We start from the raw sequence: 115,343 nt of genomic DNA on the forward strand, positions 1-115,343 counted from the left end.
TGTACGCGCGGGGCGCGAGCGACGACAAGGGTCCCACGTTTCTGCACATCGCCGTCCTCTCCGCCATGCTGAAGGTGCACGGACGCCTGCCCGTGAACGTGAAGTTCTGCATCGAGGGCGAGGAGGAGGTGGGTTCCGCCCACCTGCACAGCTTCCTCGAGCGGACGCGGGACCAGTTTCGGGCGGATCTCGTCCTCATCTCCGACACCACGCTGGTTGGACCCAACCAGCCCGCCGTCGTGTACGGCCTGCGCGGCCTTGCCGCGGCGCAAATTGACGTCCGCACGGCTGCATCCGACCTCCACTCGGGTCTCTACGGCGGCGCCGTGCCGAATGCCGCCCGGACCGTGGCCGAGATTGTCGCGAGCTTCCACCGGCCGGACGGCAGCGTGGCCGTCGAGGGATTTTACGATCGCGTCCGCCCGCTCACCGAAGCCGAACGGGAGGAGTTCGCCAAGCTGGGGCACGACGAAGAGGCACTCAAGCGCTCCCTGCAGCTCGCGGATCTCTGGGGCGAGCCCGGATACACCGCGCTCGAGCGGATGTGCGCGCGGCCGACGCTCGAAGTGAACGGCATCTGGGGCGGCTTCCAGGGCGAAGGCACGAAGACCGTCATCCCCTGCGAGGCGCACGCGAAGATTACCTGCAGGCTCGTGCCGGATCAAGATCCGCAGGAGATCCTGGACCTCATTGAACGGCACGTGCAAGCGCATGCGCCGAAGGGTGCGCGCGTCACGTTCGTGCGCCAGGACGGAGGCAAGCCGTACGTCGCGCCCTACGATCACCCGGCGCTTCAGCTCGCCGCTTCCGCCTACGAGCACGCGTACGGCCAAAAGGCCGTGTTCACGCGCATGGGCGGGTCCATCCCCGTGGTGGAGACGTTCTCGACGCTCCTGCACATCCCCATCGTCATGATGGGCTTCAGCCTGAACGACGAGAACTTCCACGCGCCCAACGAGCACTTCTCGCTCGACAACTTCGACAAGGGCCTGCGGACACTGACGTACTACTACCATCAACTGCCCGCGGCCATGCGCGGTCGCTGAATCGGCACACGCAAACAGGCGGTCGATCCCGCCGCGGGGACTCGGCCGCCTGATCTCATCCGCCTCATCGCTCGAATTGGCGGTTGATCTCCTCTTCCACGTAAGGATTCAGGATGCGGAGGTGCGTGCCCTTCATGCCGAGCGAGCGGCTTTCGATGGTGCCCGCGCTCTCCAGCTTCCGAATACTGTTGACAATCACCGAGCGCGTCACGCCGTGCTGATCCGCAATCTGGCTGCTCACCACAATGCCCTCCGGCGAGTTGCGAACCGCGTCCAGCAGGTACTTGGCGGCCTGCAGCTCGGAGAAGCTGAGCGATTCCACCGCCAGATGGGCGAGCGCGCGCTGCCGGCTCTCCTCTTCCTTCTGCTGTTGCCGGGAGTGCACAATCTCGAGCGCCACGACTGTCGCCGCGTACTCGGCCAGGATCTGGTCGTCCTCGTTGAACGGCCGCTGGGACCTCGCGAACAGCAGCGTGCCCTGGCGCTCGCGCGCCCCGATGATGGGCGTGATCATCAGGTGCTTGGAGCGGAACGACTCGTTCTCCTCAGGGGAGAACACGTAGAGCGGCTTCTTCTGCTCGTCCGTCAGATTGGCAATCGTCTGCTCGATGCGCAGCAGGTGTTTGTTGAAGTCGCCCGGGAACCGCTGTTCCCGCGTCATGATGTTCAGCCACTCCTCGGTCAGCTCATGCTCCGCCACGCCATAGCCGAGGATCTTGCCCTTGCGCCCCACGATGTACACGTTCGACTGCATGAGGCGGCTCAAAAATTCCGCGACTTCTTGAAATTCCACCTGCTCGTTCGAGCGGTGCAACAGTTGTCCAAGTTCTTGTACCTGTTCCAACAAACTCACGATCTCGTCACCTTGTCCTTCCTCCGGCATCCGCCGGCGTTTTGTACCTTCCCTGACCGCCAGGCCACGAGGGCGGCGGGATCTCCCACGCACTCCGCATTCGCAGAATTGTCTCTGATGTTCAAATTATCACCATAACACAGACAATTTATCCACGCGTAATGAGCTTACTAGACCATTGTCCACTTGTCAAATGAACAAACTGCGACAAACACTCCGCGCCTACGCGGGTGTCTGCCGCAGCTCATCGCCTGCGAGAACCAGTTTGCACCAAACACTGGTCTTTATGCAAGTGGAGCTAACACACCGTTACGATTTCCCGCTCTCGGCGGGCTTTCCATACAGCCGATCCAAGATGATGCGATATCCGTCCGCTCCGTAATGCAAACAGCGCTTGACGCGGCTGATGGTCGCGGTGCTCGCACCCGTCGCCTCTTCGATGGCGTGATACGTGGCGCCCTCGCGAAGCATCCGCGCCACGGCAAATCGCTGCGCCAGCGACTCCACTTCTCCCACCGTGCACAGATCCTCGAAAAAGCGGTAACACTCGTCCTCGTTCTGAAGCGCCAGGATGGCGCGGAACAGTTCGCGCACCTCGGATTCGTTCAGCCTCTCGAGCGCCATGTGCTTCATCCTTCACTGCTGTGACGTACCAAAGTCAGTGTAGCAAAATGGCGCTTTCATGACTAGGTGTGGGCGCGGCCGGACGGATTCCCAGGGGGCAGCGGTCTCCTCCATCGCGGCGATGAATGTTCACCGCCGAGCACGCCCACCGCACGCCCACCGCACGTCCCGGCGCCGCCAAAGCGCTCAGGACGAATGGTTCACGAGCAGCGAGGGTTTTTTGGCCTGGCTCGAGACCACGAGCTTGTCCCACATGCCCGCGAGCGCATGCCCCGGAACGGCACACACGAGCGCGAAGTTCCCCGCCCGAGAAGCGGTGAACTCCACGTTTTCCGCCGCGCCCTTCGGGCTTCCCTCGGATGGATTCGGGGTTTCGGCGCCCGGAAAAGCGAGCAGGCTCGAGTCGAAGCTGCCGCGGTCGTAATCGCCCTCAGGGACCACCATGGCGCTGTGGGGCGTGAAACTCGCATTTCGGAAGTGAATCTGGACGCGCCAGCCCACAGGCACCACGAGCGTCATCTCGCCGTTCGCGTAGCCGTCGAAATTCATGCCGCCGTTTTCACCGCCGTCGCCAGCAATCACCGTCCACTCGACCAGGCGATGCGCGGCGTTCCAGGTGACGAGCGGAGCCTGTGGTTTCGAAGGCTGGGATGTGGTCCCGCACCCCGCACAAACCATCGCCGCCGCAACCACAGCCAAAACACTGCGCGTGCGCATTCGTTTCATCCGCCTTTCCGAAGGACCGACTATTATGTCCATGGTAGCACGGGTCGATGTTCCGCGCATCCCACCGCCCGCCTGGAGCGGAGGACGTTTGGAGCATTGGTCGTCCGGAAGCGGTCGAGGTTCCGCCGATGGCCACGCAACCAGGGACAGATAGATAGAGAGAGAGATCAAGCTTTACAAATCGGCGAATTCGTCGCCATGAACCAGCCGCCCTCGACCCCTACGCGTTGATCCGCGCCAGACCTGGGCTTAAGATGACGCACGACGGCAGACGAGAAAGGGAAGACAGGAGGTGCGAAGGTGCGGCGCAGAGCGAAGCTCAGCATTGCTGCAGGAGCGGCGGCGCTGGCGGTGGCGGTCGGCGCGGTGGGCGTTTACGAAGCACATCGCGGGACGGCGACCCAGGCCATCGATGCCCCGCTCGCCCGCGTGCCCGGGCCCGGCGGAACGTATACGCCGGTCAGCGCGTTTGAGCCGCGGGTTCCCCAAGGCGCGCGGGTCGACCACTTCACGCTGACCGCCGAGTACCGGACCCTGACGTTCGGTGGCGAAACCCTGCGGGCGATGACCTTCAACGGCACGGCGCCTGGCCCGCTGCTCATGACGCACCAAGGCGACGTGGTGGAGGTCACAGTGCACAATCGCCTGTCGGTGCCTTTGACGGTGCATTGGCACGGCATCCCGGTCCCAGCCGCCGAAGACGGCGTGCCGGGTGTCACGCAGAACCCCATCCCGCCAGGAGGTTCGTACACGTACGAGTTTGTGGCGACCGAGCCCGGAACGTACTGGTACCATTCGCACGACGACAGTTTCGAAGAGGTGGGACTGGGACTCTACGGCGCCATCGTCGTCCTGCCCAAGCACCCGCTGTATCCGGCTCAGCGAGACTACACGCTGGTCCTGCACGAATGGTCGAACGCGTCCACCGCCAAGGCCATGATGGCGAACCTCGCCTCCGGCGCGCGGGATGCGGGCTCCGCCGGTGGCATGATGAGCCAGGGCATGATGAGCGGTGCGGGCTCGATGGGCGACATGGGCATGATGGAATCTGCCGCAGGGAACCAGGCGAGCACCTCCATGCTGCACGTGCTACCAGGGCCTCCCCTCCGCACGGGCAGCTTCGCGCCGACAACCGACGACTACGCAGCCCTCGACGAAATGGCGGGCATGTACGGCACCTTCACCGTCAATCAGAACGCGGACGGCACCACCGTCTTGCCCGCCAAACCGGGCGATCTCGTCCGCCTCCGCATCGTGAACAGCGGCAACATGACGCACCTGTTGACCCTCATCGGCGCGCCCTTTCGCGTCGTGGCGCTCGATGGGCACGACATCGCCAACCCCGGCTGGCTGAAAGGCGTCCTGCTCCCCATCGGCGCGGCCGAGCGCTACGACGTGGAATTCCGCGTTCCACCGTCCGGCGCCGCGTACCTCGTATGTGCCGATCCCGACGCCACCGCGCGCCAGGAACTGCGTGCGGCCATCGGCGAGCCCAGGGCATGGTCCGCGTTCCGCCCCGTTCCCGAGGCCGAACTGGAGCATGAGCCCTGGTTCGACTTCACCGACTACGGCCGCGGCCGTCTTCCCGGCGAGACCGTCTTCCGCCTCCATCAGGCGTATCAGGTCCGGTACAACATGAAACTCACGGTCGGCATGTCGCAGACCGGCATGGTCTACGCCATCAACGGGCGCGTGTTTCCAAACATCCCGCCTATCATCGTGCACAAAGGCGACGCGGTGCTCGTGCACATCGTGAACGACAGCCCCTACATTCACCCGATGCACCTGCATGGTCACGACTTTCAGGTGCTGACCCGGGATGGACGGCCGGTCCAAGGGAGCCCCATCTTCCTCGACACGCTGAACGTCTTTCCCGGCGAGTCGTACGATATCGCGATTCGCGCCGACAACCCCGGACTTTGGATGTTCCACTGTCACGATCTCGAACACGCCGCATCCGGCATGGACGTCATCGTCCAGTATGCGGGCATGACGGATCCTTATCCGATGAATGAAATGTCGGAATAACGGAAGCCCGGAAGCCACACAAGGGAGGACTGAACATGGGAAAACGCCGCCACGAGGCGCTGCAGCCGCTGTCTCGCCATCACCACTACGCGCTCGTCGTCGCCATGCACCTCACCCGCCGGGAACAGCCTATCGAGTTGCTCCTTCGCGAGCTTCGCCAGTTCTGGGAACACGGAGGACAAGCGCACTTCCGGGAAGAGGAAGAGGTCCTGCTTCCCGCCTACGCCAAATATGGTTCGCTCGATCGCGGCGAGATCGCGCAGATGCTTCTCGATCACGTCAAGATCCGGAGCCTGGTGAGCCGCGCGCTCGAAGACGGCGACGCATCCGTGCTGGTGGAATTGGGCACCATCCTACGGGCGCACGTCCATCTTGAGGAACAGGTCATCTTTCCGCTCATCGAAGAGACGCTTCAAGAACCGGACCTGACGCGCCTCGCCCCTTTCTTCGAAGAGCATCGGGCGTCGTCGCCGTACGCTCGGCAAGGCGAACCGCAGGAGCGCACATGAGGTGCGCGGACACGGCGGTGGACCCTGCCGAATCCGGGCGCGGGAATCGGCCGGGCGGACGGCCCGCCGCCTTCGTCCCTTCCCGTCTCTGAACCGCTGCTCAGCGCTTCAGCGTCCGAATGACCTCGAGGAGATGATCGATCTCGTCCATGCGCGCCCGGCGTTCCTCCGCCCCACCCGCAAATTCGTCGGGATCGCTCTCCTCCAGCTTGTGCCGCCGGTGCTCGAGCGCCCTCGTCACGTGCCGGATGGCATCCTGGTAGCCGCGTTCGGCTTCGGTCTCCACACCCATCCCCCGTTTCTCCTCGAACGTGGCGCCAAACCGCTTCCCGCGTATGCGGGCTTCGGCGCGCCTCCTGCTCGTAGCATACACCAACGAGGAACGCCTGTGGGCCGCAGCGGATCAGGCGTTTTCTCCGCCGGGATGGCGCGGGATATCGCCTTTGTCCGTGCGCGCATCGCCCCACAGGTCGCTCAGACTGACGCCGAGCGCCTCTGCGATGAGCCCGAGCTTCGCCGCGTTGCTGCCCCGCGCGCCCGACTCGATGGCATAAATGTAGCTCACGCTCACGCCAGCCCGCTCCGCCAACTCCCGTACTGACAAGCCGCGCAATTTGCGATAGTATCGTAAGCGTTGGGCAAGTTCCGCCACGCGAACCACTCCGTTACATTTCTGCGATTGAGAAAATCATATCAGAATTTGTGGCTGGGCGGTAGTGGGATTTTACGATGGAAGAAGGAGATCCGCGTGAACACGGGAGGCCGTGAGGCGTGCCGCCTGTCTGTGAACGACTGGGAAGCCCTTGAACCCCTCTACCTGCGGTGGGCTGGCGATCCCGGCTGGCCGACGGACGCCCGCGCGCGCAGTGCGTGGAACCGCCTCGTCCAGACCTGGCAGGTGGGAGCCTGGCTCGGCGATGCCGCGGTGGCCGTCGCGAAAGAGGGCAGCGAACCGGTGGGATACGCGGCGCTGACGCTCGCCGTAGACCATCACCCGGCGCTCGGGCGCGCGATGGAGGTGGGCACGTTCGTCGCGCCGACGCACCGCGGAACAGGCGTCAACCGACAGCTCAAGCGGTGGTCCGCCGAAGAGGCGGCGCGCTTCGGCGCGCAGTGGCTGGCTGCCTGCATCCCGGTGTCCAACGAGCGGGCGGCCCGCGCGTTTCTCAAAGCGTTTCCCAACGCCGTGGCGTACGAAGCGGCAGATCCGAGCGCCGGCCCGTGGCGGGACTACGTCAAGCAGCGTGCCTTTGCCTCCGGTGAGCCCGTCCGCCTGTACGTCGTACCCTTGCACAGCGATTCACACGGCACGTGATTGATCTGGCGCGCCGTTTTGTCTACATTTGTGTAAAGGTCACACAGTTGTGGACACCGCGGAAGGGAGCTTGGCCCATGAGCCTTGGACAGCGCCTCCGCCGCCTGCGCGAGGAGCGCGGGTTGACGTTGGCACAGGTTGCGACCGCCGCCGGGCTTTCGGTGAGCCACCTTAGCGCCATCGAAAACGGGACGCGCCGCAATCCGTCCTTTCACATCGTGGCTCGCATCGCACGCGTGTACGGCGTGCCCGTCGATTCGCTGGTGGAAGAGGAGGACAAGCGGCCGGGCGCTCCGCAGGGCGCGAACGTGGAGTACCAAGGGCCCTCGACGCCGTATCTCGAGATGGCGCGGCGGCTGGCGGAGGCCGACGCCCTGTCCCACCCCGCGCGACTGCTCGAGGTCATCGCCGCCCTGCTTCGCGAGCGAGAACAGGCCTACGAAGCGGGCGCGTCCGGTCCGAAGAACGGAAACGAGAAAAAGGAAGAGGGCGCGAAGGAGGGCCGAGAGGCAAAGCGCAAGCCCGCACCGACGGACGACCGAAACAACAACGATTGACCCCGCCGCCAGGGCGACGAACTAGAAAGGGGCCCTCGGCAATCGCGTCATGCAGAGACCACGGTGCGCGACACGCGCGTCTATTCGTCCCCTGGCTCGGCGAGGACAATCCATTTGACACTTCGCTCTGGATTTTTTCTCTGCGGCCGGTTTACGGTGTTCCAGCCGTTTTTCCCAAACAGTTCGTTCATCACGAGCGGCAGCAGTCGATGCGCCTGATCCGCCGCGTCCACCATGAGATCGGGAAGCAGCTGTTCGATGCGGTTCTGCACGTTGATCCACGTGTCTCCGCTTCTTCTCATCTTATCCATGAACGCTTCGTCGCTTTCGAGTTCGGCGCTCACGTGTCGAACGAGCGCATCCTGCCTGTCGACACGCGGTCTCGCCTCGTACTCGGTTTCGCGCACCTCTCTCACCCGGCTCGCCTCGGCCTCCGCAGATTCACGATGGCCTCGTTTCTCCTGCTTCTTCAGACTAGCGAGTTGTCGCAGCCGGTCGGCAAAAGTGGGCACGGGTTCGCGGTCATACGTCGGATCGGCCACCTTGTGCAATTGCTCAAACGAAAGCACCCGGATGGGAATCGGGTACGGTTTGCCGCCTGCGCTGCTCCAGAAGACCCCCTGGCCCTGAATGGGCTCGTTCAGCAGCGAACTCAGGATGTCCGCGCTGAAGTGCGCATTGGCGCGCTGCACGGCGCGGAGATCCCCTTCGGACAGCAAGTGAAAGATGAACCAGTTGTCCCCCTGGCTGAGGATTTCGTTGGAAATGCTCCCCGGCTGCTGAGTGATGAGGATCGCGCCGAGATCGTACTTCCGCCCCTCTTTCACCCAGGCGATGTACGGACCTTCGCCTGACGTGTACGACGAGGCGCCGAGGACGGATTGGGCCTCTTCGACCACCGCGATGGTGGGGATGGTCTTGGGATCCTTCTCGGTGAAGTGCCGTTGATTGTGCTCGAAGATGCGCTGCAGGACAATCCCGGAGAGCACCAGGGCCTGCGAGCCGCGGACCTGCGACACGTCGACGACGCAAAGCTTGCCCTGATGCAGGGCGTGGAGCAGCATCTCTAAGAACGCACTGGAGGGATCGTGCAGCATTTGCACGACCTGCACCATGTTGGCGCGGGCCGCGTTGAGTTCGGCCTCCTGGTTCTCCCGCAGCTGCAGAAGATGCTTCAACTTTTCGTCGTCTGCGTCGTGGCCCTTGGCGTAGATCTCGTCCACAAGGTCTCGCCACGCGGACTGCGTCAACATTTTCAGTTTGCGGACGTTCTGTTGATCCTGACGCTCGGGGGACAGGGCGATGGACAACACCTCGGCGGGCCTCAGTTGGCGAATGTCGAGCTTGATGCCGGAGGCGATGAACGCGGCGTAAAACGGGCTCGGCGCCTGGCGGTCGGTGAACACGACAATCTTATCCTGTAATTCCGGTACGTCACACAGCCCGGGGCGGTTCTTGTCGTCCGGGAAGAAGTACTCGCCGTCGGGATCGAAAATGACGCTTCCCACCGGCACGCGCCGTCCGCCGCGCTTCTCGACCGTGGGGGTCTCAGCGTACAGGTTGCTGAACAGGAGCTTGATGAGATTCGACTTGCCGAAGCCGGCTCTCGCAAAGACGAAGGTGCGCCGCGAGACCAGGTTGGAGACCGGAAACTTCGGGATGACGCACGGGCTTTGGATCACCATCCACGGTTCCTTCTTGAGCCGAGCATCGCCCTCCGCGTACACGAACTCGCCGAGGGCCAGGTGGCCGATTTCGGCGCCTTCAACGTGGTGCCCCGCCACGTCGCGCAGGACCTCTGGAGACAAAAACGCGACCTTGCTTCCGACGTGTGGCAGGCGGCGATGCGATGGGGCAAACACGAGCTGCCCGCCCAACACGCGCACGACGCCGAGCACGCGGATGTCGACGCGGTACCGAAGGTACTTCTCGCGCAGATCCTCGGGCACGGCGCGATCCTCTGTCACCGCCCGCAGGCTGTAGTCGTCGCCTTCGTCGGAGACGAGCCGCCCCTGCGCCGCGATGGAGGTGATGCGCCCAAGCACGGCCTCGTCTTCGTGCTCCAGCTGCACGACGAGAAACATGCCGTGCATCGGTGTGCGCTGGAACTCGCTGCGATAGGGCAGGACGAGATCGGCGTGAAACTCCAGTCCGCCTTCGCTGAATCCTCGGAAAATGCCGACCACGTGATTTCGGTCAAACAGCTTCATGAGAACCGCCTCTCTGTCTGGGCATATCTCAGTTGCATGCCGTCGAAGATACCGACGGAATCTTTCGGCACCAGCGTCCGAATGGCCTCCACGAGAAACGTCTGGAGCAGTTCCGCGTCGAGACCCCCGATTCTCGCCTGCTCGTGTGCGCGCTGGAGACAGCGAGGGTAGAGCGGCGTCGGGAAGCCGGCGATGGCATCTTCCAGGAGATACCCCATGATTTCTTGCGCCTGCGGCCCGTGGGAGGGCAGGACGTCCACGGCCCAGATGGGATCGTCGCGATGGCTCCCGAACCGCACAAAGTACATCTCGCCCGCGACAAACTTCGGCGCCTCCCCGGGCTCGCTTCCGGCCTCCATGCCTCGCGCGTATTCGTCCCATCGGTACACGGAAACCTCTATCTCCCGCGGCACGCGGACAAAGCGAGGTTCCCCCGGCGGAAACAAGGACTCCAGCAGGATGGCCATGTGGTACCGCTGAAGCACCTTCGAACGCTTGGCGATCCCGACCAAAAACACGCGGCGGCGATCCTCGCGGTAGGTCCGCTCCATGGCCTGCTCGATCCGGCGGCACATCTGGACGAACAAATCACGCGCGAAGACCTTGCTTCTCAGGTAGCCGTCGCGCACCACGAGGGTATCTGCGTGGAACCTCCCGTACACCATCATGTGATACAGCGCAGCCCATTCGCAGAGATCGCGGTACACCTGGATCCAGCTCGGCGACACGCGCTCGGGCGCCCATTGGATGTCTTCCGGGCGTGGAATCATGGGGCTCAATTCCCACAGCGAGCGCACGCCGAGATCGCGCATCAGGACGCCGAGGACCGTCTGGGGCTCGCCGGACGCGGCGAATTGGGCGCGAGTCAGCTCCTCCGTGCCGGTGGTGGGGGACAGCACGTCGAGACACAGTTGCTTGCCGTAGGAGTCCACCACGCGGACCACGTGCAGGAAAAACGGATCGAACTGCAGTTGGCTGTCGCCGCCGTCGCTCGCCACCAGCGAAATGGTTGTCGCGGAGCGCCGGTAAATGGGGCGGACCTCGCGCTTGAGCTGGCGGATGTCCTCACAAAGCTTCTCGAGCTGGCGCGCATCGCCGAGGGTTCGCGCAAACACAGCCTTTTTCAGTTGTTCGACTTCGTCGAGATCGAACATGCCCTAGGCCTCCTCGAGAGAAGCATACAGATCGACCTCCAGCGTGGAGCGGCTGCGGACGAACTGAAACTGATCCGCCTGCCTTCGCCCGTTGGACGCGCTGCCGGCATCGCACAGGCGGCGCTCCTTCCACGGCGTGCCGCTCAGACTCGCGCGCAGGACTTCGACGGGGTCGACCTCGTAACTCGGTATGGCGCCGAACCGCACCACGAGGAGCGCACCGGGTTCGCAGACTTGGCTGACCCGCGTCCAGACCTCGCGCAGGCCCTCGATGAACGCGGGCAGCGAGGGGCGGCCGAGTTGCGGGTCCGACGCGTAGTCGACGTAGGGCGGGCCGCCGAGAAACCAGTGGCGAAGCCAGTGGTCCGAGACGTACGTCTTCATGCCGAAATACGGCGGCGAGGTGATGACGTACCGAAAGCGCATCGCAAAATCGTCCGGCGCGAGCGTTCGGCTGTCCGCCAGCCGGACGAAGCCGGGCACTTTGTCCGGCACATGCGACAACACGTGTTCGGCGCGCCTGCGCACGACGTCCAGTACGTCCACATAGACCGGATGGATCTCGCGCGACTTCCAGTAGCGCACCGCAGCGTCGGGTTTCGTGGCATAGGTGCGCGGCATCTGGTTGGACAAATAGGACGGCAGACCTTTGTTGCGCGGGCCGTGTAGCACGCCGAGCACGAGCGCGCGCAGCACGATGTCCTCCTCCGTCTGAACGTCGGAAAGCGCCTGGCGGAGGCGGCAGACATCTTCGAGCGTCTTTTGGTGAAAACACCAGCGCCAGAATTCGCCGTCCGGGACATCGCCCGGCGCTTCGCTTTCCACGATCTGTTGACACCGCGCCACGACGCCGTGGACCGTGGTCGACGCCAGCTTCGCCTGCGCGATAGCCACCGCGATGGGATTGATATCCACACCGACCGTAGGAAAGCCGACGAGCCTCGCCGCAAAATTCGTCGTGCCTCGACCGCAGAACGGATCCAGCACCCATCCGCGCTCCGCGCCCGCCAGAACGCGAAGCGGGAACGCGAGAGGAAACATGGTGTAATACGGGCTGATGGCGTTGAGCCGCAGTTGCGGATCAGAACATCTCCGTTTCAACCAAGGCTCCATGTTGGAAGCCGCGACGTCGCGGTCTGTACGATTGGCATGCATGGCACTTCTTCGCTTTCTCGATTCGCATGTGCAGAGTCTATAAGATTTTCGACATCTGTGAACCCATTCCTCTCGATCCGGCTCCATCATGCGCGCCTTTTCGGCGCCGCCCGGGCCGCGAGGTCCGGGCCGAGTTGACTGCGCCGCGCTGGCTTCGTAACATGGCACCGAGGACAGTGCGTAGGAGGAACGGTATGGCGAAACAGGACAAGCAGTTTGTGAAGGAAATCACGCCTCAATCCGAGGACTTTTCCCGCTGGTACATCGATGTGCTCCAAAAGGCGGAATGGATGGACTACGCGCCGGTGCGCGGCTGCATTGTCATTCGCCCGGACGCGTATGAGATTTGGGAGCGCTGCCAGCGCGAGCTGGATCGGGAGTTCAAGCGGACGGGCCACCGCAACGCGTATTTCCCGCTCTTCATCCCGGAGAGCTTCTTCGAAAAAGAAAAGGAGCACGTGGAGGGCTTCAACCCTGAATTGCCGTGGGTGACGGAAGCGGGCGGCGACATCCTCGAGGAGCGGCTCGCGGTCCGGCCGACGTCCGAGACGATGTTTGGCCACATGTACGCCCAGTGGATTCAGTCGTACCGCGACTTGCCGCTTCTCTTGAACCAATGGGCGAACGTCGTCCGTTGGGAGAAGCGCACGCTGCCGTTCCTCCGGACGAGCGAGTTTTTGTGGCAGGAGGGCCATACCGCACACGCGACCGAGGAAGAGGCCCGCGAGGAGACCATGCGCATGCTCGGCATCTACGCCGACTTCGTCGAGTCGTTCCTCGCCATCCCGGTCATCCGTGGCCAGAAGACGCCGAGCGAAAAATTCGCAGGCGCGGTGGAGACCTACACCATCGAGTCGCTCATGAAGGACGGACGGGCTCTGCAGACGGCCACGAGCCACTACCTCGGCCAAAACTTCGCGAAAAGCTTCGAGATTCAATACCTGGATAAGGACAATCAGCTGAAGTACGTGTACACCACGTCGTGGGGCATGTCCACGCGCATCCTCGGCGCCATCGTCATGGTGCACGGGGACGATCGCGGCCTCGTCCTCCCGCCGAAGCTCGCGCCGACACAGGTCGTCGTTGTGCCCATCGGCCCGGCGAAGGCGCGCGAAGCCGTCGTCGCGAAGGCGCGCGAGTTGTTCGACGCCCTGAAGCGCGCCGACATCCGCGTCCACCTGGACGATCGCGACGACGTCAGCCCCGGCTGGAAGTTCAACGAGTACGAGCTGCGCGGCGTCCCCATCCGGCTCGAGCTCGGCCCGCGGGATCTCGAGGCGTCCCAGGCCGTCCTCGCCCGCCGCGACACCGGGGAAAAGATCACCGTGCCGCTCGACGCCGTCGTGGAGCGCGTGCAGGCGCTCCTCTCGGACATCCAGCGCGACCTGTTCCAGGCGGCCAAGCGGCGCCTCGAGGAGAACTCGCACGTCGCCGAGACCTTGGATCAGCTCGTCGAGATTATCCAGACGAAGCGCGGGTTTGTCCTCGCCGGCTGGTGCGGCGACGACGCGTGCGAGCGCGCCGTGAAGGACGCGTGCACGGCCACCAGCCGCTGCATCCCGTTCAATCCGCCGGCCCGCCCGGCGACCTGCGTCACATGCGGAAAGCCCGCCGCGCACGCGGTTTGGTTCGCCAAGTCGTACTGACGACAAGAGGAGCTGCCACTTCGGCAGCTCCTCTTCCCTCATTGCAAGCGATCCCGCGCGTCATGCGCCTCGTCGCGGATCTCCTCGCGAAATCCGTCAATGGCCCGGCGCCTGCGCTCGTTTTTCGCCACCAGGTTCCGCACGTCCTTCGGGTTCATCTCGTCGGCGTGCGCGGCGAGAAAGTCCTCGGCCTCGTGCAGGTTTTCCATCGTGTTGTGGATGGCCTCCTGCAGGCGCTCCACGTTGTCCGCGCGGTTGTCCGGATTCGGCATGCGCCATCCCTCCCTCGCGAGATTCACAGTCGCTAATCTGCTCGGCGAGGGCTCCGCGCATGAGCGAAAGCTGCTGGAAACAGCCGCGCACCTCCTTGCGCCATGCGGCGGGCCGATTCCACAGGGCGCCGCGGGCTTATCCGTCGCAGCGCGCCGCGCGGTTCACTTCGGATCCTGGTGATCCTTCGACACGCGCTCCTCAAACGCCGCATAGCCCGCCATCGCGCCCATCAGCATGCAGATGAACCCAATGACGTAGCCGATGAACCAGAGCGCGGAGTGCGTCTTGTAAAACGCCGTGCTCGCAATCACAATGAGCGCGCCGAGCACGCCGATGGCGTACAGGTACCTGCGGACCCTGGCGTCCGGCCGATTGGGCATGACATCGCGCCCCTTTCATTGAACCTCCGCGAGCCAAGGATAATAAATCACGTCGCCGTTCTCAAACTGCACCGCGAGCCGCTCCTCGTGCAGCCAGTGCGGATCGTACCGAGCCCCATCGCGCCGGGCCTCGGCGAGAACCTGCGCCCGCGTGCGAAACGCGCAGTCGCCAGACTCCGGACGCCAAATCATCTGCCACCACTCGCCGCCGTGCTCAAACCAGGCGATTCGCCACCGATCGTGCCGCCAATAATACGAGGTGAGGAGATCCGCGTTCGGGTGCGCAAGCAAGAGCTCGTACGCCTGCGCGCGGGCCTTGGTCGGATCGCGCAGAATGAAATCCAGCCACGCGTGGCGCTCGCCGGGCTCAAGCGAGGGCTTGAAGTGCCGGAAGGCCTGCAGCAAGGCGTACCGCACCCCGGCGAGCTGAATGGGCGCCTCCTCCGCCTCCGCGAGCCGGCGCAACCAGGTGTGGAGATGATCCATCGACGCCGTCTCGCGCACGGGCAGGTCCATGGCCCGCTCGGAGAGGCAGAGCCGCACGTCCCGATACAGGCTCAGGCATCCCTTGGCCAACAGTTCATGGGCGACATCCACGGGCATGCCATTCCCCCCTGCCTTCACGGCGCATGGAAGACAATCGTGTCGCGGCCAAAAAACGGGTTACCCAGAGCGTCCGGAGCCTCATCGAGCGACACGCGCCGCCCCACCACGACGTCGGGCTGAACGCGCCCCTCCCCAGCCATCCGGAGGAGCTCTTCGACGTCGGCGCGTCGCGAGCCAAAGCTGCCCATGATAGACATGCCTTTGCGCGCGAGCTTCGCGAACGGCACGGGGATCTCGTCCAAAGGCATCGCCACGGTCACGAGCTTGCCACCCGGGCGGAGGACGTCGAGAGCAAAGTCTATCCCGTCGGCAAAGCCGGACGTGTCAAGCGCCAGTCCCACCCCTCCTTTCGCCATGCGCCGCAGCTTGCGCGCGGCCTGGCGCGAATCGTCCGCGAGCGTAACGAACTCGTCCGCGCCCGAGACGAGCGCGAGCGCCCCCGCGTCCTCTCGCCGGCTCAACACGGCCACCTGCGGCACGCCCAGGGCCTTGGCGATTTGCAGCGCCGCGAGCCCCAGCCCGCCCGTACCGATGACGAGCACCGCCTCTTCCTCGGCCACCCCCGCCGACACCATGGCCCGGTACGGCGTCGCGTACGCGTCGACCAGAATGGCCGCTTCGGCCGGATCGAGCCCGTCCGGGCGGCGAATGGCGTTTTGCGCCGGCACCGCCACGTACTCGGCGTCGCCGCCGGGCCGCGTGAAGCCGAGCACCCCCTGGTGCGGGCACAGATGCTCCTCGCCCCTCGCGCACGCCGCGCACTGGCCGCACGGCACAAATGGGTGCACCACCACAGCGTCGCCCGGCGCGAGGCCCGAGACGCCCTCGCCGAGCGCCTCCACGCGGCCCGCAATCTCGTGGCCCAGCACCACTGGATACGACGTCCCAAACGGCGCGCCCTCGCCGCGGACCAGTTGCCTGTCGCTTCCGCAGATGCCGCACGCCTCGACGCGGATGAGGACCTCGCCGGGCCCGGGCTGTGGCGTCGGCACCTCCGCGACGCGCAGGCCGCCTTCCGGATCAAACACGAGCGCGCGCATGTCACTCAGCCCTCTTCTGCGCCCGCTCGCGCCGGCGCGCCTCGGCCAAGAGCGCCTCCGCGATGGTCATCTTCTGCATCTCAAGCGTGCCTTCCTCGAACCAGAGCGATCTCGCGTCGCGGTACAGCCGCTCCACGGGGCTTGTCACCGCGTAGCCGATGCCCCCGTAGAGCGAGAGCGCCCCGTCCGTCACCTCGCCCACCATGCGGATGGCGTTCGCCTTCGCGATGGCGGCTTCGAGCGAGATGTCGCGACCTTGGTCGTACTTGTAGGCCGCGTCGAGGCAGAGAAGCCTTGCGCCCTGAATCGCAATCTGCATCTCCGCCAGCCGCATCTGCACGGCCTGCCGGCTCGCGAGCGCCTTGCCGAACGTCGTGCGGCGCCGGACGTAATCGAGCGCGCGGTCCAGCGCCTCCTGCGCGAGCCCCACCGCGCTCTGCGCGATGCACGCGCGGCTCTGGTCCAAAAATCCGCGCACCGCGACGCCAAACCCTTCGCCAATTTCGCCGAGCACCTCGTCCTCGCCGACTTCGCAATTCTCGAACTCGATCACGGCGTGCGAGCAGCCCTTGTCGCCCATCATGTGCGGCATGGGCGTGAGCTTCATGCCCTTGCGGCCCTGCGGCACGAGGAACGCCGTGAGCCCCGTGCGGCCCGCGCCACCCTCCATCTTCGCGATGACGGCGATCACGGCCGCCTCCTCGGCGAACGTGATGAGGTGCTTGCGGCCGTTCAGCACGAACTTGCCGTTCTCATACGTCGCGATGGTGCGCAGATCGATGCCCGTACCGTTGTCGGGTTCGGTGAGCGCAAACGCGACGAGCGCGCCTTCGTTCACGAGCTTCTTCAGCCAGTATTCCTGTTGCTCGCGCGTGCCCTGCCCCACCGTGCGCCAGATGCTGTTGTACGCGTGCACCATCATGCGGATGGTGCCGTGCATGTGCGCGACCTCTTCGAGGATGGGGAAGTAGAGGCCGAGCGGAAGCCCCTCGCCGCCGACCCACTTGGGCTGCGTCAGCTTGTGGAAGCCGAGCTCGCGGATGCGCACCCAGAGCGCCTCGGGAATGCGCTCGTCGCGCTCGATTTGCGCGCCCCACTCGGCGCCTTCCTCCTCGCGAAACTGAATGACCCGGTTGCGGATCTCGTTCGCGCGCGCGACGAGATCGGCGTCATACGATGGGAACGACGGCGCGATGGCGTCCCGCGCCGACGGATTCAAGATGTCCATGCAAGATCCTCCCAAGCGCAATCCGTACTCATCGAATCAAGTGGGACACCCGCGCCTATTGGCGGGCGCCCCACCCCTCACGCGTGGGCTCCTTGGCCCTCGGCCTCGAGCCGAAACCGCTCGCGCAGATCCTTCTTCTTGATCTTACCGGAGTGCGTCTGCGGGAACTCGGTCATGAATTCCAGCCTGTCGGGGAACTGGAACTTCGCGAGCCCCTGCTCGGCGAGAAAATCGCGCAGTTCGCGCAGCGTGAACGGCTTCGCGCCCTCCTTGAGGATGACGCAGGCCACCGTCATCTGGCCGAGCGTCGGATCCGGCGCGCCGACCACGGCGACGTTCTGTACCGCCTCGTGCTTCGAGATGGCGTCCTCGACGGTCTTCGGGTCGATCTTCGTGCCGCCCCGGTTGATGATGTCGTCCGCCCGGGCGATGAAGATGTAGCGGCCGTTCTCGTCCTGGCGCAGGATGTCCCCCGAGTGGAACCAGCCTTCCTCGTCCCACTGCCGGTGCGCGGCCTCCGGGTTGTGGTAGTAGCCCGCGCTGAAGTTCGGGCCGCGCGCCCACATCTCCCCGGGCTCACCCGGCTTGACGTCGTGGCCCTCCTCGTCCACCAGCCGGACCTCCGTGCCCGGGATGACAAAGCCGACGGTGGAGGAGAGCGCCTCGAGCGGATCGTCCGGCCGCGTGGCGGTGGCGAGGAAGCCCTCGGACCAGCCGAACATGCAGCCCACCTTGATGCCGCTGTCGCGCTGGAGTTGCTCGAGCACGGCCTTCGGCACGGGCGCCCCGGCGTAGATGAACAGCTTCACGCTCGAGGTGTCCGCCTGCTTCAGGTTGGGCGCGTTGGCCACGTGGATGACGTGCGGCGGCGCGCCCACGAGGTACGTCGGCTTGTATTTTTCAATCCAGTCGATCACGCGCGCGGCGGAGAACCGATCCAAGAGCATGATCCGCCCGCCACTCGCGACGGTCATCATGACGCCCGCGAGCATGCCCGTCTGGTGGCAGATGGGCGCGAGGCACAACACGGCCTCCCCCGGCTGATAGCCGAAGTTTTTCGCGTACGCCCGGGCCGCCCAGAGGTAGTTCGCGTGTAGGTGCACCACGCCCTTCGGCGATCCGGTGGTGCCCGAAGTGAACACCATCAGGAAGGCGTCGAGCGGGCCGGGCTTGTTGGCCTCAAGCTCCGCCTCGCCGAGCTTGTCCCCGGCCTCGCGCAGGCTGGCGAAGGTCGTGGCGCCTTCGGGGGCGCGCTCCGGATCGCCCTGGACGACGATGTGCGTGAGATCCGGCAACTCCGGCTTCAGGCTCACGGCCATCTCGAAGAGCGACTCCCCGCGGAAATAGTCCGCGATGATCCACACCTTGGCCCGCGACGTGCGCATGCTCGAGATGATGGCCTGGCGGCCGAGATCAATTTGCAGCGACACGCCAATCGCGCCGATGCGCGCGCAGGCGAACACGGCCACGACGTAGTCGAGTACGTTGGGCAGCTGCAGCGCGACGGTGTCCCCCTTGCGCACGCCCATTCGGTAGAGGTGGGCGGCCACGGACTCCACCTCGCTCCACAGCTTCTCGTACGTCGCCTCGCGCGTCTCGTCGCGGTGGACAAAGTTCGGATACTTCTTCACGTCCTCGAACAGGACGTCGACAAACGACTCGTTCGTCCAATACCCCTTTTCGAAGTACAGCTTGGCACGCTCTTCCGTCAGCGTGCGGCCCGGAAAGTCAAACATCGCCACGCCTCCACTTCGGGGAGTTTGCGCCGCCTCAGCTTTGCGCGCTGCCGTCACGCGGACAGGCGGCGCTCGATGTAGTCCACCACGCCCGCCACCGTCGACAGCTGGCCGAAGTCCGCCTCGGGGATCTCGAGGTCGAATTCGTCCTCAAACGCGACGGCGAGCTCGGTGAGGTCGAGAGAGTCCGCGCCGAGATCGTCCACAAACAGGCTGTCCGGCTTCACCTCGGACTCGCTCACCTGCAGCTGGTTCGCAACGACTTTGCGCACGCGCGCCTCGATTTCCTCTCTGCTCAACGTTGCCATGTCACATCTCCTTTGCGCATGGAGTCTCCAGGGATTCAAAAGCTTTCAAATCCGCCCGTGAGAAGCGTCAGGCCGCCATCCACCCAGATGACCTGGCCGGTGACGAAGCGGCTGAGATCGCTCGCGAGGAAGACGGCGACGTCGGCCACCTCTTCTGGCGACGCGAGGCGGCCGAGCGGCGTGTGCGCCTCGACGTCGCGGCGGTAGGCGTCGTAGTGATCCGCCCCGTAGAAGCGGGCGGACTCCGTGTCGACAACGCCTGGGTTGATGGCGTTCACCGTGATGTTCTTCGGCGCGGTCTCGCGCGCGAGGTAGCGGGTGAGCGCCTCAAGCGCCGCCTTCGCCGTGCCGAGCGTGGCGTAATTGGGCAGCGTGAAGGTGCTGCCCATGCTCGACATGGTGATGATCCGGCCGCCGCCGCGCCGCTCCATCATGGGGATGACGCGCTGCGCCGCGAACACGGTGCTGTGAATTACCACGCGGTACGTCCGGTCGAGGTGGTAGTCCTTCAACTGCTCGATGGGCTTGAACGCCGACGCGGCGGCGTTCGCGACGAAGATGTCGAGATCGCCGAACTCTCGCTCAATCTGGTCAAACGCCTGGTTCAGCTCGTCCTGGATCTCGAGCTCCGCCTTGACAACCATCGCCCGGCGGCCGAGGTCTCGAATCGCCTGCGCGGTGGCCTCGGCCTCCTCCGGCTGACGCCGGTAGTGGACCACCACGTCCGCGCCGTGCTTGGCCATCTGAATGGCGATGGCGCGGCCGATGCCGCGGCTCGATCCGGTGATGAATGCCCGCTTTCCTTCCAGTAACAAACGTGTCGCCTCCCCGGCTCATCCAATCTCGTACGCGGCCGTCCAGGCCTCGCGAATGGCGCGCGCCGCGTTGATGTCGCGGCTGTCCCGCGCGCCGCCGACCACGTGCACGCGCACGCGCGGCGGGAGCTTCTCCGCCCAGGACGTGTCCTGGGACAGTTGCCCCGTGCAGAGCACCACCTGATCCGCGGGGACCACTTCCTCGTGGCCCTCGCGCGCAATTCGCACGCCGTCTTGCGTGATTTCGAGCATCGCCACGTTCGGCACGACGTTCACGCCGAGCCGCTCCATCTCCTGGCGAACCACCCAGCGCGTGCTGCGGCCGATGCCGCGGCCGATGCGGTCGCTTCGCGCGAGCATGGTGATGGTGCGCTCAATGGGCTCTGGCACAGGGAGCCCCTGCTCCTCGAAGAACGCCAGCGCCTCGGGCGTCATGCGCCGCCTGGTGCCGAGGAACACGGCGACGTCACAGCCGATGCCGCCCGCGCCGAGGATGACGATGTTTTGGCCCGGCTGCACGCGGCCCATGAGCAGATCCTGGTACGACACCACGTGCGGCAGATCCTCGCCTGGGATGCCCGGCGCCTTCGGCTTCACGCCCACCGCGACGATCACGTCGTCAAACTCGGCGAGCTGGTCCAGGCTCGGCTCTGTCTGCATTGTAACAGTCACGCCCAGGCGTTCAAGCATGACCTCATAATACCGAATGGTCTCCAAAAACTCGTCCTTGCCCGGGATGCGCGAGGCGAGGCGGAACTGCCCGCCGAGCTCCTTGTCCCGCTCGAACAGCGTGACCTCGTGCCCGCGCTCCGCGGCCGCGCGCGCCGCCTCAAGCCCGGCGGGCCCGCCGCCGACCACCGCCACGCGCCGCTTGACCTGCGCCTTGACGCGCGGGCGGAGCGCCTCGTAGCCCGCGCGCGGGTTGACGAGGCAGCTCACGACGCGGTACGGCTTCACGAGCGTGTGGTCCAGGCAGGACTGGTTGCAGGCGATGCACACGTTCAGGCCGTCGCGATCGCCCTCGAGGATCTTCTTCGCGAACTCGGCGTCCGCGAGCCACGGGCGCGCAGGGGCGATGAAGTCGAGGAAGCCGTCCGCCACAAGCTCGTTGGCCACCTCGGGCACGTTCAGGCGATTGGCGGCGAGCACGGGCACGGTGACGTGCTGGCGCACAAACGCGGCGACGCCGGCGAAACCGCCACGCGGGACCACCTGCTGCACCGTGGGCACGGCGGCCTCGTGCCAGCCGATGCCGACGTTGAGCGCGTCCACCCCCGCCCGCTCGAGCGCCTGCGCGAATTGGAGGGTCTCCTCCGGCGTGGTGCTGCCAGGCATGCAGTCGAGCCCGGACATGCGGAAGATGATGGGGTACGCAGGCCCCACGGCGCGGCGCACCGCCTCCACCACTTCGAGGGGCAGCCGCATGCGGCGCTCGAAGTCGCCGCCGTACTCGTCGTTGCGGTGGTTCGTGAGGGGCGACAAGAACTGGTTGAGGAGATAGCCTTCCGACCCCATGATCTCGATGGCGTCAAAGCCTATCTCCTTCGCGGTCCGCGCCGCGTTCGCATAGCCCTCGATGGTACGGCGGATGTCCTCCAAGGTCATCTCGCGGGGCGTCTCGCGCGTGAGCCGAGACGGAAGCGGGCTCGGCGCCACCGCCTGCTGGCCAATCTCCTCCGAAAACGCATACCTGCCCGCGTGGTAGAGCTGAAGCGCGATGCGGCCGCCCACCTCGTGCACGGCTTTCGGCAGTTGCGCCAGCCGTTCCACGTGGCGCGGGTTCGTGAGCACAAACATGTGGCCGCCGCCCTCCGGCAGCACGCACGCGCCGCCCGTGATGATGAGCGCCGCGCCGCCCAGCGCGCGCTCGCGGTAAAAGGCGCACAGGCGCGCCATCATCTCGTCGTCGTCGTGCTCGAGGCCCATGTGCATGGAGCCCATGAGAATGCGGTGCGGAAGCTCCAGTGAACCAATCTTCCCTGGCTGGGCCAGCGCTTCATAGCGCCGTTTCATCCATCTCTCTGGCATGATGTCACCTCGTCCCGGCCGCGCACGTCCCGCGCGGCACGCATGTTTTCGCACCTGGTCTTATAAGCTGATATTAACACCTGGTATTGAATCCGTCGACCGAGCAGTGATAGAATGCTTATCACCAGGTACGAATTTTGTGCGGAAAGGGGCGGCGCCCGTGAGCGCTCCTTTGTTCTTGGATCAGTTCGAAACCACCCTGCGCGACCATCCGGAGCAGATGGCCGTCATCGATCTCTCCGGCGACGAGCCTGTCATGCTCACCTACGCAAAGCTCGAACGGCTTGCGGCGCGCATCGCGGCGCGCCTGCTTCAGCTCGACGTGAAGCCCGGCGAGGCCGTGGCGTATCAGCTTCCGAGCGGCTGGCCGTTTGTGGCGCTGACGCTCGCCATCTGGAAGGTGGGCGCCACGCCGTGCCCCATCCTGCCCCAGCTTCGCGAGCGCGAGGTGGCCTTCATCCTGAACTCGTCCGAGAGCCGCGTCTTCATCGCGCCGGACGCGTTCCGCCGCTTCGACTACCGGCCGTTGGTCGAGAGCGTCCTGAAGGAAGCGCCGCGCGTCGAACACACGCTCATCCTGCCGATGGCCCCGTACGCCCCGCTTTCGTCCGATCTCGGCGGACTCCTCGCTTCCGAGGCAGACGCCGAAGCGGCGAAGGAGGCGCTTTCGGCGAGAAGGCCTGGGCCGGACAGCCACTCGCAGCTTCTATACACATCCGGCACCACCGGCGAACCGAAGGGCGTGCTGCACACGCACCGGACGCTTTCCGAGGCGCTTCTCATCCACACGCGCACGCTCGGGCTCACGTCGAAGGACCGGATTTGGGTGCCCTCCCCGACCGCTCACCAGACAGGATTTCTCTACGGAATGCTCGTTTCCTTCTATATCGGGGCCCCGGGAATTTATCACGCCATCTGGGACGTGGACAAGGCGCGCGCGGCCATCGAGGAGTTTGGCGCGACGTTCGTCCAGGCCGCCATGCCGTTTCTCTCCGACATCACCCGCGCGGACAGGCCGCCTAAGGGGCTTCGGCTCTTCATCGCCACCGGCGCCGCCATCCCGCGCCAGCTCGCGCAGGAGGCGCGCGAAAAGCTTCAGTGCGCTGTCGTCGGCGCATGGGGGTCCACCGAATCGTGCCTCGTCACCGTCGGCCGGCCGTCGGATCCGCCGGAAAAGCTGTGGGGCACAGACGGGCGCGTGCTCGACGGCATGCAGATCCGCGTAGTGGACGAAGAGGGCCGCGAGCTCCCGCCCGGCACCGAAGGCAACTTCCAGGTGAAGACGCCCGCCATGTTCGTCACCTACCTCCACCATCCCGAGTGGTACGAGGCGGCCATGACGCCGGACGGCTTTTTTGACACGGGCGATCTCGCCGTGATCGACGAGGACGGGTATCTGCGCATCACGGGGCGGAAGAAGGACGTGGTGAACCGCGGCGGCGAGAAGATCCCGGTGGTGGAGATTGAAGACCTCCTGTACCAGCACCCGGACATCGCCGACGCGGCCGTGGTGGCCATGCCGGACGAGCGGCTCGGCGAGCGCGCCTGCGCCTACGTGGTGCTGAAACCGGGCGCCAAGCGGCTGGAACTGTGCGACATCACGGATTTCCTCGGCGAGCGCGGCATGGCGAAAATCTACTGGCCGGAGCGGCTCGAGATCATCGACGAGATGCCGCGGACGGCGAGCGGCAAGATCCAGAAGTACGTGCTGCGCCAGGACATCCAGCGGAAGCTGGAGCGCGAGCGCGCCGAGAAGACGGGCTGACGGAGGAAGGTGGCCATGATGCGGACGCTTTACGAGTGGCGGAAGGACGTCGACGCTTACGTGGCGGGCCCGGCCAGGGCTTGGTCCGAGCAGATTGAAGCCACGGGCACGGTGCCGGAAGCCCTGTGGCGAGAGCTTCGCGACGCCGGCTACCTGCGGCTCGCCGCCCCGCCCCATCTCGGCGGGCACGGGCTCAGCTTCACGGATTATTTGGATCTCTTGCGCCGCTTCGCGCACACGCACGGTTCCATCCGGGTCATCGTGCATGTGGCGAACAGCCTGTGGCGATCGCTCGCGCAGAAGGCGACGCCGGATCAGGTGGAGCGGTTTGTGAAGCCGTTTGTCGCGGGCGACATCCGCGTGACCTTCACGCTGACGGAGCCGAATTCGGGCTCCGGCGCAGACCTCAAGACGACAGCCCGGCGCGAGGGCGACGCGTACGTCCTGAACGGCGAGAAGTGGATGATCATCTTCAGCGACGTGGCGGACTACTTTTTGCTCTTCTGCCGGCTGGAGGGGACGTCGGGCGGCGACGGGACACTCGCGCTCCTCGTCCCGCGCGACGCGCCGGGCCTCACGATTGAATTCATGGCGCCGGCCATGGGCATCGCGGGCACGGCGCACGGGCACCTTCGCCTGCGCGACTGTCGCGTCCCCGTCGCCAACCGGCTCGGCGAGGAGGGCGACGGCCTGGAGGTGGCGTTCCGCGGGTTTCTCGATCCGTCCCGCACCGCCATTGGCATGACCTGCGTCGGCGCGGCGGAGCGAGCGCTTGAGCTCGCGGCCCAGCACGCCCTCCGGCGCGTCACCTTCGGCCAGCCGCTCGCCAAGCGCCAGATCATCCAGATGTGGCTCGCTGAGATGGCGACGGACATCGAGGCGGCGCGCCAGCTCGTCCTCCACACGGCGCGGCGGTTCGACGAAGGCCATCCCATCACCGTGGAGGCGGCGATGGCGAAGATGTTCGCCACGGAGATGCTGCAGCGCGTGACGGACAAGGCGCTGCAGATCCACGGCGGCCCGGGCTACTTCAAGTCGAGCGAGATCGAGCGGATCTACCGGGACGCGAGGATGCAGCGGTTTGAGGAAGGTACGTCGGAGATTCAGAAGATGGTCATTGCGCGCGACGTGATCGACAAGGCCAAGCGGGCCTCGGAAGGGAGCGAGCGGAGATGATGGTGATTCGCCACGGGAAGGTGGATTTGAAGCAGGCGTTGGAGAAGGCGGGCCTGGACGCGTGGGTTCGCGCCCTCTACCCGGCAGGCCCAGGCGTGAGCGTGCTCGCGGCGAAGGAGCCGGGTCTCGCCGAGCGCGTGGCGCGGGTGGTTGGCGTCACCGAAGTGCGCGAAGTATCGCGGCCATATGCCCTTGCGAGCCGCGAGTACAAGCCGGAAGACACCGTCGTCGAAGTCCGCGGCCACCGCATCGGCGCGGGCGGCGTGACCATCATGGCCGGGCCGTGCTCGGTGGAGTCGCTTGAGAACATCGTCGATGTCGCGAAGGCCGTGAAGCGCCTCGGCGGGCACGTGCTGCGCGGCGGCGCCTTCAAGCCGCGGTCGAGCCCCTACTCGTTCCAGGGCCACGGCGAAGAGGGCCTGAAGATGATGGCCGCGGCGCGCGAGATGACCGGCCTGCCCATCGTCTCCGAGGTCATGGAACCCGGTCTCGTCGATCTCGTCGCGGAATACGTGGACATTCTGCAGATTGGCGCGCGCAACATGCAGAACTACCCGCTGCTGCGCGAAGCCGGGCGATCCGGCAAGCCCGTGCTCCTGAAGCGCGGCCTCTCTGCGACGATTGAAGAATGGCTGATGGCGGCCGAGTACATCCTGGCGCAGGGCAACCCGAACGTGATTTTGTGCGAACGCGGCATCCGCACGTACGAGACGGCCACGCGCAACACGCTCGATTTGAACGCCATCCCGGTGGTCAAGTCGCTCTCTCACCTGCCCGTGCTCGTCGATCCGTCCCACGGCGTCGGCAAGCGCGCGTTTGTGCGCCCCATGGCCCGCGCCGGCGTGGCGGCCGGAGCGGACGGCGTCATTGTGGAGATTCACCCAGTGCCGGACCAAGCGATGTCCGACGCGGCGCAGACCATCGACTATGAGGAGTTCGGCCGCATGGTGCAAGAAGTGAACCGCGTGGCGCTGGCGCTGGCGGGATCGAACGAGGGCGCGAGCGCGCGGGAGATGGTGGGAGTGTGAGGGAAGCCCCTTCACGCTCCCGTGGCGCCCGAGGCCGTCCCACTTGCCTGCAATGTGGTCATCGCTCCCATCGCGGCTTCGACCGCGCCGATTCCCTGAGTTGACACCGGATGTGGCGAACTGTTCACGAGAAACTGAATGGTTCCGAAGTTGTCCACAGAGAAACCGTTCACCCCTGGCGACACCTGCAACAAGCCGATTGTCTGACCTTGCCCCACGGTGAGCGTGGCGCCCGAAGCCTGCACTCTAACGAGAGGAAGGGAAGCTTCGGCGTTCAGGACGCCATCGTCAGCTCGGATCTCCGCAGACTCATAGGCGCTTCCCGCGAGCACGACCGCTGATGTCGCAAAGTCGTCCACCTCGAGCACAGACGATTTGGAACTCGCGACTTGAACACCGCCCACGCCAGGCAACACGTCGAGAACGCCGACAGCTCCGCCGCTGAGTTGGATGGACACGGGCCCCTCGCTATCGACGTCGATGCGAGGTGACGCGATGTCCGTAAGTTGGATGGGTGCACCCGAACTCGCCAGGATGACCAGCTTGCCATCGATGCTGACGTGATCGAGCGAGACAGAGCCGTTAGGAGACGGTGCGACAAATACGTCTCCGTCCACCTGCAGATTCCGGAGCACGATGTTCGCTCCGCTGACCAATAGGTCCGACCGCAGTTCCTCGACACCCTGGGATGGGCCAAGCGGCTCGCTCGTTTGGAGAGGCGGGATCCACGTCCACACCCGCGAGGCGATGTCCCACGTGTTCTGCACGCCGACATCTGCGAGCAGTTGCGAAACCTGAGACAGCGGCAAAAAGGCCGTGTCGACGCCGTTCCATCCCGAAGTCAGATCCACGCCGGGAACGACGTTGAGCCTGGTGACCAGGCTCCCATCCACCTCCACCGCCCCAATCCCGGTTCCGACGGGGAACCCCCACGTGTCCGCGCGCGATGTGGGTGTCTGTATCGCCCAGGTGAATGGAGTCGCATTCCAGGTGGAACGAAAGCCGATGGAATCCAACGCCTTTTGCAGAATGTCGAGCGGGACGTACACCTCACCCGAGTCCAACGAACCCGTGACCCAGAGATCCATCGGGATGGAGGCCGTTCCAATGCGCAGCGCCGCTACCGCAAGAAACGCGTCGCCTCCGGAAGGCGGCGAGGCCATTCGATAGAGAGTACGCCCGGGTAGCACGAAACTCGCGCGCGCCGCCCCGACCGACGGCAAGCGATGTATGACCTGCGCTTCGAGCTTTGGCGCCGCCATCCAAGTGAAAAGGCAGCCCAACAACACAGCGGCCGTGATTCGCTCAACATGACGTGATGCTCGCATCCCCCGCGCTCCCCCTCGCCTCTGACGGTTCTGAGAAGGCATTTCTCCTCGCGCCGCGCTCAATCCTTCTGGTCCTCCACATTGGGGAAGCGTATTTTGCGAGTGGCAGCGGATCCGTGTCAGTCCGAGCCTTTGTACGCCATGGCAGCCCCACTACGCCGCCGCTACGGCCGTATCGTCACCGGCGTTCCTAACGGCACCGTGTGGGCGAGCCAGGTGACGTCCTCGTTGTACATGCGGATGCACCCGTGCGAGACGAGCTTGCCGATGCTCGACGGATTGTTCGTGCCGTGAATGCCGTAGTGCGGCTTGGACAGGCCCATCCAGTACGCGCCGAAGTGCCCGCCGGGATTCGGTTCCTTGTTGACAATGGTGTACTGCCCGATGGGCGTCCGGGTCACCATCTCGCCGATCCCGACTGGAAACGCGCGGATCACCTTCCCCGCTTCGAGCAGATATAAGCGCCTGTCGGAAAGATCGACGATGATTTCGTACTTCGCCACGGAGCGCGGACATTCACATACGGCCGAACGCCTACGTGAAAGTGGTGGCTCTCCGGCAACTTGCGCGAGCCCGTCATCCTCGTGGGCGCCGCACCGAACGGGTTGTTCTACCAGCAGACCGTCACCTTGAAGCCGGGCCACACCGTCGTGCTGCAAGCCGGATCGTATGCAAAGACATTCCGAAGCTGATGAAGTGAACGGGGGCCCCGGCGCCCGGCCTTGCCCCGCGCCGGAAGCAACAAGCCTTTCTTTACGAACTCAAATATATGTGTTAAACTAAGGATAATAGGAATAGGGATCCCATCCCTGTCTTCCCCTTGGTTCCTGCATCATCCCACCCGATTCAGACCCTGATTGCAAAACCATCTCCGACGTATTCATCGCACTGGATTCCGGTGACCGTCTGGCTCATCGCCTATCGCGCATGAACTTCGATTTCTCAAAAGGAGGCAAAAATGGAGACTTTCCTGCTCATTCTTTCACTCATTTTGCTTTCGGGCGTATGGTCCGCGCACCTCGGCAATCGGTTGGGCTTTCCGGTACTCATTGGCTTCGTGACCATCGGCATGTTGCTCGGCCCGGGCGGACTCCGGCTTGGTCCCCACGTCCCCATCTCCGTCGCCCAATCCATCGGCTATCTCGCGCTCATTCTCATTCTGTTCGAAGGCGGCCTGCACACCCCGCTCGACCGCATCCGCGGCGTTTGGAAACCGGCCCTGTCGCTCGCCACCGCGGGCGTGGTCATCAGCGGCGCCATCCTGACCGTCATGGCGCACGCGCTGCTTCACCTCCCTTGGTACGCGGCGGCGCTTCTCGGCGTCGCAGTGAGTTCGACGGATGCCGCCTCGGTCTTCTCCATCCTCGGCCGGCATCCGCTCCGCCGGCGTCTCGTCGACGTGCTCGAGGTCGAATCCGGCACGAACGATCCCATGGCATTCTTTCTGACCATCCTGCTCATTCAGTGGTCGGAACACGGCATCGGCAGACCGTGGGGTGCGCTCGGTTATGCGATCTCGACCTTCGTCCTGCAAATGGCGATGGGCCTCATTGCGGGGGCCGTGATCGGATACCTCGGCTCGCTGGCCAATCAGCGCATCAAGCTCGACACGGGCGGCCTGTACCCGACGCTCTCCCTCGCGTTTGCGCTGCTCAGCTACAGCGTCGCCGTCCTCCTGCACGGCAGTGGCTTTCTCGCCGTCTACACCGCGGCGGTGGTGATGGGCAATCGGCGGCTGGAGCACCGCCACAGCATCCTGCGGTTTCACGAGGGGCTGTCCTGGACCATGCACATCGTGATGTTTGTCGTGCTGGGCCTGCAAATTTCCCCCGCGCGGCTTGGGTCCATCCTCGTGCCGGGCGTTCTGCTCGCCGCAAGTGCCCTCTTTCTGGCGCGGCCCGTTGCCGTCTGGATGTCGACCATCGGCATGCGCTTCTCCGCGGCGGAGAAGGTGTTCATCTCGTGGGCCGGGCTGCGAGGCGCGGTGCCCATCGTACTCGTGATGACGGCCATGCTCTCGCCCGCCTACACGCCCGCGCCGATGCTGGATGCCGTGTTTTTCGTCGTCATTGCGTCGACAATTGTCCAGGGCCTTACCGTCCGGCCTCTCGCCGCGAAGCTCGATCTGCTGGAGCGCGCCCCATCGGGCGACCTGCTTGAACTGGTGCGCATCGCGCGCGAAAACGCCGTGATTACGCCGGTCGAGGTGGACGCTTCGTCCGATCTCGTCGGGCGAAAGATGGTCGAGATTGAGTTTCCGGAGAACACGCTGTGCTACGCCATCGTGCGGGGCGATCAGGTCATTGTGCCGCGCGGCGCGACCGAGCTTCAGGCAGGGGATCACCTGCTGATTCTGTCGGACCGGCGAAACATCGGGCGGCTTAGGAGGCTGTTCGGCGCGGAGCGAATGGGGCCGGCGGAGATGTTGCCGTAGTGGCGCGGGAAAGACGTGCTGCGGGGTAGACCGCGTATGTCTCGGCGTCCGTCAGGCACCCGTTGCCCTGGCCACGCGAAGGAGAAGCGTTTGCGAGGGCAGGGTTTGGTGGCCCGCGGGGACGGAGCCCGGTGGCTGCAGCCGACTTCCAGGCGACTTCCGGGATGCAGGGAGCACAACGGAACCTGGTAGCTGCAGGCGACTTCCAGGCGACTTCCGGCATGCAGAGGGCACAGAGGACGCAGAAGGGCGCGCCCAGGTGCGGACATCATGACCGGCTTTCACCGCATCGGTTCACATTCTCCTCGGCCTCATCGACGGACGGGTTGGGTGGGCGTACACTGGAGGCATCCTCCACGCGGATGGCGCGGCGCCTGACGGGCCGCGCAACACGGAGGAATCCGGCTCGCATTGTGGTTTCGACCAGGATCTCCTATCATGGGTGGTGGGATACGCTTCGATGCCCGGACAGGACAGCTTACTCAAGGCGCTTACGCGCACGTTGTCAGGCGGTGCGCTTGAAGCCCTCGGCGTGCGCGGCGTAGAGACGCTCGCGCCATTCACGACCGAACTCCCCGCCAGCACGCTGAGGATGGATCGGGCGTGGCGGATGGCAAACGGCGAAGTGTTTCACCTGGAATTCCAGGATCGCCGCGAGCGCACGCTTCACCGCTTTTTGGAATACGATGCCCTCCTTGCCAATCAGATCCAAGCCAGAATCCGCACGGTCGTCTTGTACCACGCGCATGTTGCCAGTGCGCCGCAGGAGTTGGACATCGGCACCGCCATCTATCGCGTGGAAAACGTGTTTTTCTCCGCGCTAGACGGCGATGACGCACTGGACGAAGTTGAAGCTCACCTTCGCGTGGGACGATGGGAACCCATCGTTCGCCTTCGGCTGGGTCTCGCGCTCTCGATGCGCGTCGAAGACCGCCATCAAGCCATGGCCCGCGTGCTCAACCTTCTCCCGCGCGCTCCGGACGACGAAGAGCGCGAACTCGCGGCGAGCGCCGTCCTCGCGTTTGGTGACAGGGCGTTGTCAGACGAAGACCGCAGAAAATTGCGGAAGGAGCTGAAGAACGTGTTCCGCATGGCAGAAGAACTGTATGAAGACGGTCGCAGAGAGGCTGCCGAAGACATTGCACACCGCCTGCTGGCCGAAGGCGTGCCCGTCGACGGAAAAAGCGACGGGCCTGCCTCGCGAAAGACTCGAGCAGATGCAGCGCGAGGTGCACTGACGCTCACATGAGCGATGGGCCGAGCACCGCACGCGGAAGGTCTTCCGTCAGCTTGCGCCTCCAGCCGCCCTCCATGATCTGGCGAATGACGGCGTGCTCCCCATGAACCACGCGCCGAGTCCGTCCGCCGTCGCGACGTACGGCCAGATCTTCTCCGCCGATGCGTCAATCACGACGTCCACGACGATATCCGGAAGTTGCGCCATGCCTTTCTCACCTCTTGAACGACAGCGCGCCATCGTCGACGCAAATGGCGTGTCCGTTGATGAATCGCGCCTCGTCCGACGCCAAAAAGGCCACCACGCGGGCAATCTCGTCCGGCTCCGCCATGCGCCGGCGCATGTGCGCCCGCTGAATCGTGTTCCACACGCGCTCGTCCTGCCGCCAGTTGTCGACGAGGCCCGTGTTCACCATCCCCGGCGCCACCGCGACAACGCGGATGTTGTAGCGGGCGAGATCGAGCGCCGCCGCCTTCGTCATGGCCACGACCGCCGCTTTGCTCGCGTGGTACGGGAGCTGGTTCCTGTCCGCGATGAACGCGTAAATGGACGCCGTGTTGATGATGACGCCGCCCGTGCCTGCCTGCCGCATGTGGCGCGCCGCCGCACGCATGCCATAAAAGACGCCGTGCTGGTTGATGGATACGACGCGGAAGTATTCCTCCGGCGGATCGTCGAGGAAGTTTCGCGCGCCGTCGCCAAACACGCCGGCGTTGTTGAACATGATGTCGAGGCGGGAGAATCGCGCCACCGCCGCATCGACGAGCGCGTTCACGCTCGCCTCGTCCGTGACGTCGACGAACATCCCTTCCGCCTCGCCGCCCGCCGCCCGGATCTCGTCCGCGACGCGCCGCGCGCCCGCCTCGTCGCGATCCGCCACCACAACGCGCACGCCGCGCTCGGCCAAACGGCGCGCCGTCGCGCTGCCGATGCCGCCCGCGCCGCCCGTCACGATGGCCACGCGGCCCTCCATGTCCCTCATGCCAGCGCCTCCTCCTGATACGCCCTGAGCCGCTCCCGCCAAAACGCGGGAATGGGCTCCGGCCGCCCGTTTTCGTCCACGTGCACGTACACCGTCTCCGCGCGGAAGATGGGTTCACCCTCGCGCGTCATCACAAATTCCAGCGTCACGCTCGTGTTTCCAATGCGTTTCGGCCGCACCCAGATGGACAGCTTGTCCCGCCAGCGCGCCGGTTTGAGAAAGGTCTGCGTGGACGTGGCGATGACGGTGGTCGGCACGTCGTCATAGAGCCTCAATTCACTCCGGAAAAACTCCTGATAGGCGAGATCGAGGTACATCAGATAATTGGCGTTGAACACGATGCGCTGAGCGTCCACCTCGGACCAGCGCACCTCGAGATCATAGTGATAGCGAAACCCTTCCATGTCGTTCACCTCGCGTCACGGCAGGACGAGCGTCACGCCGCCGTCCACGCGCACCGTCTGGCCCCGGATCATCTCCGCCTCGGGCGAACACAGAAAGAGCGCGAGATTCGCCACGTCGTCCGGCGTCACCATCCGGTGATACGGCATCTTCTCCTCGAGCTTCTTCAGCGTCTGATCCATGTCCGGGAAGTGACCCAGCGCATCCGTGAGGACCGCGCCGGCCGAGATGCAGTTCACGTTGATCCTGCGCGGCCCGAGCTCCACGGCGAAGTAGCGCACCATCGCCTCGAGCGCGGCCTTGCTCGTGCCGACCGACAAATAGTACGGAAACACGCGATCCGCCCCGAACGAGGAGATGGCGAGCATGGCGCCGCCCTCCGGCATGAGCTTCGCGGCCTGCTGCGCGCCGATGAGAAACGCCCGGGCGTTCACGTCGACGGTCCAGTCAAAGCCCTTCGTGTCCACCTCGAGCGCCGCGCGATTGCGGCCCGAAGCGGCGTTGTGGATGAAGACGTCCAGGCGGCCAAACACTTCACGCACCTCGTCAAACAGCGCGACAATCTTCTCCTCCTGCGCCATGTTGGCGCGCACAGCGATGGCCCGCCTGCCCATCTGCTCGATCTCGGCCACGACTTCGCGGGCGAGATCGCCATTCCGGAAGTAATTCACTACCACGTGGGCGCCCTCTTCGGCAAAACGAATGGCGAGCCGGCGGCCGATGCCGCGCGAGCTGCCCGTGACGAGCACGACCTTATCTTCAAAGCGCCGAGGCGCCCGCCCTGCATTCGCCAAGCTGGATCCTCCATTCCACGGGAAGCCAATTCTCGCTCCATCATACCAAACGCAGGGCGCCTTGTCCCAACCAAATGCGTCGCCTGGCGCCTGTGGACGTGGTATGATAGAGGCGGAACTAGCACCAAGTCATAAATTTGTGCGGGCGGTTCAGATTCACGTAGAGTCTGACAGCGAGAGGAGAACCTTCATGGCGGACAAGACGCGCATCGTCGTCACCGGAATGGGTGCCGTGACGCCATTCGGGGTCGGGGTTTCGACGTTTTGGGAGAACATCGTCGCCGGCAGATCGGCCGTGCGCGAAACGGAAGACGAACTCTTGCGCACCTGGGCGCCGGTGGTCGCGGCGGCCCGCGATTTCGATCCGGCGGCGTATCTGGATAAGAAGCAGATGCAAAACAGCGACCGATTCACGCAGATGGGGCTGGTGGCCGCGGCGGAGGCCATTCGGGACGCAGGGTTTGGCGACGGCGGCGCGTTTGGTCCGTATGAGCGGGATCGCATCGGGATTTCCATTGGGTGCGCGTTCGGGGGCGTGCAGACGCTGGAGGAAGGATCGAACCGGCTCGCGTCGGGGCGCTCGACGCGCGTGGGCCCGAGGCTTGTGCCGAAGTCCATTCCCAACGCGGCCGCAGCCGGGATCGCCATGCGCTACGGCATTCGCGGGCCGGTGATGACGTACTCGACCGCGTGCGCGTCGTCGGCCAACGCCATCGGCGAGGCGAGCTACTGGCTGAGGCTCGGTGAGATTGACATGGCGCTGGTGGGTGGCGCGGAGTGCCTGTTCAGCCCGGCCATCCTGGCGGGCCTGCGCGCGGCGGGAGCGCTGGCGACGGAGGGGCCGGCGGATTACAGCGCGTGGTCGCGGCCGTTTGACAAGCGGCGGACCGGCATGGTGATGGGCGAGGGCGCGGCGGTACTGGTGCTGGAGACGTTGGAGCGGGCCCTCGAGCGCGGCGCCACCATCTACGGCGAACTCGTGGGGTACGGCACGTCGAACGACGCGTACCACGAGACCTCGCCGGATCCGTCCGGCCACGGCGCGAAACTCGCCATGGCGCGGGCGCTGAAGAGCGCGGGTCTCGCCCCGGAGGACATCGACTACGTGAACGCGCACGCGACGGCGACGCCCGCGGGGGACGTGGCGGAGTCCACGGCACTTCGCGACATGTTTGGCCCGCACATCGACGAGATCCCGGTGAGCTCCATCAAGGGCGCGGTGGGCCACATGCTCGGCACCGCCGGGGCGATTGAGTCCATCGCCTGCGTGAAGGCGCTCGAGACGGGATGGCTGCCGCCCACCTTGAACTGCGACGACAAGGAGGAGATTGCGCCGCGCGACGTGGTGCCGAATCGGAGCCGCAGGGCGGACATCCGCACGGCGCTCAGCTCCTCGTTTGGCTTCGGCGGCCAAAACGGCGTGCTCATCTGGAAAAAGGCCGAGATCTGAGCCGCGTCATCCAATCGGCAATCGAAAAGCCGGGCGGAAGAACTCCGTCCGGCTTTTTTCGCGCGACTCCATCCGCCCCGCCCCGCCGCGGCGCTCCTGTCGATCCGGCCGTCAGGCCACCGGCGCAAATCGCGGTGCGGCTCGGGCGAAGGTGCGCGCGCGTTGCCGCATGCTGGCCCCGGATGAGCACGCGCCGAAGTGGCTCAATCCTACGGCGCGTACGCCCACGTCCAGCCGCCGTCCCGCGTCACGAGCAGGCCGGCATCCGTGAGGAGCGCGCCGAAGTCGCCTCCCGCGAGCGTCAGGCTCATCACCTCGCCGGGGAGCTTGGACTGAAACCCGGGTGCGAGGTGACGCGTACTCCACGTGGCGCCGCCATCCGTGGTCACGAAAAGCGTGAGCCCCTGGGACGGGTCCATGGTTGCGGACGAGGCGCACACCACCATCCCGCGCGATCCCGCCCACGCCATCGCGAGCGCGTCGTACCCCTCGGGAAGCGAGACCGTGCGCTCTGCGTTCCCGCTGACCGGCGACGCCGTGAGCACAGGCTGAAGCACCGGCCCGGTGTCCTTGCCATTCGACTTGCTGCCCGGGCGGATCAGCTTGTTGTCGAGCCACCAGACCGTTCCCCCGTCGAAGGCGGGCGCCAAGGCGAGATCGTCATTGGGCACCGAGCGGACGGTCGACCAGTGCACGCCGTCCCGCGACTGCAGCACCAGATCCTTCGGCATGGCCGCAATGGCGAGCACGTAGCCGTCCGCCGTCACGGACAAAGCCGCGTCGGATGGGCCGAAGGGCGTCAGGCTCTGCACCACGTTGCTGGGCAAATCCGCTGCGCCGAGTTCCGTCCAATGCTGACCGCCGTCCCGGCTCACCCACAGGCGCAGCGGGCCGTTGTCATCCGAGGCGCCCACCGTGGCCACGGCGAGGAGCTTGCCGGGGCCCGCCGCGACCGCGATGGGCATCTGATGAGGCATGCGGGTCAGGACGCGCCACGAGGCGCCGCCGTCCACGCTCTCCTCCACCGTGCCCTGAAACAGATCGCCATCGATGCCCACGAGCGCCGGCCGTCCGTCGGAACCCAGTGCGGGATCCGCGACCACCTGCACGTCGGGCGGCGCCGTCGGCGCGACCCTATGCCATGTGTCGAGCCCCGGTCCACTCGCGTAGAGTCCTGTCGGCTCGGACGAGGACGGCGCTGCGTACCAGGCTCCCGACGGGCTGCGGGCGAGCGAGACGCTGTACCAGTACGGGACCGTTGCGAGGGTCGACGCCTGCCCGGTCCGGAGGTCAAACGACGTCACGCCGCCGGGAAACGGCGCCGCGCCCGGGCACAGGCCGATGTACGCGACGTCCCCGTCGAGGACCGGCACCGACTGCGCGACGCGCCCCTGATACGCCTGCGGCATGGCCTCGCGCCACGATGCCCACCCGTTGGTGGTCCAAAGAACCCGCGTCTCCCAACTGCCGAGATCCTTGACCACCCACACGCCGACGCCGCTTGCGGTCATAGCGAGATTTTCCTGCCACGGCACGACGCTCGGCCCCGTCAACACGGTGTGAAACGTGCGCCCCCCGTCCTCGCTCTCGGCCATCACGACCGGCGCGGGGTGATTGCCCGCGCGAAACACCTGCGGTGAAACCTCGCTCAGCCAGACCCGCGTCGGCGAGAGGAAGGCGGCATCGAGCACCGCGTCCTGGAGCGGCACCCGAGCCCAGGTGGCTCCGCCGTCCGCCGATCGCAGCAGTTCCCCGCTCACCGCAGCATAGCCGGTCGCCCCAAATAGCGCGAGAACGGGCATCTCCGCGGACATCTCATGGCCTGTGGATACCGTGATCTGCCAAACGGAGCGCCACGACGCACCCGCGTCGCGCGTCAGCCAGATGCGGTACGTGGCTGGCCCCTCTGCCATGGTGGGACTCACCGTTTTGCGCGCGACGGTGATGACGGCCCCGTCCGACGGGCTCGAAAACGAGATGGCCGCGACCTGACCGGGGATCTCGCTCACCACATGCCAAGGCTTGCCGGCGACACTCTTGATGATGGCGCTCGAAGACTGTCCAACGAGCGCCGCAAACGCAGTGGCGCCGGCGAAGCTCGGCGGGACGACCTGCGTGACGCGAGCCGGTCCCCAGCCTGGATGGCCTAGGATCTCAAACGATCCGCGGCTCGCGAGCGCGCGCTCGGTGCTCGAACGGTTCGTATCTGCCGTGACTTCGGCTCCCTTGGCAGGCGTCCCGTTCGCGTTCGCCCCGGCCGCTGAAGAGCCTGGCAAAGAGCCCGGCGCCTTCTCGCCCGAGACGCCTTGCGCGCCACAGCCCACGGCGAGCATTCCGCAGACGACGCACACGGCACCCAACCACATCCAACGGCGCATTCCATCCGCCTCCCTCTGCGCTTCGCACATTCATTGGACGGAATGCGCCGCCATCCTGTGACACCGGCGGAAGATCTCAGGTCTGACCCACCCAGTCAGGCCGCGCGACGCGCCGCCACGCCTCGCGGATGGCGTCAAACTCCTCCTTCGGCAGCGGCCCCTCGTCGACGTAGCGCGCGTTCTCCTGCCACCTTCCCGGATTCTGCGTCCCGACAATGGCCGTGGTCACGCCCGGCACGGAGAGCGTGAAGCGGAGCGCCACGCCCACCGCCTCGCTAAGCGGCCGCTCGGTGAACGGGAACTTCAGTTCCCTGAGCCTGCGCCAATACTCGACGTAATAATCCACGTCCGGCTTCTCGTGATATCGCCACGCCACGTTTGCCACCGGCCGCTTGGCGATGACCCCCATCCCGCGCGCGGCGGCAAGCGGAATGACCTCCTCGATGGCGCTTTGGTCCACCACGTTGACCGAGGTCTGCAGGCTGTCGAACACGCCGAACTCCACGGCGTACTTCGCCGCCTCGTTGTCACCGCTGTAGCCGAGGAAGCGGATCTTGCCCGCCTCCTTCGCCTTTTGCAGCTCCTCGATGACGCTGCCCTCCTTCAGCACCTCGATGGAGCAACTGTGGAGCTGCATCAGATCCACGTAGTCCGTGCGCAATCGCTTGAGACTCCGGTCGATGCTCGCGCGAATGGTCTCCGGCGCCCAGTCCGGGGTCTCGAGTCCCGAACGGTGGCCGCATTTCGTGAACAGAAAGTACTCGCCGCGGCGATGCCCCACCGCCCGGCCGATGAGTTCCTCGCTGTCCCCGTAACACTCGCCCGTGTCGATTACATTCAGCCCCGCGTCGAGCGCGCTCGCGAGCAGGCGCTCCACCGTCGCCACGTCCGACCCGCGAATCTCCGATCCGCCAAATCCCAGCGCGCTCACGCGCATGCCCGTGCGTCCAAACTCGCGATATTCCATCTTCCTCTCCTCCTCACGCCTCGGCTTCCTCGGCTCGCCTGAGGCAGGTCACGAGCACGTCCCCCAATTCCCCCGGGTGCGTCAGCCGAAGGGTCACGTCCGGCCGCTCTCGGCCGATGTACCGGTCAATGTAGATGGTCAGCATCCCCAGGCGGATGGCCGGCCGCATCTCGTTCCGGTAGTGATCTCCTATGGAGACCGCCCGCTCGGGCGCCACGCCGTACTTCGCGAGCCACTTGCGGAAGTGCTCCTCCGTCCGGTACGGTTTTACCGCCCGAAACACGAAGTCTTCGATCACGTCCTCCAAATTCAGCTTGCGCAGAATCGCGCGGCTGTCCGGCTCGGGGCTGTTGGTGGCGAGCACCACGTGGCCGCCGCGCGCCCGGATCTCCTCCATGGCCTCGCGCAACCCTCCGAGCGGCTGCATGGGAAACGGGCCCGCCATGAAGTCGCGCGTGCGCAAAAACGCCTCGTCCCGCTCGCGCGGGCCAATTCCATGCCGAATCGCCACCACCTGCAGGAGTCCCCAGGGATCATCCACGTGCAGGTACGCCCGATCCGGCCTGTCCTCCTCGGCCACCTCCACGCGCTCGCCCGTCTCGCGCGAGAACGCGTGTCCGTAAAACGCCTGCCCCTCGTGAAGAAGCGCCCGGTGGGCGTCCTCGAGGAACGCCTCGCGCCTCGATTCCGGCAAAAACGACGCCAATTCGCGCGCGTACGCCTCAAAGTGCTCGGTCTCCGCGTAGACGGTGCCGTCGAGATCGAAGATGAACAGCTTGGCACGCCCGATGCGGACGTAAGGGTCCTGATGCACTCGTCTCACTCCCGCAGAATCGAATGGTCTCTGTCCTCATGTTTCACATTTTCTCTCCTGGTCACGCTTCCAGGCGAAAGCTCGCCACCATGCGCTGCAGCGACTCGGCCATCTGCGCGAGCGCGGCGGCCGACGCCGTCATCTCCTGCATGGACGCGAGCTGCTCCTCCGTCGTCGCCGCCACCGTCTCCATGCCCGCGCTCGTCTGGGCCGACACCTGTGCAATCTCGTCCACACCCTCGCGCAACTGCGCGGACGCCCGGCCCAGGCGGTTGACGAACGTCAACACGCCCTTGAGCTCCTCATCCACGCGCTCCACCGCCTGGCGGATGCGCGCGAACGACGCGTCCACGGCTTCAAACGACGCCTTGCCCGCCTCCATCTGCTCGCGCGACGAGGCCATGCGCTCCGCCGCGTTCTCCATGTCGGCCTGAATCGCATCCACCAGCGACGCAATCTGCTTCGACGAGTCGGCCGACTGCTCCGCCAGCTTCCGGATTTCCGACGCCACCACCGAAAAACCGCGCCCCGCCTCGCCCGCGCGCGCCGCCTCGATGGCCGCGTTCAGCGCCAAGAGGTGGGTCTGCTTCGCGATGCGGGTGATGACCTCCACAATCGCGCCGACTTCCTGCGATCTCGACGCGAAGCTCCGGACGGCCTGCGCAAGATGCTCAAAGGCCCCTTCGACGGAGGCCATCTGCGCAAGCGCCTGCGCCACGTGCTCTCCACCGTCCCGCGCGGCCTCTCGCGCCTGAGCCGTCGCCTCGCTCGCGCCGCGGAACCGGGCCGACATGTCCTCCATCCCGCGGGCCAAGAGCTGGAACACGTCGGTCGAGCTAGCGATGCGCGCGTCCTGCCGCTGCACCCCGGCCGACACGTCCTGGATGGTGAGCGCAATCTGTTCTGCCGCCTTGCCCGTCTCCTCCGCGCTCGCCGCGAGTTCCTGGCTTGCCGCGGCGAGATCGCCCGACGTGCGCGCGAGCTCGCGGATGACCTCTTGCATGGCGGCGGTGGCGGCGTTCAGCTCCCGGGCGAGAAGCCCCATCTCATCCTGGGTCTCGACGGCGACGCGCGCCGCGAGATTTCCCGCCGCCACGTCCTGCACCGCGCGCACCAGCCGGCCGAGCGGCCGGATGACGAGGATCTGGATGGCCACGAGCAAAAGCGCAGCCGACACAATCACGCTGACCGCGCTATTGACGTAGATCCCGTAATGACTGTCGGGCACCGCGCGGCGAATCGCGGCGTTGATGGCGTCCGAGAGGGGGATGCTCACCACGAGGCTGACGATCACGACGACAATCATCTTCACGCGCAGGCTGACGCGCACCGCCCTTTCATTCGCGGAACCGATCCCAGTCCCTGAACGCAACGCTTCGGATGTCTTCTCCAACGCGCCTTCACTCCCTATCGCGCATCCCTTCTCAAACTACGACGCCAAGTGCGCCATCTCCTGCCTTTGGTTGCCCACGCACCGGCGCGGCTGTCATAATAGAACAAGTGGTCTGACAGAGACAGACGCGGGAGGTGCGCCATGGGGTTCGACTACTGTTTCGCGTGCGGAAAAGACAACCCGCACGGCCTCCACATGCACTTTGAGCGGGACGGAGACGGCGTGGTGTGCCATTTCCAGACACAGGAACATCATATCGGCTGGCCGAATGTCCAGCACGGCGGGATCACGTGCACGCTGCTCGACGAGGCGTCCGCCTACGTGCCGTTTTTCATGGGGCTGGTGACCGTCACGGCCGAGCTAAACATCTCGTTCAAGAAGCCCGTCCACGTCGGCGAGCGACTCCGCGTGTGGGCCCGGCCGACCAAAGTTTCGTCGCGGCTTCTTGTGGTGGAAGCGGCCGTGGAGGGCGAAGATGGCGAGCTGAAGGCGTCGTCGACGGCCAAGATGATGGTCCTCAGCGCGGAGAAGCAGAAACAACTCGGCATGGAGGGGTTGGAGGCAAAAAGATGACATCCCGGGAGAATCGCGGTCGCCTGCTCATCTCGTGTCCGGACAGAATTGGCATTGTCGGCGCCATCGGCCAGTTTCTCGCCTCATGCGGCGCGAACATCGCCGAATCGGCGCAACACTCCACAGCGCCCTGGGGCGGAGACTTCTTCATGCGCGTGGAATTCGAACTCGAAGACCTGCCCAACCGCGAGGAGGCGCTCTGCCGCGACTTCGCGAAGTTGGCCGAGGAATACCAGATGCGCTGGCGGTATCACCCCGCCAGGAAGAAAAAGCGCATGGCCATCTTCGTCTCACGCGAGCTGCATTGCCTGCAGGAGCTTTTGTGGGAATGGCAGGACGGCCTGCTCGACGCGGATCTCAAGATGGTCATCTCGAATCACGAAGACGCGAGGCCGCTCGTGGAAAGCCTCGGCATTCCCTACTACCACATCCCGGTCACGCCGGAGAACAAGCCCGAGGCCGAGGCCCAAGCGCTAGCGCTCATGGAGGGCCAGATTGACGTCATTGTTCTCGCGCGGTACATGCAAATTCTGAGCCCGTCGTTTCTTGAGCACTACCCGCAGCGCATCATCAACATCCATCACTCGTTTTTGCCGGCATTCATCGGGCGAAATCCGTATCAGCGTGCGTATCAGCGCGGGGTGAAGCTCATTGGCGCGACGGCCCACTACGTCACCGAGGAGCTCGACGAAGGGCCCATCATCGAGCAGGACGTGATGCGGGTGGACCACCGCTTCACCGCCCTCGACTTGCGTATCGCCGGGCGTCAGGTGGAGCGGGCCGTGTTGAGCCGCGCCGTGAAGTGGCACCTGGAGGACAAAGTCATCGTGCACGGGAACAAGACCATCGTGTTTGCGTGACTGGGTGGCCCGGCGCGTGGCATAGGCGGCTGTCGCTTCGGCGTCCGCCAGCGCGGCATACGCTGAAGCGAAAGGAGGCTGTTTCGCCATGCCACATCCGTTATATCCCATTGCGAAGCAATACGTCGGGCGACCCGTCATCGTACACCACGTGAACGGCCGCCGATATCACGGTATCCTGCACAGCGTCCGCGATCACGGCATCTATCTTCTCAACGTCCGCCCCATTGCCCACGCGGCGGGTCAGGAGGACGAGCGGATCTCTACGCTCGGTGAGGCGGCGGGCGGCGACATCGAGACGGTGTACGCGCCGGTCGGCTACTTTGCCTTCGGCGCCCTGACCGGCCTCACGCTCGGCACGGCGCTCGGCGCGACGGTGGCCCGCCCGTACCCGTACTACGGCTACGGTTATGGATATGGGTACGGTTACGGTTACCCTGGCTACTGGTGGTAAGCCCATGGGGCTGTCCCCAAGCCCATCCGTTTGAAGGGGGCAGGGGCTAGCCCCCCTTTTTCACGGTTCTGCGCTGTTGCCGGCTCCGAGCCCGTGCGCCGCTTGGCGCGCTCGCTCGGCCACGAGCGACACCAGCCGCGGATCTCGCCCGAGCGGCTCCGCCACCCGAAACGAGATACGCCTCTCGTCCCGCCATCGGTTCACCCGCTCCGGAAGTCCCTCGGTGAGCAGCCCCGGAAACCAAAGATACGGCACCACGGCGATGTGCTCGCAACCCATGCGCCACAATTCCTCGAGGGCCGCTTCCAGCGAGCGCCCCGTGCCAGCCAGGTAGCCGTGGACCAGCGGCCGACCGATCCGGCCTGCCACGTTCACCGCCACGCCCGCAAACGCGCGCTGCGCGTCCGCGTCGCGATTGCCGCGCCCCACCAGGACGACGCCAGCCCCCTCCGGCATGCGCGCGACGAGCGCCTGGGCGCGCTCCACCGCCACGTCGATGAACGCCGGTTCGTCGCCGAACGGCTGGCTCCAGGTGAGATCAAGCCGCCCCACCTGCGCCTCCGCGCGCGCCACGGCCTGCGGCAGGTCCCGGCGCATGTGCCCCGCCGAGAAGAGGAGGAGCGGCACCATGTGCACGCGCCGCACGCCCGCCGCGGCCAGCCGAACGAGCGCCTCCGCCACATCCGGCCGGGCGATCTCGACAAACGCGCGCGCCACGTCTTCATCGCCAAGCCCCGCGCGCTCGGCGACATCGTCGACAAACCGGTGCCACATGTGCATCCCGCCTTGAAGCCTCGTCCCGTGGCCAATGAACAGAACCTTGCCCGCTCCGCCCATCATGCGCCGCACACCGCCTCGGCGGCCGCGAGCCCAAACGCGTCGGCGCGGCGCAGCGGCTCGCCGCCCATTCCCACGTCGTCGGCGAGCGAGCGCAACAGGGCGGGATCGCCGAGCGCCCACAGGTTGGCCGGGCCTTCGGCGAGCCATTCGGCGACGATGTCGCGCCAGTCCCGCGCGAACGGCTGCCAGCGTGGGGGCACGGCCGGCGCGAGCCGCGGGCCCAGGAGATGAAGCGGCCGCACCTCAGCGCCGCTCGCCCTGCAGGCCGCCTCCACGTCCGCGTCGCGGCCCGAGCCGGGCACCTCGGCGAACCACACCTCCACGGGCGTCCGCGCCATCTCGCCGAGCGAGCGGGCGTCCGGCGCAAGGCCGCGATCGCGCAGGGCCTGCGCGACGTAGCCGTCGACAGCGGCGAGCTTGAGGTTCGAGAGCCGGCGCAGATCCAATCCGGCGCGCTGAACGGCGCAGAGCCACGTCTCAACGCCGAGCGCCGTGCGGAAGGCGAAGCCCACCGGCTTGCCGGGCGCCGACATGGACACCGCAGCCTCGACGTCCGCTAAGCGCACGCGTTGCGCGCGATCCCACGTGTGCGCGAGCACTTCCGCCCCCTCGGCCTCGAGCTGCGCCGCGTGCGCGAGCGCCTCGCGCATGGACGACGCGAAGAGGAGATGGCGTTCGCCGAAGCGCGGCATGGCCTCGAACCACGAGCCAAGCGACGCGTCCGCCGCCACGTCGCCGATGACGATCACGGCGGGCGATCCGATGCCCCGCCGCTCGGCCTCCGCAGCCAGTGTGGCGAGCGTCGCGCGCAGGGACCGCTGCTTCGCGCGCGAGCCCCACGCCACGATGGCGGCCGGTGTGTCGGGCGAGATGCCCCGGGCCTGCAGTTCCTCCGCGATGCGCGGCAGTTCGCCGACGCCCATCAGCAGGACGAGCGTCTCGGCCCCCGCGAGGGCGTCGAGGTGCGCCCGGAAGCCGTCGCCCGCATGCCCCGTCGCCACGGCGAACGAGCGGCTCACGCCGCGCAACGTCACCGGAATGCCCGCAAACGCGGGCACGGCCACGGCCGACGTGACGCCTGGCACCAATTCGAACGGCACGCCCGCCTCGCGCAGCGCGGCCGCTTCCTCCGCGCCGCGGCCAAAGACGAGCGGGTCGCCCCCCTTCAGGCGGACGACGAGGCCGTGATGGCGCGCCAAATCGACGAGCATCGCCTCAATCTCCCGCTGCGCGAGCGCGTGCCAGCCTGGCGCCTTGCCAGCGTACAACAGCGCGGCGTCCGGTTTGGTGTGCATGAGCAGGCGCGGCGAGACCAACCTGTCAAAGACCACCACATCCGCCTGTTCGACGAGCGCTCGGGCGCGCTCGGTCAGAAGCCCCGGATGGCCGGGGCCGGCGCCGACGAGCGCCACACGGCCGTATGCCATGTCGCCCTCCTCCTTCACATTCGTCACGAGACCGGGACGGCTTCCTTCAGCCGCTCCAGCCCGACGCGATGGCAGAAATCCCCGAACCGCTCGCCGGGCAGCCGCTCGTCGCGGTACAGCTCGAGCACCGGGCGGAGCGTCGGGACGAGATCGTCAAACGGCACCATCTCGCGAAAGCGCGCGTTCAGGCGCGTGCCGGCGACGTTGGCGCCGAGGAAGATGTCGTACTTGCCGATGACGCGGCCCACAAAGCCAATCTCCGCGATGTACGGCCGTGCGCACCCGTTGGCGCAGCCCGTCATGCGGACGGTGATGGGCTCCTCCGCGAGGCCGAGTTCCGCAAGCAGCGCCTCGAGCCGCTCGACGACCTTCGGAAACACGCGCTCGGATTCCGCGATGGCGAGCCCGCACGTCGGCATGGCCGGGCAGGCCATGGACCGCAGTTTGACGGGTGAGTACGCGTCCGGCAGGCGGATGCCCTGCGCTGCGAGATCCGCCTGGAGGGCGTCGGCCGCCTCGTGGGCGAGGTTGGCCAGAATCAGGTTTTGCTGCGTCGTCAGGCGCACGGTCGGGCGGTACTTCGCCACGGCGGCCGCGAGCGCCGACTTGAGCGGAAAACCTGGCTTATCGGCGATCCGGCCGTTTTCCACGTACAGCCCGAGGTGCACCTTGTCGCCGTCCTCGATGCGGCCGAGGTGATCGTCCGACGAGTGCCAGACGAGTTCGCGCGGCGGCGCGAGCCTTTTCCCCACACGGCGCTCGGTCTCCTCGCGGAACCAGTCCACGCCGCGCGACTCGACGAGGTACTTCATGCGGGCGAACTTGCGGTTCTCGCGGTTGCCGTGATCGCGCTGGATGGTGATGATGGCCTTGACCACGTCCACGAGCTCATCCGGCGTGACGAAGGCAAAGGGCTTCGCGAGCGCCGGGTGCGTCTCTTTGTCGCTCGCGGTGCGCCCCATGCCGCCGCCGATGAGGAGCGTGTACCCGGCCACGCTCTCGCCGTCCCGGTGGGCCACGATGCCGATGTCGTTCGAGTACACGTCCGAGCAGTTGTCGCCCTCGTAGGCGAAGCCAATCTTGAACTTGCGCGGCAAGTACGTTTCGCCGTACAGCGTCTCCCGGGCGCGGTCGACTTCCGGATCCACCCGCTCGCCGTCGAGCCAGATCTCGTGGTACGCATTCGTCTTGGCGCTCGTCTCGTCCACGAGCCGGAGCAGATCCCGGCGGACCGCTTCCTCGAACGGGCCCTGGTGCGGATGCGCACAGCCGACGGTGTTGCGGACCTGATCGCCACAGCCGCCGAGCGTCGTGATGAGCGCCTCGTTAATACGGCGAATCGTGGACTTCAGGTTTCGCTTCAGCACGCCGTGGAGCTGAAAGGTCTGGCGCGTCGTGATGCGCATGGTGCCGTTGCCGTACTCGTCGGCCAGGCGGTCGAACACGAGGTATTGCTCCGCGCTCAGGACGCCGCCCGGGATGCGGGCGCGGATCATCATGATGTAGTGACGTTCCTTGCCCTGCTTCGTCAGTTCCCGGCGCAGGTCGCGATCGTCCTGCTGGTACGTGCCGTGGAACTTGAGCACCTGCACGGCCTCTTCGGTGAAGTGGGAGGCGTCGTTCTGGAGCTCCTCCTGAAGCGACCCGCGCAGGAAGCGGCTATCCTTCTTGATGATCTCGACCTTCGACAGCTTCTCCTCAGACACGCTCGCACCCCCTCACTGATCGGCGTGAAGGCCGCACTCGGTCTTGTCGAAGCCGGCCCAGCGGCCGCTCCGCGGGTCTTCGCCCGGCTTCACGGGACGCGTGCAGTGCAGGCATCCGATGGACGGATAGTTGCGATCGTGCAAGGGGTTGTAGGGGACGCCGCGTTCCACGATGTAGTTCCAGACGTCCTTCTCCGTCCAGCGCACGAGCGGATTGACCTTGACGATGTTGAATTTCGCGTCCCACTCGAACACCTTGGCGTTGCGGCGCGTCGGCGCCTGTTCGCGCCGGATGCCGGTAATCCAGCCGTCGTAGCCAGCGAGAAAATCCGCGAGGGGCTCCACCTTGCGGATCTTGCAGCACAGGTTTGGGTCGCGGCTCCAGAGCGCGTCGCCGTATTGGGCCGCCTGCTCCTCGAGCGTCAGCTTCGGCAGCACCTGGTGCAGGTTCGGAATGCCGTACTTGGCGACGGCCTGCTCAATCAACTCGTACGTCTCGGGAAACAGCACGTTGGTGTCGAGATAGAATACATCGGCCTGTGGGTCGATGGACATCAGCATGTCGAGGATCACCATGTCCTCGGCGCCGAATGAGCAGGCAAAGGTGATGTTCGGCACTCTGCGCAGCGCTTCGCGCAGGATGTCCTCCGGTCGCGCCTCTTCGTACGTCGCGGCCAACTCCTCAATCCACGCCGCCTCTTCCAGGGTCACAGCCACGGACGTTCACCCCAAATTCCAATTGGTTTATGCGATATTCTGCCGTATCTCCACGTTAATCTCGTTTGACCATAATGTCAATCGGATTTTGGGGTGATTGGGGCGGAGCACGGCCGGGTCCCTGACGCGCCGTTTGTGCGAGGATGCAGGGAGCGAGGCAGGGTACCGCCAGAACCGAGTCTCGGGCGGTGGAGCAGAGGTGGAGCGGCGCGCAGCGCCATGCGTTTTCGGTTTGGTGAAACCAGGAGCGTGACCTATGATGGAGGGAGAAATGTGCAGAGAGCGCGCTGAATCCGCCGTGAGGGCCGTAGGTCCGTCGATGCCAGGCCCGTCGACGTCGGGCGGCGCGCCTGAAGGGAGCATGCGGTGTGTCCAAGTCGGCCGAACGTCCGCACCGAGGCGAAGCCACGCCTGCGAATCGGGTTCCCGTCTGGCTGAAGCCTCGCGGCATGGCGTGCGCCGTGATCGGCGGCGGGCGCGTGGGCGCGAGGCGCGCCAGGCGGCTGGCGGAGGCTGGCGCGAAGGTCACCCTGGTGAGCCCGGCGCTTGGACCGGAGGCCGCCCTTCTCGTCGAGCGAGGCCTGGTGACGTGGATGAGCCGGGCCTACCGGTATGGCGACCTCGCCGGCTTTGCCCTCGCCGTGGCCGCGACGGACGATCCAGCAGTGAACGCCGCGGTGCGCGAGGAGGCGCGTGCGCGCGGCATCTGGTGCAATCGGGCGGACGACGCTTCCGATAGCGATGTCGACTTCGCCAGCGTCATCCAGGTCGGCGAGGTTTCCGTGTCCATCGCAACCGGCGGAGCCCACCCCGGCCTCGCGAAACGCCTTCGCGAAGCGCTGGCACAAGATCTCGCGACAGGCGGAAATGCGTTCATTCGGCTGCTTCGGCGACAGGCCGACGGGCCCGGCGACGAGGCATGACCTCCCGAGCCATGACCACGCCCATCGCCCCGTACGCGGCGAGATTCAGGTAAACCATCCACGCGTCCTGCTGCGCGTTCACCGCGCCAAAACACACGACCCACAGGTTCCAGAACGCGCTGAACGCTAGCGCCGTGGCCACGGCGCGCCACCGCCTGTCGAGCGCGGCGAGCCATGAGACGAGGGTCACCGCGAGCACCACGTACCGCTCGTGCATCTCGGTCGCCAGCATGAAAAACGAGAAGCCGACGAACGCGGCGGCGCTCGTTGCCCGGATGGGAAGGGCCCGGCGGGATCGGGCGAGATACGCGAGGGCGGCCAGACAGGCAGCGGCGAGGAGCGAGAGTCCCACCTCCTTGTAGGTGAGCCCAAGGAGGGCGGGCGCGCGATCCGACGCATACGGCGACGCGTCGAAGAAATCAAACCAGATGTTCATCGCGTTCATGCTGAGGTACGGGTACTCGCCGGTGGTGGCGATGTACGCAGAGCGAATCATGGGCCAAAGCCCTCCGCCACAAAGCGGCAGGGCGACAAGCGCGAGAGACATCAGCGCCCCACACGCGAGTTGGCCCAGGCGGCGCAGGCGCGGCGGCTGCGCCCACGCGGCGGCGAGCAGCACCGGAAGCACCACGATGGTCTCGAATTTCGCCGCAAGACCCAGCCCGAACGCCACGCCCGCCACAAGCGGCCGCTTGCTCACCAGCCAAACCGCGGCGAGCGCGAGCGTCGCGTCGATGACGTCCACCTGCCCCCACACCGCGGTGTCGAAGATGAGGACCGGGTTCAGGCAGTACGCGGCGATGGCCCACCGGCGCTTCTCCGCTCGCATTCCCCGCGACAGCGCCCACATCGCCGGCATGAGCGCCGCGTAGATGGCGATGCCAGGCAGCTTGGCCCAGAACGTACCCGGGCGAAGACCCAGATGCAGCGCCGACGCAAGGCGCGCGTAGGCGTCGAGCACGTACAAGTAGAGCGGCGGATAGTCGATCCCGCCCGCCTCATACGCGCGCGACAGGCCCCCCGTGCGCACGGCCTCCGTCCAGCGGAGAAAGATGGCCTGATCCGCCACGTAGCCGCGGGTGGTGGCGGCAAGCGCCAGCTGAATCGCGACCGACGCCGTGCAGCACGCGAGACACCACGCCCAGCCAGGGAGCTTGTGCAACATGCGTAGAGACGCCTCACTCACGCGGCGAAGCCTCCCTCCGCACGCCCACGGCGCGATCGACAATGTAGAGAGGTCGGCCGCGCACCTCGTCGAGGACGTTGCCCACGTAGAGCCCGAGAAGCCCGACCGAGACCAGCACGGCGCCCGTGCAGACCACCACGCCGGAAAGCACAAGCGCCATCACGTCCATCATCTTCCCGCTCACGGCAAAGAGCGCCGCGAACGCCGCGAAGGCGGCGAGGCCTAACAGGCCGGCGACCGCCCCCGCGTAGAGCGGCCACCCGAGCGGGCGCGTGGAAAACGACGTCACCGCGTCCAACGCCAGTCGCACCATCCTGCGAAGCGGATACTTGGATTCGCCGGCGAAGCGGGGCTGGCGGACGTACTCCACCTCGGCCTGGCGGAAGCCCATCCAGGCCACCAGCCCGCGCACGAACCTGCGGTGCTCGGGCAGCGCCCGGAGCACGTCGCACACCTTCCGGTCCATCAGCCGAAAGTCGCCCACGTCCACCGGAATCTCCACGTCCGTCAGGCGGTTCAGCACGCGGTAAAAGGCGGCCGCCGTCGCGCGTTTGAACCACGTCTCTCCAAAGCGAATGGCTCGGCGCGCCAACACAACTTCGTACCCCTCGCGCCACTTGGCGACGAGCTCGGGGATGAGGTCCGGCGGGTCCTGCAGATCCGCGTCGATCACGACCACGGCGTCGCCCATGGCCGCGTCGATCCCGGCCGTGATCGCCAGTTGGTGGCCGAAGTTGCGCGCGAAGTGAATGACGCGCACGCGCGGATCCCCTTCTGCCAATCGGTCGAGGAGCGCCGGCGAGGCGTCGGTACTGCCATCGTCCACATAGAGGACCTCCCACGACAGCGGGAGGCCGTCGAGCACCGCCGTCAGCCGCTCGTGCGTCGTGAGGATCACGTCCTCCTCGTTGAACACCGGGACGACCACGGAGAGGAGTTGACCTTGTGAGCCCCGGACCTGAGGCAGGTCCACGTCGCGCGGACAGACCGAGCTGACCGTGTGCGCCTGCCTGAGAGGCCACTCACGCCTGGGCGTCGCCTGTGTAGACATACAGTTCAAGCCCCCCTATGCCGCCGAATCCGCCGAAGCTGGAGCGATTGGCTGACGAGCTCGACGACACACCGCCCCACGCGCTCGCCGGCACGAGTTTGCAGTGCTTCTCAATCCAGGCGACGAGCTGGCTGTTGCCTCGCCCGCCGAATCCGCCCCCGCCGAGGAGGAAGTACTTCACTTTGCCTTCCTCGCACAGCTGCTGGAGCTTTGCGACGGTCATCGCCGCGTCGGACCCCGAGAAACCGCCCATGGCCATCACCGGCAGGCCCGTCGCGATGATGATGGGCTCGGCGGGCTGGGCGTTTAGCGTCGCCACGAGGAACGAACCCTTGGACGGCCGGTAGTGCGCCACCAGGTAGCGAATGAGCTTGTCATACTGCGCGACGTTGTCGTTCTCGCTCGTCCGGCCCGCAAATCCCATGCCACCGCCCGCCGATCCGGCCGGACCCGCCGCGGGCATCGAGCCGTTCACGCCGTAGAGCGCAGGTGTGAGCGACCAGTATCCCGGCACAGCGAGGAGGGAGAGGAGCCCGATGACAGCGCCCGCGCGCCGCCAGCGCAAAGACAGCCGCGGCAGGAACAAAAGCGCCGCCGAGAGAGCCGCCAGCGCGACGGTCACCGCGATGAGCGCGACGCGCACCGTCGGATAGCTGCGGACCATCAGACACTCGTAGACGAGATCGAGCAAAACCGCGCCGAGCAAGTACCCCTTCCAGCGGCCACCTGCCCGGAAGTCGCGCCACATCGTCGTGAGCCCCGCCCCGACCAGCGCGGCGATGGCAGGCGCCAGCGTGATGAGGTAGTACTGGTGAAAGAACCCAGCCACGCTGAAGAACGCGCCGACGGGAACGAGCCACGCGGCCCAGAAAATCGTCGCCCGTTCGCGATCCGTCAGCTCGCGGCGCCGCTTCCAGCGCACGTTGCGAAGCAGTGGAACAAGGCCGAGGCAGGCGATGGGCAAAAGCCAGCCAATCTGCGGCCCGAGTTCCGCCTGGAAGAGGCGCAGGACGCCGCGCGTGCCGGTGTCGAACATGCCACCGCCACCAAAGCCACCGCGATTGAAGCCACCGCCGAAGCCGTCTCCAAAACGATGGCCGAAGCCGTCAATCCCGAACACTCGGCCAAACTCGCCGTTGCCAAACGGGAACGGCGCCTGACTGCCCTGGCCGCCTGGGAATCCGGCGCCCGATCCGCCGAACGCCCGGCCTGTCCCGCTTTGCCCCTCGCCTTGACTCTCGGCCGAACCCGAACCCGGGAAGGCACCGCCTGGAAATCCCCCCGCTCCCTGCGTGAAGCGACGCCCAAATTCGCCCGCGCTGGGGAAACGTCCGAACTCCATCCTGAAGCTCCCCCCACCAACGCCCATGTTGCCCGTAAGCCGGTTCACGCCGTTGTATCCGAAAATGAGTGTGAATTCGTTATTGTCGGTGGTGCTGCCGACGTAGGGGCGCTCGTTCGCGGGCGTCAGTTGCACGGCGGTCGCCCAACTGAAGGAAATCGCGCCGAGGAGCGCGGTCATGACGCCGAGATAGGCCAGCTTCTTACGCCACGGAAGTTTGCTCGCGACGAAGTAGCCCACGTAGATGGCGGGCAGGATGAGATACGCCTCCATCATTTTCGTGTTGAACGCGAGCCCCTCCATGATGGCGACGCCTATCAAGGGGCGGAGGCGATGGGTCTCAATGGCACGGAACAAGAACCAAGTGGCGATGAGCATGAGAAACACGAGCACACCGTCCACCTGGTTGGTGCGGCTCACCGCCACAGCAATGGGCGTGAGCGCCATCGCGGCCGACGCGATGAGTCCTGCGGCCTTGCCGAAGTGACGCTTGACCAGCGTGAACATCAATAGGACGGAACCCACGTCGGCCAGCGCCTGGGGCAGGATGAGAGCCCAGCCGTGAAAGCCGAACACGTACGCGAATGCAGCCTGAATCCAGAAGTCCAGAGGAGGCTTGTCGATGGTGATGAAGCCGCCGGGATCGAACGAGGCGAAGAAGAAGTTGTGCCAACTCTCCAGCATGCTGCGCACGGCCGCAGCGTAGTACTCGTTCGCGTAGCCCTCCTTGTTGAGCGCGTACAGATTGAGGAACAGGGCCACGGTCGCGATAAGTGCGAGCACGCTCCTGTCCCAGGTCCATCGGCGTTTGGTCTCCAATGCCACTCCACTCCCCATCTGTGCTCGTGTCGTTGCGTGGACATCATGCGCGAACAACCTGAATCGCGTTTGAGCGCAAGCTGAAAGGATCCTGAGGGCGATACTGAAGGCGTCCGTTCAACAGAGTTTCAGCCTTGGTTCAGGCGCGATTCAGGCTGGGAAGGCAAGATGCCGATGGTGGCAAGAACCCGGACTGCGAGGAGAGGTTGAGACGCATGCGTATTGGTTGCGCCGTGATTCCGGCCGCGGGTCTTGGTACGAGGCTGCGACCGGCAACACTGTGGATTCCAAAAGAGATGTTCCCCATCCTGGACACACCCGCCATCGCATTCGGGCTCGAGGAGGCGCGTGCCTCCAAGGTGGCGCGCGTCATCGTCGTGATCCATCCGGAGAAAAGGATGCTCGTGGACTTCGTACAGAACTGGGCGAAGGAGCTGCGGACGATCAAAGGTGAAGTGCCGGAAATCCAGTTTGTGGTCCAGGAACGGCCGCCCGGCCTGGGCCACGCGGTGTGGAGCGCGAGAGACGCTGTAGGAGAAGAGCCGTTTTACGTCCTCTTGCCAGACGAGCTGTTCTTCCCGGAGACACCCTCCCTCCTCGCGCTGGGGCGGAACGCACCCGCATCGTGGGTGGCACTCGTGGGAACGCAGAAGGTCCCCCCCGACGAGATACACCAGTATGGCATGGTGGGATTGCACGAAGGAGCGCGCGTGGTGAAGGTGGTGGAAAAACCGAGGCCAGACGAGGCTCCGTCGAATGTCGCCATGGTGGGGCGATATGCGTTTCAGCCAAGCATCTTCGACGCGCTAGCTGAAACGGCGCCCGACCCGAGCGGCGAGATCCAGTTGGCGGACGCCATTCGTCTTCTTCTACCAGATGGCGTGTACGCGCAGTGCTTGGCCGGGGAACGGTTTGACATTGGCAATCCGTCCGGTTGGGCGCGCGCGGCACAGGCACTGGCGCGCGTTCGGCGGACGGCCGCTGCATCGCAGAGCGCCGCCCGCTCATGATCCGGACGTCCACTTGATTCGGCGCACGGCCGCTATGCCTCCGGCCGGGGCCGAAGTGTCCTGCGAACGACCGCCACCTTGCGGCGCGAGCCTTCGGCCACCGCGGGTGGCGCCTCGTCCGTCGGCGCTTGTGCAGACGCACTCGCCCGCTTGACGTTGCGCAAGAAGAGCGATAGCACGAGCGCGACGAGCGCAATCCCAGATGCAACCAGAAAGCTGTCGTCGATGCCCTCCACGGTGGAGAGGAGTTGCGCCTGGCCATAGAGCAGGTATGTCACGAGGGCGTTCGCCTGTTGTGCAGTCATCGGCGCCATCGCGGCGAGCGCGTGCACGAACTGAGCCAGGGTGATGTTCAGAAACGGGTTGTTCATCTGCACCGAATCGACGAGCTGCTGGTAGTGCATGTTGGACCGATCCGTCATGATGGTGATGAGAAGCGACGTGCCGAGCGACGCCGCAATGGTGCGCACTGTGTTGGCCGCCGCCGTGCCGTGGCTGTTATACTGCCGCGGCAGGTGGTTCAGGCCCGCCGTCATGATGGTCATCATGATGAAGCTGAGTCCAAACATGCGAACCGTGTAGATCCACATGATGTCACTGAGCGGCGTCTGCAGGTCGACGCGCCCCAACTCCCACGTCGTGATGACCGTGATGACAAGCCCCACGATGGCGAGCGGCCGAATCCCGATTTTATCGAGCAACGCGCCGGAGATGGGCGACATGACGCCCATCAAGATGGCCCCCGGCAACAGGATCAAACCGGAGTCCAACGCCGAGTACCCGCGCACGTCCTGCACGTAGATGGGCGTGAGGAGCGATCCGCCGAACATCGCCATGTTCGCCACACAGCTCACGACCGCGGCGATGGTGAATCCGCCGTATCGAAAGACGCGCAGGTTCAGGAGCGGGTGATCCGATGTCAGTTCTCTGACGACAAACAGAATCAGAAACACCACGCCGAGCACAATGCTCACCAGGACCTCCGTAGCGCCCCATCCCTTGTTGCCCGCCTCGCTGAAGCCATACAGAAGCGAACCCAGCCCAATGGTGGACGCCGCGAAGCTCCAAAACTCGAACTTCGGAAACGTGCGCTCAGTGACGTTTTTGAGGAAGATGGAGGCCACGACGAGATCGATCACGGCGACGGGCAGCACGATGTAAAACAGCACTCGCCACGAGTAGTTCTGCACAATCCAGCCGGACAGCGTCGGGCCGACCGCGGGGGCAAAGAACATCGCGATGCCGATGGTGCCCATGGCGCGGCCGCGCGTCTCCGGTGGATACAGGTTGAGGATCACGGTCATCATGAGCGGCATCATGATTCCCGCGCCGGCCGCCTGGACAATCCGCCCGATGAGCATCACCGGGAAATCGGGGGCCAATGCACACAGGAGCGTTCCCACGCCAAACAGGAACATGGCCCCGAGAAACAACTGGCGCGTGGTGAACGTGCCAATGAGATACGCCGTCAGCGGGATGACGATGCCGTTCGTCAACAGGTAGGCCGTCGACAGCCACTGCACCGTGCTCGCGGATACGTTGAAATCGGCCATGAGCTTCGGCACAGCCACATTCAGCAGCGTCTGATTCAGAATGGCCGCAAACGCCCCCAGGATGAGCGAGAAGAGGATGGTCCCCTTGTGTACCACCGGCTGCTCATCCGTGGGCCCGCCGGGGCCTGGTGCAGGCGGGCGGCCGACGATGGTCTCTCCACCGTTCATGCGCCCGCCCCCTCACTTGTGAATCCGAACCGTCGCGCTCATCCCAGGCACGAGTTGCCCTGTGTAGGTCTGAAGCCGGATGCGCACTGGGATGACCTGCGTCACCTTGGTGAAGTTCGCGTTGTTGTTGGTCTGCGGGAGCAGCGAGAACGTCGCCGCCGTGGCGAGGCCAATCTGCTGCACGACGCCCTGGAACGACGTCCCCGGGAACGCGTCCACATAGACGTCCACGTTCTGGCCAACGTGCACGTCGTTGATGTCCGTCTCCTTGACGTTCGCCGTCACCCAGAGATCGTTCAGATTGTACGCATACGCAAGGGGCGTGCCCGCCACGACGAACTGATGGTTCACGGCCTGATTCTGCACAATCGTAGAGGTCTCCGGCGCGGTCACGCTGACCGTCGCGCCCTTCGCACCAGGCACGCTGATGGTGCCAATCACGTCGCCTGCCGAAAACTGCGCGCCTTCAGTCCCGTTCCACGACGTGAGCTCGCCGGAGGCCGGCGCCGTGATGACAATCTGCCGCCCCGTGACCTGAGCGTCGTCCGTCTTCAGATACAGCGTCGACTGATGGTAAAAATAGTACCCCACAAATCCGGCCACGAGGATGACCACGAGGATGATCACCTGGATGAGCAGAAGCCTCCTTGCATTCATCGGGACACCTCCGCCAAAACTTCGTCAAGTGAAGTGTCCCACGGACGCAAGGCTTCATGCTCACCGTCACTTTCCATCTATATCCACATCTTTACGGGCTCTGCTCTGGAATTTGATATGCGGGCGACGACTTCCAGTTCGCCGGGATGGAGGTGTCGGTCCACCCGCTCTTCGGCATGAACGGCGCGTGATGCTCGTTGAAGTACGCGTCCAACATCTGCCGCGCGATCACGGCCGAAAACTGCGCGCCATAGCCACCTCCGGGTGCCATGACGGCCACCGCGACCTGCGGATGGTCAGCCGGCGCATAACAAATGAAGACCGAGTTATCGGTCGGCTTGCCGCCGAGCATGATCTGCGCCGTCCCCGTCTTGCCCGCGACCTGATACGGCGCCCCCGCAAACGCGGCGTACGCCGTGCCGTTGGGACTCGACGTCACGCCGATCATGCCGCGCTGAACCAGGTTCCACTGCCAATCCGGCGCGTCCACCCGACCGACCACCTTCGGTTTCACCGTGGACACGGGTTTCGCCCCATTCGTCGGCGTCCCGTTCGGCCCGTAGACCGCCTGCAACACGTGCGGCGTCACCCGGACCCCTCGATTCGCGAGGGTGAGCGCGTATTCCGCGAGCTGAAGCGGCGTGAACATCTGCGACTGGCCGATCGCGGCATCCGCCAAACTCGCTGGCGATCCATAGTTCACGTACTCCCCTGTCTTCGCGATGGACCGCTCGCTGGCCTTCAGGTCATACGGAACCTGCCGGTTGCCCTGGCGCGAGTCGAGGATATAAAACGCGCCGTCGCTCTCGTACGGCAAGTCGATCCCCGTCTTGTAGCCGAGGCCGAAGTCGGCTTCGCCCTGAAACAGCGCGTTCATCCCCTTTGCGAGGTCGGTGTTCAGGTAATGCTGATACGATCCGTCCTGCGCTGGCCAAGACCCGCCCTGCGTCGCGCTCGATCCGAACCATTTGCCGAGCCACAACCCGACCTCGTAGAAGAACACGTCGCTTGACACCGTGATGGCTTCGACGGGATCCACGGCGCCGAACGCGAACCCTTCGTCCTCGTTCTTGCGCGACTTGCCGATGTAGATGTACCCGTCATCCTGGATGGTGGTCTGCGGATTCACCAGCCCCGCCTTCATCGCGGTGATGAGGTTGGCCGGCTTGACCGTCGATCCCGGGTAATTCACCATAGCAATGGCGTTGTTCACCTGGGCGCCCGAGTTCGACACGTAGTGCGCGTGTTGCTCCAGCGTGCCCAGGGTGAACCAGTTGGGATCCAGGTACGGATAGCTCACCATGGCAATGACGCCGCCCGTCTTGACGTTGAGCATCACGGCGGCGGCGTTCTCGACCGCGTTTTTGTCGCTCGCCTTCTGGATCATGTTCTGCATGATCATCTGTGCGCACGCCTGCTCGTGACCGTCGAGGGTGAGCTGCAGGTTGTCGCCGTTCTGCGGCGGGATCTCGCCCGCCTCCGCGATGGCATTGCCGGCGCTGTTGATGGTCACGAGCTCATACCCGGGTTTGCCCTGCAAAAGCGGCTCGTATTGCTCTTCGACCCCCGTCTCTCCGACTTTCTGGCTGTACAGATACCCTTGGTATCGGCTCACGTTCTCCGCCGTGATGGCGCCGACGTAGCCCAGCACCTGGCCGGCGAGATCGCCGTACGGATACTCGCGGATGTAGTCCTGAATCACCTGCACGCCGGGAAGCTCGGACTGGTGCTCCACCACATACGCGACCTGGGCGAGCGAGACGTTTTTGGCGAGCGTCACCTGAATCGTGCCGGAGTCGGATTTCATGAGGCGATAGAGCGCCTGCGGCGTCTGATGAAGAACGGGCGCCAACGCGCTCGCAAGATGGCGATAGGTCGCGTCCGACGTGGTGGAATACCGGTTCATCACGATGGACAACGACGGTTTGTCCCACGCGAGTACCTGGCCGTTGGCATCGTAGATCCAGCCGCGCTGCGGCAGGACGGGGATCCGCGCCTTGGGAATGCTGAGTTCGGCCTGCCGATACGCTTTTCCATTCGAGATCTGCACGTACGCGGCGCGCAAGAGAAGGCTCGTGAAGGACAAAAAGATCATGGCGTAGATCACGTGCGTGCGAAACTGGCGCTTGCGCCAGCGGCGCTCCTCTTCGGTGAGTTCTTCGCGTTTCCAAAATCGCATACGATAACCTCGTCCTTTGCGATATCGAGCGGTCGCGCCGTGCGGGCGCGGCGAGATCGGCGTACAATGAGGTGGGCAGGCAGGATTTGTTGGACTGTGCCCCACGCCTAGATTACCATAAAGTTGTGGACCCCCGCGGCGCGAAAAGGGGGAATGATCCGATGTTCTCCAACTTCGTGTGGTCCTGGCTTTCGCACGCGCTTCCGCGGGCGGCTTGGCTGCCCGTCCTGTGCGCGGTGGTGTGGACAGCCATCTTTCTCCGCACCATCCCGGACCTCGTGCGAACGCCGCGCCTTCGGCCCCGTGAGGCGGCGAGAGCGAGCCCAGAATCGTATGGCCGCGTCAGCGTCGTGGTGGCGGCGCGCGACGAGCGGGAGCACATCGAGGCCACGCTCGAGTCGCTGCTGCGCCAGACGTATCCAGATCTCGAAATCGTGGCGGTCGATGACCGGTCGACGGATGGGACGGGCGACGTGATCGACCGGATGGCGGCCCGCGATTCGCGGATTGTGCCGGTGCACATCCGGGAACTGCCGCGCGGATGGCTGGGCAAGAACCACGCCCTGTATACAGGCGCTATGCGCGCGACGGGCAACTGGCTTTTGTTTGCGGACGCGGACGTGCGGTTTTACCCGGACGCGGTGGAACGGGCGATGGCCTACGTGCACGCGCATCGGCTGCATCACCTGACGGTGGCGCCGAGGCTCATCGCATCCGGCTACGCGCTGAAGCTGTTGACGGCCATGTACATCTTCAACTACGTGCTGTTCAAGAGGCCCCAGAGCGCGTACCGCAGGCGCACCCGCGCGCACGCCGGCATTGGCGCGTTCAACCTCGTCAGCCGGGAGGCGTACGAGCGCATTGGCACGCACCGGGCCATCAGCTTGCGTCCCGACGACGACCTCCACCTCGGCAAGCTCATCAAGCGGTATGGATTTCGGCAGCGATTCGTCGTGGCGCAGGACATGATTGAGATCGAGTGGTACCCGAGCTTCCGCGCGATGGTCGTTGGCATGGAGAAGGCGCCGTTGCCGGCGTTTCACTACTCCGCGGCGCTTTTGACGGCGGCCATGATGCTGATGATGGCGCTGTACACGACGCCCTTCGCAGGGGCCATCTTCGGGCCGGGCTGGTATCGGTTGGTGTATCTGTATTGTCTCGTCCTCATGGGCATCTTATATGAACTTCATGCCGTGTTTTTGAGGCTGCCCAAGCACCAGTTCCTCATCCTGCCGCTCGGCATGTTGCTGTACAGCTACGCCTTTATTCGTTCGGCCGTGCTGGCCGTTCGCCGAGGAGGGCTCGTGTGGAGGGACACGTTTTACACGCTGCGGGAACTCCGCCGAGGGCTGTGACCTGGCCCTCCTATCTCCGTGGGGCTCGACGATCCCGGCAGAACCGCGACAACGCCTGCACGCAGCCACAAGAAAGGCGTCCGCTCCCCCACGCTGGATGGCGGACGCCTTTCTTGTGGAATAGCCGTGTTCCGGCCAGGCGGACGTTTGAAGTTCAACCGCTCGTCGTGATGAACCGGCGCGCGCCCAGGTACTTGGGTCCCCAGTACGAGTTGAACACGCTGTCGATGGAGACGCCCATGTCCTGCGCGTCGATCATCAGGCCGTTGCCAATGTAGATGCCGACGTGGGTCGCGCCGGGAGCGTACGTGCTGAAGAAGACGAGATCCCCCGGCTGAAGGTCGTTTTGGCTGACCGGAACGCCGACGGCAAACTGCTCTTCGGACGTCCGCGGGATTTGAATCCCGAAGTGCGAAAACACGTACTGCGTGAAGCCCGAGCAATCGAAGCCGCTCGGCGATTCGCCACCCCACACGTAGGGCGTTCCCAAGAATTGCTCCGCGTAGCCGATGATGCTGTTGGGATCAGCCGGAACGAGCGCGGCCTGCTGTTGAGCCACGTACTGCGCGTTCGATTCCTTCTGCTCGGCTGCCGCCGTCGCCGCTTCGATGGCCTGGATGTCCGACTGCGTGAGTTGAATCTGACTCTCGAGCATGCCTTGCTGCTGCTTGCCCTGCTCGATGTCCTGCAAAACAGCGTTCAATTTCACCTGCTGCGCCTGCTTGAGGGATTCGTCCATGGCTTCGAGCTGGTTCAGCTGTTGGCCCACTTGCTCCGCTTGCTGCTCGGCTGCCTGAACCTCATGCTGCTTCTCCACGATGGAGGCCTGCAGCGCCTTGACGGACTGCACGACTTGGTCCTGCGTCTTCGAGACAATGGCGAGATCATACAGCCGGGAGAGGAAATCCGTGAAGCTGGTGGCGTTGAACAGCACCTCGAGATACGACACATTGCCGTCCTCGTACTCGCCGCGCACAATCTGCGCAAGCTCCTCCTCGGCCTGGTTGAGCTGCGCCTCGTTCTGCTTCAACTGGATGCCGAGCTCGTGCTCCTGCTGGCGCAGGGCCGCCATGCGGGCCTGATTCGCCTGGATCTGCGCCTGGACGTTCTCGATGGAGACCTGGTACGCGCGAATGGCGTTTTTCAGCGTCTCCTCTTTCACGGCATCCTCGGAAAGCCGATTTTCCACGGCGCGCTTCTGACTCTGCAGCTGCGCCAACTGCTGCTGCGCCTGCGAAAGCGTTTCCGCGCTGGCGGGTCTGGGACACAAGGCGAACGACAGGGCAACGACGACCGATGCTCCAGTCAACCACTTGGATTGGATCCGCATAATCGCTCCCCACAACCCCAAGTTTCGCGCGTTTGCGACAGGCTGGACCCCGCAACGCGCTTTCTCGCTACGAAGCACGGATATTCGACAGGAAATGAAGAATTCCTGCTTGATAGATTCGTTTTTTGCGAGAAAGCGCACGCATGGTGCCACGTGTCAAATCGCATCCCGGTTCCTTGCGAAGCGAGCACAGCGTCGGCTCGGCTCCTTTTGAACTTTTTTTGATAAAATGGCCTCAGAGCGCCGGATTTCAACCGGAATTCAAGCTTGGGCCCGTATGCTCGAGCCAAACCTGCGACACGCGCTTGGCGGAGGGGATGGGCAATGGATTCGCGATGGACAGAGGTGCTGAACCAACCCGAGCGGCCCGAAAAGCCGAGAGAAATCGGCCTGACCGTCGTGATTGACAACGGGGTCCCTGTTGGATGGTTTCGAGACGCCATGGAGTCGAACGGGGCGTGGATCGACTGCGTGAAATTCGGCTGGGGAACGGCCATGGTCACCCCGAGGCTAGAGGAGAAAATTGAAGTCCTCAATCGGCTCGGCATTCGCTACTTCTTCGGCGGCACGCTGTTTGAAAAGTTTCTTATCCAGGGGCGGATGGACGACTACGAGGCGATGTGCCTGCATTACGGCTGCCGCGACGTCGAGATCTCGAACGGAACCGTGCCGCTCGCCAATGCGGAGAAGGCCCGGTTCATCGAGCGGTTTGCTCGCCGCTTCCGGGTGTTGAGCGAGGTGGGATATAAGGACGTGAAGCAGTCGCTGCTCCTACCGCCGCACCGCTGGATTCAGTTCATCCGGGAGGACTTTTCCGCAGGCGCCTCGTATGTGATCACGGAGGCGCGCGAATCGGGCACGAGCGGCATCTGCCGCGAAAACGGGGAACTGCGCTTCGGGCTCATCGAGGAGATCCTCGAGGCTTCCCTTGACACGAATCGCCTCATCTTCGAAGCGCCCAACAAGACCCTGCAAAAGTACTTCATCGACAAGCTCGGGCCAAACGTGAATCTCGGCAACGTGGCCATCGGCGACGCCATCCCCTTGGAGACCTTGCGCAGAGGCCTGAGGTCCGACACGCTGCTCCAGTTTGAGACGGGCGATCTTTCGCTGCCGGACGCCGAGCCCGCGCTCTGGCATTCGTAAGGAGGCTGACATCTATGCGAAATCCGAACGACGTCTTTCACCTGGCCATTCCTGCGCGCGATCTCGACGAGGCGTACGACTTCTACGTCACGAAGCTCGGTTGCAAGCTGGCGCGCCGGTATCCAGACCGGATCACGCTCGATTTCTTCGGCGATCAGCTCGTGTGCCACTTGTCGGATCGCTGGGACCGCGAGGTGAGCATGTATCCTCGCCACTTCGGCATCACGTTCCGGGACAAGAAGCACTTCGACAATTTGTACAAACTCGCCAAACAGCGCGGCATCCCGTTCTACCACGACCTGTCCCGCCGCTTTGAGGGCCTCATCGAGGAACACGAGACCTTTTTCCTGATCGATCCGTCCAATAACCTGCTGGAGTTCAAGTACTACTTCGACGACCGCATGATGTATTGATTACGGCGCGCGCTGAGGCTTCGGCTGGCGTGAGCTCGGCTTGGGCCCCAACAGGGCCACTACGATGGCGCCGAGCGCCGGAATCCCGAGCCACAGGGCCATGACGACGAGCGGCCAGACGTCGTCGACGGCCACCACCTCCGTCGACGTGTGAAACAGCCATAGGCTCACGACGAGGGCGAGCGAGCCGAGCGAAGGCGCCACCTGCGCCGCCTGCAGCTGCGGGATGACTTGCCGCATGCAGGCGATGGTGAAATACAGGTTCAGCGCAATCTTCACCACGATGGTCGGCAGCCAAATGCCGACAATGAGGATGTCGAACCGATCCAGAAAATCGGTCACGCGCACCTCGCGCACCGCTTCGTACGCGGGATACATGAGATGACCCGCGAGCGGGCTGCCGAGATTCAACTGGCAGATGACCAGGACAAACTCGAGAAACAAGGACGAAACGGCCAACGAGATCCAGGCCTGGCGAAACGAGAACCGCTCGTGCGAAAAGAGCATGGGCAGGATCGTGATGCTGCCGATGGCATTGAGCGCATACCACACCCCAACGGCCGGGCGTTCCATGCCGTACTCGAAGAACGGCTGCAGATACTGCCAACTCAGATCCGGAATGAGCAGCGCGCCGCAGAACACGGAAAAGAGAAGAAACACGGGCAGATACAGTTCCGTCATCCGCGCGATGACCTCAATCCCGCCCCGCACCATGAACACGCACGTGGCCATGATGAGCGCCCCGACCACGACCGCCGGCGTCACCGGCAAAAAGACCACGCTGACGAAGTCGACCCCGAGCCGCACGTCTTTCGCCATAATCACGAGCGAAAACAGGACGTAGACCAACAGCACCGCCTTGCCCAGCCAACCGAACTTCTCCACGAACAACGTCAACAGGTCTTTTCCCGGGTTTCGCGCCAGCGCGCGATCCGTCAACCACAGCACCACGAGCACCGCGAGGCTGCACAGCGGCACCCCCACCCAGGCGTCCTGCCTGGCGGATCGCAGGATCTGCCCGGGCCAGGTCACGAGCGTCGCGGAGAAGACGTAACAAAAGCCCATCAGCACCACTTGCCGGGACGACACCTGATTCATCCGCGATTCACCTCACGTGAAAGGGCTTGGGCAGCCACGCGAAGGACGTGTGCCAGTTCGGAAATACGTTTGAAACCACCCAGGCTCCCGCGGTCATCGTCATCATGGCCGCCATGGCGACCTTCGTCGGCCGGTTGGCCTGGCGCCACTCCTTCCACTGCAACGCGCACAACGCGGCGATAAACGCCGCCGCCTCAATGAAGTTGACGATCACGCCTTCAAATCCTCCTCCGGAATCGCCACCGGAGACGTCGCGTTGCCGCTGTTGCGAAGATCGAGCTCGACGTGCACGTCAACCGGGATGTGGGCGTAGAGCGATTCGCGCCAGTCTTGCTTCTTTGCGTGCCAGAGCGCGGGATAGAGCCGATACACGCGGTTGCACAGCCCCACCGGATCCGCGCGCATGGCCTGTAGCGCCTTCATCCCCGCCGCAATCTCGTCCGCAATCTCGAGGGACGCCTCATGTTCGAGGCGCGGCAAGTTCTGAGTGACCTCGTACATATACGGGGACGCGTTTTCGGCGAGCGTCCCCATCGCCTTCACCGTGATCCGGCAGGAGACGCCCTCGCCATCCCGGTGCATGGCGACGCGCGTCCGGTACCTCGTGACGATGACCGAAATGTGGCCCGTGCCGTGTGGGGCCGGCACCGTCACGGTCGGCCGTTTGATCTCGCCGAGGGCCCACAGCACGCCGTCGGCCTCGCGGCCCTTGAGCACCCCGACCATCCGCGGGCCGCGAAAGATGGCGAGCCCGGTGACCTTCACATACGTCTGGCGGCGTGCCTCGTCGCCGGGCGTGGTCTCAATCACGGAGACAAGCGGCATATACGGATCCTGGCCTTCGGCCAACAGGGCCTCGGTGACTCGCTTGACCGTTCGCGGATGCCGCTCGGACTGGCTCGCGAGCTCGCGCAAAAATTCGGCCGGCGTCTTTTCCATGCTCGACTCGGTGTTCAGTACGTCGGCGCCAGGGCCCTCGCTCACCACCAGGTAGGTCGTCATGCGGTTCTGCGGCACGCGCGCCATGACATCGATGGCCTGTGCAATGTTGTCCCGCGCGAGCGCTTCGCCAAACACGAACACACGCATGTGCGCAAAGTACAACTGGCGGGACATTGCCTTCTGCTGATCTGCGTTTGCCTGCCGAAACGTGTCGCCTACCGTCGAGTCGATGAAATACGCCTTCGTTCCGCTCGATCCGCCGCCCCCACCGAGGTTGCCCACGGACGAGATCTTGCCCGGGAGCGGCACCTCCACCGTCACACGGTACTTGCCGTCCTCCGTGCGATCCGCCGCGCAGGCCGTGACAAACGCCATGTCGTTGATCTCTCGGCGGTCCCAGCAGCCCGAGACGAAAGGCACGAGCGCGAGGGCCAGCATGCTCACGGCCCACTTTCGCGTCTTCACGCGCATGGTCTCACCCCATCATTGCGGGTTGCCTTCCGGGCGAGGCATCATCTGCTTGTTCATGCGCTTGCGGTTCTGGTGGGCGTACGAAGAAGGCCGATACACCATCTCCCACCAGGGCGGCCGGACGAACAAATCCTTGACCTCCTGGCGCTTGTAGGGTGCGAAACCAGAGAGATACGGGACGCCAAACGAGCGCAGCTTGCACAGGTGCACGGTGACCCACATGACGCCGATGACCAGGCCGAACATGCCGAGCACGGCGCCGAGGAGCATCATGGGAAAGCGCAGCAGGCGAATGGCGATGGCGGCGTTGTACCTCGGCACCGTGAACGAAGCGATGCCGGTCAAGGCCACAATGATGACCATTGGCGCCGAGACAATGCCGGCTTCCACTGCCGCCTCCCCGATGACGAGTGCGCCCAGGATGCTCACGGCATGCCCCACAGCTCGCGGGAGGCGGATGCCCGCCTCGCGGAGCGCCTCGAACGTGAGTTCCATGATCAACGCCTCGATGATGGCCGGAAACGGAATGCTCTCCCGGGCCGCCGCGATGCTGATGACGAGATTGGTGGGCAGCATGTCCTGGTGATACGTGGTCACCGCGATGTACATGGCCGGGAGAAACAGGGCGATGAACAGGGAGACATAGCGCAGCACGCGCACCAGATACACCAGAAAGAAGCGCTCATAGTAGTCCTCGCTCGCCTGCAGGAACTGCCACCACGTCACCGGAGCCACCAGCGCAAACGGCGTCCCGTTTGTGAGGATGGCAAATCGACCCTCAAGAAGCTGCGCCGCGACCGTGTCCGGCCGCTCCGAGTACTGAAACTGGGGAAACGGTGACAGCGGCTGATCCTCGATGAGCTCCTCCAAATATCCGCTCTCGAGAACGCCATCGATCTCAATTCCCTCGATCCTGCGCTTGGCCTCCGCGATGACCTGCTCGTCAGCCAAGCCCTCGATGTACACCAGCCTGACCTCCGTCTTGGTGTACGAGCCCACGTAATACGGGATGGACTTCAGCTTCGGCGTGCGCAGTTTCTGCCTCAACAGCGACATATTCACGGTGATGTCCTCGGTGAACCCCTCGCGCGGCCCGCGGACCACGGACTCGGTTTCCGGCTCCGAGATGGCGCGGCGCGGAGGCGACGTGGTGGTGAGCGAGATGGCGGCGTCAAATCCGTCGACGAACAGCACGGCCCGCCCCAGGACAATGGCGTCCACCACGTCGTCGATGGTCCTCACCACGTCCGCCTGGGCCACCGGCAGTGACCGCCCGGCCAACTGCTTCGGATCGTAGTCGCCGACGGTGTGCGGGTGAAACGCTGTCAAAAGCGGCTCCAGCGCCTCATCGCTCAGTTCGTCGAGCGCCACCATGGCTGTGAAATAGACGAGCGCGGCGTGGCGCGAGGCCTCAAGCTCGAGATGGCGGAACTGGACATCCGAGCAGCCGTGGAATAGCTCGTGCAGCACCGCGAGATTGTCTTCGAGACCGCGGTAAAGCTGCTGTTGGGACGCGTAGCCGCCTGGCTCCGACTGCGCCGGCGGAGCGCCCGCGGATGTCCCACCTGCGCCACGGCCCTGACCCCGGCGATCCGCCGACGCCCTGGTCCGGCGCTTCGCCAGTACAGACGTTTCCGGCGCTCCGGGGCCGCGCGCACCGCTCTCCTGTTCGCCGCCCGATTGCGCCTCTCTGCCCTGTTCGGCGCCCGGCTGGACTGCGCTCCCCTGCGGCCGGCGCCTCGGGCGAATGCGCACACCACTTTTCACCTCCATCACCTCCTGAAATATTTTATGGCATAATACACCATATCATGCCACAAAAAAGTGGTCGGAGCTGCCCGACCACGTCCTCGTCTTAGTACCCAAACGGGTTTGTCGAATTGAACGGATTTGGGAAGATGCTTCCTCCCCCAGAGCCGAACGGGTTCTGCGACGACTGGTTCGACGAATTGCCGCTCTCCGTCGTGTTCGGCGACTGTTCCTCGCCAATCTTGATCTGAAGGGTCAACTTCCTATCGCCGCGGTACACCACGATGGGCACGGTCTGACCGGGCTTCAGCGTGAACAGTTCCGTCCGAAGATCCGCGATGGACTGCACCGTCTTGCCGTTGAGGGCGATGATCACGTCTCCCTGCTGCAGACCTGCGCGCTTGGCGTTGGCTGAATCCACCGACTCAATGTACACGCCGTAGTCCACAGGGATGTTGTCCGGCAGGTATCCGCTCGGGATGCTGGACAAGTCGATGCCTTCGATGCCGAGCGCCGGGTGGACCGCGTGACCCGTCTTGATGATCTGGAACGCGATGTTCAGCACTTCGTTCGACGGGATGGCAAAGCCCATGCCTTCGAAGTTGGGCGCCACGATCTTGCTACAGTTGATGCCAACGACCTGCCCCGCCGCGTTCAACAGGGGCCCGCCGCTGTTGCCGGGGTTGATGGCCGCGTCCGTCTGGATGACGGGCTGATAGTCGAGCACCGCGTCCGACGTCGGGTCCTCGACCGGCATCATCCGCTGATCGCCGCTGATGATCCCGGCCGTCACCGTGTCAGCAAAGTCCAGTCCCATCGGCGTGCCGATGGCAATCGCGGGCTCGCCCACCTGGATGTCGTCCGAATTCGCAAATTGGGCCGGTTGGATGCCCGGGAACGTGGAGGCAGGCACGCGCAGGACCGCAAGGTCCGTGTACGGATCCGTCCCCACCACCGTCGCGTTGACCCGCTTGTTCGTCATGAGGACAATTTGCACTTTCGATCCGCCCTGCACCACGTGGTTGTTGGTGACGATGTACGCATTGTCCCCGTTCCTGTAAAAGTAAACGCCCGAGCCGATGTCCGACTCCTGGGTCTGCGACTGCTGCGTGAAGAAGTTGCTGGTGGTGGTGTAGTTCACCACCGCCACGACGTCAGGCTCGACCTTCTTCACGACCTGTGTGATGTCGTCGTTGATGTTCACATTCACCGACATGGGCTTGGTGGTCGAAGCCGGCGGCGCCGAGTTGCTGGTGGTGTTGAGCGACAGGCTCTCGTTTCGCGTGGCGGCCACCACACCGAGTGTCGCGCCCGCGCCGACGAGCGCCGACACCACCACGGTCACAATCCAGCGCAACGTCCCACCAGGTTCGTAGAAGAAGCCGCTGTCCGAGCGCGGACGATAGAAGCGCATGTACGATCACCCTTTATCCAGGTCTTGACCTTTTCTGCGCTTAGTATGCTTCTCCAACCTTGAAACCGCATCGAAAGCCCGAACAGCGCAGGTTCCCGCGTTCCGACCATCGCGTTGTGCGCTTCGCGCTCACGCCAATCCGTCCTCGCGGGCAGCCGCGGCAGCCATTTCGCCGCTCCGAACGGCCCCCTCCAGGCAGGCCGGCCAGCCCGTGTCGACCCAGTCGCCGGCGAGGTACAGGCCCCTGAGGCGGGAGCGCACACCCGGGCGCCTGAGCCCCAACTCCGGCTCCGCGAGAAACGTCGCCTTCGGCTGCCAGACCACCTTGCCCCAGCGTGCACCCACTTCCCTCGCGGCGGGAAACATCTCGGCCACCGCCGCCTCCACTTCGCGGGCGATCTCGTCCGCGGCCCACGAGCGATACGCGTCCGCGGCCGAGATGGAGATGGACAAAAGGCGCCCGTCGAGTTCGGCGTTGCCCAAGAGCCGGCCGCGGTTGAAGACGAACATGCCGCCCATCGCGTACGAGGCCGCGACGTCCGCCTCCATCACTGCGTGCGGATACTCGAGGTACACGTTCAAAATCGGGCTGTAGCGCACACGCGCGAGCCACGCCGTCCGGTCGATGGCGCCGTCAGGAAGGACCGATCGCGCCTGATCGTGCGGGACGGCGAGGATGACGCATCGCGCAGAAAGCGACGATCCGTCCGCCAGCCGCACGCTCGTCACGCCGGTTTCGTCCGCGACGACCCGGACCGCGCGGCCGCGCCGCAGCTCGACTCCGCGCGCTTGGAGGGACGCCACGGCTTCCGCGGCGAGATCGCCAAGCGGGCGCGTGAAGAGGCCGAGCCGGCTCGGTTCGGGGCCGCGCAAAAAGCCTATCTGGAACGATTCGACGGCGAGCCCCGCAGAGATGTCGCCGGCGTGGCCGTTCAAAATGGCGGTGCCGACGAGATCCCAGACGAGGCGGATGACGTCGTCCGTCTGGCCGTGGCGCTCAAGAAAGGCGCGGAACGAGTGCGCGTCGAGATGATCGGGGCGGGCGGCGAGCATGGCGAACGCGGCCTGAGCGATGCGCAGGCGCCCGTCGAGCGAGACGTGCGCGTACCGGAGGAGCGAGGGCACGAGGTGAAGCGGTCCGGGGAGCCTGCGGCTTTCGATGGAACAAAAGCGCCCGTTGGCATACACCGGGATGGACAGAAGCGGCTGAAAGCAAACGCCCGGATGGCGGGTCAATTCGTGCAAGAGGCGCGTAAAGGCCGTGCAGCACCCGAGGAGCACGTGCTGGCCATTGTCCAACACGTGACCCGACTCCCGGTCGACAAAGGAAAAGGCGCGGCCGCCCACGTGCGGCGCGCGCTCCAAGAGCAGGACGCGTTCCCCAGGCACACCGGCGCAAAGCAGGTGGTGGACCGCGCTCACGCCCGCAAAACCCGCACCTACGACGATGATCCGATCGCGCGCTTGTTCCATAGGACCCCCCACACCAGCCTCAATTTCTGCGATCCACTGAGCGAGATGCGCTCATCGAAGACCCGAAAGCCGCGCGCCTCAATCTTGTCCAAGAGGCGCCGATACATGACGTACAGCATGCTCAGGCAGCGGAGACTGTCGGGTTCCACGAGCGAAAACAGCTCCGCGGCGCGCGCGTAGTACGCCTTCGCGCGCTCGGCCTGTGCCCGCATGACGGCGAAAAAGGCGGGCGTCATGCGCCGCTCGGAGAGATCGGCTAGGGAATAGCCGAACCGCTCCATTTCCTCTTCCGGCAGATACACGCGGTCGCGCGCGAGGTCTTCGGCGAGATCGCGCAGGATGTTGGTGATTTGCAGCGCGCGGCCCATGTCCCGGGCGAGGTCGAGCGCGCGTGGGTCGCGAAAGCCGAAGATGTGCACGCACATGAGTCCGACGGTGCCGGCCACGTCGTCGCAGTAGGCGTCGAGATCGGCCTGGGACTTGAGGCGCACGGGCGCCATGTCGACCCGCATGCCGCGGATGAGATGGGCGAACGGCTCCTGCGGGATGCTGTAGCGCCGCACGGCGTCTCCCAGCGCCACGACGACGGGATGGGACGACGCGAGGTAGTCGTCGGCGTAGGCGGCCTGGTAGATGCGCTCGGCGGTGGCGAGGTGGGAGGCGGCATCGGCGCCGGTGTGATCGTCCACGGCGTCGTCACAGAGACGGCTCCACGCGTAGATGGCGTACATGGCGCGGCGCTTGGCGGGCGGCAGCATGCGCATCCCGTAATAAAATGAGCTGCCGGCTTCGCGCGTGCGCCGCGCGCAGTATTCGTAGGCCGAAGCCAGATTCATGCCGACCCTCCTTCGCCGTTTGCGCCGCCGGCGAGCACCGAGAGCGCGATGCGGAGCTTCTGCCTGCCTGAGACCACGGGCCTGCCGGCAAACGGGTTGTAGCCCTGGCGGCGAATGGCCGCGAGGATGGCCTGGCCGCCGAGGCGGTACAGCTTCAGCTGCCGAGCCAGGCGCGGTGGCACGAGGGCTTCAAGCCTCCGGCCCTCGTCGAACAGCGCCTGGGCGCGATCCACCTCGAGCGCGATGCAGCGGCGCACGCCCTCCGTCGCCCGCCGGGCGCGAATGTCGTCCAGCGTCGCGCCGAACCGCTCGAGGTCCGCGCGCGGGACGTAGATGCGGCCAAGGGCGAGATCCCGGTCGATGTCCTGCATGTGGTTGGCCACCTGCAGCGCCGTGCAAGTGGCGTCGGACAGGCGCGCGCGCTCGTCGTCCAGGCAGCCGAAGATGCCGAGCACAAGCCGGCCGACGGGATCGGCCGAATAGCGGCAGTAGTCGCGAAGGTCCTCCCAGGTGTCGTACGTGTGCTTGCGCTGATCGCGCCGGTTGGCCTCGATGAGCCGAAGAAACGGCTCCATGGGCAGGTTGCAGGTGGCGATGGTGAACTGAAGCGCGCGGAACGCAGGCGTGGTGGCCTCGCCCGCAAACGCGCGCCGCAGTTCCTCCTCGTAGACGTCGAGGGCCGCCATGCGGTCTCCCGCATATTCGTCGCCGAGATCGTCCACGCCGCGACAAAAGGCATAAACCGAATAAAAGTGCGGACGAAGATGGCGCGGCACGAACAGCGACACCACCGAGAAATTTTCGTAGTGACTCCGCGTGAGCCGTCGGCAGACCTCGAAATCGCCTCGGAGTTCGACTGGCACAGATTCCATCGCAACCCTCACCTGCGCTCGATGGCTTGCTTGTAGCGGCCGAGCGCGAGCGTCGGAAACACGTGGCGGTACATGGTGTAGCCGAGGTAGAAATCCCCTGGGAAGCCCGTGCCGGTGTAGTATGGCTCATCCCAGCCGCCGTCCGGGCGCTGCGTCTCCACGAGGTATTGTACGCCTCGGCGCGCGGCCTCGGAATCCGCCCTGCCGCCCGCGATGAGCGCCATCAGCGCCCACGCCGTCTGCGATGGGGTGCTCGCGCCCTTGCCCGCGTACGCCGGGTCCTCGTACGAGCGGCAGTCCTCGCCCCAGCCGCCGTCCGGGTTCTGATGCTGCTCCACCCAATCGAGCGCCTTTTGAATGTACGGCTCGCGCATGTCGATCCCGACCGCCTTCAGCGCCGACACCACGGCGCCCGTGCCGTACAGGTAGTTCACGCCCCAGCGACCGAACCAGCTGCCGTCCGGCTTCTGCTCCCGCTTGAGGTAGGCCACCGCGCGCTGGATCACCTTCCAGGCGTCATCGTACCCAAAGCTGCCGAAACACTCGAGCACGTGGGCGGTGACGTCCTCTGAAGGCGGATCGGTCACTTCGCCGAAGTCGCAGAAGGGGATGTGGTTCGGGAGATCGCTCGTGTTGTCGACGTCGTAAGCGCCCCAACCGCCGTTCGAGCTCTGCATGCCGACAATCCAGCGGAATCCCTTCGTCATGGCGTCTCGCCTGCGGCGCTCGTCCGGCAGGCGCAGGGTGTTGAGCGCCCAAACCACGACGGCCGTGTCGTCCACGTCCGGGTAGTACACGTTGTCGAACTGGAACGCGAACCCGCCCGGCTTGAGATTCGGACGCTTCACCGCCCAGTCGCCCGGGACGGTGATCTGCCGGTCCAACAGCCACTCGCCCGCCTTGACCAAGCGGTCGTGATCGGCCGGAAGCCCGGCAGCGCGCAGCGCGAGCACCGCGAGCCCTGTGTCCCACACGGGCGAGATGGAGGCCTGAAACATCCAGCCGCCGTAGTCCAGATCCACGCCGTACAGCTCGAGGCCTTCCCAGCCCTTGATGAACGCCGGATGCTGCGTCATGTCGAGAATCTTAAGCGCAATGAGCGCGTAAAACCAAGGCGGCTGAATCCCGCCCCAACTGCCGTCGCCGGCCTGGCGCTCAAGCAGCCAGTCCAGGGCGCGAATCTCGGCCGCGCGGCGGAACGGGTGCACGGACAGCTTCTGATACCAGTGCAACGCGGCGTCGAGCGCGTCGAAGATCCGCCCGCCGCCTCCCTTGGCCCCTCGCCGGCGCGGCGGCACATTGGTCTCGTACAGTTCGGGCACGCGCGCGTGCTCGGGCAGCGGGAATACCGGCTGGCGGCTCATCACAATCGAGAGCGCCACGACCGTGGCCCGGGCCCACGACCCAAACTCGTAGATGTTGAGCGGCATGCGCTTGCCGAGGAACATGATTTCCGGGGGAACCATGGGGACCTTCTCCCACGGATATTCGCCGACGAGCGCCAGCCACATCCGCGTGAAGACGCGCGACGACTCGATTCCCCCTTGGCTCTGGATGAACCGCAGCGCCTTCTGCATCGGCTCTTCGTCGCGCGACATGCCGATGTACTTGAGCGCCACGTACGCCTCGATAGTCGTGTCGAGGTCCGGCGGCCCACCCGGGTAGAGGGCCCACGTGCCGTCCTCGCGCTGCTCGTGCAACAGGTAACGCCGGATCTTCTCCATGCGGTCGCGATCGACGCGATCGAGAATGTGGCACAAGAGGACGTACTCCGCTTCCATCGTGACGTTGCTCAGAAGCGGCCCCCACCAGTAGCCTTCGTCCTTCTGGCAGGAGAGGAGATATTCCACCGCGCGATCCAGCGTCCGCGCGTAGGCCGGCGCTTCCACCAACTGCTCAGCCATCCGACCTCCCCCTTTCACGTGATGATGGTCGATCCCGTCACGCCATCTTGGCGCTCCGAAACCATTCGATGGCGCGAAGCAAGGCATCCTCCACCGGCGACTGCGGCAGCCCGAGCTCCCGCACCGCCTTGGACGCGTCGAAGTACATCGGCTCCCTCGCAAGCCGCACGCCGGCCACCGGCGCCCGCGCCGGCCGCTTCAAAAGCGGCGCCAGGACCCGCTCGTCCATCACGGCGTACGCCATGGCCGCGAAAAAGGGAATCCTCAGCCGCGGGGGTTTTCGTCCAGCGAGCTCCGCAATGAGCCGCACCAACTCGCCGAAGTGCATGTTCCGGTTGCCGAGAATGTACCGTTCGCCCGCGCGTCCTCGCTCATACGCGAGCAGGTGGCCGATGGCCACGTCCTCCACCGCCACGAGGTTCAGTCCCGTTTCCACGTAGCCAGGCATCCTGCCGAGCATGGTATCGAGCACAATACGGCCCGTCGGCGTCGGCTTCACATCGTACGGGCCAACCGGCGTGGAAGGATTCACGACGACCACGTCCATGCCCTCGGCGGCAGCCTGCATCACCAGGCGCTCGGCGAGCACCTTGGTCCGCTTGTACGTGCTCACGACGCGGTCGGGATCGTTGAAGCCGTCCGCCTCGGTCGACGGCTGGCCGTCGTGTCTCAGCTTGACCGCCGCAGTGGAACTCGTGTAGACGAGCCGCGGGCCACCGGCCTCGCGGACCGCCTCAAGCACGCGGCGCGTCCCCTCCACGTTCGCCGCGTACATCAGCGCGTCGTCGCGCGGATCGAGCGAGTAGTGCGCCGCCACGTGAAACACGGCGTCACAGCCGTCGATCCCGGCCCGCAGCCCCTCGCCGGTGGCGAGATCGCCCTGAATCATGTCCACGCCGAGCGCCTTGAGATGTGGGGCGCGGCCGGGATCGCGCACCAACGCGCGCACGCGGTGGCCGTGTTCGACCAGCACCCGGGCGACGTGATAGCCCACAAAGCCTGATCCCCCGGTCACGAACGCCAGCATGGCCATTCCCTCCCGAAAGCGCGAAGCGTGCGGCGCGCCCGGAGTGCGCGTGCGGGCAAACGCAGCGCGCTTCGCCACGCCGACGGCCGCCAGGAGGCGAGGGGTTCGCCGGCCTCGTCCAGCACCACGCGCACGGCGACAAACGGAATGCCTGCCTCGCGGGCCACGCCCGCCCACGCGAACGTCTCCTGATCGACCGCCGATGCCTCGAACCGACGGGCCAGTTCGCGCTTGTCCGCCGGCGTCGAGGCGATGCGCTCGACCGACACGATGCGCCCGCCGATCTGCGCGGATCCGCCGTGGGCCTCGGCGAAGCGGCGGGCGAGTTCGCACAGCCGCTCGTCGAGGGCAAGCGGCGCGCACGAGCCCTCCGGCGTCACCGCCTCCGCCGGCAGGACGAGATCGCCAAGGCGCAGGCCGGAGTCCAGCGCGCCGCACACCCCTGCGCCGACGACGAGCGCGGGCCGCTCCGCCCGAATGAGCCGCGCGAGCCCATCCGCCGCCCGCGCAGGCCCCACGCCCGTCGAAGCGACGCACCACCCAGGGCGGTGCGCCAGATGACGGAACGCCGCGCGCTCAAAGCCGAGCGCCGTGACGACAAGCGTCGTCACGAGGCGAAGAACCACCGAACCAGGCGCCAGGTATCGCGGGGCGTCAGGGCCTTGAGAGCCGCCATCTCGTAGCCGGAGTGCATCATGCAGCTCGCGCACCGGGGATTCTCGCCGTAGCCGAACTCCTCCCAGTTGGTCTTCTCCATCATCTCCTGGAACGTCTCGTAGTGTTCGTCCGTCAGCAGGTAGCAGGGGCCTTTCCAGCCCTTCGGATTGCGGTTCGGCATGGCCCAAGGCGTGCAGCGCAGCTCGCGCTTGCCCTGCAGGAAGTCGAAGTAGATGGGCGTGTCGTAGAACCGGATGCGATCCCCGCAGCGCGCCATGATATCCCGCACGAGCTGGTGCACTTCCTTGCGGTGCAGGAAGATGTCGCTGTGGGACGGATCGACCTCTTCATACGTGAACGCCGGCGACACGATGCAGTTGTCGACGCCCATCTCCATGAGCTCCATCAACAGCTCGGCCGTGTCCTCCGCGCTCGCGCCCTTGTACAGCGTGGTGTTGGTTGCGACGCGGAATCCGCGTTCCTTCGCCGCCTTGATGCCCTTCATCACGATGTCGAAGACGCCCTTGCGCTCCACCATCTTGTCGTGGTGCTCGCGCTTGCCGTCGAGGTGGAACACAAAGGTGAAGTTCGGGTGAGGCTTCAGCTTGTCGAGGACCCGGTGCAGCAAGATCCCGTTGGTGCACAGCATCACGAGCTTCCGCCGCTCCAGCATGCCATTGACAATCTCGACAATCTCCGGGTGCACAAGCGGCTCTCCGCCCGCGATGGACACGGCGGGCGCACCGCACTCGTCGATGGCCTTGAAGCAGTCCTCTGCGGTCATCCGCATCTTGAGGACGTCCGGGCTCTGCCGGATCTTCCCGCAGCCTGTGCACGTCAGGTTGCACAATTCCGTCGGCTCGAGCATGAGGACCATCGGGTACCGCTTGATACCCTTGATGCGGTTTTTCGCCAGGTACTTCACCATGTCGACCGTTGCGGAGAATGACTGTCGCGCCATGCCAATCCCTCCTCCTCAATCCGATTCGACGCATGAATACGTAGAAAAAAGGCCATCTAAAGGAAAGGATATCTCTGGTTTACCGCGATCGCAAATGGCGTGTCCGGGGCTCACGCGCCGAAGGGAGCCCGCCCCCGCGCGTCCATCCACCCCTTCAATCCACGCGCCTCGAGCCATTCCCGGAGCCAGCCCAGGATGACGACCGGCTTGCCGCGCAAGTCGGAGAAATTGCGGCAGCCGGTAAGCACCAACAGGGCGCGGAGCCCGAAGTGAAGGTCCTCGATAAAACGATTTAGTTGCTCTTCCCCGTTTGGCTGCGTCACGAGTCGGACAAGCGGTCCCGCGATGCCCACTGCGCTCGCGCCAAGCGCCATCGCCTTCGCGACGTCGAGCGCCGTGCGAATGCCCCCGGACGCAATCACGTCAGCGCGCTCCCCGACCGCCGCCGCGACTTCGCACAGCGATGCGGCCGTCGGCAGCCCCCAACGGTTCCAAAATTCGTCGATCTCGGCACCCCGGCGCCAGGCTTCGACCGCGATGAAGTTCGTCCCGCCAAGGCCGCCCACGTCGATGGCCCGCACGCCAGCGTCGGCGAATCGGATGGCATCCTCCGCCGAAATCCCTTGCCCAACCTCCTTGGCCACCACCGGGACCCCCACGCCGCGCGCGACTTCCGCAAGCGCGTCGAGCGCACCGCGAAAGTCGCGGTCTCCCTCCGCCATGAACAGTTCCTGCGCGGCGTTGAAGTGAACCTGAAGCAGATCCGCCCGTACCAGCTCCACGGCCTTCCGCGCGCGCTCCAGCCCGGTGCCCATGCCCACGTTGGCGATGACCACGCCGTCCTGATGGATCTCCCGCACGACGCGGTACGTGTAGGCCACCTCGGGAGAGGCGAGGCCAGCCGAAGCGGACCCGAGCGCCATAGCCAGGCCGAAGCGGCGCGCGACCTGCGCGAGCTTTCGATTGATGTCGTACACTTCGTCCGCGCCGCCCGTCATCGCGTTGATGAGAATCGGCGATTCCAGGCGGATGCCGCAGAGTTCGGTGGCCAGGGACACGTCGTCCCAGGCCACCTCCGGCGCAGAGCAAGGCACGAGTGAGACGCACTCGAACCCATTCGAGACGCCCGTCGGATCGCCGAGCGCTTGAACGGCATGCACGTGCTCGACCTTGCGCCGCTGCCGGACGTCTCGCGTCAACGTCATACGGCCTCCCTCTTTCCGTCCGCCAGACCGCGTGTCGTCACGTGCCAACCCGATTCAGGGCGTGCGGCACCTGACCGGCTTGGCGCATGAGTTCCAGCGCGTCCGCCACGATGCCGTCGGCATCGAGGCCGAGCCGATGCAGGACCTCGTCGCGACCGCCGTGTTCCACGAAGTGATCCGGCACGCCCTTGCGGCGCATCGGCACCATGACGCCGCGATCCAGGAGAAGCTCGGCGACGGCCGATCCCATCCCGCCCGCGAGCGACGCCTCCTCTACGGTGAGGATGGGCCTGCCCGTCTTCGCCAGGCTGAGCAACAGCTCCTCGTCGAGCGGCTTCACGAAGCGCAGATTCACGACCGTCGCCTCAATCTGGTGCTTCGCGGCGAGTCGCTCCGCGGCTTTCATCGCCTCGGGCACCATGGGCCCCAGCGCCACGATGGTAAGATGCCGCCCTTCGCGCAGCACCTCGGCTTTCCCCCAGGGCAGCGCGTGCAGCGGTTCGTCCATCGGCACGCCCACGCCGTCCGCACGCGGATACCGCACGGCCACAGGTCCGTCGTGCTGCATCGCCGTGAACAGCATGTGCCGAAGTTCGTTCTCGTCCTTCGGCATCATGATGGACATGTTCGGTACGGTGCGCAGGTAGGCGATGTCGAAGACGCCTTGGTGCGTCTCCCCGTCCGGCCCGACGATCCCGGCGCGATCGACCGCGAGGACCACCGGGAGGTTCTGAATGCAGATGTCGTGGATGGTCTGATCGTATGCGCGCTGCAGGAACGTGGAGTAGACGGCGAAGATCGGCCGCTTCCCTGCTGCGGCGAGCCCGGCGCAGAACGTCGCCGCGTGTTGCTCGGCGATGCCAACGTCGAACGTGCGCGTCGGAAACTCCTTCTGAAATTTCACCAGCCCGCTGCCCGACAGCATGGCGGGCGTGACCACGACAATCCGCTCGTCCTTTCTCGCCATCTCCGCGACGGTCTGCGCGAACACGCTCGTGTACGACGGCGCTTGGTTGGGCTTGGCCGCGCTGGGCCACGCGTGCCACTTGTCCTCCGAGTTCTCCGCCTGCGGATACCCCTTGCCCTTCTGCGTCAGCACGTGGAGCAGGATGGGCCCCTTGAGTTCCTTCACGCGCTCGAAGACCGGGATGAGCTGGCGGAGGTCATGACCGTCGATGGGGCCGATATACTTGAAGCCGAAGCCTTCAAACGGCGTGATGGGCAAGATCATGTGGCGCGCCGCCTCCATGGCGCGATCCAACACCTTCGTCACCTTCTGGCCCACGTTGCTCAGGTGGCGCAGGAGGTGATCGATGTCCTGCTTGGCGCGCGCGTAATTCGGATCGGACCGAAGCCGCGTGAGGTACTTCGAGACCGCGCCGACGTTATTGGAGATGGACATCTCGTTGTCGTTCAAAATGACGATGAGATCGGTGCCGAGATCGCCCGCGTGGTTCATGGCCTCCATCGCCATGCCCCCCGTGAGCGCCCCGTCACCGATCACGGCGATGACGTGGTAATCCTCGTTGCGCAGATCGCGCGCGACGGCCATGCCGAGAGCTGCCGAGATGCTCGTGGACGAGTGGCCCGCCCCAAACGCATCGTGCTCGCTCTCGGACCGCTTGAGAAATCCGGCCAGCCCGCCCAGTTTGCGCAGCGTCGGGAACATGTCCTTGCGGCCCGTGAGGATCTTGTGCACGTACCCCTGATGGCCGACGTCCCAGATGATCTTGTCTCGAGGGCTGTCAAACACGCGGTGTAACGCGATGGTCAGTTCCACGACGCCCATGTTGGCGCCAAAATGCCCGCCGGTCCTCGAAATGGACGTGACGAGAAAGTCGCGAATTTCCTGAGCCAACGTCACCAACTGCGACTCGCTGAGCTTTTTCAGGTCTTTTGGGTCGTGAATGGAATCGAGTAACGTAGTCAACACCTCGATTACACCAGAGTGTGAAACTGACGCCTCCGCCTCAGGACGTTTTGGACAGGCAAATCCGCGCGCGCACACCCCCTCATCTTCACATGGGTTCCGTATCATGAATTTATAAAGCCTGATCTTAACTGAAAGCGTACCAAAGTCAGGTGTGACACTGCAATTGTGCCGCGGGACTTTTCGTGGTACCAAACAAGCAATTCGAAACGCGTGGCTCCTTCCATCTGCCTGTGTGAGGCGGCGCGCACACCCAGTGCGGAAGCCCTCGCTGTTGTATATGCGAGCGAGGACGAGCGTATGCGCCGCCTCCCGTTCTCAGGGGTGAAACAGCCGCAGCAGCGCAAATCCGCCGTACGCGATGACAAACGCCGAACCCACCATCCCCGCGACGACCGCTGCAAGCACCCGAAGCGGATTCCACCTAAGGATGCTGCCGATGGCCAGACAGGCATACGCCCCAAGCAGCGGGCACAGGGGCGCAAGAACCCAGACCCCGTACTTCCCGTATTTGCGTGACAGCGCCTCCGCCTTCGCCAGCCACCTACGCACGAAGCGAAATCGCTGGATGGCCTGCCGCAACCCTACCATCAGGACGGGCACCGCGATCATGTTGGCGAGGATGGAAATTCCGGCTCCTGTGGGCGGATCGAACCCGAGCGGAATGCTCGCAGCGGCGGCGGGCTGGGCCTCCAGCACGATGGACGTGCCGATGAGGGACAAAGTCGGCCAGAGGCGGCCTTGACTCAATCCCAACGCGAGACTCCCGGCAAAAAAGAGGAAGGATGCGGCCGCACCGTACAGCATCAGTCGCCAGAACGGGAGCCGAGCCACGATGAGGGTCCACGAACGTGTCAAGCTTTACACCTCCCGGGCGTGAGGATGAGGGATGAGCGATTGAGACATGCGCCTGGGACAGAAATGCGACATGGGGTGAACGTCACGCGGGGACACGGAGGCACCTTTTGCATGCATTGTACCTCAAGCGCACGGGAAGCGATCCGGGCTTGTTCCATTGCAAGTGTACGGGGCGCGCATCGAATCCATGCGCGTAAAAGCGGCGGCCGCGCCTGAACAGAAGTCACGTGAGATCTCAAAATTTGATGAAATTTTGAGCGCACGACTCGTATGTTGAAGTCGCAGGAGGTCGGGATACTGAGACTCGGCTTCTGCACCCCAGGAGACGCTAGGTGATGACCACGTGTGGACGGTCAAGAAAGCGCTTGTCTCGCCGGGCGCAAAGTTCCCCGAGAAACCTGCCCCCTTGCGCGGCGCGATGGGGACGGCTGCATGCACCGCAATGGCGTTGGCTGCATCAGGGTGCGTGTGGACCGCCGCTTTCCATTCGGCCGAATCGCCTCGCACGCCCGCCCTCCATGTCAAGGCTGCACCGGTCAATCCCGCCCTGGAAGGCGCATCGCCGCGAGGCATAGATGGTGCGCTGTCCATCTCCGACCTCGGGTGGGCCACCCTCAACTGGTCGGGCTACGCACTCACAGGAGGCCGGTACTGGGATATCTCGGGCAACTGGGTGGTCCCCGCCGTCAGCCCATCGCGAGGCAACTCGTATTCCTCCACCTGGATTGGCATCGACGGATTCAGCAACGACGACTTGATTCAGATTGGGACCGAAGAGAACTACGTGGATGGGCGAGCTCAGTACTTCGCCTGGTGGGAAATCCGGCCGGTTCACCCGACGGAGGTGGTTATTCCCTCCATGGCGGTGGCGCCGGGTGACGCGATGGAGGCCCGCATCTACCGCGACGGACATGGCACGTGGACGCTTACGCTCGACGACCTCACACAGAACGAGCAGTTCACCAGCACGCAGCCGTATTCGGGTCCCGGGGCGTCCGCCGAGTGGATTCAAGAGGCGCCCGAAATTCGCGGTCACGTATCCACGCTGGCCGATTACGGGACGCTCACCTTTGTGCCTGGAACGGTCAACGGTCGCCCGCCACACCTCACGCCGTCGGACGGCGGATATATGATGGACGACCACCTCATCTTGTCCGTCCCGTCCGGGCCAAACCCCGCGACCGGGGGGTTTGACGTGTTTTACGTCGCGCCCACCTCCCACCGGGAGCAAACCTTGCTGGACGCGCCCTGCGTGTGGCCTCCACCCGCACCTCGCCTGGAGCCGTGAGGTCTCAGCACGCTAGGCGACCCGCCCAGGGCAACCAGCAGGGTGAACCTTCGCGCGCCTGCCTCCAGCTTTCGAAACAAGTTCGAGGCGGATCGGATACAATGTGGTGAGTTGCGAGAGAGACAAGGGGGCAAGGTGCTCGTGGGGAAACGATACCTGGACGAGATCGACTTGATGCGGGCGTTTGTCATTCTCGGCGTGCTCACCGTGCACACGTTGTCCTTTTTTAATGTGCTCAACAACGACGGCACACCTGGCTTTTACGCCCTCGGCGCGCTCATCACCGCGACGCACTTCACCCGCGAGACGTTCATGTTTGTCACGGGCCTTGTGCTCTTCACCACGTATCTTCAGCAGGATCCGTTTCACCCGCTTCCCTTCTGGCGCAAGCGATTCCAGCTCATCGTGATTCCATACGTGGTCTGGACGCTGGCCTATATCGCGTTCGTCGCGCTATTGACGCCAGGCTTCTCGTGGACATGGTCCAACTTGGTGCCTGCCATCATCCACAACCTTCTTACTGGAAACATGTTTTTTCTGTACTTTCTTGTGGTGTCCATGCAGCTTTATCTCATCTTCCCGCTCCTGCTTCGGGGCGTTCGCAAGGCGGCCAGGTATCACGTCCACATTTTGGTGGCAAGCTTTGTGCTCGAGATGTGCTTGATGTGGCTCAACCAAAACGTCCTCGACAGCCTCACGCCCACCGGCTGGCCCAAATGGCTGTATGATCTGTACACGTATCGAGATCGAAATCTCCTGATGTACCAGTTTTGGTTTATCGCCGGCGGCGTCTTGGCGTGCCACTACGATCAGGTGGCGGCATGGATGGAGCGCCACCGCAAGGCGCTCTTCGTCGCACTCGTCACCTCCCTCGGCATCCTATTCGGGCACTATTTCCTCGAGCGGCTGGTTCTGCACGACGGCGAGGACGACGCCGAGCTCGTCCTGCAGCCCATCATGGTGCCGTACAGCCTGGTCGTGACGTGCGCCTTTTGGTACGCGGGCCTGGCGTGGTCCAAGCGCAAGGATCTGCCTGGATGGCGAGCCTTCTCGCGCTTCGTGCGCGTGGCCTCCCAGACCTCGTTCGGCATCTATCTCATCCAACCGTTTCCGCTGTACGCGATGGAAGTCGTGATGGACAATCTCGACGGCCGCGGCATCCCCGTGTGGCTTCACTACGCGCTGTTGCCAGCCGCCATCTTGTTCAGCTACTTCTCTTCGATGTTGGCTGCGTACATCCTGATGAAGATCCCGGTGGTGTCCTATGTAGTGGGCCGAAAGGCCAGACTCCGCCGCGCTAGGGGCGAGCCCGTCCGGCGAGCCGCGTGATGGCGTGACGTAGGGCGGCGCGTCAGGCGGGCCCCTTCTCCACCATCGCCTTCAGGGTCACGTAGTCGGTCTTCCCGCTGCCAAGCAGCGGAAATTCGTCAATCACGCGGATCTCCGCCGGCACGTGCATGCGCGAGTAGCCCAGCTGATCGACGAGATCGCGCATGGGCGCAAGCGTCAGTCCTTTTTGGGTCGTGACAAGCACAATGCGCTCGCCGCGCGCCGGATCAGGGATGGAGACGGCTGCAAAGGCCGGATGGCCGTACGCGCGCGCCGCCAGTTGCTCCACCAGGTTGAGCGAGATCATCTCGCCCGCGATTTTCGCAAACCGCTTGAGCCGGCCCACAATCGTCACGAAGCCGTCCTCGTCTACGTCGACGACGTCGCCTGTGTTGTACCAGCCCGTCTGTTCCACGAAGCCCTCCCCGTGAACCAAATAGCCCTTCATCAGGTTGGGCCCCTGCACGTGCAGCAGTCCCCCTTGCTCGATCCCGTCGACAGGCTCCAGCCGATAGCGAATGCCCGGCAAGAACCGCCCCACCGAGCCCTGCTTGTGGTTGATGGGGGTGTCCAGGGACATGATGGGCGAGGTCTCGGTGGCGCCGTAGCCCTGCATGATCTGAAGCCCAAACTTCTGGAGCCACGCCTGCTCCACCTCCGGCTTGAGCCGCTCTGCGCCAGCCACGGCGTAGCGGAGATGCGCAAACTGCTCGGGCGTCGCGTTCTGCCCGTATTTCTCGAGGAACGACGACGTGCCAAACAGGATGGTCGACTGCTCCTGGCCGCAGATCTCGGGGATGCGCTTATAGTGAAGCGGCGACGGATACAGATAGACCTGGATGCCTGCGATGAGTGGCAGCAATGCCCCCGCCGTGAGCCCGAACGAGTGAAACATCGGCATCGCGTTCAGCATGCGATCCTCGGTGCCAAAATCGATCACGGACCTCGTCTGTTGGACGTTGGCGTAGATGTTCCCGTGCGAGAGCACCACCCCGCGCGGGCGATACTCGCTTCCCGAAGTGAAAAGGATGATCTCGTTCGATCCGGGATGCGCTGGGCGCTTGCGGCGGAACGCCCACAAACCGGCGAGCTTCGCGCCAAGCCCAATCTGCTTGCGCACGTCCTCCATGTAATGGAGCTTGTACCTCGCCGTGAGCGCCTGCTCCAGCTCCTGCAGTTGCCCCTTCTCAATGAACTCGCGGGACGTCAGGATGGTATCGACCCCCGCGGTCTCACACGCGTCGACGACCGTCTGCACCCCGCTCGAGTAGTTGAGCATCACCGGGGTGAGCCCGGCGTAAAACATCGCGAACAACACCACCACGTGGCCCACCGAATTCGGCAGCATCACCCCGACGCGTTGGCGCTGAATCATCCGGCGAAGCGCGGTGCCAAGCACGTAGCTTTGAAGCAGCACGTCGCGGTAGCGCGCGCTGCCCGTCATGTCCTTGACGATGACGCGGTCTTCCCCGTAATACCGCGCGGACTGCACGAGCTCGTCGAACAGGTTGACCGACGCCACCGTGCGCGGTCCCATGTAACTTTGGAGCAAGAACTCCTGTAGGGTGTCGAGCGCCGAGCGCGGGTCGCCGAAAGGAAGCGGGTGTTCCTCGTCGATGACAAGCGAATGACCATACACAGGAATGACCGGGATCCGGCGCTCGGTGGCATAGCGGGCGACGGCCTGGAAGCCCCGCTGATCCGTGTCCAGCGCGACGAGCACCGCGCCCGTGGACAGCGCCTCCATGAGCGGCTTGAGGGTGATTGGCCGCTCCGCGTCCATCACGCCGACCCGCCGCGCCCCGAGCGCTGTCCCGTACCGCTCCTGCACCTTCGCATTCACGAATACCGGCACGTGCGCCGGAAAGAGCGCAAGCGCCTCGTGGAACCGCGTGTAGAGAGTGACGTTCAGAAGATAGATGGAGGGCGTTTTCCATCGCTCATCAGAAGATAACGCTTTCATAGCCATCTCCTATCACATCGCAAATCGGGCACTTGTGGCACCAGTGTAGCACGGCCCGCGCGATTCGGATACGCCCATTTATGGTATGCTTGAGCGGACGAACATTTCTGACGAGTGGGAGAGGTCTTCCATGAAGTTCTCCGAGATGAAGTATCAGCGGCCGGATTTGGCGGCGCTGAAACACGACGTCCTGCGGCTCATCGACGAATTCGAGGCTTCCACCACCCCGGAGGCCGCCCTCGACGCCCTGCAAGAAGTGAACCGGCTGCGCATGGATTTCCAGACCATGTTTGAACTCGCGTACATCCGCAATTCCGTGGACACGCGGGACGAGTTTTACCGGGCGGAGAAAGCGTTTTTCGACGAGGCAGCGCCGGAGATGGAAGCGCTCGAGACTCGGCTGCGCCAGGCGCTCATCGCCTCGCCCCACCGCAAGGCGCTCGAGGAGCGCTTCGGCCGTCAGTGGTTCCGGCTCGCGGAGGTGCAGACGAGATCGTTCAGCGACGCGATTGTGGAAGACATGCAGAAGATCAATGCCCGCGTGACGGACTACAACCAACTCGTGGCGAGCGCCCGCATTCCATTCGGCGGCGAGACGTACAACCTGAGTCAGATGGTGAAGTTCACCGAATCGCCCGACCGCGAGACCCGACAAAACGCCGTGCGCGCCATGTTCGGCTTTTTCGCGGAGCACGGCGACTCGTTTGACGAGATGTACGACGATCTCGTCCGGATGCGCACGGCCATGGCCCAGAAGCTCGGGTACGAAAACTTTGTGCAGATGGGCTACCATCGCATGAACCGCACGGACTACGGCCCGACGGAGACGGCGGCATTCCGCGAGGCCATTCGAAAGCATATCGTGCCGCTCGCCGCCGAGATTCGCGACAAACAGCGCGAGCGCCTCGGTCTATCGTCCCTGCGCATCCATGACATCAGCCTTTGGTATCGAGATGGCAACGCCCACCCGAAAGGCGATCCGGCCTTCATCCTGGAAAACGGCAGGCGCATGTACAAAGAGCTGTCCCCGGAGACGGACGCGTTCTTTCAGTACATGTTGGACCACGAACTCATGGATCTGTTGAGCCGCGAGGGCAAGCGCGTCGGCGGTTACTGCACCTTTATCCCGAATTTCAAAGCACCGTTCATTTTCGCCAACTTCAACGGCACCCTGGGCGACGTGACCGTCCTCACGCACGAGGCCGGGCACGCATTTCAAGCGTATCAGTCGCGCGACATGAAACTGCCCGAGTATTTCTTCCCCACATCGGAGGCAGCCGAGATCGACTCGATGAGCATGGAGTTCTTTACGTGGAAGTGGATGCCGCTCTTCTTCCAGGAGGACGCGGACAAGTTCTTTTACACGCACCTGGCGGATTCCGTGGTGTCCATCGCGTACATGGCCGCGGTCGACGAGTTTCAGCACGCCGTGTACGAGCGCCCCGAGATGACGCCTGCCGAGCGCAAGGCCAAGTGGCGGGAACTGGAGCGCATCTACATGAACCGGGGCGACGAATTTTACGAGGGAATGCCGTACCTCGAGGAAGGCGGCCTGTGGCAGCGCCAACTCCATATCTACAACTACCCGTTTTACTACATCGACTACGCGCTCGCCCAGGTGTGCGCGCTGCAGTATTTCCTCTGGATGCAGAACAATCCGTCCGAGGCCTGGGAGTCGTATCTGCGCCTCTGCGGACTGGGGGGCAGCCGCTCGTTCCTGGAACTGGTCAGCGAAGCCGGCCTGCGTTCCCCCTTCGACGAATCGACGCTGGCGGACGTCGTTCCAGGCATCCGGGATGTGCTGAGCCAGCTGGAAGCCAAACTGCCGTCCTGAGCGAATTTCGCGACCACGTCGCCGGAAGTGGCCCCCCGGAGCGGACTCTCACCGCCTGGCCACCGCCTGTGCCGGGCACGGCGGCACGCCCCAGCCCTCAGCGGCTGGGGCGTTCTCACCGCCTGCGGGCCAGCCACCACACCAGCGCGACGATGGCAATGACGAGAATGAGCGTGAACGGGATGTGGCGCGCAATGCCGTAGCCAATGCCAAATCCGAGCCCGTGCACCAGCCCGTTCACAAACATGTGACCCAGGCCATAACCTCCGTAACCGTAGCCATAGCTATGAGAAAAGAAACTTCTCGAAAACGCATGCGACGCTCCAAATCCTCGGAGCCCCCACATGTTCCGTCCCCCTCAATTTTTACGTGGCTTTCACAAAAACGGGGCCTTTTCTTCATATGCAGGCTTCATCATACCCTCAGAGAGCTGCGAGAGGAGGCCCATCACTTGCGAAACAGGCGCCTGCGTCGAGCCGTTTGGGCAGCCATGTGGGGCTTTGGCGCCGTGTCCCTGGCTGGCATCGGAGAGGCCGCGCTGCATCGCGCCGACGCGCAAATTGCAAACGAAGCCGCTTCGATGGCCATGCAGAACGCAACGAGCGACGACGGACCGCCGCCCACGCCCCCGCCCGTTCTGACGAATGTCCAAATCCTACAAGAAGACCGGGACGCTGTCAACCTGATGAACGAGGTCGCGCTCACCCCGCGCATCCTGCCCGGCGGCGTCAAGCAATTCACGCTCACCGCATCCAAGTTCGGTTGGAACTTTTACCGAAACGTAAACCTGTGGGCCTGGGGCTACAACGGGCAAGTCCCCGGGCCGCTCATCCGCGTCCGCGTCGGCGATCGCGTCGAGATCGTCGTACACAACGATCTCCCCGAACCGACCACCATCCATTGGCACGGAATGGCGGTCCCAAACGACATGGACGGGGTGCCAGGCTTTCCCGAGCCCGCCATTCAGCCGGGCGGCACCTTTGTCTACCGGTTCACCGTGACAAGTCAGATGATCGGCACGCACTGGTATCACAGCCACTACGACGACGATTATCAGGTGGACGCTGGATTGAACGGCGTGATCATCGTCGATCCCAAAACACCCTCGCCGTCCATGCGCCACGTGCGCGACGTCCTGTTTGTGCTCGGCGCAGGTAAGCAGGACGGATCGGACAACGAGAACACGTTTCTCATCAACGGCAAGGCGTATCCGGACACCCCGCAGCTGACGGTGAAACGCGGCACGACGGTGTACATGCGAATTGTCAACGCATGTGCGGAGACGTTCCACGCGATGACCATCGATGGGTATGATGTGAAGATTGTGGCGCAGGACGGTCAGCTGCAGCCGGATCCGCAGACGGTCAGCGTCGTGTCCATCGCACCGAGCGAAACGGTGGATGTGGAGTTCACGGCGGATCAAACCGGCACCTTCCCGTTTTACGACACCGTGGCGAGCTCGCTCATCAATCCGAATGACACCGTGGACCCCGTGGGTGGCATGATGACGCTCATCCACGTGGTCCCGTGAGGAGGTGGACCATGCGCCGAACCGTCCCAGCTCTGGTTGCAGCACTCGGCGCCTGCGCGTCGCTCGCCCTCGCCTGGGTCCACGCGTCGCCCGTCCTGGGCGCGGGCGCCAAGGTGGCGTCCACGAGCATGTCCATGGCGCCGACGAGCACCATGGGATCGCTCCTCGTGCCGGAAGGCGTTCCCGACGCGGGCCCGCTGTCCATCACCCCTGCTCTCATTCGCGAACAAAACGCAGACGCCGACCGGGTCATGGACGAGCAGGGCATGACGTCGCAAATGCTGCCCGGAGGCATCAAGCGGTTCACGCTCGTCGCGAGCGAGGTGAACTGGTACCTGTATCCGGGCAAGTCGGTCGTCGCGTGCGGATACAACGGGCAGGTGCCAGGCCCTGTCATCCGCGTGCGCGTCGGCGATCGCGTCCAAATCCTCCTGAAGAACGAGCTGAATGAACCCACCACCCTGAACTTCCCGGGTCTCCCGCTGCCGGCGTCCCAACTTGGCATCGGCGGCGTGACCGAGCGGCCCGTCCCGCCGGGCGGCGAGCGGTTGTACAGTTTCACGGTGACGCCGGACATGGTCGGCACGCACCTGTACGAGAGCGGCACCGACATGGCGAGCGAGATTGATCAGGGCCTGCACGGGGTGCTTCTGGTCGATCCGGCGCGCGGACCCCTCTACCCTTTCGCCAAGGTGGACGCGCTCTTTGAAATCGACGCGTGGATGGTGGACGGATCGACCACCGAGAACGCATTCGGCCTGGACGGGAAACCGTATCCCAACGCGCCCCAACTGACCGTGCCGTACGGAAGCCGCGTCGTGCTGCGCATCGTGAACGCGAGCAGCATGTGTTATCACGCCATGCACGTGCACGAGACGACCTTTTGGCTCCTGGCGGAAGATGGGCACCCGCTGCCCGTTCCGCGCCCGATGAACGTGCTCGCCATCGCGCCGGGCGAGACGGCCGATATCGAATTTCCCGCCGACGTGCGCGGAGACTGGATGTTTCACTGTCACATCCTCGACCACATGATGAATCCGGACGACGAGGTCGACATGATGGGGGGACTGGTCACGTTCATTCACGTGAAATGAGGGCGGCGCGATGGCGCCGGGCGCGCTCGTTGTCGGCTATCGTCGCATGGAAAAGGCCGAGCGCGGCGACTGCCCCTCGGCCTTCTGCCTGGTCTCTGTCTGTCAGTGCGGAATCTCGCCGAGCATCGTCACACCCGACTGGATCTGCACCTGATTCTCCACAAGGTTCGAGGTGTTCTGAATCTGCGGCGGCTGGTCTGCCGTGATGCTGACGTCGTTCAGCGCGATGTTCGAGATGGGTGCGTTCGGCAGGCCATTCATGTAGATGGACTGGCCCGCGTACTCGCAGCTCACGTTCGAAATGGTCATGTTCTCAAACTGCGGCACGTACGAGTTTGGCCCGGGAGCCTCAAGCGAAGACGTGTCCGCCCCGTTGTCCACATAGCCGTCGTCGAAGGTGATGGCGGCTCCACTGATGTCCCGCATGACGATGTCATCCATGTAGATGTCCTCCACCAGCCCACCCTTGCCCACGCCGCTCTTGAAGCGCAGGCCCGACTCCGTGCCATCGTACACGTCGCCCGTGACCCAGACGTCCCGGATGCCGCCGTCCGTGTAACTGCCGACGGCGAGGCCGCTGTGGCCGTTGTGCACGATGCAGTCCGCCACGACGACGTCCTGCTCGTTGAACACTCCCGCAGCGTCGTTCCCGCTCGACTCCAACGCGATGCCATCGTCCCCCGTGTCGATCACGTCGCGATACAAGACGACCGTGTCATCGGCCGAGACGTCAATTCCGTCCGTGTTCTGCCCGTACCACGGGTTGCGGATGTTCACATCGTCGATGACCACGTCCTTGGAGGTGTTCACCTTCACAGTCGCAAACGGCGAATTTTCAAAGGTGACGCCCTGGAGCCACACGCCTTGGCACCCCTGGAAGTACACCATGTACGGCCGGAGGTAGTCCTTCACCTGCAGGTAGTCCTGATACGTCATGTTCGGATGCGCCTTGATATACGCCTGGGCGTTTGCACCCTGCGCCGTCGGCCACCAGGTGCTTCCGTCTGGCGTCACCACGCCCCCCGACGCCACGAGCGCATTCCACTGTTCCGCCGAGAGCTTCGACTTCTCCACCGGCCGCCACGAGTTGCCGGCACCGTCGATCACGCCGTGACCCGTGATGGCGACATCCACCGCGTCCGTCGCGCTGATGGGCGATTGAACGATGTAGGCGCTCCCGCTCGGGACGAGCGGATACAGGTCGTGATCGCCCGAAAACTGGAGCTGGGCGCCGGACTCCACGTTGAGGTCGACGTGACTCTTCAGCACGATGGGACCGGTGACCCAATAGCCCGGCGGAATGTCGACGATGCCGCCGCCGTGTTGGCTGGCTGCGTCGATGGCCGCTTGAATGGCCTGGGTGTTGACCTGCCCGATGCCCGGCTTCGCGCCGTATTCGGTGATGTCGTAGACGCGGGGCACGATGTTCGGCAACGACGGGACGGGCATGGCGAACGGCGCGCCGTGCAGGACCTGGGCGAGAGAAGCGTCGAGATCGCCCGCCTGCGCGACGAGATCGGCCACGTTGTCGGCCTGGGCGAAGCGCGCGTGAGCGGTCCAGCCGGTGGCGGCGGCCGCGACCAGCGCGAGGCTCGCGCCTGCCGAGAGACTCCGTTTCCACCTAGGCACGCATGTCACCTCCTTTCGCGGTCATCCGCGCAGGCCCGTGGTGGCGATGCCGCGGACGACGTACTTCTGCAGGAAGAAAAGATAAGGAAGAGCGGAATGAGCGACACGGTGGACATGGCGAACAGCGGCCCCCACTCCTCCTGCGCGACGGCGTTCGCGAGCGACTCCAGCCCGAGCGGCACCGTGAACTTCTGCGCCGAATTCAAGTAGATGAGTTGAGAGAAAAAGTCGTCCCAGCACCAGATGAAACTGAAGATGGCCGTGGTGATGAGCGCCGGCACGATGAGCGGCAGGATGACGCGCACAAACAGCGTGAAGGCATTGCAACCGTCGATCTTCGCCGCCTCGTCCAATTCTTTGGGCAGCCCCCGGATGAATTGCACGATGAGAAAGATGAAGAACGGACTACCAAAGAACGCGGGCACGATGAGCGGATAATACGTATTGATCCAGCCCAGATAGTGAAACATCGCGTACTGGGGAATGAGCGTGACCTGCGTCGGCAGCATCATCGTGATCATCATGATGCCAAACAGAATGGATTTCCCTCGAAACGTGAAGCGCGCGAACCCGAACGCGACGATGGCGGACGAGATGACCGTGCCGAGAGACACCAGACAGGACACCAACAGCGAATGTAGGATGAACGTGCCAAACGGTAGGCCAGGAATCGCGTTCCAACCTTGCGGGTAATTTGCGAGCGTCCAGTGCTTGGGCCAAAACGAAGCACTGGAGAAGATCTCGTTGGTCGGCTTGAACGAGCCAAACACCATCCAGAGCACGGGATAGATGAGGAAGAACCCGATGACCACGAGCACGGCGTGGGCGAGAACGATTCCGCGCCTCGTGCGAATGGTTCCCGTCACAGCCCTCTCCTCCTTTCCCTCAGGACTCGTAGTACACGTAGCGGCTTCCGAACCTGAACACCAAGAACGTCAGCACGCCCACCAACACCAGGAGGAACCAGGCCAGCGCCGACGCGTAGCCCATGTTCTGGAAGTTAAAGGCCTCCTCGTACAGGTAGAGCGCGAAAAACAGCGTCGCGTTCAGCGGCCCGCCGTCCGTGACGATGTATCCCTGCGTGAACTGGGTGAACCCATTGATGATGGACATGATCAGGTTGAAGAAAATGACCGGCGACAACATGGGAATGGTGATGCGAAAGAACCGGTACAGGCGGCCCGCGCCGTCCACGATGGCGGCCTCATACAGCGACTCGGGAATCTGCTTCAGTCCTGCCACGAAGATCATCATCGCCGAACCGAACTGCCAAGCCTGCAGCATGGCGAGCGTGAACAGGGCCGTGCGTGGTTCGGCGAGCCAATTGGGCCCGTGAATGCCGACGAGCGCCAGGCCTTTGTTGATGAGACCGTCGGGCCCAAACATCTGTTGCCACAGGTAGGCGACAGCGACGCTCGTGCCGATGAGCGACGGAACGTAGTACACCGTCCGGTACACGCCGATGCCTTTGACCTCGAGACTGAGGAGCAGAGCGATGGCGAGGGCGACCACCATCTTGACAGGCACGGAGATCAAGATGTACTCCAGCGTGTCCACGAGCGAAGTGGCAAACAACTGGCTCTGCGTGAACATGTGCACATAATTCTCGAGACCTATCCACCTGGGTGGCTGTAGGAGATTGTAGTTGGTAAATGAAAGGTAGAGCGAGACCAGGATGGGCCCGAGCGAAAAGACCACCAAGCCGAACATCCATGGGCTCAGAAACAGATAGGCGACCTTCTCGTTGCGCGGCCGCACGGCCTTCGCGGCCTCGCCGTTCGCTTGGACATTGGCTTTGGTCGAGGTTGCCACAGCCACGCGATCACCCCGCTTTCCGGAATGGCCCGGCGTTGCGCCGGGCCCCGTCCTCGGAGACGTCATTCACCGCCGTTCTGCAGGAGGTCGTTCGCCTCCTGCATAAACTGTTCGGCGCCCTGCTGAGCCGTCTCCTTGCCGTATTGCACAGCCTGGACCATGTTCGCGAAATCCTGGTCGATTTCGTTGTTCGCTTGAGGTGGTGGCGGATCAATCGGAGTCGCCACCTTGAGTGCTTCGTCTGTAAGCGTGAATTCCTGCTGCTCAGGTCGTGTCAGCCCGGCTCTTTCAAGCGCAGCGCGGACCGAAGACGACACCGGAATTCCTCGGTCCAAACCGAGCGCTTTTCCTGCAGAGTCATTGTTCAGCAAGAAATTGACGAACAACTCTGCCTGCTCTGGGTACCTTGTCTTGGAGTAAATGCTCCAAAACTGACTTGGCTTCAGATAAAGTCCCTCTGGTCCCCCAGGCCGGGTGGGCGGCAAGGACATTCCGAGGGGTTTTGTCATCTCGCTCTGGAAGCTCACAATGTATGCGTCCCATGTCATTTCCGCGAGAGACTTACCCGGAACCATAGGATCAGTGGGGTCAGCAGCTTGCTTGATTAGTGAAGTGACCGTTCCGGGTGGCACCGCTCCCTCTTTGCGCAGATTTGCCCAGTAATTTAGATACGCGACGAGTGTACTTTGGGTAAATCCAAGCTTCGTCCCGGCGGCGTTGTATAGATGCTGTCCGTACTGACGAGTCCAATAGCCGAACGTCTGCCAGTTTTCGTCGTCATCTTCCGCCCACCTACCAGTAATCTTGTGTACTTTCTCCAATAAATTAGCCCACTGGTCCCATGACATGCGCTGACCGTGATACCCAGCCTTTGCGAATGCGTTCTGGTCGTATATCACGCTGTAACAGTCAATTGCATTTGGAATACCATATAATCCACCATTGATGTAACCACTTCGGAGAACGCTTGGACTAATGGTAGCAAGGTCGAGTCCCTTCACACCCTTTAAATCCAGCAATTGCCCCTCTTTGGCGTACGCCTCGATGTAATCGTAATCCATCTGCATAATATCCGGCGCGTTGCCGCCCGCGACCTCGGTGGAGAGCTTCGTGAAGTACTGATTGAACGGCCCGCCGAATTCGGTCTGGATGTGAATGTTCGGATAGACTTTCTCAAACGCTTTCACCGCCGCAAGCGTAACCGCTTCTTCCTTCGCGTCACCCCAGAAGCCAAAGGTAAGCGTGACGACCGGCTTCGAGTCCGCGCTGCCCGCCGCCTGCCCGGCTTGCGACCCGCTCGAACCGCTCTGTGTCGCGGCGGTTCCGCAGCCCGCCACGACCAACGCGGCCGCGGCGCTCGCCGTCCATGTCCATCTCTTTTTTCGCATGCGGATTCCTCCTCGTTTCACGTTGTCACACGCTTGAGACCGACACCCATCAACTGCCACAAAACCTCCGGATACGGCTCATGACCCCCAGATTGTGCAAGAAACATCGCGCCGTTTGTCACGCCCATGGCCTCGTACGCCGCTTTGACGGCCGCAAACGCTGCACGCGCACCTTCGAACGGAAACACGCCGTCGCGTTCGCCATGCACAATGGTCAGGCGCCGCGGCGCCACGAGCGCCGCCACATCCCCCCAATCGCCGAAGTTGAGAAGACCCGGTACGTAGTTGCACAAGCAATGTCGCGTTGCAAGGAGCGAATGCCGGGCGGTGCACATCGCCGACAGGAGGATCAGGTGGCGGACCCGCGAATCGCAGGCCGCGTGAAACAGCGCGGCCGTGCCGCCGCCTGAAAATCCCGCCGTGACAAGGCTCTCCATGTCGAAGCGCCCGTCCATCTCCATCGCGTCCAGGAGCTCTATCAGGTCCCGGACGCGGTCGCCGAGGAGCGTCCGGCCGACGAGCAATCGCTGCCGCGCGAACCGCTCACAGCTGTGCTCCAGGCCCAGGGCGCGATCCGCCGGATCCATCGTGGCGCCAAACCCGCGCAAGGACGGGAGCACCACCGCAAAGCCCGCGTCACGCAGCAGTTCCGCAACGGGTGCGCCCTTGACGTACACCTCGTTCGCGCTGCGGAAGTAATCGTAGCCGAGCGGCGAATGGCCATGGATCAACACGGCGGTGGGATAGCCGCCCGCGGGCGCCGTGCCCTCCGGAAGGAGCACGTGGACTTCGCGATCCGCCACGAGTTCGCTCAACGTCCTCCGCTTCTCCGACCGCTCCAGGCCGAGCAGCCGAGCGAGGGCCTCGACTCGTTCGCTTGCCGCCCCCCGCGACACCAGGCTTCCCTCCCTCATCACCGGACGCCGACCGGCGCGCTTTCGCCCAACAGATCCGCGATGCGCACGAACTGCCCAGTGGCCATCGAGAGATTCGCCGCCACGCCGATCAGGATGGACATGGCCCCCGCGCGCGATCCGGCCACGTGGCCGTAGGGATCGCTGTCGACGCCGCGGAACAGGTGGTCCTTGAGGCGCCTGTCGCCGCCGCCGTGGCCCTCACGCACATGCGGCACGCGGAACACCTGGACGCCGCCAAAGAGGGGATAGAAGCGGATTTCCAGCTCGCGCACCTCTTCGGCGGACGACGGATCGCCAAACCGCCAGTCCACCGTGCGGCGAACGTCCTTCGAGCTCCTCCGCGCGAAGTCCGTCGCGTCCTCCTCGGTGATGAAGTACTCGGGCTCGAACGCCTCCAGCCGGCCCTTGCTGCCGTTGAACGCCACTTGCCAGCCCTCAAATGGCGTGGCCGCAGTGAGCATGTACGTCGCCTGCACGCCATTCGGATAGCGGATGAGCGCCCCCATCGTATCCTCAATGTCGATGCGTTCGGAGAACACGCACTGATCGCGGTGGTACCCGTCATAGGCCTCCGCCTGCTTGTAGAGCGCGTTCAGGGTGGCGTCGCGGCCGAGATCGAGGTAAAACGGACAGCGGTCCGCCACCTGGCACGTGGCGCAGCGCTCGCCGTGGCCCGGCATGCGATCCGGCACGTAGTAATGGCGCGATCCCATGGCGACAACCTCCTCGGGCTCGAGGCCCAGCCACCAGTTGATGAGGTCGAAGTGGTGCGTCGCCTTGTGAACAAACAGGCCGCCGGAGTTCTTCTTCTCCGCGTGCCAGCGCCGGAAGTAGTCCGCGCCGTGCACGGTGTCGAGGTACCAGCGAAACTCCACCGAATGGACTTCGCCGATGATGCCCTCCTGCAACAGCCGCTTGATCTCGGTCTTATATGGCGCGTATCGATAGTTGAACGTGACGCGGACCGTCTTGCCGCTGCGCCGCTCGGCATCCAGGATCCTGCGGCACCGCTCCGCATCGATGGTCATGGGCTTTTCGGTGATCACGTCCTTGCCTCGCTCAAGCGCTTTCACGATAAAATGGTCGTGCGTCGCATCCATCGTCGTAACGATGACGCAGTCGCATTCGACGTTGTCCAGCATCTCGTCGAAATCCGTGAAGCCCGGAATGTCCTTGCCCAGGACTTCCTGCGCATACCGGACGCGCCCCTCGTTGCGGTCGCAAAGCCCCGTGACCCGCGCGACATCCCGGTAATGCGTGACGAGATCGCGCCCGAACATCGAGATGCCGCGCGATCCGAGCCCGACAATGCAATAGTTGGTCATGGCCGTCCGTCACCCCTCGTATTAACCACGTTGTTAGTTGGCCTCATCTCGTTGTTGCTAAAAGGTAGCACAGTTCTTCATGGATATCAATAACCACGTTTTCATTTCTTCTTGACTTTTTCGGACACGATCATGGCGAAAACGCTCGAAATCGCTCAACGTGCGTCTCCAATCGCCGAATCGTTTCACATTCTATTTAATAACGTTGTTATTTGTGTTAAAATGTCGAGGAAATCACAGACCTGTTGGCTTTGCGGCACACGCAAGACGCCGCGAGGCCCATGGACTTTGGACAGAGGGAGACCCGCCATGGTGAGCATTAAGGATATCGCGGAACGCGCGGGCGTCAGCTACAGCACGGTTTCGAAGGCGCTCAACGACAGCCCGCTGGTCAAGGAGGAGACCAAGCGGCGCATCCTGGAAATCGCGCGCAGCATGGGCTATCAGCGAAACCTGCTCGCACGCCACCTCGTGTCGGGCCGCACGCGGCTCATTGGCTTCGGGCTCGTGAACCTGGGAAACCCCATCTTCGCCAACCTCACCATTCAGCTGCACCGGGCCCTGGCCGCGCTCGACTACCGGATGGTGATTGCGATTTCGCCGGACGAGATCGACCTGCTGAATCAGATGCGCGCCGACGGCCTCGTGATTTGGGCCGATCTCGTCTCGCGCCACCCGCACCTGATGGAGGAGCTGGGGCGCTGGCAGGCGAAAACGCTCGTCATCGGGACTGACGAGCCCGTGCCGCTGCCGCACGTGCGATTTGACCGCCGCGCCGGAATTGCGGAAGCCGTCCGATACCTGCGCTCGTTTGGGCACCGGAGGATTGGATTCATCGGCAGCTCCCAGGAGATCAAGGTGCGGGCCTTTTTGGAGGCGGTGGAACAAGCGGGGCTTCAGCCGTCCCCGGACTGGCTGTATCCGGCGGAGCCGACCTTTGAGGGAGGTTACCGGGCGATTCGATACGCAAGGCCAGACATTCCCATGCCGACGGCCTTCATCGGGCTGAACAACTTGATCACGAAGGGGGCGCTTCGCGCGCTGCTTGAGCTCGGCTACCGGGTGCCTCAGGACGTGAGCCTCATTGGATACGATAACTTGCCCGACATGCAGTTTGCGGAGGTGCCCATCACGACGGTCGGCCCGTCGCTCGAAGAAGTGGCGGACTTTGCGGCGCACCGCGTCGTCGACATGATCAACGGGAAACCCGGGCCGGACGCGCACGTGATTCAACCCATCCTCATTCCGCGCGCGTCCGTCGAACGAGCGCCCGACAGGGACGAGGATTGAGCTCGGGCGCCGACGGCGCCCGCCGGGCTCAACCCCCGTAGAAAAGCCCCGTCTCGGCGAGCGTGAGCGGCTTGCCGTCGCGATGCACCCCGGCGTCCACGACCTCGCCTACAATGAGCGTGTGATCGCCCCGGTCGACCACGTCTGTCACGCGGCACTCAAACCAGGACAGCGCGTCGCGCAGGATGGGGCTTCCGGTCGTCGAGGTGTAGAACTCGACGTCCTCAAACTTGTTCCCCACGCGCTTCAGGGGCTTGAAGAACTTGAAGGCGAGGTCCTTCTGCCCACTCTCCAGAACGTTCACCGAGAACACGCGGCTCTCGAGGATGCCGTCGCACGACGTGGTGCCCTTCTTGACGCCAATCGCCACGAGCGGCGGCTGGAAAGATGCCTGCGTCACCCAGTTGCCGGTGAACGCGTTGACATCATCCTCTCCGATTTTGGTGCCAATCACGTAGAGTCCGTACGTGATGTGGCGGAGCGCTGTTTTCTTCGCTTGCTCGTCCATCCTCGCACCTCCTGATGCCGAAAGGCGTTTCCCATTTGAGTATACCGCTTCCCTGCCGTTCCATCACCCGGTGGCACGGGCGCTCACCCAGTCGATCACGTCCTTCACGGTCTGCAGCCCGAGCCGCCCGCACAGCTCCATTTCCTTGCGCCAGACGGCCGCGGTCATGCGCACGTCCGCATCCGCCTGGTGGCGGCCGACCACCGGGATCCCGAGCCATTCGCAGGCCTCGTCGAGCGTCAGGGGCCTCGCGGCCCGCGCCAGCACCTGGGCCACGACCGCCGTGTCCATCGCGATGGGCCGCAGCCGGAGCCGCCACAGCGCGTCCGTCGCGCGCTGGAGAAAGCCGAGATCGTGCCGGACGTGGTGGGCCACCCAGACGCGGCCTGCGCCGAGCTCCAGCGCGCGGCGAAGCGCCGCCTCAAGGGGCTCGCCGTCCCGCACGGCCTGTGGCGTGAGGCCGGTCAGCTCCCAAATGTGCGGGGGGACGTCCGCGATGTCGTCATGGCGCACGATGGCGTAGAAGCTCTCGTCAGGCTCGCTTCGCCACCCGGAAAACGTGGCACAGGCGACCGAGAGGATCTTGTCGCGCACAGGGGAAAAGCCAGACGTCTCGAGGTCGAGCACAAAGTAGGGCGCTTCGCCGAGGGGCCGCTCCCAGACCGGCACCGGTTCGGGAGTCAAGGGCGCGTCTCTCCGGAGGGAGAAAAACCACCTCATCTGGATCCCCTCGGTTTCGGAAATCGTCGACACACCAGGCGCTCGAGGGCTTGGGCCGTGCGCAAATGCTCGTGAAGCGCTTCCTGCCAGGCGGGAGACAAACTCGACCGAGGGACGAGATCGACGCTGTCTCGCTGGCCCCGGAGCCAGCATTCCGCGTGGTGGCGCGCCCGCAGCCTCCATCCAAACCAGAGCGCTTGCACAATCGCCTCCGGCTGCAAGTCTCCGAGGGCGCCGAGGCGGCCGAGTGATGCGGCGCGATCGACCGAGCCGAGCGCGTCGACCCCATGATGCAGACTGAGCAAGCGAAGCGCGTGGACCATAGGCGCGAGGAACCTGTCCTTGATATGGAAGACCATATCCGCGCCGCTCGCTTCCCAGCGCACGCCGCGCAGGGCGCGAAATCCAACGGTCCCGCGAATGCCGAGATGCGCCATCTGCCACTTCATGAATGCCGATCCCGCGATGACATCGCGCACCCGCGCCGCAACGGGCGCCCAGTCCGGCGCGTCGTCGAGAGGAAGCGCGTCCACCGTCATGTACAGGTAGCGGACATTGGCCCAGTCCGGAAACTCCGCATACGACTGAATGCGCGCGGTCCATGCGCCTGTAGGGCCGAACCAGCGCGGATTGGCACCCATCACGTTGCCCATGCAGGGCGCAAAGCCCATCGGGCCCATCCAGCGCACGAACCGTTCAATGTCCGGGGCTGCGTCGGCGAGCCGAAGGTCCGCAGTCGTGACGAGCGCAAAGTCGAGATCGCTCTGCGGCAGATCCTCTCCGCGCGCGAGCGACCCAAGCGCGACGAGACGCGCGCGGCGCCGGACGTCCGGCGACACGGTTTCCGCCCAGCCGGCGAGCACGAAGGCCCGGCGTTGAACCTGATAGCCTTCGAACCAGCGCCGAAACGCTGCAGTGTCGTCCGGCGGACCGTCGTCCTGGAGCACGGATTCGCACCACGCGCGCTGCAAATCCTCTCCGCGCTCCCGAATGTCGCCTGCGTTCGTCACGCATCCCGGCACCATCACGGCTATCCCTCCGCCCTAACCCTTGTTCATGCGATGATTGCTAGATTTTCGAGATTTCGTCCTTTATGATCAAGCCAGAATCTCATCGGGGTGGTGGCTCATCATGTCAAGTATTGCTTCACTGCTTCGCCAGCTCGAGGCCGAGCGCATCGACACGGTGCAGCTCCAGTTCACCGACCTGATGGGCGCGGTGAAAGTCGTCTCCATCCCCTCAAGTCGACTACCAGACGTCCTCGGCCGGGGCGTGGGCTTTGACGGATCGTCCGTCGAAGGGTTTGCGCGGGAGGAAGAGTCCGACATGCGCCTTGTGCCCGACCTCGCGACGGCCTGCACATGGCCCTCCGACTTCAGTGAACGCGCACTGCGCATCATCTGCGACGTCGTGCTCCCTGACGGCGTGCCCTTCGCAGGTGACCCGCGCCGCATCTTGGCCCGCGCGGCGGAGCGGGCCAGGGCAGCCGGCGCGCCGGAGATGGCGGTGTCTGCCGAACTGGAGTTCTTTTTGCTCCCGCAGGACGAGCGCTTGGAAGACGCACATCTCGGCGATCCCGCCCGCTACTTTGACGCGCTCTCCTCCGACATCGCCGCGCGCTGTCTGCGATCCATGGCCGGAGGACTCACCGAGGCGGGCGTTCCCGTGACCCAAATCCACCACGAGGCAGCCCCGCACCAATATGAGATCAATCTCACCGCGCTGCCGCCGCTATGCGCCGCGGACGCCGTGGTCACAGCGAAACTCGTCATCCGCCGCGAAGCCGCGCGGTTCGGGTTCACGGCGTCCTTCATGCCGAAGCCGTTCACGGACCATCCCGGCTCCGGCCTGCACCTCACCTTCGCCCCTGCCGGCGAGACGGCCGATGTAGCGCGCTGTGCTGCATTTGCCGCAGGCATTCTAGCACACGCGCGCGGACTCTCTGCCATCGCCAATCCGACTGTCAACAGCTACAAGCGCCTCGGCGGAAGCGAAGCGCCCGGATTCGTTGGCTGGTCCGACCACCATCCGGCCCCTTACTTGCGCGCCGTCGGCAGCGCGTGGGAATGGCGAGCGCCCGACGCGTCTGCGAATCCATACCTCGCCATCGCCTGTGCGCTCGTGGCAGGAGCTGACGGGATCGAACAGGCGCTGCCCCTGCCGGACCGGCTGGACGAACGGCCGGAAATGTGGTCGGAAGAACAGCGGTTTCTGCGGCACGTCGCCGCGCTCCCCGAAACGCTTCGGGATGCGCTCGATGCGCTCGAACAAGACGACTGCCTCCAGGCGGCGCTCGGCGATCACGCCATGCGCCACTTCCTGGAGGCCAAGCGACTCGAATGGGCTGCCTATGCGAGGACCGTCCATGTGTGGGAACGGGAGCAGTACCTCACGCTTTAGTTCTGGGTTCCGTGCTCAAGGGGTGACTCCTTGAGAAGCGGCGTCACGTTGGCGCCGAAATACTTCGGCAGTTCCGACGCCGTGAGCGTCTCTGGATACGCGGATTCCGCGTGCAGGGCGAGATCGAGCCCCATGATCTCCTCTTCCTTCGTCACGCGCAGCCCCATGACCTTGTCGACGATCCAGAGCAAGATCAGGCTGCCGACACCGGAGAACGCCCACGTGCTCGCCACGCCGATGAGCTGGAGCAGCACCTGATGAGGATTGCCGTGCACAAGGCCGTTGGCTCCCGACGGGTTGACCGCAGTGGATGCGAATAGGCCGGTGGCGATGGCGCCCCACGTTCCGCCGATGCCGTGACCGCCGAACGCATCGAGTGCGTCGTCGTACCCGAGCTTCGCCTTCATGAAGGTCGACGCAAAGTAGCAGAACGCGCCACCAAGCAAACCGAGAACGATAGAGTAGCCCGGCGAGACGAAGCCGGCCGCCGGCGTGATAGCCACCAACCCCGCAACAGCACCGGCGCAGGCGCCGACCAGCGTGACATGCCCCGTCCGGAGCTTCTCCACGATCATCCAACCCACTGCAGCAGCCGCCGTTGCCGTGTTCGTGGCAAGGAACGCCTCCGCGGAAAGGAAGTTGGCCGCAACCGCGCTGCCCGCGTTGAACCCGAACCAGCCGAACCACAAAAGCGCCGTGCCTAGGAGGACGAACGGCACGTTGTGCGCCTTGATCTCACCGGTGCCATGCTCCGCGCGGCGCCCGAGATAGAGCGCAGCCATGAGACCAGCCACACCGGACGAGATGTGCACCACGGTGCCCCCCGCGAAGTCGAGCACGCCGAGGTTGTGGAGCCAACCGCCTGCACCCCACACCCAGTGCGCTAGAGGATCATAGATAAAGGTCGCCCACAGGACAATGAACACCACGAACGAAGCGAAGCGGACGCGCTCCGCAAGCCCTCCCACGATTAGTGCCGGCGTGATGATAGCAAACATCATTTGGAAGATGGCATACAGCAGGTTCGGAATGGTCGGCGCGTAGTCCGAGTCCGGCGCAGCGCCCACACCGCGCATCATGAACCAGTTCAGGTTGCCGATGATGTGGTGAAAGTCAGGTCCAAAGGCCAGGCTGTACCCGACAATAACCCATTGCAGCGAGACCACCAGGATGACAGCCACCACCTGCAGCATGGTGGTGATCACGTTCTTCGTGCGCACCAAACCACCGTAAAAGAAGGCGAGTCCTGGTGTCATGAGAAGTACAAGGGCCGAGGAAGCGAGAATCCAGGCCTCGTCGCCAGAGTTGACCGGGGGTGCCGTGGTCGCAGCAAAACACGTCGCAGGGACCCAAGCGGCACCGAGCCCAGCCATTGCGGACAGAAGCCACTTCCACCGTGTTCTGAGCATCTTCTCTGCCCACTCCTTTGCGTGAATTTTTTATAACGATACACGCGAACATCGGGGACGTCAACGAAAATGTTAGATATGCTAACGTATATAAAGATAACATGCTGACACAGGTGCATTGAAAAGCGCTTTCGTCCAATTTCGTTATTTTTATTAACGCAAACGCTTCCACGAACGACATGGCGCCTGCCCGTGGACACACCTGCTTCAACGTTCCATCTCGTGCTATACTCAAGCGACGACGGCCATCGGGAGGTCTATATGAGAGCGGTGATCTTCGACTTCGACGGGACGCTCGTCGACACCGAGCGAGCGTGGTATGAAGCGTATGTGGGACTGTACCGCCAACACGGACGGGAGTTCCCGTTTCACCTGTACGCCAAAACCGTCGGGACGAGCGCCGACGCGTTCGATCCCATCCGGCACCTGTGCGATTCGGACACGTCCATCCGACCGGAAGACGCAGAGCGTGTGGTGGAGCGTGAACACCGAAAGCTGCTCGATGAAGAGCCTCTTCGCCCGGGTGTGCGGTCGTCTCTACAGGAGCTCCGGCGGCTTGGGGTGTCCCTTGGTCTCGCCACGAGTTCGCGGCGCGCCTACGTCGAACCTTTTCTAGTGAAGTATGGAATTCAATCCTACTTTGACGCGATGGCCACGGCCGACGATGTCAGCCAGGTGAAGCCCCATCCCGAATTGTATCAGCTGGCGTGTCGGCGGCTCGGTGTGGCGCCCGCGGAAGCACTCGCCATCGAAGACTCGCCCAACGGCGCGCGAGCCGCAATCGCCGCAGGCCTTCAGGTGCTGTGCGTGCCGAACGCCATCACGGAGCACATGCCGTTTCCGGAAGGATGTCGATTTCGAAGCAGTTTGGAAGGGATTGATTGGCGCTCGTTTCTTGCGACGATATCGGAGCGTCCAGAAGAAAAGCGAGCATAAGGCAGGGAGAGCGGGCATTGCGCGCTCTCCCCTGGCGTGACTTGTCACGTGGCTAGATGGCATGCCACGGCGTGATTTGGCCCGATGTTCCGGCGTTCAGGCTTGGTCGTCCGGCACCGCTCGACGGCCACGGGACACCTGGGGTGGAAGGGACAGCCCCGCGGCGGGTCGAACGGCGATGGGATCTCGCCCTGAATGGGCGTGAGCGCTTGGCGTTCCTCCAAGCTCCGCGGCATTTTCAGGATGGACTGGATCAACACCTGAGTGTACGGGTGCGTCGGGCGCGAGAACAGCTCCTCCGCCGGCGCCTGTTCCACCACCTCGCCAAGGTACAACACCGCGACGACGTCGCTCAAGTACTCGACCACGGCCAGGTTGTGCGAAATAAAGATGTACGTTAGGTCATAATCCTGCTGAAGTTCGCGCAGGAGTTGAATCACCTGGACCTGAATCGAAACGTCAAGTGCCGAGATGGGCTCGTCGCAGATGACGAGTTTCGGTTGGAGCGACAACGCGCGCGCAATGCCGACGCGCTGAAGTTGACCGCCCGACAGCTCGTGCGGATACGCCCACTTCACTTCCCGAGGAAGGCCCACGCGCTCGAGCAGTTCATCGACCCGCTTCTGCCGCTCCTCTTTGGTCCCCATTTTGTGAATGATCATCGCATCCTCGATGGCCATGCCGATGGTCATTCGCGGACTCATGCTCGCCATGGGGTCCTGGAAGATGATCTGCATTTCTCGTCGAAGCGGTCGCATCTGCTTCTGCGTAAAGCGGGTGATGTCCTTCCCCTGGTAGACGATCCGGCCCTCCGTCGCCTCGAGAAGTTTGAGCACCAGCCGCCCCAACGTGGACTTTCCGGACCCGCTCTCGCCGACGAGCCCGAACGTCTGCCCGCGCTGAAGTTGAAACGACACCTTCTCCACCGCATGGAGATCGCGGCCCTGCACGCGAAACCGCTTCGACACCTCGTGCGCCTCGAGCAGCACCTCAGATGACATCCTCAAGCACCTCCTCCGCCCGATGACACGCCACCCAATGGCCCGGCCCGATCTCCCGAAGCTTCGGCAACTCGTTCCGGCACCGATCCGTAGCGAGTGGACACCGCGGCGCAAACGAGCAGCTCCGGGGCATCTCCGTGACCGTGGGCGCCATGCCAGGAATGGGTTTCAGCGGTTTCGAGCGATGGCCAATCTCGATGATGGAATGCTTCAATCCGACGGTGTACGGATGCGCCGACTCGCGGATGAACGTGCCTGTATCCGCAACCTCCATGATCTGACCCGCGTACAAGACGATGATCCGATCGCAGAAGTTGGTCGCAACGCCAAAGTCGTGCGTGATGATGGCAACGGCCATATTCCGCTTGCGCCGCTGCTCCTGAAGCAACGCGAGGATCTGCATCTGCACCGTCACGTCGAGCGCGGTCGTCGGCTCGTCCGCAATGAGCAGTTGCGGCTCACAGGCCAGGGCGATGGCGATCATGATGCGCTGGCGCATGCCGCCTGAAAACTCGTGCGGATAGTTCCGAAACCGGGCCTTCGGTTCAGGAATGCCCATCTCGTGCAGGAGCTGCAACGTGCGCTCAAACGCCTCGCGGTGACTGCAGAAATGGTGCGCGAGCATCGCCTCCATGATCTGATCCCCAATCCGCATGACCGGATTGAGGCTAGTCATGGGGTCCTGGAACACCACGCCGATCTCGCGGCCGCGGATATCCTCGAGCTGTCGTTCCGATAGCTTCAAGAGGTCCGTCCCCTGAAACACCGCCCGGCCCGAGCGAATGCGCCCGTTTTCCCGAATCAAGCCGATGGCCGACATCAGCGTGACCGACTTGCCGGATCCACTTTCACCGACAATGCCAAGCGTTTCTCCTTCCCCAATGGAGAAGCTCACGCCGTTGACGGCGTAGACCGTGTCCTCGCCGCGATCGAATTCGACGTGCAGATCTTCGATGGACAAAAGCGGCTGTGACACCATCATACGCCTCCCTTCGGACTGAACGCTTCCTGCAGGCCGTCGGCCACGAATAAAAACGACAACAAAGTGATGGCGAACACGCCGGCCGGAAAATAAAGAAGCCAAGGGAAGCCGAGGATGTTGGCCCCCGCCTGCGCGAGCATGTTGCCAAACGACGGCATTGGCGGATTGAGGCCCATCCCCACGATGCTCAGCCCGGCTTGCGCGGTGAGATCGTACGGAATGCCGAAGGCGAGCGAGACCACCATGCTGCCAACGACGTTCGGAAACATGTACTTGCGCGCGATGTGCCACTGCGACGCCCCAAGTGCCCTTGCGGCTTCGACCATCTCGCCGTTGCGCATAGCGAGCACGAGCGAGCGGATGAGGCGCGCGTAGCCCGCCCACCCCGGAACGCCGATGGCCAAGATCATGGGGAAGATGCCCTTCCCAAGGAGCACCATGAGGATCAGGGCGAAGAAGAACGAAGGAAGCGCGAACATGAAGTCCACGGCGCGCATGACGATGATGTCGATGATGCCGCCGGCAAGCCCGGCCCATAGCCCTAGGATGACACCAATCAAAAAGCTGACGCACGTGGCGCCGAGCGCAATCTCCAGCGCGTACCGAATGCTGTAAAGAATTTGGCTGAAGACGTCGTATCCGACCGTATCCGTGCCGAACCAATGCTGCCAAGAAGGACCCGAGTGCATATGGAGGAAGTCCGCGTACGTGTAGCTGTACGGCGCGATCCACGGGCCGATGATGCCGATGATAAAAAAGATGATGACCCAAACAAGCCCTGCCACGGCAAACCAATTCTTTCGATAGCGCTGCCAGGCGCGATACATGGGTGAGTTGCGCCTCGCGCGCTGTGCCGCCGCCTGAGGCTGGGTTACCGCGATGGCCACGATCATCCCTCCCGTCCGTCTACTGCAAGTGGCGACTCACTGGAGCTTCACGCGCGGATCCATCCACGAGTAGATGAGATCGACGACCAGGTTCGTCAGCATGATGGTCGCGCCGAGAATGAAGACCGCCGTGATGGCCATGGGGAAATCGAAGTTAGTAAAAGCTGTAGAGATGACCTTGCCCAGCCCGGGAATGGCGAAGATGTTCTCGACCCAGACGGTGCCGACGACGGTAAACGCAAATTGGGGCCCGATCACGGTGATGAGCGCGGTGAGCGAGTTGCGAACGCCGTGCCGAAGCACCAGAGCCCAGTACTTGACACCTTTCGCTTTGGCGGTCCGGATGAAGTCTTGTCTCATGGTCTCAATCAGGCTGCCTCGCATGTATCGGGCGACCACGCCGATGTTCCCTGCGGCCAGCGACAGGATGGGCAAAACCGCATCTGCAGGCGTTCCCCACCCCGTGACGGGCAGGACGTTCTGCCACACGACGCCGAAGATGAGAACAAAAAGGACCGCCAGCACAAAGGAAGGGATGGCCTGGCCGAACATCGACAGGGTCGTCACAAGATAATCGACCCACGAGTTCCGCTTGAGCGCCGCGATGACTCCCATGGGAATGCCGATGACGACCGACACCACGACGGAACCAAACGCGAGAAACACGCTGATGGGCAGCGCGCCCTTGAGTTGCGACATGATGCTCAACGTGGGGTTCTGCATCGAGTTGCCGAAATTGAATGTGAAGGTGTGCCATTCATAGAGCAGCACCTGTTTCCACAGAGGCAGATTCAGGCCGTACCGGCTCTGAAATTGCTCCATGAGCTTCTGGTACGCAGCGGGATCCTGAGCGGCGAGCGGCGCTAGTGCCGAGGCGAGCTGCGTCGTGTTCATGAAGCCCCCTGGCGAGTAGTACATCATGACGTACGAAATGGCGATGACAGCCGCCAGCGTGATGATGATGGCCACGAAGCGCTTGGCGAGGAATTTGACGTAAAACATCGCAGGCCTCCCTTCAACGCGCCCGCGGGCGGGAGCCCGCGGGCATGCTGCGCTGCTGTCACTTGGTGGACAGATACTGGAACTGATAGAAGTTGCCCCACGCCCACGGGTTGGGCTGCGCGCCGGTCACCCACGGCTTCTCCAGGTAGAACGTCTCGTTGTAGTAAAGCGGGATGACCCAGGCCTGCTGCTCAAGCGACGTGACGAGTTTGCCGGCCCACACCGCCGCCTGAGACGAGGTCATGCTGTTTTGCTCGTAGGCCTGCCACATCCGCCACTCGCGCTCCTGCTCGGACTCGTTCGTGTCCCACCAGGCTTGCACGTCGAGCGCGCCCGTGTTCGTGCCGCCGAGCGTCGTCGTCGCAGACTCCGGCGCGACGAACTCCCACGCGAGAACGAACGCGGCATGTTTCGCGCTCGCCGTTTTGGCACTCTTCCACTGCTGCACGATTTGGTTCCACTGCTGTTGCAGCGAGGGCGTGCCCGGCGGATTCAGAATGGCCTGCCACTGGGCGGGCTGCTCCTTCGTCCACTTGTTGATGATAGCGATGTCCTTTTGCACTTCCTTCTGCAGCGGGATCCAGTCGTTCCAGCTCACGCCGGTGTTCGGATTCTGCGGGTTGCCGTACTTGGCGACAGACGCCGGATCATACGGCGTGTTGTACCACGGGAGCACGTGCTGCACCTGTTGCGGTGTCCAACCATAATCGCCAGGGAAGTAGATGCCCTGGCTCGCCTGGATGTCCATGTTGGCCGGCTCGAACCAGTTGACAGCGCCCGCCGCGACGACGAATCCGGGTTGGATGCCCTTGAGCGGCCCCTCCCAGACGAGCGCGCTGTAGTCCGCCTGATTTTCCTGGACAATCTTGGTCTGGATTCCGAGGTTCTGCTGCAGTTCCTGGGAAATGGCCTCGGCGACCGGCACGCCCTGTTGGTTCACGTCTGGCACCGGCGCGTACAAGTACAGAACCGGCAGCCCCTTGCCGTTTGGATAACCGGCTTCCGCCAAGAGCTTCTTGGCTTCGGCTACGTTCTCAGGCAACCCCTTCTCGTACTTGGCGGCCGGCCAGCCTGGCGTCGAGAACGTGTTGGTTACGCCGCCCATCCCGTCCAACACGTCCTGCACGATGGGCTGGCGTTCGATGGCCATGGCGATGGCCTGTCGCACCTTCGTGTTGTAATACGGCGACGGAATAGCGGAATGGTCCCACTCGAGGTATTCGATGCTGTAATCCGGTGCGACGTGGAGTTGGCTGTTCAAGTTGTGCGTCTTGATGTACTGCAGATCTGACGGCGATCCGACGAGCGCGACGTCCAACTTGCCCGCCATGTAGTCCTCCACGGCGACCGTGGTGCCTGGCACCAGGTTGATGACCTTCGCGTTCCCGTGGTTGACCTCACCGGGATGGCCCACGTATTTCGGGTTCGGCACCAGCGTGATAGTCCCGTTCGGCGTAAACGATTTCACAATGTACGGCCCGTCGCCCACGAAGTACTGCGGCAGATACCAGTTCGTCGGGTGCGCATTGACCACCTTGGGATCCAGCGGCATCGATGCGGACACCGCCAACTCGCCCAGGATGTAGTGCGGCGTCGTGGTCGTGATCTGCAACTCATAATTATTGATGACCTTGATGCCCACTTGGCTCGCCGGCACGGCGCCCGAGTGGTACTGATAAGCGTTCTTCACGTTGTTGAGCACGCTCGCCCAGAGCTGAGCCTGCGAGTTGGCCGGGTTCAGCTGGCGCATCCATGCGTAATAGAAGTCTTGCGCCGTAACCGGATCCCCGTTAGACCAGCGCGCGTCGTGGCGCAGGTAGATGGTCCAGGTGAGTCCGTCCTTAGAAAGAGAATAGCCCGAAGCGATTTTCGGCACAATCTGATTTTGTTGATTGTATCCGTAGAGTCCTTCCAGAATCGTGCCCTGGTCCACCAGGATCTGCGCCGCCCACTGCGACGGATCGAGCGATGAGATACCAGGCGGCGAAGGATACGTGATGGTCACGGTTCCATTGGTCCCAGCCGCCCGCACGGGAACCGCCGAAGCTGCGCCGCTGTTGGACGTCGTGCTGTGATTTTGGGCCGAGGTGGCGCATCCCACGAGACCTCCGCTTGCCACAAGCACAGCGACCGGCACATGCCACTTTCTGAGTTTCCGCTTGGCCACGTTGCTCACTCCTTCTTCCTGTGTCTTGGTGTTTTCGCCCGTCGAGAACGCTTTCAACGACCCCCATCATGCCTCATGCGATTCATGCACCGCCCAGGCCTGGACGCGTACACCACCCCCTGATCCCCTTCCAGCGGAGTGGAATCAAGGCGCACAAATCGATTTGCCTTTAGACAAAACGATTTGGCTGATGTCTCAAACATAAAATTGAGACATGCCAAAATCAATAGTCTTATTGGGCGATCCTTGTCTTTTTAAGCTTGTGCTCGTGAGGCCATCCTTCACCTCTCGCGCGCTTCAAGCAAACCTGCGATGACAAACACGGCAGGTGAATTCCAATAGACGGCGACCTCGTTGGTCGAGTAGCTGTCCTGATGATCGAGGTACGCCTCCATCGCGGGCCTCCCCGAAAGTCGCGCGTGGGCGATCTCGTCCTGCAGGTTCCGGTTTGGGCCTCCCACCACCATGCCTGGAACGGGATCGTCCACATCATCCGCAGCCGAGGGGCGATGATGGGGATGACGCACGGGGCGTTGGCCAAAGCCCGTGACGTAGCACTGACCGAGCGGATTGGCGCCAAGCAGGTAGTCTGCCGAGCGCTGGGCCACCGTTCGCGCCGCGGGATGAGGGATCCCGACGCCTTCGGCCAACAAAAACGCCATGGCGCGGTTCAAGAGCACCATATTGCTGCCCCAAATGAAATCCTCGTCCCGCATGGGAATGCCGAAGGGATGCGATTCGGCCATGGCGGCGAGCGCGTCGAGCTCTCGGAGAAGCCGACCTTTCACCCGGCTTCGCACGTCTTCCGACACGGCGGCGCTGGGCGCGCGCAGGTATTCCATTACGCCGTAGAGCGCCACGTCCGCCCATCCCAGCTCCCAGGGGAGGTCGAGATCAAGCAGGGGCTCGCACACGCGTGCCCACCCGGGATCACCGGTCATGCGAAGCATGGCGCTGGACGCCCACAACAACTCGTCGCGGAGTTCTCTGTCGCCGTATTCGCCTGTGAGGATTCCCGCGGGATTGCGAAACGGCCGCATTTCGTGTTCGCTGAGCCACGCATACGCGCGTTGCGCAGCGTCTGCGCAGCGCGAGGCGAGAGTCGGATCGTGGGCGCGGTACACCAGGGCGGCGTGCGCCATGGCGGCGCAAAATGTGGCCGTTGCCGCGTAAGAGACAGGGCTGAGGACGAGCGGGGCAGTGTCGTCTTCGGGGCGGGTGTCGAGCCGCGGAAAGGAAGGCGTAGTGACTTTATGGTATACGCCGCCTGTCGCCGGATCCTGCATGGTGAGCAGCCAGACAATCTCCTCGCGCGCCACCTCGAGCGCCGGCGGCAGGTGAGGCGCCCGGTGCACCGAGCGCATGGGGCGGACGTGCGCAAGCGCCCCCGGGAAGTACTCGTGAGCGAGAAGAAGATCCGCGACGGCCTTGGCGGCGGGAACCGTGTATTTGCCGTAATCGCCAGCGTCGTGCCAACCGCCCGGGCAGGCCACGGCGTGCTCCGCGCCCAACACCCTGGCGTCGCTCGTATGGCACGGACCATGCGCCCATGGACCTGCTTCCTCTTCTGGCAGCGCGACGCCGCAGAGCTGATAGTCGAAGAATCGCACCATGGCTTCGAGCACGTCGCGATACGCGCGGCGATGCACATGGATTCGCGCCTCGAGAGGCCCCACCGTCAGGAGGTAGATCCCCGGCACTCGAAGCGCGGTGAAATTGCCGGCCTGCCAATCCCCGCCGACGGGCTTCGTCATCCCCGCGAACACGGCCTGCCCCTCCGGCGTGCGCAGCGCGAACGGCTGAGCCTCGCGAGCCCGAATCCAAAAGCGCTTGTCACCACCGGTCAGATACCCAACTTGATTACAAAAAATCGATTTGGACACGCGCGACGGCATATCGAATCCCCTCCCACCGGCTTGCAGGAGAGAGGATTCGACGCCTCGCGTGGCGATACCTGCCTCAGCCGATGGCCACCATCCGCTCGATGGCGACCCGCGCGCGATCCGCCACGTCAGCCGGCACCGAGATGACCGTCTCGAGACGGGCGAGCGCGTCCCGCACCTTCTCAAGCGTAATCATCTTCATGAACGGGCAGACCGCAGCGCGGTTCGCCGGGATAAACGTCTTGTCCGGATTCTGACGCTCCATCTGGTACAGGATGCCGACCTCCGTCGCCACGATGAACGCGCGCTTGTCGGATTCGCGCGCCCGTTGCAGCATGCCGCTTGTCGAGAGGACATGCGTGCGATCCGCCGGCAGTTGCCCTTCGGCAAGCAGGTACATGTTGGACGTCGAGCAACCACACTCGGGGTGAATCAGGAGTTCCGCATCAGGATGAGCCGAGAGCGTCGCCTCGATATCGTGCGGCCGGATGCCCGCGTGGACGTGGCATTCGCCCATCCAGATGTGCAGGTTCTCTCGCCCGGTCACCCGCTTCACATACGAGCCGAGAAACATGTCAGGTAGAAACAGGATCTCTCGGTCTTCGGGAATGCTCTGGACCACCTGCACGGCGTTCGAAGACGTGCAACAGTAGTCGCTCTCCGCCTTCACTTCCGCCGACGTGTTGACATAGGAGACCACTACGGCGCCCGGATGCTCCGCTTTCCACGCGCGCAGCTCATCCGCCGTGATGGAATCCGCCAGCGAACAGCCCGCGTTCGGATCAGGCAACAGCACCGTCTTGTCCGGGTTGAGGATGGCCGCCGTCTCCGCCATGAAGTGGACGCCGCAGAGCACGATCACGTCGGCATCGGCGCGCATCGCAGCGCGCGCGAGCGCGAGCGAGTCCCCCAGCACATCCGCAATGTCCTGAATTTCCGGCAGCTCATAGTTGTGCGCCAGGATCAGGGCGTTCCGCTTTTTCTTCCACGCCAGAATTTCGTCAATCAAATCTTGGCGTTCCTCCTTCGTCTCCAGCACATGCATTCCCCCTCAGGTCGTGATCGCCACAGACGTCTAAGCCCGATGCGCCTTGCACATTCGGCTTGGGCGAGCGTAGGCCGGAACGGGCGCCGGCGCGTCCATTCGCACGTGACTGCCTCGGCTCTCTTTTCTCCAGAGTGCCGAGCGCGCGATGAGCGACGCGGCCAGCACCGCCCCAGAGCTGGGATATCGGTCCGCCATGCCTTCAAGCTCCACGAGCGCCGCCCGCAGCCCCGACTCGTCGCGCACGAGTCCGACGGATCGCCACAGGACGGGAGCGAGTTTGGGGAGTGCCGCCGCGTCTTGATCTGGATGAAGAAGCCACGTGGGATCTTCTGGGGTGTGCGTGCAAGCGAGTGGCTGCTCTCGCACGGCTTCCCCAAACCGCAGGCCCATGACGACACACTCGAGCAGCGAGTTGCTCGCCAGCCGATTGGCCCCGTGCACGCCCGTGCACGCCGTTTCACCGAGTGCGAAGAGCCCGGGCACCGAAGTGCGCCCGGCCAGATCCGCCTCGACGCCGCCCATGAGAAAGTGCGCGCCAGGCGTCACAGGAATGGGCTGCGAAGCGAGGTCCAGGCCGGCGCGGCGAAGCCGAGCCGCGATGGACGGGAAGCGCGCCGCGACATCCGGAACCCGAGTCGCGTCGAGATAGACCCGATGGCCTTCCGCCTCCGCCCTCGCGATGGCGAGCGCGACCACGTCCCGCGTGCGGAGGTTGTCCGCCGGATCGGCAAAAAGCGGCGCACCGCCCTCCGTGACGAGCACCGCGCCTGCGCCGCGCAGCGCCTCGGAGAGAAACATCGCCTCGCTATCCTGCCCAAGCCACATCGTCGGATGAAACTGCACAAACTCGAGATTCGCGAGCGTGGCGCCCGCGTGATAGGCGAGCGCGACGCCTGCGCCCACCGCGCTCGGTGGATTCGACGTGCGGCCGAAGAGGGCGCCCACCCCGCCCGTGGCGAGCCCCGCGGCGCGACGAGCCGCGACAAATCGTTGACGGGCCCCGTCCCAGGTCCACACGCCGACGGCCCGCCCCGTCGCGTCCTGCGCAATGCCCACGCAGTGCTCCCGACGGATTTCGATCCGCGGATGGCGCGCGGCCGCCTGCCAGAGCGCTTCGGTGATGAAGTGCCCGGTGGCGTCTCCGCCCGCGTGAACGATGCGCTCTTTCGTATGGCCGCCTTCCCGGCCCAGGGCGAGCCGCCCGGACGAATCGCGATCGAACGGAACCCCGAACTGTGCGAGCCACGCGACAACACCCGGCGCTTCTTCGGTCAATTCGCGCACACGCTGGGCGTCGCATAGCCCGGCACCCGCGCGCAGCGTGTCTTCGGCGTGCAGTGCCGGGTCGTCACCCTCGCTGAGCGCGGCCGCAAGCCCCCCCTGCGCCCGCGCTGAGCTCGACGTGCGCGGCCCTTCCCCCGCGATGACGCACACGTCCTCGGCCTCGGCCGCGGCGAGCGCGGCGGTGAGCCCTGCGATCCCGGCTCCGACGATCACGACGCCTGCCGCTTCCATGTCGACAAGCCCCCTTTACGCGAGTTCCACGTCGATATCGAGCCCCACGTCCACGGCCTGGGCGCGCATGGTGATGTGGCTCATGGAGATGAGGTCGACGCCCGTCTCCGCCACAGCCCTCAGCCGCCCCGGGCGCATGTTGCCAGAAGCCTCCAGAAGCACGCGGCCCCCGGTGCGCCGCACCGCCTCGCGCATGATCTCGAGGTCCATGTTGTCGAGGAGCACCACGTCGGCGCCCACCGCGATGGCCTCCTCCAGTTGATCTAGGGATTCGACCTCCACTTCGACCTTGTGGACAAACCCCAGCCCGCGCCTTGGCGCGCAACACGGCCTCGCGGACGCCGCCCGCGATGGCGATGTGGTTGTCCTTGATGAGCACCATGTCGTCGAGCGCAAACCTGTGATTCCAGGCGCCTCCAACGCGGACCGCGTACTTTTCCAGCGCCCTCCATCCGGGCGTGGTCTTCCGCGTGTCCAGGATGCGCGCCCTCGTTCCCGCGATTTCGCGGACGGCGTCGCGCGCAGCGGTGGCGATGCCCGTCAAGCGGGACAGAAAATTGAGCGCCGTGCGCTCCGCGCCGAGGATGGCCCGCGCCGCGCCCTCCACCCGCATCACGATTTGAGGTCCGTCGAGATCGATCCCGTCCGCGCAGGCCACTGTGACCCGGAGAGTCGGATCTACCTCATGAAACACCCACGCGGCCACGTCCGTGCCGCACACCCTGGACGGCTCTTTGATCCACACGCTCGCGCGCGCCGTCGCATCGGCTGGGATGACCGCTTCGGTCGTGAGATCGCCACGGCCCAGGTCTTCCGCGAGCGCGAGGCGGACGAGATCGCGCGTCACCACGTCGAGCCACATCGCCCTCACGCCTCCTCCTGCGCGCCTCGCCACCTAGCCAGGCGCACCACATCTGTCTAATCAACTGTATATACAGTAGCACACACAGCGTGGCGTTTCACCTGGAAATTGCGCGGGACTTGCGAAACGAAGGAAACGGAAATATACTGAAATCAGAACATATGTTCGACTTTGAGCAGGTCGAGCCTAGGGGGAGTGCCAGGGTGGAGGCGCCGAAGTTTCTTCATCTCGAGGTGAAACGGGCGCTGAACCGGGTCCGAGCCTCGAACATGCCCTTTACATGGTCGCTGAATCCGTATCGAGGCTGCGGACACGGTTGCGCCTTCTGCTATGCGCGAGGCACGCACGAATATCTCGGGTACAGCGCGGACGACACGTTTCGCTCGCGCATCCACGTGAAGCGAGATCTGCCGGCCGTTCTCGAGGCGGAACTCGAAGCGCGGCTGGCGCGAGCAGGCGGAGACCTCGAGCGGATGGCTGCCTCTCTCGGCACGGTGGCCGTCGGCACGGCGACGGACCCGTATCAGTCAGCCGAAGCGCGCTTCCACATCACGCGCCAGTGCCTCGAGATCCTCATCCGGTACGGCGTCCGGTTCAGCATCACGACGAGATCGCCACTCGTGCTGCGAGACATCGACCTTCTGCGGAGCGCCAGGCTGGAGGGCGTGCACGTGAGCCTGCACACGCTGGATGCCGAGATCTGGCGCGCGTTCGAGCCCGCCACGCCGCCGCCCGCCGTCCGGCTGCGCGCGATGGGGCAGCTCGCGCAGGCCGGGATTCCCGTGAGTGTCTTCGTCGCACCCGTGCTCCCCTACCTGACGGACGACGCCCACTCCATCGCGGCGGTGATGCAGGCCGCCCGGGTGGCAGGCGCCACGGATGCCATGGTGTCTCCTCTGCGGCTGGCACCTGAGGTCAAGCCGTGGTTCTTCTCCGTCCTCAAGCGCGCGTACCCGGCGATGGTTCCCCGATACGAACGGCTGTACGCGGGCCGCGCCTATCCATCGCGCGCGTACGCCGAGCGGTTGTACGCGGTTGAAGCCCTCGCCAGGCGAATGGCGGGTCTTGCGCCGCGGCAGACGCCCACGGACTCGCAGGATGCCGAGCCGGCCGCGCAGACGGCAAGACT

At 64.4% G+C, this 115,343-nt stretch carries 104 protein-coding genes and 1 pseudogene (2 of these 105 only partly in view); 30 read left to right on the forward strand and 75 right to left on the reverse strand.

Features of this window, described 5'->3' with window-relative positions; all coding sequences use genetic code 11:
- Positions 1-1,046, forward strand: partial view of a dipeptidase gene (locus TC41_RS12270; protein ID WP_014465389.1) — the 3' portion only. It extends 343 nt beyond the left edge of the window; 1,046 of the gene's 1,389 nt are visible here — the last part of the coding sequence; its start codon lies off the left edge, out of view; the stop codon is at positions 1,044-1,046.
- A gap of 64 nt (positions 1,047-1,110) precedes the next feature.
- On the opposite strand, the gene codY is transcribed toward TC41_RS12270, so the two are convergent.
- The 3 genes from codY to TC41_RS12285 all read right to left on the reverse strand — a co-directional run bounded on the left by codY (position 1,111) and on the right by TC41_RS12285 (position 3,240).
- Positions 1,111-1,899, reverse strand: coding sequence for a GTP-sensing pleiotropic transcriptional regulator CodY (gene codY, locus TC41_RS12275; protein ID WP_041695913.1), 789 nt, complete (start codon positions 1,897-1,899; stop codon positions 1,111-1,113).
- A 309-nt stretch (positions 1,900-2,208) separates the two neighbouring features.
- The gene (locus TC41_RS12280; RefSeq protein ID WP_041695432.1) at positions 2,209-2,523 is read right to left on the reverse strand and encodes a YerC/YecD family TrpR-related protein; all 315 of its coding nucleotides are present in this window, start codon (positions 2,521-2,523) and stop codon (positions 2,209-2,211) included.
- A 186-nt stretch (positions 2,524-2,709) separates the two neighbouring features.
- Complete coding sequence (locus TC41_RS12285) at positions 2,710-3,240, reverse strand: sulfocyanin-like copper-binding protein (protein WP_148260207.1); 531 nt, start codon at positions 3,238-3,240, stop codon at positions 2,710-2,712.
- A 309-nt stretch (positions 3,241-3,549) separates the two neighbouring features.
- Between TC41_RS12285 and TC41_RS12290 the strand changes: the two genes are divergently transcribed.
- Entirely contained in the window at positions 3,550-5,277 is a 1,728-nt protein-coding gene (locus TC41_RS12290) for a multicopper oxidase family protein (protein WP_014465393.1), read from the forward strand.
- 35 nt (positions 5,278-5,312) lie between these two features.
- Positions 5,313-5,786: a hemerythrin domain-containing protein gene (locus TC41_RS12295; protein WP_014465394.1), complete on the forward strand. Its 474-nt coding sequence runs from the start codon at positions 5,313-5,315 to the stop codon at positions 5,784-5,786.
- A gap of 100 nt (positions 5,787-5,886) precedes the next feature.
- On the opposite strand, the gene TC41_RS12300 is transcribed toward TC41_RS12295, so the two are convergent.
- Together TC41_RS12300 and TC41_RS12305 are read right to left on the reverse strand one after the other, a co-directional pair.
- Complete coding sequence (locus TC41_RS12300) at positions 5,887-6,078, reverse strand: hypothetical protein (protein WP_014465395.1); 192 nt, start codon at positions 6,076-6,078, stop codon at positions 5,887-5,889.
- 111 nt (positions 6,079-6,189) lie between these two features.
- The gene (locus TC41_RS12305; protein ID WP_014465396.1) at positions 6,190-6,447 is read right to left on the reverse strand and encodes a helix-turn-helix domain-containing protein; all 258 of its coding nucleotides are present in this window, start codon (positions 6,445-6,447) and stop codon (positions 6,190-6,192) included.
- An 87-nt stretch (positions 6,448-6,534) separates the two neighbouring features.
- On the opposite strand from TC41_RS12305, the gene TC41_RS12310 reads away from it, so the two are divergent.
- Positions 6,535-7,101: a GNAT family N-acetyltransferase gene (locus TC41_RS12310; protein WP_041695433.1), complete on the forward strand. Its 567-nt coding sequence runs from the start codon at positions 6,535-6,537 to the stop codon at positions 7,099-7,101.
- A gap of 77 nt (positions 7,102-7,178) precedes the next feature.
- Positions 7,179-7,658: a helix-turn-helix domain-containing protein gene (locus TC41_RS12315; RefSeq protein WP_014465398.1), complete on the forward strand. Its 480-nt coding sequence runs from the start codon at positions 7,179-7,181 to the stop codon at positions 7,656-7,658.
- An 80-nt stretch (positions 7,659-7,738) separates the two neighbouring features.
- Here the strand turns inward: TC41_RS12315 and TC41_RS12320 are convergent, their stop codons facing one another.
- Genes TC41_RS12320 through TC41_RS12330 form a run of 3 tightly spaced genes read right to left on the reverse strand, consistent with a single transcriptional unit; the run spans position 7,739 to position 12,177 of the window.
- A complete protein-coding gene (locus tag TC41_RS12320) occupies positions 7,739-9,868 on the reverse strand; it encodes an ATP-binding protein (RefSeq protein ID WP_014465399.1) in 2,130 nt (709 codons plus the stop codon).
- Complete coding sequence (locus TC41_RS12325) at positions 9,865-11,022, reverse strand: hypothetical protein (protein ID WP_014465400.1); 1,158 nt, start codon at positions 11,020-11,022, stop codon at positions 9,865-9,867. The genes TC41_RS12320 and TC41_RS12325 overlap by 4 nt, the downstream gene beginning before the upstream one ends.
- 3 nt (positions 11,023-11,025) lie before the next feature.
- Entirely contained in the window at positions 11,026-12,177 is a 1,152-nt protein-coding gene (locus tag TC41_RS12330) for a DNA modification methylase (RefSeq protein WP_014465401.1), read from the reverse strand.
- Positions 12,178-12,371: 194 nt separating this feature from the next.
- Between TC41_RS12330 and proS the strand changes: the two genes are divergently transcribed.
- On the forward strand, positions 12,372-13,823 hold the full coding sequence (proS, locus tag TC41_RS12335) for a proline--tRNA ligase (RefSeq protein WP_014465402.1): 1,452 nt from the start codon (positions 12,372-12,374) through the stop codon (positions 13,821-13,823).
- Positions 13,824-13,861: 38 nt separating this feature from the next.
- Here proS and tlp read toward each other — a convergent pair whose 3' ends face one another.
- The 9 genes from tlp to TC41_RS12380 all read right to left on the reverse strand — a co-directional run bounded on the left by tlp (position 13,862) and on the right by TC41_RS12380 (position 22,237).
- Positions 13,862-14,095, reverse strand: a complete 234-nt coding sequence (tlp, locus tag TC41_RS12340; RefSeq protein ID WP_012811641.1) for a small acid-soluble spore protein Tlp — start codon at positions 14,093-14,095, stop codon at positions 13,862-13,864.
- Positions 14,096-14,257: 162 nt separating this feature from the next.
- Positions 14,258-14,476, reverse strand: coding sequence for a hypothetical protein (locus TC41_RS12345; RefSeq protein ID WP_014465404.1), 219 nt, complete (start codon positions 14,474-14,476; stop codon positions 14,258-14,260).
- 15 nt (positions 14,477-14,491) lie between these two features.
- Positions 14,492-15,079: a hypothetical protein gene (locus tag TC41_RS12350; RefSeq protein WP_014465405.1), complete on the reverse strand. Its 588-nt coding sequence runs from the start codon at positions 15,077-15,079 to the stop codon at positions 14,492-14,494.
- Positions 15,080-15,096: 17 nt separating this feature from the next.
- Positions 15,097-16,122, reverse strand: a complete 1,026-nt coding sequence (locus TC41_RS12355) for an alcohol dehydrogenase catalytic domain-containing protein (protein WP_014465406.1) — start codon at positions 16,120-16,122, stop codon at positions 15,097-15,099.
- Between the two features lies 1 nt (position 16,123).
- Positions 16,124-17,350 (reverse strand): acyl-CoA dehydrogenase family protein, encoded by a 1,227-nt coding sequence (locus TC41_RS12360; protein WP_014465407.1) that lies wholly within the window; start codon positions 17,348-17,350, stop codon positions 16,124-16,126.
- Between the two features lie 77 nt (positions 17,351-17,427).
- Entirely contained in the window at positions 17,428-19,086 is a 1,659-nt protein-coding gene (locus TC41_RS12365; RefSeq protein WP_041695434.1) for a class I adenylate-forming enzyme family protein, read from the reverse strand.
- Positions 19,087-19,139: 53 nt separating this feature from the next.
- Positions 19,140-19,394 carry an acyl carrier protein gene (gene acpP / locus TC41_RS12370; RefSeq protein WP_014465409.1) on the reverse strand — a complete coding sequence of 85 codons (255 nt, stop codon included), beginning with the start codon at positions 19,392-19,394 and terminating at the stop codon, positions 19,140-19,142.
- A 35-nt stretch (positions 19,395-19,429) separates the two neighbouring features.
- Entirely contained in the window at positions 19,430-20,209 is a 780-nt protein-coding gene (locus TC41_RS12375) for an SDR family NAD(P)-dependent oxidoreductase (RefSeq protein WP_014465410.1), read from the reverse strand.
- An 18-nt stretch (positions 20,210-20,227) separates the two neighbouring features.
- A complete protein-coding gene (locus tag TC41_RS12380; protein ID WP_014465411.1) occupies positions 20,228-22,237 on the reverse strand; it encodes an FAD-dependent oxidoreductase in 2,010 nt (669 codons plus the stop codon).
- Between the two features lie 160 nt (positions 22,238-22,397).
- On the opposite strand from TC41_RS12380, the gene TC41_RS12385 reads away from it, so the two are divergent.
- Genes TC41_RS12385 through aroF form a run of 3 tightly spaced genes read left to right on the forward strand, consistent with a single transcriptional unit; the run spans position 22,398 to position 26,206 of the window.
- Positions 22,398-24,002, forward strand: a complete 1,605-nt coding sequence (locus TC41_RS12385; protein ID WP_041695435.1) for an AMP-binding protein — start codon at positions 22,398-22,400, stop codon at positions 24,000-24,002.
- Positions 24,003-24,017: 15 nt separating this feature from the next.
- On the forward strand, positions 24,018-25,178 hold the full coding sequence (locus TC41_RS12390; protein ID WP_041695436.1) for an acyl-CoA dehydrogenase family protein: 1,161 nt from the start codon (positions 24,018-24,020) through the stop codon (positions 25,176-25,178).
- Positions 25,175-26,206, forward strand: coding sequence for a 3-deoxy-7-phosphoheptulonate synthase (aroF, locus tag TC41_RS12395; protein ID WP_014465414.1), 1,032 nt, complete (start codon positions 25,175-25,177; stop codon positions 26,204-26,206). Before TC41_RS12390 ends, aroF begins: the two co-directional genes overlap by 4 nt.
- Positions 26,207-26,217: 11 nt before the next feature.
- Here aroF and TC41_RS12400 read toward each other — a convergent pair whose 3' ends face one another.
- Both TC41_RS12400 and TC41_RS12405 read right to left on the reverse strand, forming a co-directional pair.
- Positions 26,218-27,468 carry a hypothetical protein gene (locus TC41_RS12400; protein ID WP_014465415.1) on the reverse strand — a complete coding sequence of 417 codons (1,251 nt, stop codon included), beginning with the start codon at positions 27,466-27,468 and terminating at the stop codon, positions 26,218-26,220.
- A 230-nt stretch (positions 27,469-27,698) separates the two neighbouring features.
- A complete protein-coding gene (locus TC41_RS12405; protein WP_014465416.1) occupies positions 27,699-28,037 on the reverse strand; it encodes a L,D-transpeptidase in 339 nt (112 codons plus the stop codon).
- A gap of 60 nt (positions 28,038-28,097) precedes the next feature.
- On the opposite strand from TC41_RS12405, the gene TC41_RS17090 reads away from it, so the two are divergent.
- From TC41_RS17090 to TC41_RS12420, 3 genes are all read left to right on the forward strand, one after another.
- Positions 28,098-28,226, forward strand: a complete 129-nt coding sequence (locus TC41_RS17090; protein WP_014465417.1) for a hypothetical protein — start codon at positions 28,098-28,100, stop codon at positions 28,224-28,226.
- A gap of 266 nt (positions 28,227-28,492) precedes the next feature.
- Complete coding sequence (locus tag TC41_RS12415) at positions 28,493-29,968, forward strand: potassium/proton antiporter (RefSeq protein ID WP_014465418.1); 1,476 nt, start codon at positions 28,493-28,495, stop codon at positions 29,966-29,968.
- Between the two features lie 445 nt (positions 29,969-30,413).
- Positions 30,414-31,217, forward strand: coding sequence for a hypothetical protein (locus tag TC41_RS12420; protein WP_237699942.1), 804 nt, complete (start codon positions 30,414-30,416; stop codon positions 31,215-31,217).
- A 36-nt stretch (positions 31,218-31,253) separates the two neighbouring features.
- On the opposite strand, the gene TC41_RS16470 is transcribed toward TC41_RS12420, so the two are convergent.
- From TC41_RS16470 to fabL, 4 genes are read right to left on the reverse strand one after another with little or no spacing between them, the layout of a single operon-like run.
- Positions 31,254-31,412 carry an activator of Hsp90 ATPase 1 family protein gene (locus tag TC41_RS16470; RefSeq protein WP_014465420.1) on the reverse strand — a complete coding sequence of 53 codons (159 nt, stop codon included), beginning with the start codon at positions 31,410-31,412 and terminating at the stop codon, positions 31,254-31,256.
- A 7-nt stretch (positions 31,413-31,419) separates the two neighbouring features.
- Entirely contained in the window at positions 31,420-32,187 is a 768-nt protein-coding gene (locus TC41_RS12425; protein ID WP_041695438.1) for an SDR family NAD(P)-dependent oxidoreductase, read from the reverse strand.
- Positions 32,184-32,591, reverse strand: a complete 408-nt coding sequence (locus TC41_RS12430) for an acyl-CoA thioesterase (RefSeq protein WP_041695439.1) — start codon at positions 32,589-32,591, stop codon at positions 32,184-32,186. Before TC41_RS12430 ends, TC41_RS12425 begins: the two co-directional genes overlap by 4 nt.
- 15 nt (positions 32,592-32,606) lie before the next feature.
- Entirely contained in the window at positions 32,607-33,383 is a 777-nt protein-coding gene (fabL, locus tag TC41_RS12435) for an enoyl-[acyl-carrier-protein] reductase FabL (protein ID WP_014465423.1), read from the reverse strand.
- Positions 33,384-33,573: 190 nt separating this feature from the next.
- Between fabL and TC41_RS12440 the strand changes: the two genes are divergently transcribed.
- Positions 33,574-34,833, forward strand: coding sequence for a beta-ketoacyl-[acyl-carrier-protein] synthase family protein (locus TC41_RS12440; protein WP_014465424.1), 1,260 nt, complete (start codon positions 33,574-33,576; stop codon positions 34,831-34,833).
- Between the two features lie 209 nt (positions 34,834-35,042).
- On the opposite strand, the gene TC41_RS12445 is transcribed toward TC41_RS12440, so the two are convergent.
- The 4 genes from TC41_RS12445 to TC41_RS12460 form a co-directional block, all read right to left on the reverse strand.
- Positions 35,043-37,211, reverse strand: coding sequence for a hypothetical protein (locus TC41_RS12445; RefSeq protein WP_041695440.1), 2,169 nt, complete (start codon positions 37,209-37,211; stop codon positions 35,043-35,045).
- A 76-nt stretch (positions 37,212-37,287) separates the two neighbouring features.
- Positions 37,288-38,178, reverse strand: coding sequence for an aldo/keto reductase (locus TC41_RS12450; protein WP_014465426.1), 891 nt, complete (start codon positions 38,176-38,178; stop codon positions 37,288-37,290).
- A gap of 13 nt (positions 38,179-38,191) precedes the next feature.
- On the reverse strand, positions 38,192-38,992 hold the full coding sequence (locus TC41_RS12455; protein ID WP_014465427.1) for an HAD family hydrolase: 801 nt from the start codon (positions 38,990-38,992) through the stop codon (positions 38,192-38,194).
- 61 nt (positions 38,993-39,053) lie between these two features.
- Positions 39,054-40,385, reverse strand: a complete 1,332-nt coding sequence (locus TC41_RS12460; protein WP_041695441.1) for a methyl-accepting chemotaxis protein — start codon at positions 40,383-40,385, stop codon at positions 39,054-39,056.
- A gap of 141 nt (positions 40,386-40,526) precedes the next feature.
- Between TC41_RS12460 and TC41_RS12465 the strand changes: the two genes are divergently transcribed.
- The 3 genes from TC41_RS12465 to TC41_RS12475 all read left to right on the forward strand — a co-directional run bounded on the left by TC41_RS12465 (position 40,527) and on the right by TC41_RS12475 (position 42,272).
- On the forward strand, positions 40,527-40,958 hold the full coding sequence (locus TC41_RS12465) for a PaaI family thioesterase (protein WP_014465429.1): 432 nt from the start codon (positions 40,527-40,529) through the stop codon (positions 40,956-40,958).
- Positions 40,955-41,818, forward strand: a complete 864-nt coding sequence (purU, locus tag TC41_RS12470; RefSeq protein WP_014465430.1) for a formyltetrahydrofolate deformylase — start codon at positions 40,955-40,957, stop codon at positions 41,816-41,818. The genes TC41_RS12465 and purU overlap by 4 nt, the downstream gene beginning before the upstream one ends.
- Before the next feature lie 88 nt (positions 41,819-41,906).
- The gene (locus TC41_RS12475; protein ID WP_014465431.1) at positions 41,907-42,272 is read left to right on the forward strand and encodes a hypothetical protein; all 366 of its coding nucleotides are present in this window, start codon (positions 41,907-41,909) and stop codon (positions 42,270-42,272) included.
- Positions 42,273-42,332: 60 nt separating this feature from the next.
- On the opposite strand, the gene TC41_RS12480 is transcribed toward TC41_RS12475, so the two are convergent.
- From TC41_RS12480 to TC41_RS12495, 4 genes are read right to left on the reverse strand one after another with little or no spacing between them, the layout of a single operon-like run.
- The gene (locus tag TC41_RS12480; protein ID WP_014465432.1) at positions 42,333-43,112 is read right to left on the reverse strand and encodes a sirohydrochlorin chelatase; all 780 of its coding nucleotides are present in this window, start codon (positions 43,110-43,112) and stop codon (positions 42,333-42,335) included.
- Positions 43,109-44,539 carry a uroporphyrinogen-III C-methyltransferase gene (gene cobA, locus TC41_RS12485; RefSeq protein WP_041695916.1) on the reverse strand — a complete coding sequence of 477 codons (1,431 nt, stop codon included), beginning with the start codon at positions 44,537-44,539 and terminating at the stop codon, positions 43,109-43,111. The genes TC41_RS12480 and cobA overlap by 4 nt, the downstream gene beginning before the upstream one ends.
- 23 nt (positions 44,540-44,562) lie before the next feature.
- Positions 44,563-46,245, reverse strand: coding sequence for an NADPH-dependent assimilatory sulfite reductase hemoprotein subunit (locus tag TC41_RS12490; protein ID WP_014465434.1), 1,683 nt, complete (start codon positions 46,243-46,245; stop codon positions 44,563-44,565).
- A 12-nt stretch (positions 46,246-46,257) separates the two neighbouring features.
- A complete protein-coding gene (locus tag TC41_RS12495) occupies positions 46,258-46,962 on the reverse strand; it encodes a phosphoadenylyl-sulfate reductase (RefSeq protein ID WP_014465435.1) in 705 nt (234 codons plus the stop codon).
- A 368-nt stretch (positions 46,963-47,330) separates the two neighbouring features.
- Here TC41_RS12495 and TC41_RS12500 point away from each other — a divergent pair, with 368 nt between their 5' ends.
- Entirely contained in the window at positions 47,331-47,885 is a 555-nt protein-coding gene (locus TC41_RS12500) for a precorrin-2 dehydrogenase/sirohydrochlorin ferrochelatase family protein (RefSeq protein WP_014465436.1), read from the forward strand.
- Here the strand turns inward: TC41_RS12500 and TC41_RS12505 are convergent.
- From TC41_RS12505 to TC41_RS12515, 3 genes are read right to left on the reverse strand one after another with little or no spacing between them, the layout of a single operon-like run.
- Entirely contained in the window at positions 47,836-49,071 is a 1,236-nt protein-coding gene (locus tag TC41_RS12505; RefSeq protein WP_148260208.1) for a glycosyltransferase 87 family protein, read from the reverse strand. The two genes, TC41_RS12500 and TC41_RS12505, sit on opposite strands and share 50 nt — an antisense overlap.
- Positions 49,064-50,122, reverse strand: coding sequence for a glycosyltransferase family 2 protein (locus TC41_RS12510; RefSeq protein WP_148260209.1), 1,059 nt, complete (start codon positions 50,120-50,122; stop codon positions 49,064-49,066). The genes TC41_RS12505 and TC41_RS12510 overlap by 8 nt, the downstream gene beginning before the upstream one ends.
- A complete protein-coding gene (locus TC41_RS12515) occupies positions 50,094-52,283 on the reverse strand; it encodes an ArnT family glycosyltransferase (protein ID WP_041695442.1) in 2,190 nt (729 codons plus the stop codon). The genes TC41_RS12510 and TC41_RS12515 overlap by 29 nt, the downstream gene beginning before the upstream one ends.
- Positions 52,284-52,498: 215 nt before the next feature.
- Between TC41_RS12515 and TC41_RS12520 the strand changes: the two genes are divergently transcribed.
- Positions 52,499-53,293, forward strand: a complete 795-nt coding sequence (locus tag TC41_RS12520) for a UTP--glucose-1-phosphate uridylyltransferase (protein WP_081462289.1) — start codon at positions 52,499-52,501, stop codon at positions 53,291-53,293.
- Between the two features lie 32 nt (positions 53,294-53,325).
- Here the strand turns inward: TC41_RS12520 and TC41_RS12525 are convergent, their stop codons facing one another.
- The 3 genes from TC41_RS12525 to TC41_RS12535 form a co-directional block, all read right to left on the reverse strand.
- Complete coding sequence (locus tag TC41_RS12525; protein WP_014465441.1) at positions 53,326-55,014, reverse strand: DHA2 family efflux MFS transporter permease subunit; 1,689 nt, start codon at positions 55,012-55,014, stop codon at positions 53,326-53,328.
- Positions 55,015-55,026: 12 nt separating this feature from the next.
- Entirely contained in the window at positions 55,027-55,671 is a 645-nt protein-coding gene (locus TC41_RS12530) for an HlyD family secretion protein (RefSeq protein WP_014465442.1), read from the reverse strand.
- Positions 55,672-55,762: 91 nt separating this feature from the next.
- Positions 55,763-57,850 carry a peptidoglycan D,D-transpeptidase FtsI family protein gene (locus TC41_RS12535; RefSeq protein ID WP_014465443.1) on the reverse strand — a complete coding sequence of 696 codons (2,088 nt, stop codon included), beginning with the start codon at positions 57,848-57,850 and terminating at the stop codon, positions 55,763-55,765.
- 161 nt (positions 57,851-58,011) lie between these two features.
- On the opposite strand from TC41_RS12535, the gene TC41_RS12540 reads away from it, so the two are divergent.
- A complete protein-coding gene (locus tag TC41_RS12540; RefSeq protein ID WP_014465444.1) occupies positions 58,012-59,205 on the forward strand; it encodes a glycosyltransferase in 1,194 nt (397 codons plus the stop codon).
- Positions 59,206-59,359: 154 nt separating this feature from the next.
- Here TC41_RS12540 and TC41_RS12545 read toward each other — a convergent pair whose 3' ends face one another.
- Positions 59,360-60,535 carry a C40 family peptidase gene (locus TC41_RS12545; protein WP_041695919.1) on the reverse strand — a complete coding sequence of 392 codons (1,176 nt, stop codon included), beginning with the start codon at positions 60,533-60,535 and terminating at the stop codon, positions 59,360-59,362.
- Between the two features lie 324 nt (positions 60,536-60,859).
- On the opposite strand from TC41_RS12545, the gene TC41_RS12550 reads away from it, so the two are divergent.
- Both TC41_RS12550 and TC41_RS12555 read left to right on the forward strand, forming a co-directional pair.
- On the forward strand, positions 60,860-61,681 hold the full coding sequence (locus TC41_RS12550) for a phosphosulfolactate synthase (RefSeq protein ID WP_014465446.1): 822 nt from the start codon (positions 60,860-60,862) through the stop codon (positions 61,679-61,681).
- 14 nt (positions 61,682-61,695) lie between these two features.
- The gene (locus tag TC41_RS12555; protein ID WP_008337281.1) at positions 61,696-62,094 is read left to right on the forward strand and encodes a VOC family protein; all 399 of its coding nucleotides are present in this window, start codon (positions 61,696-61,698) and stop codon (positions 62,092-62,094) included.
- Here TC41_RS12555 and TC41_RS12560 read toward each other — a convergent pair whose 3' ends face one another.
- The 15 genes from TC41_RS12560 to TC41_RS12630 form a co-directional block, all read right to left on the reverse strand.
- Positions 62,095-63,192, reverse strand: coding sequence for a GerAB/ArcD/ProY family transporter (locus TC41_RS12560; RefSeq protein WP_014465447.1), 1,098 nt, complete (start codon positions 63,190-63,192; stop codon positions 62,095-62,097). It lies immediately after the preceding gene.
- 7 nt (positions 63,193-63,199) lie between these two features.
- Positions 63,200-63,406 carry a hypothetical protein gene (locus tag TC41_RS12565; RefSeq protein WP_014465448.1) on the reverse strand — a complete coding sequence of 69 codons (207 nt, stop codon included), beginning with the start codon at positions 63,404-63,406 and terminating at the stop codon, positions 63,200-63,202.
- The gene (locus TC41_RS12570) at positions 63,403-64,605 is read right to left on the reverse strand and encodes a Ger(x)C family spore germination protein (RefSeq protein ID WP_014465449.1); all 1,203 of its coding nucleotides are present in this window, start codon (positions 64,603-64,605) and stop codon (positions 63,403-63,405) included. The genes TC41_RS12565 and TC41_RS12570 overlap by 4 nt, the downstream gene beginning before the upstream one ends.
- Positions 64,606-64,617: 12 nt before the next feature.
- Entirely contained in the window at positions 64,618-66,378 is a 1,761-nt protein-coding gene (locus TC41_RS12575) for a spore germination protein (protein ID WP_014465450.1), read from the reverse strand.
- An 82-nt stretch (positions 66,379-66,460) separates the two neighbouring features.
- On the reverse strand, positions 66,461-67,768 hold the full coding sequence (locus TC41_RS12580) for a S1C family serine protease (protein ID WP_014465451.1): 1,308 nt from the start codon (positions 67,766-67,768) through the stop codon (positions 66,461-66,463).
- 129 nt (positions 67,769-67,897) lie between these two features.
- Positions 67,898-69,241 (reverse strand): hydroxysqualene dehydroxylase HpnE, encoded by a 1,344-nt coding sequence (hpnE, locus tag TC41_RS12585; protein WP_014465452.1) that lies wholly within the window; start codon positions 69,239-69,241, stop codon positions 67,898-67,900.
- Positions 69,208-70,077 carry a phytoene/squalene synthase family protein gene (locus TC41_RS12590; protein ID WP_014465453.1) on the reverse strand — a complete coding sequence of 290 codons (870 nt, stop codon included), beginning with the start codon at positions 70,075-70,077 and terminating at the stop codon, positions 69,208-69,210. Before TC41_RS12590 ends, hpnE begins: the two co-directional genes overlap by 34 nt.
- A complete protein-coding gene (hpnC, locus tag TC41_RS12595) occupies positions 70,074-70,949 on the reverse strand; it encodes a squalene synthase HpnC (protein WP_014465454.1) in 876 nt (291 codons plus the stop codon). The genes TC41_RS12590 and hpnC overlap by 4 nt, the downstream gene beginning before the upstream one ends.
- A gap of 8 nt (positions 70,950-70,957) precedes the next feature.
- Positions 70,958-72,853, reverse strand: a complete 1,896-nt coding sequence (gene shc / locus TC41_RS12600) for a squalene--hopene cyclase (protein ID WP_014465455.1) — start codon at positions 72,851-72,853, stop codon at positions 70,958-70,960.
- 37 nt (positions 72,854-72,890) lie between these two features.
- On the reverse strand, positions 72,891-73,880 hold the full coding sequence (gene hpnA, locus TC41_RS12605; RefSeq protein WP_041695443.1) for a hopanoid-associated sugar epimerase: 990 nt from the start codon (positions 73,878-73,880) through the stop codon (positions 72,891-72,893).
- Complete coding sequence (locus tag TC41_RS12610) at positions 73,865-74,506, reverse strand: phosphorylase family protein (protein ID WP_237699943.1); 642 nt, start codon at positions 74,504-74,506, stop codon at positions 73,865-73,867. Before TC41_RS12610 ends, hpnA begins: the two co-directional genes overlap by 16 nt.
- On the reverse strand, positions 74,488-75,498 hold the full coding sequence (gene hpnH / locus TC41_RS12615; protein WP_041695444.1) for an adenosyl-hopene transferase HpnH: 1,011 nt from the start codon (positions 75,496-75,498) through the stop codon (positions 74,488-74,490). Before hpnH ends, TC41_RS12610 begins: the two co-directional genes overlap by 19 nt.
- A 110-nt stretch (positions 75,499-75,608) precedes the next feature.
- On the reverse strand, positions 75,609-76,703 hold the full coding sequence (gene fni, locus TC41_RS12620) for a type 2 isopentenyl-diphosphate Delta-isomerase (RefSeq protein ID WP_014465459.1): 1,095 nt from the start codon (positions 76,701-76,703) through the stop codon (positions 75,609-75,611).
- 37 nt (positions 76,704-76,740) lie between these two features.
- Positions 76,741-78,636 (reverse strand): 1-deoxy-D-xylulose-5-phosphate synthase, encoded by a 1,896-nt coding sequence (gene dxs / locus TC41_RS12625; RefSeq protein ID WP_014465460.1) that lies wholly within the window; start codon positions 78,634-78,636, stop codon positions 76,741-76,743.
- A gap of 315 nt (positions 78,637-78,951) precedes the next feature.
- The gene (locus tag TC41_RS12630; protein ID WP_041695445.1) at positions 78,952-79,491 is read right to left on the reverse strand and encodes a small multi-drug export protein; all 540 of its coding nucleotides are present in this window, start codon (positions 79,489-79,491) and stop codon (positions 78,952-78,954) included.
- Between the two features lie 343 nt (positions 79,492-79,834).
- Between TC41_RS12630 and TC41_RS12635 the strand changes: the two genes are divergently transcribed.
- Positions 79,835-80,779: a G1 family glutamic endopeptidase gene (locus TC41_RS12635; RefSeq protein ID WP_237699944.1), complete on the forward strand. Its 945-nt coding sequence runs from the start codon at positions 79,835-79,837 to the stop codon at positions 80,777-80,779.
- A 141-nt stretch (positions 80,780-80,920) separates the two neighbouring features.
- Positions 80,921-82,108 carry an acyltransferase gene (locus TC41_RS12640; RefSeq protein WP_041695922.1) on the forward strand — a complete coding sequence of 396 codons (1,188 nt, stop codon included), beginning with the start codon at positions 80,921-80,923 and terminating at the stop codon, positions 82,106-82,108.
- A gap of 22 nt (positions 82,109-82,130) precedes the next feature.
- Here TC41_RS12640 and TC41_RS12645 read toward each other — a convergent pair whose 3' ends face one another.
- On the reverse strand, positions 82,131-84,071 hold the full coding sequence (locus TC41_RS12645) for an AMP-binding protein (protein ID WP_014465465.1): 1,941 nt from the start codon (positions 84,069-84,071) through the stop codon (positions 82,131-82,133).
- A 130-nt stretch (positions 84,072-84,201) separates the two neighbouring features.
- On the opposite strand from TC41_RS12645, the gene TC41_RS12650 reads away from it, so the two are divergent.
- Entirely contained in the window at positions 84,202-85,905 is a 1,704-nt protein-coding gene (locus TC41_RS12650) for a M3 family oligoendopeptidase (RefSeq protein WP_041695446.1), read from the forward strand.
- Between the two features lie 115 nt (positions 85,906-86,020).
- On the opposite strand, the gene TC41_RS12655 is transcribed toward TC41_RS12650, so the two are convergent.
- Positions 86,021-86,251, reverse strand: coding sequence for a hypothetical protein (locus TC41_RS12655; protein WP_041695447.1), 231 nt, complete (start codon positions 86,249-86,251; stop codon positions 86,021-86,023).
- 105 nt (positions 86,252-86,356) lie between these two features.
- Between TC41_RS12655 and TC41_RS17145 the strand changes: the two genes are divergently transcribed.
- Both TC41_RS17145 and TC41_RS12665 read left to right on the forward strand, forming a co-directional pair.
- Complete coding sequence (locus tag TC41_RS17145; RefSeq protein ID WP_148260211.1) at positions 86,357-87,436, forward strand: multicopper oxidase family protein; 1,080 nt, start codon at positions 86,357-86,359, stop codon at positions 87,434-87,436.
- A gap of 11 nt (positions 87,437-87,447) precedes the next feature.
- Positions 87,448-88,530, forward strand: a complete 1,083-nt coding sequence (locus tag TC41_RS12665; protein ID WP_014465469.1) for a multicopper oxidase domain-containing protein — start codon at positions 87,448-87,450, stop codon at positions 88,528-88,530.
- Between the two features lie 102 nt (positions 88,531-88,632).
- Here the strand turns inward: TC41_RS12665 and TC41_RS12670 are convergent, their stop codons facing one another.
- From TC41_RS12670 to TC41_RS12695, 6 genes are read right to left on the reverse strand one after another with little or no spacing between them, the layout of a single operon-like run.
- A complete protein-coding gene (locus TC41_RS12670; RefSeq protein ID WP_014465470.1) occupies positions 88,633-90,159 on the reverse strand; it encodes a glycoside hydrolase family 28 protein in 1,527 nt (508 codons plus the stop codon).
- A gap of 5 nt (positions 90,160-90,164) precedes the next feature.
- Complete coding sequence (locus TC41_RS12675) at positions 90,165-91,025, reverse strand: carbohydrate ABC transporter permease (protein WP_014465471.1); 861 nt, start codon at positions 91,023-91,025, stop codon at positions 90,165-90,167.
- 19 nt (positions 91,026-91,044) lie between these two features.
- Positions 91,045-91,977, reverse strand: a complete 933-nt coding sequence (locus TC41_RS12680; RefSeq protein WP_014465472.1) for a carbohydrate ABC transporter permease — start codon at positions 91,975-91,977, stop codon at positions 91,045-91,047.
- Between the two features lie 59 nt (positions 91,978-92,036).
- The gene (locus tag TC41_RS12685) at positions 92,037-93,362 is read right to left on the reverse strand and encodes an ABC transporter substrate-binding protein (RefSeq protein WP_014465473.1); all 1,326 of its coding nucleotides are present in this window, start codon (positions 93,360-93,362) and stop codon (positions 92,037-92,039) included.
- 17 nt (positions 93,363-93,379) lie between these two features.
- The gene (locus TC41_RS12690) at positions 93,380-94,258 is read right to left on the reverse strand and encodes an alpha/beta hydrolase family protein (RefSeq protein WP_014465474.1); all 879 of its coding nucleotides are present in this window, start codon (positions 94,256-94,258) and stop codon (positions 93,380-93,382) included.
- A gap of 17 nt (positions 94,259-94,275) precedes the next feature.
- Positions 94,276-95,604: a Gfo/Idh/MocA family oxidoreductase gene (locus TC41_RS12695; protein ID WP_014465475.1), complete on the reverse strand. Its 1,329-nt coding sequence runs from the start codon at positions 95,602-95,604 to the stop codon at positions 94,276-94,278.
- 309 nt (positions 95,605-95,913) lie between these two features.
- Between TC41_RS12695 and TC41_RS12700 the strand changes: the two genes are divergently transcribed.
- Complete coding sequence (locus TC41_RS12700) at positions 95,914-96,894, forward strand: LacI family DNA-binding transcriptional regulator (protein WP_014465476.1); 981 nt, start codon at positions 95,914-95,916, stop codon at positions 96,892-96,894.
- Positions 96,895-96,922: 28 nt separating this feature from the next.
- On the opposite strand, the gene TC41_RS12705 is transcribed toward TC41_RS12700, so the two are convergent.
- The 3 genes from TC41_RS12705 to TC41_RS12715 all read right to left on the reverse strand — a co-directional run bounded on the left by TC41_RS12705 (position 96,923) and on the right by TC41_RS12715 (position 99,147).
- Positions 96,923-97,402: a flavin reductase family protein gene (locus tag TC41_RS12705; protein ID WP_012811711.1), complete on the reverse strand. Its 480-nt coding sequence runs from the start codon at positions 97,400-97,402 to the stop codon at positions 96,923-96,925.
- 63 nt (positions 97,403-97,465) lie between these two features.
- On the reverse strand, positions 97,466-98,086 hold the full coding sequence (locus tag TC41_RS12710; RefSeq protein WP_237699945.1) for a 3'-5' exonuclease: 621 nt from the start codon (positions 98,084-98,086) through the stop codon (positions 97,466-97,468).
- 32 nt (positions 98,087-98,118) lie between these two features.
- The gene (locus TC41_RS12715; protein ID WP_237700120.1) at positions 98,119-99,147 is read right to left on the reverse strand and encodes a putative nucleotidyltransferase substrate binding domain-containing protein; all 1,029 of its coding nucleotides are present in this window, start codon (positions 99,145-99,147) and stop codon (positions 98,119-98,121) included.
- 106 nt (positions 99,148-99,253) lie between these two features.
- On the opposite strand from TC41_RS12715, the gene TC41_RS12720 reads away from it, so the two are divergent.
- Positions 99,254-100,522 (forward strand): glutamine synthetase family protein, encoded by a 1,269-nt coding sequence (locus TC41_RS12720; protein ID WP_041695449.1) that lies wholly within the window; start codon positions 99,254-99,256, stop codon positions 100,520-100,522.
- Here the strand turns inward: TC41_RS12720 and TC41_RS12725 are convergent.
- The gene (locus tag TC41_RS12725; protein WP_041695450.1) at positions 100,519-101,931 is read right to left on the reverse strand and encodes an ammonium transporter; all 1,413 of its coding nucleotides are present in this window, start codon (positions 101,929-101,931) and stop codon (positions 100,519-100,521) included. The genes TC41_RS12720 and TC41_RS12725 overlap by 4 nt on opposite strands.
- 261 nt (positions 101,932-102,192) lie before the next feature.
- On the opposite strand from TC41_RS12725, the gene TC41_RS12730 reads away from it, so the two are divergent.
- A complete protein-coding gene (locus TC41_RS12730; protein WP_041695451.1) occupies positions 102,193-102,867 on the forward strand; it encodes an HAD family hydrolase in 675 nt (224 codons plus the stop codon).
- A gap of 44 nt (positions 102,868-102,911) precedes the next feature.
- On the opposite strand, the gene TC41_RS12735 is transcribed toward TC41_RS12730, so the two are convergent.
- From TC41_RS12735 to TC41_RS16960, 10 genes and pseudogenes are all read right to left on the reverse strand, one after another.
- Positions 102,912-103,868 (reverse strand): ABC transporter ATP-binding protein, encoded by a 957-nt coding sequence (locus TC41_RS12735; protein WP_041695452.1) that lies wholly within the window; start codon positions 103,866-103,868, stop codon positions 102,912-102,914.
- Complete coding sequence (locus TC41_RS12740; protein WP_014465483.1) at positions 103,858-104,850, reverse strand: ABC transporter ATP-binding protein; 993 nt, start codon at positions 104,848-104,850, stop codon at positions 103,858-103,860. The genes TC41_RS12735 and TC41_RS12740 overlap by 11 nt, the downstream gene beginning before the upstream one ends.
- On the reverse strand, positions 104,847-105,743 hold the full coding sequence (locus tag TC41_RS12745) for an ABC transporter permease (RefSeq protein WP_014465484.1): 897 nt from the start codon (positions 105,741-105,743) through the stop codon (positions 104,847-104,849). Before TC41_RS12745 ends, TC41_RS12740 begins: the two co-directional genes overlap by 4 nt.
- Positions 105,744-105,773: 30 nt before the next feature.
- Positions 105,774-106,739: an ABC transporter permease gene (locus TC41_RS12750; RefSeq protein WP_014465485.1), complete on the reverse strand. Its 966-nt coding sequence runs from the start codon at positions 106,737-106,739 to the stop codon at positions 105,774-105,776.
- A gap of 58 nt (positions 106,740-106,797) precedes the next feature.
- The gene (locus TC41_RS12755; protein WP_049784436.1) at positions 106,798-108,906 is read right to left on the reverse strand and encodes a peptide ABC transporter substrate-binding protein; all 2,109 of its coding nucleotides are present in this window, start codon (positions 108,904-108,906) and stop codon (positions 106,798-106,800) included.
- 281 nt (positions 108,907-109,187) lie between these two features.
- Complete coding sequence (locus TC41_RS12760; protein WP_237699948.1) at positions 109,188-110,789, reverse strand: glycoside hydrolase family 9 protein; 1,602 nt, start codon at positions 110,787-110,789, stop codon at positions 109,188-109,190.
- Positions 110,790-110,865: 76 nt separating this feature from the next.
- Entirely contained in the window at positions 110,866-111,834 is a 969-nt protein-coding gene (gene nadA / locus TC41_RS12765; protein WP_014465488.1) for a quinolinate synthase NadA, read from the reverse strand.
- A gap of 30 nt (positions 111,835-111,864) precedes the next feature.
- Positions 111,865-113,352: an L-aspartate oxidase gene (gene nadB / locus TC41_RS12770; protein WP_014465489.1), complete on the reverse strand. Its 1,488-nt coding sequence runs from the start codon at positions 113,350-113,352 to the stop codon at positions 111,865-111,867.
- Between the two features lie 15 nt (positions 113,353-113,367).
- Positions 113,368-113,634 carry a nicotinate-nucleotide diphosphorylase gene (locus tag TC41_RS16955; RefSeq protein WP_014465490.1) on the reverse strand — a complete coding sequence of 89 codons (267 nt, stop codon included), beginning with the start codon at positions 113,632-113,634 and terminating at the stop codon, positions 113,368-113,370.
- A 79-nt stretch (positions 113,635-113,713) separates the two neighbouring features.
- Positions 113,714-114,214 (reverse strand): annotated as a pseudogene (locus TC41_RS16960) (carboxylating nicotinate-nucleotide diphosphorylase); the annotation flags it as partial.
- 203 nt (positions 114,215-114,417) lie between these two features.
- On the opposite strand from TC41_RS16960, the gene TC41_RS12780 reads away from it, so the two are divergent.
- Positions 114,418-115,343, forward strand: partial view of an SPL family radical SAM protein gene (locus TC41_RS12780; RefSeq protein ID WP_237699949.1) — the 5' portion only. Its footprint extends 67 nt past the window's final position; 926 of the gene's 993 nt are visible here — the first part of the coding sequence; it begins with the start codon at positions 114,418-114,420; its stop codon lies beyond the right edge, outside the window.

Source organism: Alicyclobacillus acidocaldarius subsp. acidocaldarius Tc-4-1, assembly GCF_000219875.1.
Taxonomy (GTDB): Bacteria; Bacillota; Bacilli; order Alicyclobacillales; family Alicyclobacillaceae; genus Alicyclobacillus; species Alicyclobacillus acidocaldarius_A.

Coding starts and splice junctions, on each gene's coding strand:
- TC41_RS12475 (WP_014465431.1), top strand. CDS start 41,907: ATGCCACATCCGTTATATCCCATTGCGAAGCAATACGTCGGGCGACCC.
- TC41_RS16470 (WP_014465420.1), bottom strand. CDS start 31,412: ATGGCGCAACTTCCGGATATCGTCGTGGACGTCGTGATTGACGCATCG.
- TC41_RS12380 (WP_014465411.1), bottom strand. CDS start 22,237: ATGCCAGAGAGATGGATGAAACGGCGCTATGAAGCGCTGGCCCAGCCA.
- TC41_RS12685 (WP_014465473.1), bottom strand. CDS start 93,362: ATGCGAAAAAAGAGATGGACATGGACGGCGAGCGCCGCGGCCGCGTTG.
- TC41_RS12550 (WP_014465446.1), top strand. CDS start 60,860: ATGGATTCGCGATGGACAGAGGTGCTGAACCAACCCGAGCGGCCCGAA.
- TC41_RS12440 (WP_014465424.1), top strand. CDS start 33,574: ATGGCGGACAAGACGCGCATCGTCGTCACCGGAATGGGTGCCGTGACG.
- TC41_RS12580 (WP_014465451.1), bottom strand. CDS start 67,768: ATGCGCTTCTATCGTCCGCGCTCGGACAGCGGCTTCTTCTACGAACCT.
- TC41_RS12665 (WP_014465469.1), top strand. CDS start 87,448: ATGCGCCGAACCGTCCCAGCTCTGGTTGCAGCACTCGGCGCCTGCGCG.
- TC41_RS12645 (WP_014465465.1), bottom strand. CDS start 84,071: ATGAAAGCGTTATCTTCTGATGAGCGATGGAAAACGCCCTCCATCTAT.
- TC41_RS12560 (WP_014465447.1), bottom strand. CDS start 63,192: ATGAATCAGGTGTCGTCCCGGCAAGTGGTGCTGATGGGCTTTTGTTAC.
- tlp (WP_012811641.1), bottom strand. CDS start 14,095: ATGCCGAATCCGGACAACCGCGCGGACAACGTGGAGCGCCTGCAGGAG.
- proS (WP_014465402.1), top strand. CDS start 12,372: ATGGCGAAACAGGACAAGCAGTTTGTGAAGGAAATCACGCCTCAATCC.
- TC41_RS12720 (WP_041695449.1), top strand. CDS start 99,254: ATGTCAAGTATTGCTTCACTGCTTCGCCAGCTCGAGGCCGAGCGCATC.
- TC41_RS12730 (WP_041695451.1), top strand. CDS start 102,193: ATGAGAGCGGTGATCTTCGACTTCGACGGGACGCTCGTCGACACCGAG.
- TC41_RS12745 (WP_014465484.1), bottom strand. CDS start 105,743: ATGATCGTGGCCATCGCGGTAACCCAGCCTCAGGCGGCGGCACAGCGC.
- nadA (WP_014465488.1), bottom strand. CDS start 111,834: ATGCATGTGCTGGAGACGAAGGAGGAACGCCAAGATTTGATTGACGAA.
- TC41_RS12390 (WP_041695436.1), top strand. CDS start 24,018: ATGATGCGGACGCTTTACGAGTGGCGGAAGGACGTCGACGCTTACGTG.
- TC41_RS12320 (WP_014465399.1), bottom strand. CDS start 9,868: ATGAAGCTGTTTGACCGAAATCACGTGGTCGGCATTTTCCGAGGATTC.
- TC41_RS12555 (WP_008337281.1), top strand. CDS start 61,696: ATGCGAAATCCGAACGACGTCTTTCACCTGGCCATTCCTGCGCGCGAT.
- TC41_RS12425 (WP_041695438.1), bottom strand. CDS start 32,187: ATGAGGGACATGGAGGGCCGCGTGGCCATCGTGACGGGCGGCGCGGGC.
- hpnA (WP_041695443.1), bottom strand. CDS start 73,880: ATGCTGGCGTTCGTGACCGGGGGATCAGGCTTTGTGGGCTATCACGTC.
- TC41_RS12350 (WP_014465405.1), bottom strand. CDS start 15,079: ATGCCCGTGGATGTCGCCCATGAACTGTTGGCCAAGGGATGCCTGAGC.
- TC41_RS12700 (WP_014465476.1), top strand. CDS start 95,914: ATGGTGAGCATTAAGGATATCGCGGAACGCGCGGGCGTCAGCTACAGC.
- TC41_RS12415 (WP_014465418.1), top strand. CDS start 28,493: ATGGAGACTTTCCTGCTCATTCTTTCACTCATTTTGCTTTCGGGCGTA.
- TC41_RS12525 (WP_014465441.1), bottom strand. CDS start 55,014: ATGAACGGTGGAGAGACCATCGTCGGCCGCCCGCCTGCACCAGGCCCC.
- TC41_RS12295 (WP_014465394.1), top strand. CDS start 5,313: ATGGGAAAACGCCGCCACGAGGCGCTGCAGCCGCTGTCTCGCCATCAC.
- TC41_RS12330 (WP_014465401.1), bottom strand. CDS start 12,177: ATGCATGCCAATCGTACAGACCGCGACGTCGCGGCTTCCAACATGGAG.
- TC41_RS12325 (WP_014465400.1), bottom strand. CDS start 11,022: ATGTTCGATCTCGACGAAGTCGAACAACTGAAAAAGGCTGTGTTTGCG.
- TC41_RS12450 (WP_014465426.1), bottom strand. CDS start 38,178: ATGGAATATCGCGAGTTTGGACGCACGGGCATGCGCGTGAGCGCGCTG.
- TC41_RS12535 (WP_014465443.1), bottom strand. CDS start 57,850: ATGCGATTTTGGAAACGCGAAGAACTCACCGAAGAGGAGCGCCGCTGG.
- TC41_RS12400 (WP_014465415.1), bottom strand. CDS start 27,468: ATGGCGGCGCCAAAGCTCGAAGCGCAGGTCATACATCGCTTGCCGTCG.
- aroF (WP_014465414.1), top strand. CDS start 25,175: ATGATGGTGATTCGCCACGGGAAGGTGGATTTGAAGCAGGCGTTGGAG.
- fni (WP_014465459.1), bottom strand. CDS start 76,703: ATGACGTTGACGCGAGACGTCCGGCAGCGGCGCAAGGTCGAGCACGTG.
- TC41_RS12480 (WP_014465432.1), bottom strand. CDS start 43,112: ATGATGGGCGGAGCGGGCAAGGTTCTGTTCATTGGCCACGGGACGAGG.
- TC41_RS12725 (WP_041695450.1), bottom strand. CDS start 101,931: ATGCTCAGAACACGGTGGAAGTGGCTTCTGTCCGCAATGGCTGGGCTC.
- TC41_RS12510 (WP_148260209.1), bottom strand. CDS start 50,122: ATGTCTACACAGGCGACGCCCAGGCGTGAGTGGCCTCTCAGGCAGGCG.
- cobA (WP_041695916.1), bottom strand. CDS start 44,539: ATGGCATACGGCCGTGTGGCGCTCGTCGGCGCCGGCCCCGGCCATCCG.
- TC41_RS12365 (WP_041695434.1), bottom strand. CDS start 19,086: ATGTTTGACTTTCCGGGCCGCACGCTGACGGAAGAGCGTGCCAAGCTG.
- hpnC (WP_014465454.1), bottom strand. CDS start 70,949: ATGGAATCTGTGCCAGTCGAACTCCGAGGCGATTTCGAGGTCTGCCGA.
- TC41_RS12360 (WP_014465407.1), bottom strand. CDS start 17,350: ATGGACATCTTGAATCCGTCGGCGCGGGACGCCATCGCGCCGTCGTTC.
- nadB (WP_014465489.1), bottom strand. CDS start 113,352: ATGGAAGCGGCAGGCGTCGTGATCGTCGGAGCCGGGATCGCAGGGCTC.
- TC41_RS12530 (WP_014465442.1), bottom strand. CDS start 55,671: ATGAATGCAAGGAGGCTTCTGCTCATCCAGGTGATCATCCTCGTGGTC.
- hpnE (WP_014465452.1), bottom strand. CDS start 69,241: ATGGAACAAGCGCGCGATCGGATCATCGTCGTAGGTGCGGGTTTTGCG.
- TC41_RS12695 (WP_014465475.1), bottom strand. CDS start 95,604: ATGACCAACTATTGCATTGTCGGGCTCGGATCGCGCGGCATCTCGATG.
- TC41_RS12705 (WP_012811711.1), bottom strand. CDS start 97,402: ATGGACGAGCAAGCGAAGAAAACAGCGCTCCGCCACATCACGTACGGA.
- TC41_RS12315 (WP_014465398.1), top strand. CDS start 7,179: ATGAGCCTTGGACAGCGCCTCCGCCGCCTGCGCGAGGAGCGCGGGTTG.
- TC41_RS12590 (WP_014465453.1), bottom strand. CDS start 70,077: ATGAATCTGGCTTCGGCCTACGAATACTGCGCGCGGCGCACGCGCGAA.
- TC41_RS12650 (WP_041695446.1), top strand. CDS start 84,202: ATGAAGTTCTCCGAGATGAAGTATCAGCGGCCGGATTTGGCGGCGCTG.
- TC41_RS12355 (WP_014465406.1), bottom strand. CDS start 16,122: ATGCGCGCGCTCGTGTTTGATCCGGAAGGCGGCCTGCGCGTCGCGGAG.
- hpnH (WP_041695444.1), bottom strand. CDS start 75,498: ATGGCGCGACAGTCATTCTCCGCAACGGTCGACATGGTGAAGTACCTG.
- TC41_RS12735 (WP_041695452.1), bottom strand. CDS start 103,868: ATGTCATCTGAGGTGCTGCTCGAGGCGCACGAGGTGTCGAAGCGGTTT.
- TC41_RS12655 (WP_041695447.1), bottom strand. CDS start 86,251: ATGTGGGGGCTCCGAGGATTTGGAGCGTCGCATGCGTTTTCGAGAAGT.
- TC41_RS12715 (WP_237700120.1), bottom strand. CDS start 99,147: ATGGTGCCGGGATGCGTGACGAACGCAGGCGACATTCGGGAGCGCGGA.
- shc (WP_014465455.1), bottom strand. CDS start 72,853: ATGGCTGAGCAGTTGGTGGAAGCGCCGGCCTACGCGCGGACGCTGGAT.
- purU (WP_014465430.1), top strand. CDS start 40,955: ATGACATCCCGGGAGAATCGCGGTCGCCTGCTCATCTCGTGTCCGGAC.
- TC41_RS12285 (WP_148260207.1), bottom strand. CDS start 3,240: ATGCGCACGCGCAGTGTTTTGGCTGTGGTTGCGGCGGCGATGGTTTGT.
- TC41_RS12445 (WP_041695440.1), bottom strand. CDS start 37,211: ATGCGCCGTTGGATGTGGTTGGGTGCCGTGTGCGTCGTCTGCGGAATG.
- TC41_RS12540 (WP_014465444.1), top strand. CDS start 58,012: ATGTTCTCCAACTTCGTGTGGTCCTGGCTTTCGCACGCGCTTCCGCGG.
- TC41_RS12345 (WP_014465404.1), bottom strand. CDS start 14,476: ATGCCCAATCGGCCGGACGCCAGGGTCCGCAGGTACCTGTACGCCATC.
- TC41_RS12300 (WP_014465395.1), bottom strand. CDS start 6,078: ATGGGTGTGGAGACCGAAGCCGAACGCGGCTACCAGGATGCCATCCGG.
- TC41_RS12750 (WP_014465485.1), bottom strand. CDS start 106,739: ATGTTTTACGTCAAATTCCTCGCCAAGCGCTTCGTGGCCATCATCATC.
- TC41_RS12280 (WP_041695432.1), bottom strand. CDS start 2,523: ATGGCGCTCGAGAGGCTGAACGAATCCGAGGTGCGCGAACTGTTCCGC.
- TC41_RS12740 (WP_014465483.1), bottom strand. CDS start 104,850: ATGATGGTGTCACAGCCGCTTTTGTCCATCGAAGATCTGCACGTCGAA.
- TC41_RS12575 (WP_014465450.1), bottom strand. CDS start 66,378: ATGGAGGTGAAAAGTGGTGTGCGCATTCGCCCGAGGCGCCGGCCGCAG.
- TC41_RS12545 (WP_041695919.1), bottom strand. CDS start 60,535: ATGCGGATCCAATCCAAGTGGTTGACTGGAGCATCGGTCGTCGTTGCC.
- TC41_RS12465 (WP_014465429.1), top strand. CDS start 40,527: ATGGGGTTCGACTACTGTTTCGCGTGCGGAAAAGACAACCCGCACGGC.
- acpP (WP_014465409.1), bottom strand. CDS start 19,394: ATGGCAACGTTGAGCAGAGAGGAAATCGAGGCGCGCGTGCGCAAAGTC.
- TC41_RS12520 (WP_081462289.1), top strand. CDS start 52,499: ATGCGTATTGGTTGCGCCGTGATTCCGGCCGCGGGTCTTGGTACGAGG.
- TC41_RS12430 (WP_041695439.1), bottom strand. CDS start 32,591: ATGGAAGGGTTTCGCTATCACTATGATCTCGAGGTGCGCTGGTCCGAG.
- TC41_RS12570 (WP_014465449.1), bottom strand. CDS start 64,605: ATGCGCGTGAAGACGCGAAAGTGGGCCGTGAGCATGCTGGCCCTCGCG.